The 115,343-nt window shown below is 60.3% G+C and carries 94 protein-coding genes, 1 tRNA gene and 1 pseudogene (1 of these 96 running past the window's edge); 45 read left to right on the plus strand and 51 right to left on the minus strand.

Annotated features, from left to right (window positions below):
- Positions 1–410 precede the first annotated feature (410 nt).
- The 14 genes and pseudogenes from WFJ47_RS09005 to WFJ47_RS09070 form a co-directional block, all read right to left on the minus strand.
- A complete protein-coding gene (locus WFJ47_RS09005; RefSeq protein WP_336762447.1) occupies positions 411–632 on the minus strand; it encodes a hypothetical protein in 222 nt (73 codons plus the stop codon).
- 228 nt (positions 633–860) lie between these two features.
- Positions 861–3,458, minus strand: a complete 2,598-nt coding sequence (locus WFJ47_RS09010) for a DEAD/DEAH box helicase family protein (RefSeq protein ID WP_336762449.1) — start codon at positions 3,456–3,458, stop codon at positions 861–863.
- A gap of 3 nt (positions 3,459–3,461) precedes the next feature.
- A complete protein-coding gene (locus tag WFJ47_RS09015; RefSeq protein ID WP_336762450.1) occupies positions 3,462–5,678 on the minus strand; it encodes a DNA methyltransferase in 2,217 nt (738 codons plus the stop codon).
- Positions 5,668–6,240, minus strand: a pseudogene (locus WFJ47_RS09020) (recombinase family protein). Before WFJ47_RS09020 ends, WFJ47_RS09015 begins: the two are co-directional and overlap by 11 nt.
- 148 nt (positions 6,241–6,388) lie before the next feature.
- Positions 6,389–6,772 carry a type II toxin-antitoxin system VapC family toxin gene (locus WFJ47_RS09025; protein WP_336762451.1) on the minus strand — a complete coding sequence of 128 codons (384 nt, stop codon included), beginning with the start codon at positions 6,770–6,772 and terminating at the stop codon, positions 6,389–6,391.
- Entirely contained in the window at positions 6,769–7,065 is a 297-nt protein-coding gene (locus tag WFJ47_RS09030; protein ID WP_336762452.1) for a prevent-host-death protein, read from the minus strand. Before WFJ47_RS09030 ends, WFJ47_RS09025 begins: the two co-directional genes overlap by 4 nt.
- 45 nt (positions 7,066–7,110) lie before the next feature.
- Complete coding sequence (locus WFJ47_RS09035) at positions 7,111–7,749, minus strand: tyrosine-type recombinase/integrase (protein WP_336762453.1); 639 nt, start codon at positions 7,747–7,749, stop codon at positions 7,111–7,113.
- A gap of 181 nt (positions 7,750–7,930) precedes the next feature.
- A complete protein-coding gene (locus tag WFJ47_RS09040) occupies positions 7,931–9,574 on the minus strand; it encodes a DUF6538 domain-containing protein (RefSeq protein ID WP_336762455.1) in 1,644 nt (547 codons plus the stop codon).
- 87 nt (positions 9,575–9,661) lie between these two features.
- Positions 9,662–9,747, minus strand: a tRNA-Leu gene (locus WFJ47_RS09045).
- Positions 9,748–9,821: 74 nt separating this feature from the next.
- Positions 9,822–10,493, minus strand: coding sequence for a SprT family zinc-dependent metalloprotease (locus tag WFJ47_RS09050; RefSeq protein ID WP_336762458.1), 672 nt, complete (start codon positions 10,491–10,493; stop codon positions 9,822–9,824).
- Positions 10,493–10,987: a YcgN family cysteine cluster protein gene (locus WFJ47_RS09055; protein ID WP_336762459.1), complete on the minus strand. Its 495-nt coding sequence runs from the start codon at positions 10,985–10,987 to the stop codon at positions 10,493–10,495. The genes WFJ47_RS09050 and WFJ47_RS09055 overlap by 1 nt, the downstream gene beginning before the upstream one ends.
- Entirely contained in the window at positions 10,980–11,396 is a 417-nt protein-coding gene (locus WFJ47_RS09060; RefSeq protein ID WP_336762460.1) for a hypothetical protein, read from the minus strand. The genes WFJ47_RS09055 and WFJ47_RS09060 overlap by 8 nt, the downstream gene beginning before the upstream one ends.
- Positions 11,393–12,439, minus strand: coding sequence for an extracellular solute-binding protein (locus WFJ47_RS09065; RefSeq protein WP_336762461.1), 1,047 nt, complete (start codon positions 12,437–12,439; stop codon positions 11,393–11,395). Before WFJ47_RS09065 ends, WFJ47_RS09060 begins: the two co-directional genes overlap by 4 nt.
- Before the next feature lie 62 nt (positions 12,440–12,501).
- Entirely contained in the window at positions 12,502–13,611 is a 1,110-nt protein-coding gene (locus WFJ47_RS09070; protein ID WP_336762462.1) for an ABC transporter ATP-binding protein, read from the minus strand.
- A gap of 74 nt (positions 13,612–13,685) precedes the next feature.
- On the opposite strand from WFJ47_RS09070, the gene WFJ47_RS09075 reads away from it, so the two are divergent.
- The 9 genes from WFJ47_RS09075 to WFJ47_RS09115 all read left to right on the plus strand — a co-directional run bounded on the left by WFJ47_RS09075 (position 13,686) and on the right by WFJ47_RS09115 (position 21,047).
- The gene (locus WFJ47_RS09075; protein ID WP_127103167.1) at positions 13,686–13,964 is read left to right on the plus strand and encodes a hypothetical protein; all 279 of its coding nucleotides are present in this window, start codon (positions 13,686–13,688) and stop codon (positions 13,962–13,964) included.
- Positions 13,965–14,100: 136 nt separating this feature from the next.
- Positions 14,101–14,532, plus strand: a complete 432-nt coding sequence (locus tag WFJ47_RS09080; RefSeq protein WP_127103168.1) for a phage holin family protein — start codon at positions 14,101–14,103, stop codon at positions 14,530–14,532.
- A gap of 263 nt (positions 14,533–14,795) precedes the next feature.
- Complete coding sequence (locus WFJ47_RS09085; RefSeq protein WP_127103169.1) at positions 14,796–14,990, plus strand: DUF1656 domain-containing protein; 195 nt, start codon at positions 14,796–14,798, stop codon at positions 14,988–14,990.
- Positions 14,991–15,098: 108 nt separating this feature from the next.
- The gene (locus WFJ47_RS09090) at positions 15,099–16,010 is read left to right on the plus strand and encodes an HlyD family secretion protein (RefSeq protein ID WP_127103170.1); all 912 of its coding nucleotides are present in this window, start codon (positions 15,099–15,101) and stop codon (positions 16,008–16,010) included.
- A complete protein-coding gene (locus WFJ47_RS09095; RefSeq protein ID WP_408868642.1) occupies positions 15,989–17,536 on the plus strand; it encodes an efflux transporter outer membrane subunit in 1,548 nt (515 codons plus the stop codon). The genes WFJ47_RS09090 and WFJ47_RS09095 overlap by 22 nt, the downstream gene beginning before the upstream one ends.
- A gap of 80 nt (positions 17,537–17,616) precedes the next feature.
- The gene (locus tag WFJ47_RS09100; protein ID WP_127103171.1) at positions 17,617–18,537 is read left to right on the plus strand and encodes a DnaJ C-terminal domain-containing protein; all 921 of its coding nucleotides are present in this window, start codon (positions 17,617–17,619) and stop codon (positions 18,535–18,537) included.
- Positions 18,538–18,540: 3 nt separating this feature from the next.
- A complete protein-coding gene (locus WFJ47_RS09105) occupies positions 18,541–18,687 on the plus strand; it encodes a hypothetical protein (RefSeq protein WP_158625427.1) in 147 nt (48 codons plus the stop codon).
- Positions 18,688–18,753: 66 nt separating this feature from the next.
- Positions 18,754–20,286, plus strand: coding sequence for an oligopeptide:H+ symporter (locus tag WFJ47_RS09110; protein ID WP_336762464.1), 1,533 nt, complete (start codon positions 18,754–18,756; stop codon positions 20,284–20,286).
- A gap of 134 nt (positions 20,287–20,420) precedes the next feature.
- Positions 20,421–21,047: a POTRA domain-containing protein gene (locus WFJ47_RS09115; RefSeq protein WP_336762465.1), complete on the plus strand. Its 627-nt coding sequence runs from the start codon at positions 20,421–20,423 to the stop codon at positions 21,045–21,047.
- A gap of 181 nt (positions 21,048–21,228) precedes the next feature.
- On the opposite strand, the gene WFJ47_RS09120 is transcribed toward WFJ47_RS09115, so the two are convergent.
- The 3 genes from WFJ47_RS09120 to WFJ47_RS09130 all read right to left on the minus strand — a co-directional run bounded on the left by WFJ47_RS09120 (position 21,229) and on the right by WFJ47_RS09130 (position 23,810).
- Entirely contained in the window at positions 21,229–21,807 is a 579-nt protein-coding gene (locus WFJ47_RS09120) for a DUF1643 domain-containing protein (protein WP_336762466.1), read from the minus strand.
- 72 nt (positions 21,808–21,879) lie between these two features.
- On the minus strand, positions 21,880–22,449 hold the full coding sequence (locus tag WFJ47_RS09125) for a peroxiredoxin (RefSeq protein ID WP_336762467.1): 570 nt from the start codon (positions 22,447–22,449) through the stop codon (positions 21,880–21,882).
- Positions 22,450–22,466: 17 nt separating this feature from the next.
- On the minus strand, positions 22,467–23,810 hold the full coding sequence (locus WFJ47_RS09130) for a transglycosylase SLT domain-containing protein (RefSeq protein ID WP_336762468.1): 1,344 nt from the start codon (positions 23,808–23,810) through the stop codon (positions 22,467–22,469).
- Between the two features lie 227 nt (positions 23,811–24,037).
- Between WFJ47_RS09130 and WFJ47_RS09135 the strand changes: the two genes are divergently transcribed.
- Together WFJ47_RS09135 and WFJ47_RS09140 are read left to right on the plus strand one after the other, a co-directional pair.
- Positions 24,038–24,835, plus strand: a complete 798-nt coding sequence (locus WFJ47_RS09135) for an ABC transporter permease (protein ID WP_336762469.1) — start codon at positions 24,038–24,040, stop codon at positions 24,833–24,835.
- Between the two features lie 5 nt (positions 24,836–24,840).
- A complete protein-coding gene (locus WFJ47_RS09140) occupies positions 24,841–25,617 on the plus strand; it encodes an ABC transporter ATP-binding protein (RefSeq protein ID WP_127103261.1) in 777 nt (258 codons plus the stop codon).
- Positions 25,618–25,620: 3 nt separating this feature from the next.
- On the opposite strand, the gene WFJ47_RS09145 is transcribed toward WFJ47_RS09140, so the two are convergent.
- A complete protein-coding gene (locus tag WFJ47_RS09145) occupies positions 25,621–26,535 on the minus strand; it encodes a class I fructose-bisphosphate aldolase (RefSeq protein WP_336762470.1) in 915 nt (304 codons plus the stop codon).
- 249 nt (positions 26,536–26,784) lie between these two features.
- Between WFJ47_RS09145 and WFJ47_RS09150 the strand changes: the two genes are divergently transcribed.
- Genes WFJ47_RS09150 through WFJ47_RS09160 form a run of 3 tightly spaced genes read left to right on the plus strand, consistent with a single transcriptional unit; the run spans position 26,785 to position 29,113 of the window.
- Positions 26,785–28,176 (plus strand): amidohydrolase family protein, encoded by a 1,392-nt coding sequence (locus WFJ47_RS09150; RefSeq protein ID WP_336762471.1) that lies wholly within the window; start codon positions 26,785–26,787, stop codon positions 28,174–28,176.
- Positions 28,173–28,505 carry a hypothetical protein gene (locus WFJ47_RS09155; RefSeq protein ID WP_336762473.1) on the plus strand — a complete coding sequence of 111 codons (333 nt, stop codon included), beginning with the start codon at positions 28,173–28,175 and terminating at the stop codon, positions 28,503–28,505. The genes WFJ47_RS09150 and WFJ47_RS09155 overlap by 4 nt, the downstream gene beginning before the upstream one ends.
- 14 nt (positions 28,506–28,519) lie before the next feature.
- Positions 28,520–29,113 (plus strand): molybdenum cofactor guanylyltransferase, encoded by a 594-nt coding sequence (locus WFJ47_RS09160; RefSeq protein ID WP_336762474.1) that lies wholly within the window; start codon positions 28,520–28,522, stop codon positions 29,111–29,113.
- Here WFJ47_RS09160 and WFJ47_RS09165 read toward each other — a convergent pair.
- The 6 genes from WFJ47_RS09165 to mntR form a co-directional block, all read right to left on the minus strand.
- Positions 29,106–29,609 (minus strand): nitrate reductase associated protein, encoded by a 504-nt coding sequence (locus WFJ47_RS09165; RefSeq protein ID WP_336762475.1) that lies wholly within the window; start codon positions 29,607–29,609, stop codon positions 29,106–29,108. The genes WFJ47_RS09160 and WFJ47_RS09165 overlap by 8 nt on opposite strands.
- Positions 29,606–30,457 carry a formate dehydrogenase accessory sulfurtransferase FdhD gene (gene fdhD, locus WFJ47_RS09170; RefSeq protein ID WP_336762476.1) on the minus strand — a complete coding sequence of 284 codons (852 nt, stop codon included), beginning with the start codon at positions 30,455–30,457 and terminating at the stop codon, positions 29,606–29,608. The genes WFJ47_RS09165 and fdhD overlap by 4 nt, the downstream gene beginning before the upstream one ends.
- A complete protein-coding gene (locus WFJ47_RS09175) occupies positions 30,454–32,733 on the minus strand; it encodes an FdhF/YdeP family oxidoreductase (protein ID WP_336762478.1) in 2,280 nt (759 codons plus the stop codon). Before WFJ47_RS09175 ends, fdhD begins: the two co-directional genes overlap by 4 nt.
- Positions 32,734–32,827: 94 nt before the next feature.
- Positions 32,828–34,969 carry a TonB-dependent receptor domain-containing protein gene (locus WFJ47_RS09180; protein ID WP_336762479.1) on the minus strand — a complete coding sequence of 714 codons (2,142 nt, stop codon included), beginning with the start codon at positions 34,967–34,969 and terminating at the stop codon, positions 32,828–32,830.
- Positions 34,970–35,420: 451 nt separating this feature from the next.
- Positions 35,421–36,809 carry an Nramp family divalent metal transporter gene (locus tag WFJ47_RS09185; protein ID WP_336762480.1) on the minus strand — a complete coding sequence of 463 codons (1,389 nt, stop codon included), beginning with the start codon at positions 36,807–36,809 and terminating at the stop codon, positions 35,421–35,423.
- Between the two features lie 291 nt (positions 36,810–37,100).
- Positions 37,101–37,616, minus strand: coding sequence for a manganese-binding transcriptional regulator MntR (gene mntR, locus WFJ47_RS09190; protein WP_336762481.1), 516 nt, complete (start codon positions 37,614–37,616; stop codon positions 37,101–37,103).
- Between the two features lie 219 nt (positions 37,617–37,835).
- On the opposite strand from mntR, the gene WFJ47_RS09195 reads away from it, so the two are divergent.
- From WFJ47_RS09195 to WFJ47_RS09235, 9 genes are all read left to right on the plus strand, one after another.
- On the plus strand, positions 37,836–38,795 hold the full coding sequence (locus tag WFJ47_RS09195) for a glutaminase (protein WP_336762482.1): 960 nt from the start codon (positions 37,836–37,838) through the stop codon (positions 38,793–38,795).
- A 73-nt stretch (positions 38,796–38,868) separates the two neighbouring features.
- On the plus strand, positions 38,869–39,243 hold the full coding sequence (locus WFJ47_RS09200) for an acetolactate decarboxylase (RefSeq protein WP_336762483.1): 375 nt from the start codon (positions 38,869–38,871) through the stop codon (positions 39,241–39,243).
- Positions 39,244–39,326: 83 nt separating this feature from the next.
- The gene (locus tag WFJ47_RS09205; RefSeq protein WP_336762484.1) at positions 39,327–40,868 is read left to right on the plus strand and encodes a sodium:solute symporter; all 1,542 of its coding nucleotides are present in this window, start codon (positions 39,327–39,329) and stop codon (positions 40,866–40,868) included.
- Complete coding sequence (locus WFJ47_RS09210; protein ID WP_336762486.1) at positions 40,861–41,757, plus strand: N-acetylmuramic acid 6-phosphate etherase; 897 nt, start codon at positions 40,861–40,863, stop codon at positions 41,755–41,757. The genes WFJ47_RS09205 and WFJ47_RS09210 overlap by 8 nt, the downstream gene beginning before the upstream one ends.
- Before the next feature lie 18 nt (positions 41,758–41,775).
- Positions 41,776–42,888, plus strand: a complete 1,113-nt coding sequence (locus tag WFJ47_RS09215; protein WP_336762488.1) for an anhydro-N-acetylmuramic acid kinase — start codon at positions 41,776–41,778, stop codon at positions 42,886–42,888.
- Between the two features lie 154 nt (positions 42,889–43,042).
- Positions 43,043–43,186, plus strand: a complete 144-nt coding sequence (locus WFJ47_RS09220; protein ID WP_336762490.1) for a hypothetical protein — start codon at positions 43,043–43,045, stop codon at positions 43,184–43,186.
- Between the two features lie 220 nt (positions 43,187–43,406).
- Positions 43,407–45,818 (plus strand): TonB-dependent receptor, encoded by a 2,412-nt coding sequence (locus WFJ47_RS09225; RefSeq protein ID WP_336762492.1) that lies wholly within the window; start codon positions 43,407–43,409, stop codon positions 45,816–45,818.
- A gap of 350 nt (positions 45,819–46,168) precedes the next feature.
- Complete coding sequence (locus WFJ47_RS09230; protein ID WP_336762493.1) at positions 46,169–47,446, plus strand: MFS transporter; 1,278 nt, start codon at positions 46,169–46,171, stop codon at positions 47,444–47,446.
- A 41-nt stretch (positions 47,447–47,487) separates the two neighbouring features.
- Complete coding sequence (locus WFJ47_RS09235; protein WP_336762495.1) at positions 47,488–48,510, plus strand: L-idonate 5-dehydrogenase; 1,023 nt, start codon at positions 47,488–47,490, stop codon at positions 48,508–48,510.
- 15 nt (positions 48,511–48,525) lie between these two features.
- Here WFJ47_RS09235 and WFJ47_RS09240 read toward each other — a convergent pair whose 3' ends face one another.
- Together WFJ47_RS09240 and WFJ47_RS09245 are read right to left on the minus strand one after the other, a co-directional pair.
- Positions 48,526–51,015, minus strand: coding sequence for a TonB-dependent receptor domain-containing protein (locus WFJ47_RS09240; protein WP_336762670.1), 2,490 nt, complete (start codon positions 51,013–51,015; stop codon positions 48,526–48,528).
- Positions 51,016–51,276: 261 nt separating this feature from the next.
- Positions 51,277–52,344 (minus strand): cobalt-precorrin-5B (C(1))-methyltransferase, encoded by a 1,068-nt coding sequence (locus WFJ47_RS09245; RefSeq protein ID WP_336762497.1) that lies wholly within the window; start codon positions 52,342–52,344, stop codon positions 51,277–51,279.
- A gap of 540 nt (positions 52,345–52,884) precedes the next feature.
- Here WFJ47_RS09245 and WFJ47_RS09250 point away from each other — a divergent pair.
- The 7 genes from WFJ47_RS09250 to WFJ47_RS09280 all read left to right on the plus strand — a co-directional run bounded on the left by WFJ47_RS09250 (position 52,885) and on the right by WFJ47_RS09280 (position 61,502).
- Positions 52,885–52,974, plus strand: coding sequence for a potassium-transporting ATPase subunit F (locus WFJ47_RS09250; protein ID WP_127103195.1), 90 nt, complete (start codon positions 52,885–52,887; stop codon positions 52,972–52,974).
- Between the two features lie 2 nt (positions 52,975–52,976).
- On the plus strand, positions 52,977–54,683 hold the full coding sequence (kdpA, locus tag WFJ47_RS09255) for a potassium-transporting ATPase subunit KdpA (RefSeq protein WP_336762500.1): 1,707 nt from the start codon (positions 52,977–52,979) through the stop codon (positions 54,681–54,683).
- A gap of 131 nt (positions 54,684–54,814) precedes the next feature.
- Complete coding sequence (gene kdpB, locus WFJ47_RS09260) at positions 54,815–56,821, plus strand: potassium-transporting ATPase subunit KdpB (protein WP_408868644.1); 2,007 nt, start codon at positions 54,815–54,817, stop codon at positions 56,819–56,821.
- Between the two features lie 10 nt (positions 56,822–56,831).
- A complete protein-coding gene (kdpC, locus tag WFJ47_RS09265) occupies positions 56,832–57,452 on the plus strand; it encodes a potassium-transporting ATPase subunit KdpC (protein ID WP_336762504.1) in 621 nt (206 codons plus the stop codon).
- Positions 57,453–57,555: 103 nt separating this feature from the next.
- Positions 57,556–60,228: a sensor histidine kinase KdpD gene (locus WFJ47_RS09270; RefSeq protein ID WP_336762506.1), complete on the plus strand. Its 2,673-nt coding sequence runs from the start codon at positions 57,556–57,558 to the stop codon at positions 60,226–60,228.
- Positions 60,228–60,905 carry a response regulator transcription factor gene (locus WFJ47_RS09275; RefSeq protein WP_336762508.1) on the plus strand — a complete coding sequence of 226 codons (678 nt, stop codon included), beginning with the start codon at positions 60,228–60,230 and terminating at the stop codon, positions 60,903–60,905. Before WFJ47_RS09270 ends, WFJ47_RS09275 begins: the two co-directional genes overlap by 1 nt.
- 222 nt (positions 60,906–61,127) lie before the next feature.
- On the plus strand, positions 61,128–61,502 hold the full coding sequence (locus tag WFJ47_RS09280) for a VOC family protein (protein WP_127103201.1): 375 nt from the start codon (positions 61,128–61,130) through the stop codon (positions 61,500–61,502).
- An 88-nt stretch (positions 61,503–61,590) separates the two neighbouring features.
- Here the strand turns inward: WFJ47_RS09280 and WFJ47_RS09285 are convergent, their stop codons facing one another.
- Positions 61,591–61,998, minus strand: coding sequence for a VOC family protein (locus WFJ47_RS09285; RefSeq protein ID WP_336762511.1), 408 nt, complete (start codon positions 61,996–61,998; stop codon positions 61,591–61,593).
- A gap of 517 nt (positions 61,999–62,515) precedes the next feature.
- Between WFJ47_RS09285 and WFJ47_RS09290 the strand changes: the two genes are divergently transcribed.
- Entirely contained in the window at positions 62,516–63,262 is a 747-nt protein-coding gene (locus WFJ47_RS09290) for a hypothetical protein (protein ID WP_336762513.1), read from the plus strand.
- Between the two features lie 65 nt (positions 63,263–63,327).
- Here WFJ47_RS09290 and WFJ47_RS09295 read toward each other — a convergent pair whose 3' ends face one another.
- The 3 genes from WFJ47_RS09295 to WFJ47_RS09305 all read right to left on the minus strand — a co-directional run bounded on the left by WFJ47_RS09295 (position 63,328) and on the right by WFJ47_RS09305 (position 66,625).
- Positions 63,328–64,671 (minus strand): cytochrome c peroxidase, encoded by a 1,344-nt coding sequence (locus WFJ47_RS09295; protein WP_336762515.1) that lies wholly within the window; start codon positions 64,669–64,671, stop codon positions 63,328–63,330.
- Between the two features lie 10 nt (positions 64,672–64,681).
- Positions 64,682–66,364, minus strand: coding sequence for an alkaline phosphatase family protein (locus WFJ47_RS09300; RefSeq protein ID WP_336762517.1), 1,683 nt, complete (start codon positions 66,362–66,364; stop codon positions 64,682–64,684).
- 90 nt (positions 66,365–66,454) lie between these two features.
- Positions 66,455–66,625, minus strand: a complete 171-nt coding sequence (locus WFJ47_RS09305) for a hypothetical protein (protein ID WP_158625431.1) — start codon at positions 66,623–66,625, stop codon at positions 66,455–66,457.
- Between the two features lie 324 nt (positions 66,626–66,949).
- On the opposite strand from WFJ47_RS09305, the gene WFJ47_RS09310 reads away from it, so the two are divergent.
- Positions 66,950–68,269: a hypothetical protein gene (locus tag WFJ47_RS09310; RefSeq protein WP_336762520.1), complete on the plus strand. Its 1,320-nt coding sequence runs from the start codon at positions 66,950–66,952 to the stop codon at positions 68,267–68,269.
- Between the two features lie 31 nt (positions 68,270–68,300).
- Here WFJ47_RS09310 and WFJ47_RS09315 read toward each other — a convergent pair whose 3' ends face one another.
- From WFJ47_RS09315 to WFJ47_RS09340, 6 genes are all read right to left on the minus strand, one after another.
- Positions 68,301–70,565 (minus strand): TonB-dependent receptor domain-containing protein, encoded by a 2,265-nt coding sequence (locus WFJ47_RS09315; RefSeq protein WP_336762522.1) that lies wholly within the window; start codon positions 70,563–70,565, stop codon positions 68,301–68,303.
- A 218-nt stretch (positions 70,566–70,783) separates the two neighbouring features.
- A complete protein-coding gene (locus tag WFJ47_RS09320) occupies positions 70,784–72,271 on the minus strand; it encodes an MFS transporter (RefSeq protein WP_336762523.1) in 1,488 nt (495 codons plus the stop codon).
- Entirely contained in the window at positions 72,268–73,698 is a 1,431-nt protein-coding gene (locus tag WFJ47_RS09325) for an FAD/NAD(P)-binding protein (RefSeq protein ID WP_336762524.1), read from the minus strand. The genes WFJ47_RS09320 and WFJ47_RS09325 overlap by 4 nt, the downstream gene beginning before the upstream one ends.
- Positions 73,698–74,843 carry an FMNH2-dependent alkanesulfonate monooxygenase gene (gene ssuD, locus WFJ47_RS09330; protein WP_336762672.1) on the minus strand — a complete coding sequence of 382 codons (1,146 nt, stop codon included), beginning with the start codon at positions 74,841–74,843 and terminating at the stop codon, positions 73,698–73,700. The genes WFJ47_RS09325 and ssuD overlap by 1 nt, the downstream gene beginning before the upstream one ends.
- Positions 74,844–74,944: 101 nt before the next feature.
- Positions 74,945–76,429 carry an NtaA/DmoA family FMN-dependent monooxygenase gene (locus WFJ47_RS09335; RefSeq protein ID WP_336762525.1) on the minus strand — a complete coding sequence of 495 codons (1,485 nt, stop codon included), beginning with the start codon at positions 76,427–76,429 and terminating at the stop codon, positions 74,945–74,947.
- Entirely contained in the window at positions 76,426–77,619 is a 1,194-nt protein-coding gene (locus tag WFJ47_RS09340) for an acyl-CoA dehydrogenase family protein (protein ID WP_336762527.1), read from the minus strand. The genes WFJ47_RS09335 and WFJ47_RS09340 overlap by 4 nt, the downstream gene beginning before the upstream one ends.
- A 363-nt stretch (positions 77,620–77,982) precedes the next feature.
- Between WFJ47_RS09340 and WFJ47_RS09345 the strand changes: the two genes are divergently transcribed.
- Positions 77,983–79,386 carry a PLP-dependent aminotransferase family protein gene (locus WFJ47_RS09345; RefSeq protein ID WP_127103211.1) on the plus strand — a complete coding sequence of 468 codons (1,404 nt, stop codon included), beginning with the start codon at positions 77,983–77,985 and terminating at the stop codon, positions 79,384–79,386.
- Positions 79,387–79,715: 329 nt separating this feature from the next.
- Entirely contained in the window at positions 79,716–79,952 is a 237-nt protein-coding gene (locus WFJ47_RS09350; RefSeq protein ID WP_127103212.1) for a hypothetical protein, read from the plus strand.
- A gap of 25 nt (positions 79,953–79,977) precedes the next feature.
- On the opposite strand, the gene WFJ47_RS09355 is transcribed toward WFJ47_RS09350, so the two are convergent.
- The 8 genes from WFJ47_RS09355 to glgA all read right to left on the minus strand — a co-directional run bounded on the left by WFJ47_RS09355 (position 79,978) and on the right by glgA (position 93,135).
- Entirely contained in the window at positions 79,978–81,081 is a 1,104-nt protein-coding gene (locus tag WFJ47_RS09355; protein WP_336762530.1) for a glycosyltransferase, read from the minus strand.
- Positions 81,078–82,028, minus strand: a complete 951-nt coding sequence (locus WFJ47_RS09360) for a glycosyltransferase (RefSeq protein ID WP_336762532.1) — start codon at positions 82,026–82,028, stop codon at positions 81,078–81,080. The genes WFJ47_RS09355 and WFJ47_RS09360 overlap by 4 nt, the downstream gene beginning before the upstream one ends.
- The gene (locus WFJ47_RS09365; RefSeq protein ID WP_336762534.1) at positions 82,025–83,158 is read right to left on the minus strand and encodes a hypothetical protein; all 1,134 of its coding nucleotides are present in this window, start codon (positions 83,156–83,158) and stop codon (positions 82,025–82,027) included. Before WFJ47_RS09365 ends, WFJ47_RS09360 begins: the two co-directional genes overlap by 4 nt.
- Positions 83,155–84,564 carry a glycosyltransferase gene (locus tag WFJ47_RS09370; protein WP_336762536.1) on the minus strand — a complete coding sequence of 470 codons (1,410 nt, stop codon included), beginning with the start codon at positions 84,562–84,564 and terminating at the stop codon, positions 83,155–83,157. The genes WFJ47_RS09365 and WFJ47_RS09370 overlap by 4 nt, the downstream gene beginning before the upstream one ends.
- Before the next feature lie 227 nt (positions 84,565–84,791).
- A complete protein-coding gene (treY, locus tag WFJ47_RS09375) occupies positions 84,792–87,428 on the minus strand; it encodes a malto-oligosyltrehalose synthase (RefSeq protein ID WP_336762538.1) in 2,637 nt (878 codons plus the stop codon).
- Between the two features lie 2 nt (positions 87,429–87,430).
- Complete coding sequence (gene treZ / locus WFJ47_RS09380) at positions 87,431–89,188, minus strand: malto-oligosyltrehalose trehalohydrolase (RefSeq protein WP_336762540.1); 1,758 nt, start codon at positions 89,186–89,188, stop codon at positions 87,431–87,433.
- Between the two features lie 23 nt (positions 89,189–89,211).
- On the minus strand, positions 89,212–91,443 hold the full coding sequence (glgB, locus tag WFJ47_RS09385) for a 1,4-alpha-glucan branching protein GlgB (protein WP_336762542.1): 2,232 nt from the start codon (positions 91,441–91,443) through the stop codon (positions 89,212–89,214).
- A gap of 48 nt (positions 91,444–91,491) precedes the next feature.
- Positions 91,492–93,135 (minus strand): glycogen synthase GlgA, encoded by a 1,644-nt coding sequence (gene glgA, locus WFJ47_RS09390; protein WP_336762544.1) that lies wholly within the window; start codon positions 93,133–93,135, stop codon positions 91,492–91,494.
- 202 nt (positions 93,136–93,337) lie between these two features.
- Here glgA and glgX point away from each other — a divergent pair, with 202 nt between their 5' ends.
- A complete protein-coding gene (gene glgX / locus WFJ47_RS09395) occupies positions 93,338–95,470 on the plus strand; it encodes a glycogen debranching protein GlgX (protein WP_336762546.1) in 2,133 nt (710 codons plus the stop codon).
- 45 nt (positions 95,471–95,515) lie between these two features.
- Here glgX and WFJ47_RS09400 read toward each other — a convergent pair whose 3' ends face one another.
- Complete coding sequence (locus WFJ47_RS09400) at positions 95,516–95,965, minus strand: Lrp/AsnC family transcriptional regulator (RefSeq protein ID WP_336762548.1); 450 nt, start codon at positions 95,963–95,965, stop codon at positions 95,516–95,518.
- A gap of 117 nt (positions 95,966–96,082) precedes the next feature.
- Between WFJ47_RS09400 and WFJ47_RS09405 the strand changes: the two genes are divergently transcribed.
- A complete protein-coding gene (locus tag WFJ47_RS09405) occupies positions 96,083–97,540 on the plus strand; it encodes an aminotransferase class V-fold PLP-dependent enzyme (protein ID WP_336762550.1) in 1,458 nt (485 codons plus the stop codon).
- Positions 97,541–97,588: 48 nt separating this feature from the next.
- On the opposite strand, the gene crcB is transcribed toward WFJ47_RS09405, so the two are convergent.
- Both crcB and WFJ47_RS09415 read right to left on the minus strand, forming a co-directional pair.
- On the minus strand, positions 97,589–98,023 hold the full coding sequence (gene crcB, locus WFJ47_RS09410; protein ID WP_127103223.1) for a fluoride efflux transporter CrcB: 435 nt from the start codon (positions 98,021–98,023) through the stop codon (positions 97,589–97,591).
- A gap of 78 nt (positions 98,024–98,101) precedes the next feature.
- Positions 98,102–99,805, minus strand: coding sequence for a glycoside hydrolase family 32 protein (locus WFJ47_RS09415; protein ID WP_336762551.1), 1,704 nt, complete (start codon positions 99,803–99,805; stop codon positions 98,102–98,104).
- A 581-nt stretch (positions 99,806–100,386) separates the two neighbouring features.
- Between WFJ47_RS09415 and WFJ47_RS09420 the strand changes: the two genes are divergently transcribed.
- The 7 genes from WFJ47_RS09420 (at position 100,387) to WFJ47_RS09450 (ending at position 109,389) form a co-directional block, all read left to right on the plus strand.
- On the plus strand, positions 100,387–102,612 hold the full coding sequence (locus WFJ47_RS09420; protein WP_336762674.1) for a TonB-dependent receptor domain-containing protein: 2,226 nt from the start codon (positions 100,387–100,389) through the stop codon (positions 102,610–102,612).
- Positions 102,613–102,885: 273 nt separating this feature from the next.
- Positions 102,886–103,923 carry an NAD(P)-dependent alcohol dehydrogenase gene (locus WFJ47_RS09425; protein WP_336762553.1) on the plus strand — a complete coding sequence of 346 codons (1,038 nt, stop codon included), beginning with the start codon at positions 102,886–102,888 and terminating at the stop codon, positions 103,921–103,923.
- A 26-nt stretch (positions 103,924–103,949) separates the two neighbouring features.
- On the plus strand, positions 103,950–104,948 hold the full coding sequence (locus tag WFJ47_RS09430; RefSeq protein ID WP_336762555.1) for an AraC family transcriptional regulator: 999 nt from the start codon (positions 103,950–103,952) through the stop codon (positions 104,946–104,948).
- Positions 104,949–104,955: 7 nt separating this feature from the next.
- Positions 104,956–105,726 (plus strand): SDR family oxidoreductase, encoded by a 771-nt coding sequence (locus WFJ47_RS09435; protein ID WP_336762557.1) that lies wholly within the window; start codon positions 104,956–104,958, stop codon positions 105,724–105,726.
- A 130-nt stretch (positions 105,727–105,856) separates the two neighbouring features.
- Positions 105,857–106,780: an ABC transporter substrate-binding protein gene (locus WFJ47_RS09440; RefSeq protein WP_336762559.1), complete on the plus strand. Its 924-nt coding sequence runs from the start codon at positions 105,857–105,859 to the stop codon at positions 106,778–106,780.
- 91 nt (positions 106,781–106,871) lie between these two features.
- Positions 106,872–108,446: a sugar ABC transporter ATP-binding protein gene (locus tag WFJ47_RS09445; RefSeq protein WP_336762561.1), complete on the plus strand. Its 1,575-nt coding sequence runs from the start codon at positions 106,872–106,874 to the stop codon at positions 108,444–108,446.
- Entirely contained in the window at positions 108,439–109,389 is a 951-nt protein-coding gene (locus WFJ47_RS09450; protein WP_264817531.1) for an ABC transporter permease, read from the plus strand. The genes WFJ47_RS09445 and WFJ47_RS09450 overlap by 8 nt, the downstream gene beginning before the upstream one ends.
- 22 nt (positions 109,390–109,411) lie before the next feature.
- On the opposite strand, the gene WFJ47_RS09455 is transcribed toward WFJ47_RS09450, so the two are convergent.
- Positions 109,412–110,680 (minus strand): GTP-binding protein, encoded by a 1,269-nt coding sequence (locus WFJ47_RS09455; protein ID WP_336762565.1) that lies wholly within the window; start codon positions 110,678–110,680, stop codon positions 109,412–109,414.
- 42 nt (positions 110,681–110,722) lie between these two features.
- Here WFJ47_RS09455 and WFJ47_RS09460 point away from each other — a divergent pair, with 42 nt between their 5' ends.
- Together WFJ47_RS09460 and WFJ47_RS09465 are read left to right on the plus strand one after the other, a co-directional pair.
- Positions 110,723–111,421 carry a DUF1826 domain-containing protein gene (locus WFJ47_RS09460; protein WP_336762567.1) on the plus strand — a complete coding sequence of 233 codons (699 nt, stop codon included), beginning with the start codon at positions 110,723–110,725 and terminating at the stop codon, positions 111,419–111,421.
- Entirely contained in the window at positions 111,408–112,082 is a 675-nt protein-coding gene (locus WFJ47_RS09465) for a hypothetical protein (protein WP_336762568.1), read from the plus strand. Before WFJ47_RS09460 ends, WFJ47_RS09465 begins: the two co-directional genes overlap by 14 nt.
- An 18-nt stretch (positions 112,083–112,100) precedes the next feature.
- On the opposite strand, the gene WFJ47_RS09470 is transcribed toward WFJ47_RS09465, so the two are convergent.
- The 3 genes in view from WFJ47_RS09470 to WFJ47_RS09480 are tightly spaced (each overlapping or abutting the next) and all read right to left on the minus strand, a layout consistent with a single transcriptional unit that may run on beyond the window.
- Positions 112,101–113,750: a GMC family oxidoreductase gene (locus WFJ47_RS09470; RefSeq protein ID WP_127103233.1), complete on the minus strand. Its 1,650-nt coding sequence runs from the start codon at positions 113,748–113,750 to the stop codon at positions 112,101–112,103.
- Positions 113,740–114,405 (minus strand): gluconate 2-dehydrogenase subunit 3 family protein, encoded by a 666-nt coding sequence (locus WFJ47_RS09475; RefSeq protein WP_336762570.1) that lies wholly within the window; start codon positions 114,403–114,405, stop codon positions 113,740–113,742. Before WFJ47_RS09475 ends, WFJ47_RS09470 begins: the two co-directional genes overlap by 11 nt.
- Positions 114,398–115,343, minus strand: the 3' portion of a protein-coding gene (locus tag WFJ47_RS09480; RefSeq protein WP_336762572.1) for a hypothetical protein. Its footprint extends 32 nt past the window's final position; the window shows 946 of its 978 coding nt (coding positions 33–978); its start codon lies beyond the right edge, outside the window; the stop codon is at positions 114,398–114,400. Before WFJ47_RS09480 ends, WFJ47_RS09475 begins: the two co-directional genes overlap by 8 nt.

Consider the following 115,343-nt stretch of genomic DNA (forward strand, 5'->3'; position numbering starts at 1 on the left):
GGCACGCGGTTGAGCTGCACAAGGCTGGAAAATCTTTGCACGAAATTGGACAGATCATGGCCGTCTCGAAAACCACGATCTGGCGTGCGGTTTCCTGCGGAGGAGAGCGTTCCGGAAACAGGGGTTCCGGGACGGATGACCGGCCCGCCCGGTCGATCCGATTGACACCGGCACAATAATGACCGGTTCCGGGACAGAAAACGTGGCGAGGGGCGGTAGGTTTGGTGCGAGGGGGGGGCTATGGGGGGCAAACGGACTGTCCGCTGTTGGATAGATTCTTGAAAAACCGGACATTCAAGATCGCAACCACAATTCCCACTCAATTATTACTTAATTAAAAATTCCATTATATTTTATCTACTTGAAAAAAAACCGACTATAGAAATACCATGAAAAAGACCATTACCAATTTAATCGACTAAGAATGACTTATTCTGTCGGTACTTGCGCTCCTGGACGGTAATTTCGTCCGACTGCAATATCAGCTCGACCTCGCTGAGGCCCCTCAGAACGTCACACAGGCGTACCAAGCAGGCAATAGGCGGCAGCTCGAACTCGTAGCCGCTGCCGGTCATTTTGGCCTCGACTTCCTCGGTGATGAAAAACGGTTCGTTTTCTTCATACAGTTTCATGCTGATAACATAACAAAGTTCTAAAAATTCGAAGACTACTCACTAACCGCCCAGCCGATCAGTCAAAAACTTCCAACTGACTCCGGCACACTCGGACGCGTCACTATGACCTTAAACAAATTGCCGACTCGATCATCCATGAGTTCTATTTGTGGCCATGCCCGCAGTGAGCGCGCTTCGTTAATAGATTCATTTCGAATGTGCTGATTCGTTATTATGCTTATTCGGTCACTGGTAATCATCTGCCAATCCGCTGCTGAATAGCATCTCTGCATCCTGACCCACAGCAATCGCATCCCGTACTTCCGGCCGTTTCAAGTCAAGCACGCGCAGCTTATCACTCCCTTTCACCTGGGCAATAGATTCGATTCGGCGATAGGCATCAGCATGACTGGCAGCATACAAAGCTAAGCCTTGCAGCTTGGCAAGCGCGTCACTCAAGTGCAAACCGTGAGGGTCAACCAGATCGACTACGAACGTGCCATCCTGCTCGGCGAAGAACAGGAAGTCGGGCCGGACGATCCCATACTGCTCGGCCTTTTTATAGGCGATACCCAGCGAAGATTGCCCTGGCTGCTGCGGGTTACGATACCAAAACGAGAACCCAGGCTTGGCCGACTCAGTTTCGACCACTGTCCGCTCCCAGTCATTCAGTTCAGCGGGGTATTTGCCGTCATCGTTGCACAGCAAATGGCGCCCCCAGACCGGGAGCACTTTTATCTTTCCATTTTCGTTCGCCTTAGTCGCCTCATAACGGGCCTCCGGCTTTAGCAAGCCCACGTCCTGCGGCTCCGTGCTCATTTCGATGATCTGCCTATAAGACTCGCGCCGATCATCGCTGAGCGCCTTGATCTGCGCCCGATACTTGGCAAACCAGTTCTTCGCTAGTTTATCGGCCTCTGCATCAAAATAGGCCTGTGCTTCCATCACCAGCCCCAAACCAGCAACGGTTACGCGAGCTTCCATGATGGCCTCAATAAAGCTCTCCGAGTCTTCTTCGCGATCGGCTTGCTGACTGGCTAGATGGTCAACATAGGAACGGGCAATAGCCGGGCTAAAGGTGCGCGCAGCACGACGGTAGGCATCGTCGATGACTGCCACATCGGCGTCTTCCCAGAATGCTTCCAAACTCCGGCCTTGACCCAGCATGTCTGCTTTCACGGTTTTTCCGTCCACAACCAACACGGACTGCCGCTTGGCATTGATCTTGGCATAGTTGTCGACCTGAAACTCATCCAAGGCGTCATGCATCTCAGCGTGCGCCACTTTGCCTGCGCCGGACAGAATATCGTCGGATGCCAACTCATGCGCCAATGCTGTCAACCTGACTGCTGGCTTCGCGCCACGTTGCGGCCGCGTTTGTGACGGCAAGGCCTCGAACGTTTCCCACACGGCAGGTGCAACAGCAGGGTTCGGCCGCACCTCAATGTAGTCGATCAATATGCGCCCAGGTGTTGCCGCCTCGTTGCCGGTTGTCAGCTCATCGACCACCTGCTCCACGGCCTTGCGACTGAATTTTGGTAGCAAGCAGTCCACCGAATTCAGGCGGTCATTGCCAGGAATACGGCGGGCCAGCGGTGAACGAACCAGACGGCCCAACAACTGGGTGATATGCGTCTTGTCGCTGGCCGCACGGAACGACACCATGACCTCGGCACGCGGACAATCCCAGCCGGTACTGATGGCATCCTTGGCAATCAACACCCGCACCCATGTCGATTCTTGAACCCGCTGCGGCTCGATGTAGGGCACGTCGCGGTTACCAAAGCACTGCGTGTTGTGACCCCCAAACACGTGCGCCACACTGGCAGAGGGTAGCTCAGGGTAGCGCTCGAAAATGGTGGTCAGCGCCCGCCCGATTTCATCGTGGTCAGGCGTGTTGGGAACCTGTAAAACCATCAACGGCACGACAACATGCGCTTCCTGTTGCTTCTTGGAATAAGCCTCCCACGCGATACTGGATTCCTTTAGTTTATCGGTCGCACGCCGCACCAACACAGTATCGAAATCGCCAGCATTGTCTGGAATATCCAGCAGGATGGTATCCTTAATCAGGCCGGATTCCTGCACCTTAGCCGCATCAACTTCCACATTGGGTAACTTGATGTGTTTGCCCGCCGACTCAATCGCCTTATTGAACCGTTCCACCGTGGCTGAAATCCCCCAAACCGCCGGGATACCGGGTACGCTGCCAACGCCATTAATGAGCCGCTGGACGATAGTGCTCTTATCGTTCTGACTGGCTGCTGCCTGTGTACCCATGCCACGGTGCGCCTCATCCAATACCAGATAGAGCGTCAAGTCCGGGTCTTCAATCGTGTTCTGGATGGTGTCCCAAATCGTGTATGCCCGCAGATCAGGCCGCATTTCCGGGAACGTACCGTCCAACTTGGCCGCTAGCTCTTCAGGATCATGGCCACGCACTAGCAAGCTGTTCTTGCTGAGTTTTTGAGTATTGAGGAAATAGATTTTCCCCGCCTGGAATTTCGGCCTATTAAAGGTATTTTCCACGACCACCAAGTCGGTGTAGTTAATGCGGTCACTGGCCTCGATAAAGCGAAAACGGGTCTGCTCGTTTAACGAAGGGTCGTCACTGAACCAGATTACCACCGCACCGGGGTCGGCATCGAAACTGAACTCATCGTCGCCATGAAATAGCGCCTCAAACGTGGCAGCGGCCATTACAGTCTTACCCGCGCCGGTGACCGCTGTAAGTGAAAACGCCGTCCTGTCGGCCTCGCCATGCCATAGGCGGCGAGCCTTGCCCAGGTTATTCAAGGATGCGCGGACAGCGTCGCGCTGGTAGTCTTTGAGCGTAAACTTCATCAGTTATTCCCCATTAATGAAGCTGAAGTTAGTGAGATAAGATTCGTACAGGCGCACAGGTTCGATGCCATCGGGCAAACGCTTGGCAATCGCTTGAAAGCGACGGTCGTCGTCGGTAACGATATAGGCAATACGGGTTCCATCGGCCTTGGCCAGCGCTTTGATAAAGGGCGTGGCTGCATCCACATTGCTGAGTAATCCATAGGCATCGACCACCGCCCACCCATCGCTCGGCAGCATGTCTATGCGATTACCCCGCGCCCCGGCTCGCAGCCAGAGCAAAGGGGAAATGCGATTGAACGCCAAGTTGTAACTGACCGACACCGGCGTTTCATAAGTCAAGGTGAAAAACTCGACGTTTTCCTCGAAACCTTCGGCCATCGGAAATTCATCAGTGAATTTGTAGCCACCTTTGATTGGCTCACCGCCCGGTGTCCTCCCAGTAATGGCGGCAGCAATTCGAGGTTTAGTTATGTAGTCGCAAATACCAAGCGCTTCCCAATCAGGGTCGCCAGGACGCAACCCCTTCTTTCTAAGTTGCGTTTGCTCGTCCGCACCGACTTCATTGTTAGTCACACAGATACACTGGCGGCGCCCCCCATCTTGCTTATTCAGTCTCATCACTGCATGAGCGGTCGTCCCCGACCCAGAGAAAAAGTCCAGAATGACGGCTTCGGGCTTGTTACCGACAAAGAAACGAAGCGCATCCTCGACCGCATATAAAGATTTGGGGAATGGGAACGGTCTTTTCGGAATTATTTTTCTAAGCATTGATGTGCCGTGATCCGTAGCGCTATGCGAAGTCGCCATCCATTGCGTTTTCGGTCGCCCGCTAATCGAATCAGCCCGTGAGTATTCGACAATGATTCCGCCATACCCGTCTTTACCTGTAATGACGAGTTCGCCGGTAGCCAGTTTTTTCCGCTGTCCTTCCATTAAATAGTAGAAGGTGATTTTCTCTGCGCTAATTGAGCCTATCTTTACATGCCCGTCCTTGAGTAGCGCCTCAAACGAGTCTACCTTCAACTGCCACCGCCCCTCACTGCCGTCCTGTCGCATCGGCCAGCAAGCGCGGATAGGAGAATCAGCCCCTTCCTGTACTGGATGCTCTCCCAAAGGAAGCGGGTCACCACATCCCACTATCTTATTCTGAATGATATCTACATAGATGGGGTAGAACTTGAGATGCGATTCCTCACGTTGCGCGCCGCTGCCGCTCCTCAATAGTGAAGCCCAGCGCACATCAGGTAAAGCTTCACTCTTAGCAACATCATCCGCATTCTCCACTACTCCTACGTTCTCATGGTTCTCCTTGCTTGCATCCGATTTCGTTATACAAAGGCCCGGAACTAAGAAGTCCTGAACGACGGCACGGCCAAAAGCAAGAAAGAATATATATTCATCAACACGGTAGAACTCTTTGCCTCGCGCCGATCCTTTTGGGTTGATGGATGAACTTATCATCTGCATCCGCGCTTCCGGAAACAACTGTTCCAACAGCAGTCCCAGCCGGAGGTATTCTTTTTCATCAATTGTGACGATCAGAACAGAATCTTCCGGATTCAACAGCTTTTTAGCCATTAGCAGACGCCGTTCAATCATCGCCAGCCATTTGCTGTGCCGGTACACATCTTCCTTATCGACGTAATCGTTGTTGTATTTCCAATCCTTCGCTCCACTGTTGTAAGGTGGGTCTATGTAGATAGCGTCGACTTTGCCGCGATGCGTGTAAGTTAAGGCCTTAAGGACGTGGTAGTTCTCACCATTAATAACGGTTTGGCATGCCTTGTCGCCACCACGCTGTACCTTACCGGTGCTGACTAGGCCGGGATAGATGATGTCGCGAAACTCAGCTACCACCACCAAATCACCCAGCGCCACGGTCCGTGCTTCACCCCCTGCCACATCCAGTAACTCCAAATCAGCCGTTTTCTTCGCCTTGTGGATGGTCTTCACCTGCCACAGTCGCTGATCGCCCTTCCGGGTTTTGCCACGCACCGGTAGCACGCGCACCTTGTCACCCTTGCGTACAGGACGTAGGGGCAGTTCAACCACTTCCGGGCTATGCCGTTCAAAGTTCAACCCAAATGGAAGCCGGGCCGACAACACCTTGAACTCGCGCTCCAACTCGGCACCTAACAAAGAGTCCTTGGCTTTTGTCTTGGCAATCAAATCTGTAATTCTCGACACGGAATAAATTCTCTCTTCGTTATTGACCACGCGGTTTTACTACGCCGCAATGCTTATAAATAGTTGCTCTCGACACACCGTAATCGCGTGCCACTTCGGCAACACTATTTTTGGGATCGCGCAAAAGTGCCTTGATCTGGCGTATCTGTCTGGCGTTCAGCTTCGGTTTACGGCCGCCGGCCCGGCCACGTGCGCGGGCGGCTGCCAGCCCGGCCTGCGTCCGCTCCCGGATCAAGCCGCGCTCGAACTCGGCCAACGCCGCGAACACATGGAAAACCAGCTTGCCCGCTGCGCTGCCCGTCTCGATCTTCTCCATCAAGCTTTCAAAGCCAATGCAGCGCTGTTAAAGGTCTGCCACAATCTGCACTAGGTCGGGAAGGCTGCGCCCGAGTCTATCCAGCCGCCACACCACAAGGGTATCTCCGTCCCGTAACGCCTTGCGGCACTGCTCAAGCTCCGGACGCGCCGCACTCTTACCACTAGCCGCTTCTTCGTAAATTACTTGGCATCCAGCCTGAAAGAGCGCGTCGCGCTGTAGGTCTAGGTGCTGGTCATCCGTCGAAACGCGAGCGTATCCAATGCGTTGATTCATTGACAGTTCCTAAACATAGAATAATTGACGACTATCTTAACAGTATAGAGTATGCCCTGCCATGAAAAATCGAAGCCCCAAAGACCTGTCCATAAAACCACCATTTTCTGGACATTGCGAAAGACTTATAAAGCAATCAACAGCACAGTTACGAACAGGAGATCCTCTCGATTGGGTAATGGTCCATCTGGCTGTCCCCGGATAGAAACTCTGCCTGCTCACTCAGTGCCTGCGCCATAAGCAAATGATCAAAAGGATCACGATGATGGATAGGTAGGCCCATCAGGACTTTCAGGTGCTCGGGGGTAATCTGTAGAAGCGTAAAGCCCTCTGCCGGAATACAATTTGTGATCTCATTGAGATCTGCATCCAGCTTCCCGATCCGGATTTTGATCGCGATCTCCCAGAGCGAGACAATGCTAACCAGAATGTCGTGGGTCGGATCCGCAATGATCTCACCGGCTGCAGGTCCCAGTTTGTCAGAGTCGGACAACCACCATAGCAGCGCATGTGTATCGAGCAGAACCTTCACAGGCCCCCGTCCATGCTGTCGAGCATATCCTGCGGCGTCTCATCGAAATCGTCACTCAGTTTGATACGCCCACGCAGCGCACCTGGTTGGCGACGGGGACGATAGGACGGGGATGGTGGGCGCAGTTCAGCCACGATCTCATCATGGGACGTAACCAGGATCGTATTGCCCTGTCGCGCTTGGCGAAGGTAGGCGGTCAGGTTGCCGCGGAATTCTCTTACCCCGATTTTCAGTGGCGCGCTCTGGCTGCCAGAAAGCTGTTCGCTCATGTGATCCTCCCTATGTGTAATCATATCATGTACACATAGGGAGAGAGCAAGCGCCAAACGCAGGAGACCTCACAGATCCGTTGCCTCTGACAAAGCCAATGCATCTTCAACATCGACACCCAGATATCGGACCGTGCTATCCAGCTTGGTGTGACCCAGCAGGATTTGTACCGCACGCAGATTACCGGTGCGTTTGTAGATCATCGCGACTTTCGTCCGGCGCATGGAGTGCGTGCCGTATTCGCCGGGGATCAGGCCAACCGCTTCCACCCATTCGTCCAGCAGGCGGGCATATTGCCGGGTGCTCAGATGTGCCTTCGCACTCAAGCGGCTGGGAAAAATAAAATCCTGCAGTGAGCCACCGCGATGCTCCAGCCAGGCACGAACGCTCTCACGCGTCGTTTCCATGATTTCAAATTGCACCGGACGCCTGGTTTTCTGCTGCACGATCATCGCACGGCTCCGGATTTGACCGCTGGTAACGACATCACCGATGCGCAGCGTCACAAGATCGCAACCTCGAAGCTTGCTTTCGAGGGCGAGATCGAACAGCGCTCGATCTCGGATTCGACCCTCGTGGGCCAGCCAAAAGCGGATGGCCCAGACGTTTTTCTCTTCCAGTGCCCGTTTGGCGCCGACCATTTTGCCGGCGTTCCACGGAGTTTGGGTTTTCAATGTGGGTGATGGGAAGCGTATGCCTTGTTCCATGACACGTTCTCCAGAAAGGCTGCTTGTATGCAGCCGAGCGGAGAATGCGCTCGGGCGGGAGGAAACGGCATCAGTTCATAGTGATTGCGGACTGTCTGCTTCCAGCCATGGTTCATGGGACATTGTATGACCGAGATGAGGGCGAAAGCGGACGAGCTAACGTCTAAAGATGTGTATCCGCTCACCTTTCGGGAATTGTTAGATCAAGTGTCTCATAACTGATCGCTTCGACAACACGCTTGAGGTTGGGGACGTCAATCGCGGAGGTGTAGTTCATGGTCCCCTGGTTGCGATGCGTTGCTTCATGCCCAAGGAGACGGTCAATCCAGATTTCGCGCAGCTCATGCCCGGTATTGCGCAGCTTGGTCGAGACTGTGTGACGGAAGCTGTGGAAACAGACTTCCCTGGGGAGTCCGGCTCTGCTTCGCAGGCGCGCAAAGGCCTGAGAGAAGCTCGCTGAGCGGTCGCCGGTTTTTGTGACGACCAGATCCGGGAATAGCCAGACCTGACCGGGCTTCATGAAAGACAGGATACCCTTTGCAATCAGCTCAGGGTGGATCGGTACGATGCGTGTGCCGGCCTGGGTCTTCGGGGACCATCCGCTCTCGCTGTGCGAGCGGACCTGGAAACAGGCGACACCTTCCATCATCTCGATATCGGCGCATCGCAGGTTGCAGATCTCACCGAGTCTCATACCTGTGTAGGCAGCAATATTGATGATTGCGGCTGCCGTGCGTGCAGAGGGCATACGGCTCGCCCATGGTGTCGCATTGAGCTGCGCCAGCTCAGCGTCGCTGAAGCAGCGTCGTTCGACCTTCTTCGTGACATGGTAGTCCCACCCTGCCCAGACGTTGCGTGACACCAGATCACGTTGCAGCAGGAGCGCCCAAAGAGCGGAGAGACGAGAGAAGTGGTTCTTGACTGTCTTGGCGCTGATGGTCTCAAGCTTCTCAGTTTCAGCGCGAGCAACCTCGTCACGGATTGAGCGGCCGTTGCGTTCCTTGCCGTGGGCGGAGGGAAGACGGAAGAGGAGATCACGGAACTCGCCTGCGGTTTCGCCGGTAATCCGTTCGACCTCCATGTCGCCGAAGGCGTCGATGAACAGGTTAAGCGCTTTGCGCGTGCCGCGTTTCGTATCGTCTGAACGATTGGTATCTGGGTAGATAAAACGCTCTGCAGCCATGCTGACCGTCAGAAGCTTTGCGCGGGAGCCGGAGCTTGCCAGCTTTTTCTTTGGTATGCTTTGTCCGCGTGGGTCTGGTTCAGCAGTCAGAGGCACTGGGGCGATAGGTTCGCTCTTCGTGGCGGTTCCAATGTCGACAACGATGCTTTTTAGGAGATTGACCTGAGCGGCCAGATTAGCGGCCTCCGCACGCGCTTCAGGCAGATCCTTCTTCACGATTTTCCGCATCGTTTCAAGCCGCTCGGTATCCTTGGCAAGATAGGGGCCGATGATGGAGAGAATACGCGTCACAAGGTTGTTGAACTCGAGGAAGCGTACCTGAACCTCTGTCATTTCCCTCTCATGCTTGAGTTCGAGCAGGCGCATTTCGATGGCATGGGCAGACTCGGTATCGCGAACGAAGCTCTCATAAAAAGTGATGATCTCGTCGGGTGTGGGCGGTCGGTCTTTCGAGTCACTCATGGCGCGCACCTTGTCGAAGAACTGTCCGGTCCGGTCATATAGCTGTGCCGCCCGTCTGCGAGCCTCGAGTTTAGCCGAAGTATCAAGCGAAAGGGAGATCTCGGACCGCCCCAGGAGAGGCTGGATATCCTTCGGCACGGCCCTGCGAAAATGGTAGCGGGACCCTATCAGACGCAGCATCAGACTTTCCCATTCTGGGAAGAATTCCGGGAAAAGCCCGGCTTGACGCGTTGAGAGCCAAAAAACCTGTTAATTTCAATGAGATAGTGGTGCGAACTATGGGACTCGAACCCATACGCCCTTACGGACTCGAGATTTTAAGTCTCGTGCGTCTACCATTCCGCCAAGTTCGCACAGCACGGCTCTGGCTCTAGCACGGGGGGAGGGGAGTGAAAATCCCCCGGCGATCACCGGCTCGGGTTCGTGTTCAGTTCAGGGCCAGCAGAGCGCTTCCATGGGTCTTAAGCCAAGTCTGTGCGTCAGGTCGGTGCGGGTGAAAGCGATCGACATGAGCCCAGAAAGCGCGACTATGGTTAAAATGGGTCATATGCGCGAGCTCGTGAATCATTACATAGCGTCGTACTGATTCAGGCATCAGGGCCAGGCGCCAATTGAGCATGATCCGCCCTGCGCGGGTGCAACTCCCCCAGCGAGATCTGGCGTTGCTGCATGCGATGGCGCTGGGGGTGCAACCCATCTGTGCCGCGAGCAAGAGTAATTCGCCTGGCAGGCTCAACCCCGCCTGCTTTTTCAGGAAACAGAGAACGCGTTGTTCGAAACGCTCGAGGTTCCCGCCAATCAGGAGATTTTTGTCTTGCAGGCGGGCAGGCTGGCGTTGCTCTGGCGCATGGACAAGCGTCACGGGCCGCCCTGCCACAGGCAGGCTCGCCCCAGGCGCCACAGTGAAGCTGGGCGGTAAATCAGCAAGCCTGTCTCTCACCCAGTCCCGATGGGCGTCAAGAAAGGCCTCGGCGCGCTTGAGCGAAACTGTATGCGGATAGGTCACGACCACCTGTCGCCGTGCCGGGTCGATGCGCAGGGAGAGGCGTTTTGCCCGTTTGGTGCGACGCCACAAGACGGGGCAGGTGCTGTCACTCATCAGCGCCGTCGGATGCGTTTTCGCCGCTTGCGCGCCACCCCTGCCGGGATCTCGGCAGGCCAGTCTACAAGATGGTCCTCAAGCAGCCCGGCATCGCGTTCGCTGATCATACGTCCCTTGCCGGATATGCCTGCCTTATGCACCGAAGCAGCGGAGCCGGAACGCAAAGGATGCCAGTCCGGCAGATCCTGCCCGTCACGTATCAGGATATAGGCGCAGCTCGGCGGGAGCCAATCGATATCCGCCAGAACCTCCGGCGTCAGGGACACGCAATCCGGCACCTTGCGAAAGCGCGCGGCGTAACTCGAGCACTGGCATGATTTCAGATCGAGTAGTCGGCAAGCCACATTGGTAAAATAGATGGCATCCGTTTCCTCGTCGCGGAGCTTGTGCAGGCAGCATTTGCCGCAGCCGTCGCAAAGGGATTCCCACTGTTCACGGGTCATATCCGCCAGTGAGACTGTCTGCCAGAAAGGGCGGGGCGTATCAGACATGGGCATGAGGGGGTGTGAGGAAGCACAGTGCAACCCCGATGGCCAGAATCACACAGGAGAGCGCAACAGGCAGGCGCAGCAGAGGGGCCCAGAGATGGCGCAGTCTCGCGGAGGGGCCTGCTCCAAGACCAGATGCCGCGCGTTTGGCCCCGGCAACGCGTTCCCCCGAGAGGCGCAGCGTGACGGGCATCAGGCAGAGCGGAGCCATCATAAACCCGGCGAGTGCCCAGGATCCATGGCCCCAGCGTGCCGCCAGCGCATGGTGCGCCCAGACTCCGCCTAGGAAAATGCCTGTGGCGCCCAACTGGAGCAGCAGCGGGAAAAGTGTTGCAAGGGCAGGGCGAATGGCCAGCAACAGACCGATGCCGAGCACAGCGCCGCCAAGACAGCAAAGCATATCGGCACTCATGGGGCGGAGGTCAGCCAGGCCTGAAGCCGTTTCTGCAACGCGTCGAAATTAAGCGCCCAGAATGTGTCGCTCATAACCAGAATGCGGGCATCGCGCCCATCCTGGGGTGCATCCTGGGTGTCGTCATGCAGGGGCGTCTGGTCACGCAGCATTCTGATCACTGCGTCGGTCTGTTCGGACGGAACGTTGCGCGGGATCGCCCAGGAGAGCTTTTGGCGCAGCGATTGGCGCCATTGGGCCGCGAAGGAGATCCGTGGCCCCAGATCCGCCAGTCGGTCATAAGGCGTCGAGAGCATGAGCGCCGCGCCGCTATTCATGATGCGGCTTGCCTCTTCAGGGGTGCGCCACCAAACCAGATAGGGTCTGAGCTGTTCCAGCTTGCGAAAGGCGCGGTCCACTCCGGCGGGTGAGCCGAGAACGGAATAGACATCCCCTGGGGCAACCCCATCGGCCATCAGGGCGATTTCGAGCGTCCCGCGCGGGTCGAGGCGCAGCGCGCGCTTGCCGGGATGGCGTGCAATATCCCAGAAGTCTCCCCAATCCGGCGCAGCATCGCCCAAGCGTCCCCTGTCCCAGGCAAGCACGATCGACTCCTCCCCCGCCTGAATGCCGCAGGGTGAGGCCACGTTATTGCGCGTAGGTGCGGATGATGCAGGTTGGGCCGGGGCGGGAAGGCTCTGCACGAGCCCGTCGCGGCAGGCAGCATAAAGCGTGGTGTTATCCACCATCGCCGCGAGCCAGGGCGAAACGCGGGCCGTAGCGGCATCGCGGAGCATTGTCAGGCTGCCATCCCATTCCCTGAGCGGATAGGGCTGGTCGGGCATCAGAAGTGAATGGGCATCGATGCTCCCGGAGACCACAGCCAGGACTGATTTAGGCGCGGTGCTTCGCGCTGGCTTGGCTGCACGTGCATGACGTGGGCCATGATGCGTATGATGCGGGGTCGCCATCGCAGGACAGGCAAGACCGGGCAGGCAGAGCGTCACCAGCAACATCCACGTCGCGCGCAGGCGCGTGCCACGCGAGCCGTCATCCGGTTTCATGAGGGGAGGTGACGCGTGCAGGAACTGGCCTTTCCGGGCTTGGGTAAGCGTGAGAACGCTTCTTATAGATCGTCTTTCATGGGAAAGGCCACAGCCTGACTGGCCTGCCACGCAAGTTGTAGCGTGGCGCCCGGCTTGATAGCCCGCATGGACTGCAACAGCGGGCGACGCATGTCGATCTCTGCCCCATCGGCAAGACGCAGCCTGAGCCGGATCTGATCGCCTGCATGAAGCACGGACTGAATGCTCGCCACGAGCGGCGGTGTGTCTTCATCACCTGCTACCGTTGTGCCGAAAAGAGGAGTCATGCGGTCAGGGCGCACACAGAGCGTGCATAGGGAATCCTCTTCCAGCGCCTCGTCAGCCATCGCTTCCACCACGCCACCGCAGGCGAGATGGACCCGGGCTATGTCCTCCTCAATGGCGAGGACACGACCGGTCAACAGATTGGCCTCGCCAAACAGACCCGCGCTGCGTGGATCGCTCGGACGTTCGAGCAGCGTGGCGGCGTCGGCGCATTGAATGAGCGTCTCCCGATCGAACAGGGCGATACGCCCCCCGAGCCAGAGTGCATCTTCACGTCCCCGCGCGGCATAGATCATGCTCAGTCCGAGAGCGCGTTGAAGGGTGGAAAGCAATTGCCGCGCCTTGGCTGCGCTGCGCATATCCAGTCCGGAAAGCACGTCGTCCAGCACCAGAATCGCGGGGGCATAGGCCAGAGCGCGTGCCAGCTTGAGGCGTAGGGCCTGTTCTGGCGTCAGGCGATCGGCCCGCGTCGTGGCCAGGGCTTCCAGCCCTGTCAGGGCCATGACGCGTGCGATGCGCGCGTGGAGCGTGTCAGGGCGCGCGCCCCGCACACGCAGCGGAAAGCCGATATTCTCCGATACGTCGAGATGCCCGAACACCGGGTCACGGGGTGAAACAAGGACTATCGGACGGCGCTCGGGGAGGCAGGTCGTCATGTCCTGCCCGGCAAGCAGGATGCGCCCGCCCACAGGCTTGTCGAACCCGGCGAGGATATCACATAGGCGGCTGAGAACCCCTGGCTCCTCTCCCATCAGGCTTAAGGCTTCGCCCTCGGTCACCGATAGGGTGAAAGCCTCGCTTCCATAGAAAAGACAGAGATTGTCAAGCAGCAGGAGAGGTTTGCCCCCTTGCGTCGAAATCGCCATGAAACCTCGCCTCTCCTCCATGCGTTTGTTCCGGAACCACTAATTGCGGCTTCGACCGTGCAAGGAGTTGTGACATGAGCAAATCAGACGTCAAGAAATCTCTGGATGTTGCGAGCAAGTCGGCCCAGGACCAGATCGATACGCTGAAGGCTCAGCTAGAGCAGCTTCTGAAGGATCGTATCAATCCTGCGCTGCTCGATGTCGCTGAGCGGGCAGATCACGCGGTTGCCAACGCCCGTGAGATCAAGGATGTGCAGTTGCACAACGCCGAGGCGCGCGTCCGTGCGCGTCCGCTCGCCGCTGTTTTGATTTCTGCGGTCATTGGCTTTATTGCTGGCCGTGTCTCCAAATAGGCTGTCTCTCACCTGAAGCAAGGCGGCCTCTCGTTTTAACCCGTTCCGGAGGCGGGCAGGGTGATCTGGTGCATGCCGGGCCATCCCGTCTGTTTCGCCTCCGAAGCGCTCTTACGTCAAAGGCTAGCGAATCTTCATGAAGGTCATCGATGTCGGGCAAGAGGCCCTGCAGGCTCAAGGCGAGGTCATGCAGCGTGTGGCAATGCGGATCGGACGCCGTATCGCCTATTTTGTCATTGCGGCCATCTTCGGCCTTTTTGCTCTGATTTCGTTCCACGCAGTTCTCTGGGCTTTCGCTTACAGTGTGCTGCATTTCTCCGCATTCGCTGCTGCCTGTTCGGTGCTCGGTCTCGATCTCCTTTTCGTGATCATTTTTGCACTGCTGGGGACGCGCAATGTTGCAGACCCCGTTGAATTTGAGGCGCGCCTGCGTCGTGATCGACGCTTCGCGGAATTCAAGCAGACCTTGGCGCTTTCCACCCTCACCGGCCTCCTGATCGGACCGGTTGGACGCTTTACTGGCAAGCAGCTCTTCACTGTCCTGAAGAACATCTTCGCCCGGCGTTGATCGCCTTGACCGTGTCGTGACCGCCATTATCTGAAACCTAATTTAAAATTCAGGTTTGCCTGCTGGCGGCAGCGCGGTGTTTCCCCTATGACCGTCCTGTCACTGCTCCGGGCTATCGTCTGGAGCTTATCCGGGATCGGTCGGACCACCTGATGTCTGCGCCCCGGTGGCAAGGCGTGTCTCGATCCGCCTTCCATGCCACTGGGCCCTGCTCTCCTCCTCCTGATTCCAGCCGATCGACCCAGGAAGGATGAGGGAGGACGATGCTCGCGGAATTCGATCTTTTCGGCGTCTTCATTTCCCCCATCGCGGTCTATTCGCTCGCCGCCATTCCCGTAACCCTGTTCATCCGCTTCCTGCTATGGCGGACCGGGGCGATCGAGTGGTTCTGGCATGTCGCCCTGTTCGAGGTCGCACTGTATCTGTGTGTGCTCTGTCTGATGGTGCTCTATGTCTGACGGGTCTGCGTCTGGCAGCGCTGCGCGCCTCAAGTGCCTGCCTGACTCCCCGGCGCAGTTTCTGGTCGCCAATCCCCTGTTCTCCGCTGTGCCCAAGGATAATCTCCCGTGCTGCTCGCCCGTACGCTGATCCGACTCCTCCTGACCTTCGCGGTGCTCGGGGTGACGCTCCTGCTGGGCTACACGCTGTGGGAAACCTATATGATTGCCCCTTGGACCCGTGACGGACGTGTACGCGTCTATGTCGTCGACGCAGCTCCCGAAGTCTCGGGCACCGTGGTGAGCGTGCCGGTCCATGACAATGATTTCGTCCATCGTGGCGACCCGCTTTTCGTGATCGATCCGGTCCGTTTCCGCCTTGCTATCAGAGAAGCTGAGGCCCATCTGGCCAGTGCGGAAGAGGATTTGAAGCTGCGCCGCAACGATGCCAAACGTCGTATGGGCCTGAACGGCATCGTCTCGGCCGAAGAGCAGGAAATCTATAACTCGAATGTCGAGACGCAGGAGGACGCGGTCAATGCAGCGCGGGCCGCGCTCGATGTGGCGCGTCTGAACCTGCAACGTTCCATCGTGTACTCGCCTGTCGAAGGGTATGTCACCAACCTCAATCTGCGCGTGGGTGATTACGCGCATGAGGGCCAGTCCCGCATGGCGGTGATCGACGCGGACAGTTTCTGGATCAACGCCTATTTCGAGGAAACGAAGATGTGGGGCGTTCATGTGGGCGACGTCGCCCGGGTGAAGCTCATGGGGTATCGCGAGATCATCCCTGCCCATGTTGTCTCGATCGCGCGTGGCATCAATGACCAGAACGGTTCCCCCGACAAGCTGGGCCTGCAGGATGTGAATCCTATCTTTACCTGGGTGCGTCTTGCACAGCGCATTCCGGTGCGCATCCACCTGGATCGCGTCCCGCCCGAGGTCATTCTGGCAGCAGGCATGACCTGCACGGTGACAGTGGGTACGCCGCCGCAGGGACAGCGGGGACGTCTGACCACATGGCTGCAGAATCATCTCTGATCATGGTTTCTCTTCCACATAGGCTTGCTCCCCTCGCCCTCTCCGTCGTCATGCTTGCCGGGTGCACAGTAGGGCCCAGCTACAAGCCCGACCGGATGAAGCTGCCCGACGGCTTTGTGGAAACCGACCATGCCGCGACGGCCGAGGAGATCGCCCGGACCGAAGCCGAAATGAAGGAATGGTGGGGGCAGTATAATGATCCGCTGCTCAACCGTCTGGTCGCTCAGGCCATCAAGGGCAATTACGATCTGCTCATTGCCGATCAGCGGATCATTGCCGGTCGTGCCATGCGCGAGGAAGCTGCCTCGGCCTGGTACCCGCAGCTCGATGTGAATGCAGGGGGCGGGTCCAGTCGCTACTCGATCAACATCGATAACTGGCCGATCCGCCCCGGGAACCCGCAGAACCGTCCCGAGGCCTCGGTTCTGACCTATGGCGCCCAGGCAAGCTGGGAAATCGATGCGTTCGGGCGTATACGGCGCGAGGTCGAGGCGAGCGAGCGCGCCATCGATGTCAGCATCGAAGACCGACGCGCCACGCTCATGACGCTGCTCTCCGATCTGGTGCGCGCCTATGTTTCCCTGCGTGGGGCGCAGCTTCGCCTCTCGATCGCCCAGGCGAATGTGAAGAACGCGCAGAGCGAGGTCGACCTCACCAAGCGGCTCTTCCTTGAAGGGATCGGCAACACATTGCAGATCGCTCAGGCCCAGAGCGAACTCGATAGCGAGACAGCCTCGCTCGAGCCGCTCAAGGCCCAGATCGACACACTGAGCCATGGCGTGAGCGTTCTGCTGGGTGACATGCCCGGTGACCTCAAGGCGGAACTCGAAGCTTTACCCAATGGGGTGGCCTCCCTGCCGGAGATGCCGCGTTTTCCCGCAACGCTTCCTTCGATCGTTGTGGCCAATCGGCCCGATATCCGCGCAGCTGAGCGTGGCTATGCCGAGGCGACGGCGCGTATCGGTGTGGCCGTGGCGCAGCTCTATCCCAAATTCTCGATCCCACTCACGTTCAACCCGAACGCCTCGGCCATGTATCAGGCCTTTCAGGTCAATGCGATGAGCTGGTCGTTCATGATGCTGGCGACCCTGCCGGTCATGCATGGCGGACGTTTCACCTCGCAGGTGGTCGAGGCACGTGCACGCGCCGAAGCCAGCCGCCTGACCTATCGGAAGACCGTCCTCAATGCCTTTCGCGAGGTAGAGGACGCGATGACGTCATGGCTGCATAACGATCACTACGTTGCCCAGCTTCACCAGGCATCGCGCGATAGCGGCCTCGCCGCAGACCGGGCGCGGCGTCTCTACGCAGCCGGTCTGACCGATTACATCAATGTGCTCACCACCCAGCGGACGCTGCTGGGCGCTCAGGATCGCGAGGCCATGGCCCGCACGGCGCGGCTACATGATACGGTGGCGCTTTACACCGCCATGGGGGCCGGCTGGCAGGGTATTGCCCTGCGCGATACGGCCTTGCCAATCGATGCGGCCAAGCAGAGTATTCTGGCCAAGGCGTTCTCTCGCTAGCGCTCTTGAAATACAGGGGCTGGACACAACATTAAACGCATGAATTCTGTAGTATTCACGAAAAACAGGGAGAAACTGGCGTGAAAGATCCTTATGCAGCGCTTGGGCTGACGCGTGGCGCCACGGATAAGGAAATCCGGAGCGCCTATCGCAAGCTCGCCAAGGAGCATCACCCCGACCATAACCCGAACAACAAGAAGGCTGAGGAAGCGTTCAAGGCAGTAGGTGCCGCTTACGGCATTCTGGGCGACAAGGAAAAGCGTGCCCGTTTCGATCGGGGCGAGATCGATGCCGAGGGCAATGAGCGGGGGCCTTTCGGAGGCGGTGGCTTTGGCGGGCAGGGGGGCTTTCATGGGGGTGGCCCAGGAGGCGCGCAATTCAACCAGGAAGATCTTGGCGCATTCTTCTCGGACATGTTCAGCGGTGGCGGCACTGGCGCAGATTTTGGCGGCGGTCCCTTCGGTGGGCGTCGGCGCAGCCGCCGCGGTGCCGATCGCTCCTACACACTGACCGTTTCATTCGAGGACTCTGTGCTGGGCACGACCAGCCGCGTCACCCTGCCCGAAGCGGGTACGGTCGAGGTCAAGATCCCAGCCGGGATTGAAGACGGCCAGACCTTGCGTCTGAACGGCAAGGGCGGCCCCGGCATGGGTGAGAACGCCCCGGCGGGCGATGCGCTGATCACGATTTCAGTCACACCCAGCGCAGTATATACGCGCGATGGGCGTGATCTCAGAGCCAATGTGCCAGTCGATCTCTCGACGGCCATCCTGGGAGGCAAGCTCGTCGTGCCAACGCCCAAGGGGCAGGTCACAATGAAGGTGCCCCCTCATTCCGATACTGGCACCGTGCTGCGTCTGGGCGGTCGTGGCGTGGGAGAGCATGGGTCGCACAAGGCAGGTAATCTCTACGTCACGCTTCAGGTACGCATCGGCACGGTTGATCCGGCCCTTGAGGCGTTCTTTGCCGGGCAGCGCGCCCAGGCGGAGCAGGAGGCCTGACCCGTGCCGGACAGACAGGGGTTCTTCGACTGGAAGCTCATCCTCACGCGTGAGGTGCTGGGGGTCATTACCGCCCTGTTCTTCACCATGCTGCTCATTGGGCTCTGCTATGACGGCATGCGGATCTCGGGGATCTGGTCCGGACTTTAGTCTTTCCATCACGGGGGAGTGTGTTATCTCCGGGCAATCACGTCTCTTTGCCCGGAACCCCTCTTCATGAGTGCATCCTCCCCAACGGAGCTTCCAACGCGACGACAGGCCTTCTCGGTCGTCTTCGCCATAGAGCTGTGGGAACGCTTCGGCTATTACGGCATGCAGGCCGTTCTCACCCTCTATCTGGTTCAACGGCTTGGGCTGAGTGACGTAGCGGCCAATGTCCTGATTGGCGCCTTTGTCGGCCTGACCTATATCACCCCGGTGCTTGGCGGTTATGCGGGTGACCGCATACTCGGACCGCGTCGGACCATGCTCATGGGGGCTTTTGCCCTCGTTTTCGGTTATGCCGCTCTGGCGATGGCCGATCAGCATCGTACGCTGCTTTTCTTTGCGATGGCCCTGATTTCGGCAGGTAATGGGCTGTTCAAGCCCAACGCGGCCAATCTCGTGCGGCGCATCTATGAGGGGGACGATGCCGCTCTCGATGCGGCGTTCACCATCTATTATATGTCGGTCAACGTGGGTTCGACGGTATCGATGCTGCTGACACCGCTTCTGCAGGATCGTTACGGGCCGGCCAGTGCCTTTCTGACCTGTTCAGGCGGGCTGGTCGTGGGGCTGCTCTACTATTTCTGGCGCCGTCGCTGGATCCATCATGCCGGGTCGGCGCTCGACAAGGGACCGTTCCAGACCAAGCCGTTCCTCATCGTGCTGGGTGGTTTCGTCCTGACGGTGCTGGTCCTGACCGGGATCATCGCAAGCCCGGGTATTGCACGCCTTTGTGTCTGGGCGGCCAGTCTGGCGATTGCGCTGCTCTGGGGGCGCCTCTACTGGCGTTCAGGCGCGGCTGCGCGCCCTGGGTTGCGCCTCACCTTCCTGCTTTGCCTCGAGAGCATGGCGTATCTGATCTTTTATCAGCAGATGATGACATCGCTCACCCTTTTCGCCCTGCGTGCGGTCGATGGTGACCTGCGCATCGGTGGGGTCACGCTCGTTCACCTAAGCGCTGGCCAGTTTCAGGCGCTCAATCCGATCTGGATCATGCTCGCGAGCCCGCTTCTGGCGGCACTCTATAACCGTCTTGCTGCGCAGGGCCGAGACCTGTCCTTGGCCCACAAGATGGTGCTTGGCTTCGGGCTTGTGACCCTGGGCTTCCTGATCTGGTGGATTGCGGCGGCGCATGCCCAGAACCTCGTCTCGGCCTGGGTCATGGTGCTTGGATACGGTCTGGTCTCCGTGGCGGAGCTTTTGACCATGGCGCTGGGCCTTGCCATCATCGCACGTTACACCTTGCCTGAAAGCAGCGGGTTCATGATGGGCTCGCTCTACCTGCTCTGGGGCGTGGCCATGTATGCGGGCAGCCTCGTAGCCAATTATGCGGCCGCAACCGGTGCCCCGATGACAGGGGCGGCTGCGGCGGCACTATATGTGCCGCTCTTCCGTGATCTGTTCGTAGCCGGGCTGATCCTGACCGGGGTACTGATTGCCCTACTGCCGCTGGCCAAGCGTTGGGACCGCGCCCATGTGCAGGCCACCGGCCCCCACGCGACGCCTGCGGCTCCTCCGGCCATGCCGCACGAGGTTGAGGGCTGAACACTGACCGAGTTTTCGAGGGGCGTCGGGCCGGGTTTTGCCAAGCGTCCCTCAAGCTGCCTATGATCCGGTGTCGCGCCGGACAGGTTTCCTGCTCCGGTGTTCTGTTTGACCCAGTTCAAGAGGACGAAGAGATGAAGCCGAATTCCCGTTTTGCCCTGGCAGGTCTGGCCCTGATGGCCGGTACGGCCGCTCTGCCCCTTCTGCCACAGACCGGGCTGGTCACGCCTGCTCTTGCCGCAAGCGCCCCTGCAGCAACCGCACCTCTGACCCTCAAGATCCTGAAGGTGGAGGGCAACAAGGCAATTTCCACCGACGATATCATGGCGGCACTTCCCTATCACATGGGCGACACGGTTACGCGTGAGCAGCTCGATGCCGGCGTGCAGAAAGTGGCAGATCTCTATAAGGCCAAGAATCTTGGCGCAAAGTTCAGTGAGAAAGAGCGCTTCGTGAAGAACACGGTGCAGTTCTATCTCGTGATCGAGGAACAGGCCCCCGAGGCCGCCGCGGCGCCCGCGCCTTTCGTGCTCGACAAGGTCGAATTCACGGGCAACAAGAAGGTGCCTACGGCTGAGCTCGAAGCGGCAACCGCACTCCGCCCGGGTGCAACGGTGACCGCCGAGGCTGCCAATGCCGATACGGTAGCAATCCAGAAGGTCTACCAGAAGCATGATATGGGCGTACAGATTCAGCCCGTCGCCACCCAGCCGAACCACGACAACCATGTGGTTCTGACCTATCAGATCACCGAGAAATAAGCCTCTTCAGGTTCTCGCTCCTTCGGGCTCACTGCCCGGAGGCTGCCTTCTGACGCATGACACGGCCTTCATGCAGGCGTGATCTCTATCGGTCTAAGCCGCGAAGCGGATATCTTGCGCTTCGTTTCCTGAATCGGCCTGTGTGTGCTTAGGGTATGCGCCTGAAGCGTGTTGCGCGCGTTCAGACGCGCTCGAGCGCTTCAAAGAAGGAGGTTTCCAGCCTGGTCGGTTCCAGCGTTCCGGGAAGGTAGAGAGGGTGCTCAGGCCGCCCTCCCTTGCTCAGCCTCATTACATAGAGGGCAATTCCGGCTTCGTGCAGCCTGAGCGCAACCTCATTGCCCCTGTCGCGAAGTGAGGGATGCGTGGGCGAGCCATAGGCGAGGATCACCTTGTCAGCCTCTTTGGCCATGGCGAGTAGGGCTTCGTCATTACCCGGGCCATTCGGATCAGGCACCTCGAGGAGGCGCTTCTGGTCCGTGCATCGATAGGCAAAGCTGTTACCTACGAACATTGCTCCGTAGCCCCAGCTCCGCGCATGGCGCTGGCATTTGGCCACGGTGCGGTCGTCGCCATATTCAGTGGCGACAGACGGGTTCATCATCAACCACATCACGGTGGGCTTGCTGGGGTCCCACACACGATGAAGGCGATAACGATAGCAATCGCCGGGGCCGTCATACGTAGCTGTGCTCACGACGTCATCCTGCAGGCGAAGGGCCACGGCGGAGCCAACATGATGCGGAGAAGGTCTGTCGGGCATGGTCAGTTTCATCGCGCCCGAGCCTGAACCAGAGCGCGGAAAGGGGTGAGGGGCAACAGGGACCCAGCCAGCTTACTTGCGGCGGTGCCTCATGACATCGGCCTTGAATGTCTTGAGTGCGGCAAGTGCCTTTTGGACATGATTGCCAGGGGTTTCGGAACTGATCGTCTCGATGATCTGACCTTCCGGCGCGATCACATAGGTCACGCGCTGGGCAATATCGAGCATGGGCATCTTGGCGTCATAGAGACGCGTCACTTTCCCATCGCTGTCAGACGCAACCGGAAACTGGCCTTTGATCTGGCTTACGGAAAAATCGTCGAGCTTGTGGATGTTATCCATCGACACGCCGATCACACTGGCGCCGAGCGCCTTGAATTGCGGCATCGCATCAGCGAAGCCATGAGCCTCCATCGTGCAGCCTTTGGTGAAGGCAGCAGGGTAGAAATAGAGAACCACAGGGCCCTTCGCCAGCGCGTCGTGCAGCGTATACGGCATTTCCTGCCCATTCTGGGTGGCAGGAAGCGTAAAATCAGGGGCCTCGCTGCCCTGCTTCAGGGCGGCATGGGCGGCGGGAGCTGCAGCAACCAGTGCGAGCGACAGGAGCGTCGCCGGGCGAATCAGAAGCGTGAAACGGGACATGCGAACTCCGCGAGGGGTCAGAACGACGAACCCGGAGAGACGACCACGCAGGGTGTGTCGCGGCCCATCTTCCGGCAGGCTGCCACGGCATTGTCATGCGACAGGTTCACAAGGCGCGCCCGGTAAAGATGCGCGCGCCCCGATTGCACCGTGGAAACCTGACTACGCGCACCGGAAAGCGAAGTTCCAGCGTGGTTCTGCGCCTGGGCAACGGCGCGCGTCGCTTGCACGGCGGAATTATAGGCACCGACCTGAATGGCCCAGCTACCGCTCTGGATGGCACGTGGGGCGGCCTCTGCCGTGCGCTGGGGCGAGCGGAGGACGGGGCGTGGGGTCATGACGGCAAGAACCGGCTCAGCCGAGAGGCTGCGACCGACGGGAATGGGCTGCACGGGCGCGCGTCCCGCCCAGGCCTGCGCCACATTATCGGGCGATTCCGATTCAGCTGGCGCGTTGAGGCTCGCCAACTGGACGGGCGCCGCTGCGGCGGGTGTACTCGAGCTGACACCGCGTGCTGCCCAGGCCGCGCTGACAGACGAGCGCGATGTCGCAGGCGCTTCAGCCACCTGCATGTCCTGCTGATCGGCCCTGTAGGTCGCTGTCCGGGCCTGACGGCGCCAGGCCGCGCGCACCGCAGAAGTATCGGTATCGTTCTGAGCCACCATCGTCGCCGCGTTCGGATCGTGCTGAGACACGAGCAGATCGGCCGCAGAGCGGTTGCGTGGCCAGATCCCGGCGATCTGCGGTCCGACATGGGCGACATAGCGGCGCGTCTCGCGGGGCAGGGCGCGCCCGCGGCGAAGATAGGAGTCGAGGCTTCCGGGACCGTCATTATAGGCCGCGAGGAAACCCGGCGACCCGTAGATATCATACATCTGGCGTATATAGGCCGTGCCCGCCATGATGTTGTCATGCGGATCATAGGCGTCATCGCCTAGTGCGTATTGCGAGCGCATGTCGTCATAGGTAGGCGGCATCAGCTGCATCAGGCCCATGGCCCCCGGCGCCGAGGTGGTGAATTGCCCGTTGCGATCGAAGAGACGCCCGCCCGATTCCTGCATCATGACCGAACGGATCCAGGGGGAGGGGACATCGAATCGCTCCGATGCTTCCTCGATATAGGGACCCCAGGGATCTTCCGGCGGGCCGGGAGGGGCGTAATAGGATTTGGCATGATGGCGGTAATTGGCCGCTTCCTGGGCCACCGGCACCTGCGGGCGCTGGGGCCCGTTGGCGCAGGCCGTCAGGAGAGCGGCAGCACCGGTGATGACGAGAAAACGCGTGGTTCGCAATCCCGAAGGACGGAGCCGCCGGGATTCTTCGTGTCCGGCTTTGCTGTTCGAACGGGAGGGACGAATCATGATGCGCTTCACCTGATGCAACCGAGCTTGATCCGCATTCTGCGGCAGGAATACGGCAAAACTACGGAGGGGACTGCAAGAAAGAAAGCAGTAATTGCAGCGAGGGTGCGACAGGCGGGTCTTTTGGCGAGGCTCGGGCGCCCAGGTTGCTAAGAGGGGGGTTATCGGCTACGGCGTGAGCGATTACGGATCTCGCAAGCAAGAAACCAGAATTCCCCCGGAGGGACATGAGCCAGACTCGATATGCCCGCGCGTGGGATGATCTCAGGACAGGTCTCGCTTCGTGGCGGCTGGCCGTGGTTCTGGGGTGGACGGATATTCGCCTGCGCTATCGAGGATCGGCCCTTGGCCCCTTCTGGATGACCATTTCATCGGTCATCATGATCGCGTCGATGGGCGTCATTTACGCCCGACTGTTTCATATGGTGCTGCGCGACTATCTGCCGTTTCTCGCCCTATCCATGTCGCTTTGGCAGGTGGGGCTGGCAAGCATCCTGCAGGAATCCTGTACCTGCTTCATCGACGCGGAATCGACCATACACGCGATGAAGCTGCCCTATTCCCTGCATGCCCTGCGCCTGCTGGTGCGCAATGCCATCGTTTTCGCCCATACAGTCATCGTACCCGTCGGCGTGTTCGTCTTTTATGGTGTCTGGCCGGGGCTGATAAGTCTGGCGGCCCTGCCGGGATTGCTGGTCTGGCTGATAGACGGCTTCGCGGCCTGTCTGCTTCTGGGGGCGCTTTGCGCCCGTTTTCGCGATATCGCCCCCGTCATCGCGGCCTTTCTCCAGATCGCTTTCTACGTCACCCCCATCATCTGGAAGCCCGAGCAGCTCGGTGCGCGTAGCCGGTATCTGGTGCTCAATCCGTTCTATGACCTTCTCGAGATCGTGCGAGGGCCGATTCTGGGGCATCTGCCCAGCCTGTCCATGATCGCCGTCTCGGCTGCTGTCAGCGTGTTCTGGTGTATCCTCGGATTTCTGACCTTTGTCAGAACCCGTGAGAGACTGGCTTTCTGGGTCTGATGACGATGCCTTCGATCACCCTGAGGGATTACTCCCTCGTCTATCCGATGTTTCACGGCAGTGCGCGCTCGTTCAAGAAGAGCGTATTCAAGGGCATGAGGCAAAAGCTGCAGGACCGGCAGAAGGTCGGTGGCAGCATCATCAGCCGTGAGGATACCACGGTCGTTGTCGCGCTGAGTGCGCTGTCCCTGTCGATCCAGAGTGGCGAGCGCGTCGGCCTGATCGGCCATAACGGAGCGGGTAAATCCACGCTGCTCAGGGCTCTGGCAGGGATCTACGAATCCTCCCTGGGTCAGTTGAGCGTCAGGGGCGATGTCCATGCGCTGCTCAGCCCCCAGGCGGGTATGAATACTGACCTCACCGGGCGAGAAAATATCAGGCTCTATGCCCGCACGATCGGGATGGCCCCCGTTGCGGCGCAAAAGCTGGAAGAGGATGTCGAGGAGTTCGCCGAACTCGGGGCCTTTCTCGATTTGCCTGTGCGTCTCTACTCGTCGGGCATGGCCATCCGACTGGGCTTTGGTGTGGCGACGGCCCCGCGTCCTGAAATCCTGCTCATGGATGAGTGGTTCATGGCTGGGGATTCGCGTTTTCAGGAGAAGGCGCGCGAGCGTCTGACGCGGCTCATCGAGCACGTGCGTATTTTGGTCATCACGTCTCATTCCCTGCCGATCCTGAGGAAATGGTGCACACGCATCATCTGGATGGAAGGCGGGCGTATCCGTATGGATGGCCCGCCAGACCTCGTACTCGATGCGTACGAGGCCGCTGGCAAGGGCTGATTCTCAGCCCTTGAAGATGCCCGTGATGGCGTCAAGCAGCTTCAGCGCTTCCTCACGAGGCCGCTGGAAAGTATTGCGGCCGATAATGGAGCCGAACCCGCCGCCAGCATGAATGCCACGAATGGTGTCGAGCAGCGCCTCGGTACTTTCATGTTCCCCGCCCGAGAAGATCACGATACGACGCCCGGCAAAGGTTGACTGCACGACATGGCGCACACGCGCTTCCATCGTCGAAATGTCGATCTTCTGTTCCAGATAGACTGCCTTCGCTGCGGGGAGCGAAAGGGCGTCTGTCGGCGGTTTGACCTTGATGATATGCGCGCCGCATTCGGCAGCCATATGGGCGGCATAGGCACAGATATCGATGGCGGTTTCGCCAGCCTTGTCCAGCATCGGCCCGCGCGGATAGCTCCAGACGATCACGGCAAGCCCCGCCGCCTTGGCCTCCTGCGCCAGCTCACGCAGTTCATTCATCTGATCAAAGCAATATTCGCTGCCCGGATAAATGGTGAACCCGATGGCCGAGCAGCCCAAGCGCAGCGCATCGGCGACTGTGCCGGTTACGGCCTGGTTCTTCTCGGTTGCCAGCGAATTGGAGCTGTTACATTTTAGGATCAGCGGGAGCTGACCGGCAAAAGTGGACGCTCCGGCCTCGAGCATGCCCAGTGGCGCAGCAAAGGCATTGAGCCCGGCCTCAATGGCCAGCGAGAAATGATAATGGGGATCATAGGCCGGTGGGTTAGCCGCAAAGGAGCGAGCCGGTCCATGTTCGAAGCCCTGATCGACTGGCAGAATCACCAACTTGCCGGTTCCGGCCAGAACACCCGTATTCAACAGGCGGACGAGATTGGCCTTGGTGCCGGGATTGTCGGACTCGTAATTGGCGAGAATGGCTTTGACCTGGGGGGTAAGCGACATGCAACGCTCCTGTTTTATTATCGGCAGACCTCATGGGGAGCTGCCTGTGTGCCGTGTTCCTTCTCATAACTGCCACCGGCGCGATCCGTTTCTTGTCCTCTCCATTCTCGCCTTCACAGATGCGATATCAAATTCCGGGCAAATGCATCCGGGGGCGTCGCGCTGCGTTCGCAGTCCAGATCATCCCCCTGCGCATCAACCGTCCTCTTCGACGGATCAAGCCGGGCACGGGGACGTAAGAGGGTCCGCATGCGCCGTTTCGGTCTATTCGCCTGTCTCGCGACGGGCAGCTTCCTGCTCACCGTTCCGTCCAGAGCCGAGCCGATCATCTTTACCCATGCGCGCGTAATCGATGGGACTGGCTCCCCCGTACGCGAGGACGTCACACTGGTGATCGACCACGGTCAGATCATTTCCATAGGCAGCCGTTCCGGCTCCTCTGACGGTCAGTCGACGAAGACGATCGATCTGCAAGGCAAGACGATCATGCCCGGGCTGATCAGCGATCACAGCCATGTCGGGCTGGTAGACGGGCTTACAACGGCCTCCCGCAATTACACCCGTTCCACCATTCTCGCCGCTCTCGACCAGTATGTCCGGTACGGTGTGCTCACCGTGACCTCCCTTGGGCTGAACAAGTCCCCACTTTTCGATCAACTGCGCCGCGAACAGCATCAGGGCGTGAACCCAGGGGCGGATCTGTTTGGAGTAGATCAAGGTATCGGTGCACCCGGCGGCATGCCGCCCGAGGCGATGATCGACAATATGGGGCGCGATCAGATCTTCAGACCGAAAACGCCACAGGAAGCGCGCCAGGCTGTCGATCATATGGCCGATGAAGGTACGGATTTCGTCAAGGTCTGGCTCGACGATCTGCGTCTGACCAATCCGGGCAAGGCGCCGCTTCCCTTGCTCGGCGCACCCGTCTGGCAGGCCGCGATTGCCGAGGCACATAAGCGGCATCTGCGTGTCGCGGTCCATATTCACGACCTCGACCTCGCCCGTCAGGCGCTCGCCCATGGCGCGGATATCTTGGCTCATGGCGTACGCGACAAAGCTGTGGACGCCTCGCTGATCGCCCAGCTTGCAAGCCGCCATGCCTGGTACATCCCGACGCTTTCTCTGGATGAATCGAGCTATTATTTCGCCGAGCATCCCGAGACGCTGGAGCAGCCCGTCGTGCGTGGTGCCATGTCATCTGCTCTGGCCGATCAGATCGGGCAGGAGACATGGCGCCGTACCATACTCGCGAAACCGGCTACTGAAGCAGCACGTGCCGCGCTCGCCATGAACATGCACAATGTCCTCGTCCTGTATCAGGGGGGTGCCCGTATCGGGTTTGGTACGGATTCAGGCGCGACGCCGTTACGTCTGCCCGGCTTTGCCGAGCATCGCGAACTGGTATTGCTGGTTCAGTCAGGACTGACTCCCTTACAGGCCATCAATCTGGCAACGCAGAAAGCCGCCGCGCTGCTCGGGCTGCGCGACAGAGGCGTCCTCGCACCCGGAAAACGCGCCGACTTTCTGGTTATTGACGGCAATCCGGACAAGACCATATCTGATATCGACCTGATCTCTCAGGTCTGGCAGCGCGGCAAGCCCGTTTCGACCGGGCTCGTCGGCAAAGGAAAGACGCTATGAACCGTACTCTCGGATTTCTGCTTGGTGTCACACTGCTTGCATCGCCTGTCGCCGCCTTCGCGCAGCACGCGCCGGGTGGGCCCTCAGGTCATTATGCTGATGGCACCGGCAACAGCATGATCGACAGTCTCAATGCGGCCCAGCTCAATGACAATTACAGGGGCCCCTACTACACGCCTGGTCAGGCCCCCCCGCCTTTCCAGCCGGTGCAACTGGCCCCGCATGCGCCACCACCGCCACCATCTCCGCCGGCCCATCACATTCGTCATCATGCGCATCCTCAGGCACCAATGCCCGATAGCCCTCTGCCGCCGCCGTCCCCGCGATGAGGATCTGACCAGGCATGATCCTTGCCGTGATCCTGGCAGGGGGGAGGGGAAGTCGGCTAGGCGGATGCGACAAGCCGCTCCTCCCCCTGGGGCATCATAGCCTGATCGAGGAGATCATCGACAGGGTCACGCCTCAGGTAAGGGGGCTGGCACTTGCCACCAGGCCGGACCAGTTCGGGTCGTATGAGCGGTTCAATCTGCCCGTATTGCCCGATCGCTTTGAGGGATTGGGTCCGCTCTGCGGCGTGCTCTCGGCCCTCGAGTGGGGCGCTGAGCGGGGGGCGAGCGGAGTGGTGACGCTGCCTGGTGACACGCCCTTCATTCCGCGTGACTTTATCGAGCGGCTCATGCCCGGACCCGCCTGTGCGGCAAGAGAGGACCGGGTTCACCCTCTGCTCGCTCTCTGGCCTGTTTCATGCCTCGAGCGTTTCCATGATTATTTTGAGGCGGCGCGCCTATCCGGCATACGTCGCGCGCTCGCCATTCGCCCTTTCGCCGAAGCGATAGGCGTGCGTCCTGTAAGCTTCGACGAGGGCGACGACGACCCGTTCTATAACATCAACACAGCGGAGGATCTTGCTCGCCTCGCGTTGCGCAAGGTCAGTTGAGCCTATCACGCCTAGAAGGAGTAGGTGCGGTCAGTCCGAATTCCCGAAGTGCCGGGACGAAGTTCTCGTTCTCATGTTTGGAGCGCGCAAGCTTGACCAGAGCAAAGCGCTGCAATTCGTGAAGCCCGCCCCACTGAGCGAGCGTCGGCGGCGCAATATCGTCGTGACGTGCCTGTTCCAGAACACAATCTGGCACGCATCGCGCGTCCTGCCACAGAGCCTCCTCGTTCTTCGTCAGAAGCTTGAGCGGTTCGTCGCAGGCGGCCGCGATCAGGATTTTGAGGGCTTCGGCGTAGCGAGATCGTTGCTCTGCCGTGTCGAAAGGCGTGTCCAGCAAGGCCTTGCGCTGAGCAGGTGTGAACTGGCTCCATTGGCGCAGGGTCAGCTTGATGGCGCATAGATCAAGCCGCAGCCGAACGCGCATGGGAATGCACCGCAAGCTTCCCGCGAAATCCTGCTCGAAATCGAAGAATGCGGCTTGGGGGTCGAAGGTCATACGGCAGCCATTCTGACAGTCTCGGGTTTGATGAGGCGGTGGGCGCCGCAGAATACCGCAAGCCGGTCTGGCCGTGCGTTGCCAATGAGCGTCATATCAGCCTGACGGGCAATCTGGATGGCGCGATCGGTCGGCGAGGAGACAGCAACGAGCGTCGAGATTCCGATCGTCAGGGCCTTTTCGACCATCTCGTACGAGCATCGGCTGGTCAGGAGGCAGAACCCCCGGCCCGCATCGCGAGGGGACTGGCTCAACGTGCCAATCAGCTTGTCGAGCGCGTTATGCCGGCCGACATCCTCGCGGACGTAGTGAATTTCGCCATCAGGAGAGGCCCAGGCCGCGGCATGGACCATGTGCACCTTCTGGTTGAGCACCTGCTGCTCCGGCAGAGCGGCCAATGCCTTGCGAATGGCGGGGACCGGAATACTATAGGCGGGAAGGCTTGGCACGGCGGTTGCGATATCCTCAAGGGAGGTGACGCCGCACAGACCGCAGCTGCTGCCTCCTGTAAGCAGGCGTTGCCCTCTTCGGATCAACCGGCTGAAATCAGCGCCCGAGATACGGATATGCGCGGTCAACTGATCCTCATGGCGTTCGATATGGCAGGAAACCAGATCGGCCGCGCAGGCAATGATCTTCTCGGTGAGTACGAAGCCGAGCACGAAATCATGCAGATCGAGTGGCGTCACCATCATCACGGCATGGACATGAAATTCGTTGAAGATGAGCGTCAGCGGGATTTCCTCGGCAATGCCGAGTTCGATACGTTCCTGTTCGCCGTCGGGGCCGATGGCAATGGCGTGACGCAGAACATGGGCGGCTGCGAGGCTGTCCGGGCGTATCGTCATGGTCTTCCTGCCGGCACGATCACGCGCACAGGGATCGATTTCGCAGCAGGCGTGCCGCTGATCTCGTCGAAATGGTTCAGCGGCAGGAGCGGATTCAACTCAGGATAATAGCCTGCGATGGCCCCTCTGGGCATGGGATAGGCGACTGCGACCAGGTCCTCTACGCAGCGCTTGATCCCGTCGGTCGAAAGCGTTTCGAGGCTGACCACCATCTCCTGCCGGATGCCGCGATCCTCCATGTCCTCATCGTTCATGAATACGACCATGCGGGTGTTGTAGATGCCACGATACCGGTCATTCATACTGTAGATCGTGGTGTTGAACTGGTCATGTGAGCGTATGGTGGAGAGACGCAGCATCTCCGAATCCTCAACGCTGTCATCCACGGCAAGACCGGGGAAGAGCAGGAACTGCGCCTTGCCTGTTGCGGTTTTCCACTCGCGTCGGCGTGGCGGAATATCGAGATGGAAACCCTGCTTGTTGCGGATGCGCGCGTTGAAATCGGCGTAGATCTCGGGATAGACGGCCGCGATCTTGTCCCGGATCAAACCGTAATCCGTAGGATAAAGCGCCCAGGGGATGGGGCTTTCGGGTAGGGTCGCCTGCGCCATGCCGCAAACGATGGCGACTTCGGAGAGCAGGTCCGGGCTCGCGGGTTCGAGCACACCACGCGAGGCAGTGACATTCGACATTGCATCCTCGATGGTCACGAATTGCTCGCCCGTTGCCTGACGGTCGATCTCAGAGCGCGCAATGACCGGCAGGATCAGGGCGTCGCGCCCATGGACGATATGCCCGCGATTGAGTTTCGTTGCGATCCCTACGGTCAGATCCAGCCCGCGCATGGCCGCATAGCCACGAGGTGTATCAGGGATGGCATGGACAAAATTGCCGCCCATGCCGATGAAGACCCGCGCCGTACCGGCCAGCATGGCCTCGACCGAGTCCACCGCATGGTGGCCATGAACGCGCGGGGGTTCGAAACCGAATACATCGCGCAGCCGGTCCAGATAGGCTTGGGTCGGCTTCTCGTCGATGCCCACCGTGCGGTCGCCCTGCACGTTCGAATGCCCGCGTATGGGTGCTATGCCTGCACCCTTCTTGCCAAAATTGCCGCGTAGCATCAGAAAAGCGGCAATTTGCTGGATCATCCGCGCACCCTGCTGATGCTGGGTGATGCCCATGCCGAAGCAGATAATGGTGGCGTGTGACTGGGCATAGATGGCGGCTGCCCGCGCGATCTGTGCCCGCTCGATGCCCGATACGTGCTCGATTTCGGCCCAGTCATGGCGCATCACCTCATCGCGCAGCGCAGCAAATCCCTCGGTGTGCGTTGCGATGAAATCGTGATCCAGCAGGGTTTCGCCCAGGGCCTCACGTTCGAACAGGCATTTCATCATGCCCTTGAAAAAGGCAAGATCGCCGCCAATCCGGATATGGACGAACTCGGTGGCGATGGCGGTCGAGCCGCCCGTCGCCATCTGCACCGCGTCCTGAGGCTCGGTAAAGCGGATGAGAGAGCGCTCGGGCATCGGATTGACCACGACGATGGGCACGTTGCGCTTTCGGGCATGGGCCAGCAGCCCCATCATGCGTGGTGAGTTGGTGCCCGTATTCTGCCCTACGATGAAAATGGCTTCGGCGTGATCGAAATCATCCATCACCACCGTGCCCTTGCCGATGCCGATGGCACCGGGCAGGCCGCGGCTGGTCGGCTCGTGACACATATTCGAGCAGTCAGGAAAATTATTCGTGCCATAGGCGCGCACGAAGACGGAATACAGGAAAGCTGCTTCGTTCGAGGTCCGCCCCGATGTGTAGAACTCGGCCTGATCGGGAGAGGCGAGTTCGCGCAGATGGGTGCCGATCAGCGCGAAGGCTTCCTGCCAGCTGCAAGGAACGTAATGATCCGTTTGCGTATCGTAGCGCATCGGCTCGGTCAGACGGCCCTGCTCCTCCAGCCAGTGATCGCTTTGTGCCGCAAGAGCCGTTACGCTGTGTTCGGCAAAGAACGCCCGGGTGACGCGCCGCTTGGTGGCCTCTACCGCGAGGCCCTTCACGCCATTTTCGCAAAATTCGATCTTTTTGTGATGCGTCGGGTCCGGGAAGGCACAACTCGGGCATTTGAAGCCGCCCGGCTGGTTCATGGCCAGAAGAGCACGGGAGCCCTTGGTCACTACGGATTGTTCGAGCAGTGCTTTTGCCGTGGCCTTGACCGCTCCCCAGCCCCCGGCGGGATGATGATAGGGCCGGTAGACGGTCTTGCGTTCGGACATGAGGCGGGTCTCCGGTGAAAGGGGCGGCACTCCATCATAAACGCAGGAATCTTGCCAGCGATGAAACCGGCTCGTCATATCTGCGTGAAGCGTGTCAGAAGCTGCTCACAATCGAGAAGAAGGTGCCGCGCCTCTGGCCGTATTGGGCCTGTGTCACGCCTACCCCGCTCCCATCACGGATCTGGTAGCGATGGTCAAACAGGTTGACCATATCGGCCCGTAATTTCAGCGAACGGCCAAACGGGACTTTCGTGAAACTATGGGCGTAGCCGATATTGAAGATCGCGTAGGAAGGTTGCTTCTCGAGATTGGCAAAGCCACTGCGCAGCCCGTAGCCATAGAGGAAATCGAGATAGGCCATGTCGTACTTGTTGCTGTAGGAAACACCGGCAGAAGAGGTAAATTCCCCCTGGTGATCGAGCTGGATGCCATGGCGACGAACATAGTCGAGTTCAGCGACCTCGAACTGATACTGAGCCGAGTTGATGTCCTTCGCCCAGGTCTTGACGAATGAAAAATTGCCATAGACCGACCAGCCGCCATGGCGCCACGAATTGCCGATTTCCGCGCCATAGACACGCCCTTTGCGATAGCTGAACGGCGCCAGAATGACAGCGCGACCGAACTGTCCCAGATCGCCCTGATCGCGCGCCCATTTGCCAAAGGCATCGAGCGTGATTTGGTAGTCACGCGTGACATGCTGGAGGATCCCGACATCGACGTAATGCGATTTTTCGACGCGCGTGGGCGTGTTCAGCATGGTTTCGGGCGCATTGGTCGTCCCCGCAAATTTGTGCAGCGTGGCGTCGGAAATATATTGCGGTGACGGTGGTGCAAAATAGCGCGAATAGCCGAAATGCACCGTCGTGGAGGGGCTGGCTTTCCAGACCATGTTCGCGCGTGGGCTCACCTGCCCCTCCTGATGGAAGGACGACGCGAAACGGTCATAGCGCAGCCCGTAATTGAAGGTCAGTTTGGATGTGATGCGGTACTCGTCCTGCACATAGGCGCCAGCTTCGACTGCCCAGTTCCCTCCATGATCGATGATGCGCCGGGGGATGGTCGAGCTCTGGGCACCTGCCTCATCCACCGGAAAGGCGAGGGTATCGGTATCGAGTTTTTCGGAGGTGTATTGCCCGAGAAGCCCGAAACGCAGCACATGATGCGGGGCGATGTCGTATGAGTTATCGATCTGTACTCCGCCCGTCGTGAAGTCGTTCACTTCGCGCTGTGAAATGCCGGAGAACGCGAGATCGCGGTTCGGATCGTTGCGGTACCCGATTCGTCCGTACCGGAAATAGGGAGAAACCTGCGTGTTGAGCTTCTCGCCGCTGCGCTGATACGAGAGTACGGCGTAGTAATTCTGCTCGGTCTGGCCGTCACGCAAGAGGCGGGACTGGATGCTCGGATCATCCGGCGCGATAGTGGATGAATGATACAGGATTGGCAGAGCCGTCGTGTTGGGGAGCTGAAAATCGGCATAGGAGGCGCTGGTCAGCAAACTGATCCGGCTTTCATCGTCGATCTGATACGCGAGATAGCCGAACCCTTTTTCCTGCTGCGTGAAATCATGCACGGCCCGGAAGGAATTAGTGGGGTTCTCTATCCCGAGATCGTTACGGTTGTAGGAAGCCGTGACGAAATAATCCCATCGCCCTTTTGACCCGCCGAGTTGAAGAGACGGGATGAACGTGTTGTAGCTGCCGCCATAGAGGGAGACCTGATTATTCCTGAGCGTATCGCCGGTCTTGGTTTTCACGTCGATCACGCCGGACGTACGAAACCCGAATTGGGCGGGCAGGGTGCCGGTGAGCAGATCGACAGACTGGATGATGCGACTGTCGAGCTCCTGTCCGAACCCGTTGAGCCCCTCAGGCAGGAGGACGCCATTGACGCGATAGGTCAGCCCGCCATGTTCGCCGCGCACATGGACCTCGCCGTAACTGTCCATGACAACGCCGGGCAGGCGGAGCAGGATCTGGCTGAAGGCGGCATTCTCTCCCCCGGGTGTCACCTCGATCTGACGCTGGTCGATCCCGTAGGATACCGCACCCAGCCCCGGCGCGATGCGCCCGCGCCTTTGATCCATATGGGCGGTCACATTGATCGTCTCGGCGATTGTCCCGGCCTGCTTGGGCGGCAGGCGCACAAGGCTGGGTGGCGGAGTGCCGGGTGTGCTGGCGCCTTTATGTGTGGGGGGCGTGACGGGCAGGGGGCCTGTTTTCGCTTCAGACATTCTGGCAGGATTCTCCGGTTGCCTGGCACACGCAGGATAGGCGCAGGATGGGGCCTTTTCCGGGTCGGATGCGGCATGCGCCGTACCGGCGAGCAGCAGAAAAGCGAAGGGAAGGGCAATGAGCGACGGGTTTCGACGGTCAGGGAGTGAATGAGAAGATACTTCACTCAAACCCGAATACTCATTATCATAGCAATTGCTATATATCTGACTGCATGTTGGCATGATGAGGGCTGAACCTTCTGCGAAAGGGGTGTAAAACAAGGAGGAGAGGGCGCGAGCCCGGGCTTTGTAGGTAGTCGGACGGGCAGTAATCCGTCCCTTTCGTCAGCGCTGACAGCACCGTGAAGCTGGCCCGCCGACAGGTGATTTGACGGTCAGCGCCGGCTTATGCGTGCTCTCCTGGCTGCCAAGCGGCCGGTTGGCGTGGACTGACGCCGCATGAGAGGGCTCAACTCATGATCGTGTCATAGAGCAGCTTGAAATTGAGCATCAGGATAATTCCCGCCACGCTCCAGGAGAGCGCTTTCATCGCAGGGCGAATGGCGAAGCTCCCCATCTTGCGTCGATCGCCAACGAACATGACCAGCGGAATGACAGCAAAAGGTAGCTGTAGAGAGAGCACGACCTGACTGAAGATCAGTAATGTCCCCACGCCGTGATCGCCATACAGGGCCGTCACAACCACGACCGGCAAGATCGCCAGACCGCGGGTGATCAGGCGCCTTGCCCAATGCGGTAGCGTCAGATGCAGAAAGCCCTCCATGACGATCTGCCCGGCCAGCGTGCCCGTAACGGTAGAGTTCGTTCCGGCCGCCAGAAGGGCCACAGCAAAAAGGGTCGAGGCGATCCCCATACCCAGAATGGGCGACAGGAGGCGATAGGCGTCCTCGATTTCGGCAACGTCCTGATGACCCGTGTTGTGAAACGCCGCCGCCGATACGATCAGGATCGCGGCATTGATGAACAGGGCGAGCATGAGGGCGATCGTGCTGTCCAATGTCGCCCAGCGCAGGGCTTCTCGTTTGCCGGGTTCCGTGCGCGGATAGGCCCGTGTCTGCACGATGGACGAATGCAGATACAGATTATGGGGCATTACGGTCGCGCCAATGATGCCGATGGCGATGTAGAGCATCGCCGGATTGGTCACGATTTCGGGGCGTGGCAGGAATCCCGCCATCATGGCGCCGAAAGGCGGAGCCGCCGCCAAAAGCTGCACGGAGAAGCAGAGCGCGATGATGGTCAGCAGCGCGATAATGAACGCTTCGAGATACCGAAATCCCCGGTTCATCAGAAAAAGCACGATGAGCGCATCGAAGGCCGAGATCAGCGCCCCGAAAAGGAGCGGTATGTGAAACAGAAGCTGAAGCGCCACGGCCGTGCCGATCACCTCTGCCAGATCGCAGGCAATGATGGCGATCTCGCAGGTCAGCCAGAGTACCAGCGTGACCGCGGGCGGGAAATGATCTCGACAGGCCTGGGCCAGATCACGCCCTGTGACAATGCCCAGACGTGCCGCAAGGGCCTGAAGCAGGATCGCCATGAGGTTCGAGATCATGATGACAGAAAGCAGCGTGTAGCCGAACTGTGCGCCGCCTTGCAGATCCGTCGCCCAGTTTCCGGGGTCCATATACCCGACGGCCACCATGTAGCCCGGCCCGACAAAAGCAAGAAAGCGCTGGAACCATTGGGCATGATCCGGCGCGACCCGCACGGAAGAGAAGACCTCAGGAAGGCTATGCGCATCGGCGCCCGACCGATGGATCGGGCGGAGCAGAGGCTTGCGTCCGCCCTTGGGGGCGGGGGGCAGTGTTTCCTGGGCGGTAGGCGGGTTAGACATAAGACGGCACTCAAACCCAATGCTTAGAGATATGCAATATACTATATTCAGGATGAACCGATATTCCGGACCGATAACGTCCTGTTGAGCGGGAAGTTGGGGTCGGAAGGAAGCGTATCAGGGGCGAACGGGCAGGCGCAGGCACGCAGGCGCTATATGCAGTCCGCGCCGGCTGGGCGGACTGGTCAGCAACGGGGCGCCATGATGGGGTGACGCAGGCGATGCGTGGGGTCAGGATGACCCCGCGAGGGACCGGGGAATACAGGCACCCTCAGGTCTGTTGGGCCGGTTTCAGCAGGGGCGGGGCTTGCGGTCTATAAGGCCGGTCAGGCCAGCAGCAAGAGCGCGGTCGAAAGCGGCGAGGGTTTCGTCGCTGACGTAATGCTCGATCCCCTCGGCATCGACACGGACCGTTTCCTCGCTGATGCCGAGCGCACGCAGAAAGCTCTCGACGATCCGGTGCCGGTGCTTCGCCTGATTGGCGATCTCCTGTCCCTTCTCGGTCAGGAAGACGCCGCGATAGGGGCGGCGATGCACGTACCCCTCGCTGGCCAGACGGGTGAGCATCTTTGCCACGGTGGGCTGGGAGACCCCCAGACGCGTGGCGATATCGACCTGGCGCGCCTCATAACCCTCCGCCAGGAGGTCGGCAATCAGCTCGACATAATCCTCGATCAGGGCATTGCGGCGCGCTTCACGGTTGAGCCGAAACCCCTCCGATTGCGTGTCGATATCCGGCAGGGTGATTTCTCCCGTGCCCGGCTGGCGCGTCTGTTTCCCACCTGATCCTGTCTTGGCGTCCTTCATGGGAGGTTCATTGCAGATTACCCGGCCGATCTCAACCGAAGCTGCGTTACGGGATATGTCGCCTTCCGGCCCGGAAAAGCGCAGCCCATGCAAACTAGTCCATGCAAACTATACGCAATCCCGCGCAACGCGGCGTGAACACGCCCAAGATTGTGTGCCGTGAGGACGCGTGTCATGTGTGGGTGAAGCTGATCCGGAGCAGCGCGGAGGGAAGAACTGATGGCCGATCTCGACAGCATCATTGCCGAAATCGTGCGTGAAATGCAGACGCTCACCGAGCGCGGGCATGTGGCGGATTACATTCCGCCCCTCGCACGCGTCGATCCGGGGAAGTTCGGCATCGCCGTGATCGATGCCAGCGGACAGGCCCATGTTGCGGGGGATGCTGACGAGGCGTTCTCGATCCAGAGCCTGTCCAAGGTGTTCGGCCTGACCCTGGCCCTCACATTGGAGGGCAGCGAATTATGGAGCCGGGTGCGCCAGGAGCCATCGGGCAGCGCGTTCAATTCCATCGTCCAGCTCGAGAGCGAGCATGGCATTCCGCGCAACCCGTTCATCAATGCGGGGGCCATCGTCATTTCCGATATCCTGGTTTCGCGTCTGGGACGGCTTGGCGCGCGTCAGGCGTTGCTTGACTTCGCCCTCTCGCAATCGGGTAATCCGGAGGGGCTGCATATCGATGAGAACATGGCGGCCCAGGAGCGCGATACAGGGTTTCGCAATGCGGCACTTGCCAATTACATGCGCACCTTCGGCAATATCAGAAACCCGATCGAGGACACGCTCGACCTCTATTTCCATCAATGTGCTCTCACCATGTCCTGCCGCCAGCTTGCCGGGATAGGCGGCTATCTCATGACGGGCGGCGTCGATCTGCGCACGGGGCGCATGATCACAAGCGTGCCCGATGCGCGCACCATCATGGCGCTGATGATGATGTGCGGCCATTATGACGGCTCAGGCGCCTTTGCCATACGCGTCGGTCTGCCGGGCAAGTCGGGTGTGGGGGGCGGTATACTGGCCATTGCTCCTGGTCTGGCATCGGTGGCGGTCTGGTCTCCGGGTCTGAATAGCCAGGGCAATTCGCTGCTCGGCACTTTGGCCCTCGAGCGTCTGGTACAGAAGACCGGCTGGTCGGTCTTCAATCCCTTCCCCCTCTCGGTCCAGACCATTCTTTGAGGGGCTACGCTCCCAAAGGGGCAGGAGAAGCCGGATGAGCCGAATTACGTAATTCTCGACCATGGGAGCGCTCATGGCCGGGCATTTCGAGCATCTGGTGCTCCGGCGCCCACATCGAACCGACCCGGAAGAGGATGGCATACGGCATGTCGAGGCAGTTGCTGCGAGCCAGAAAGTCTCACCCTGCGCCGGAGTGGGCGGGCGGCTGATAGGCTTCTGGACGCCAGCTCTCATTGGTCGCATCGCCGTGCCGGGATTTCACTTCCATTTCCTCGACGAGGCGGAATCGATCAGAGGTTATATACTCGAATTTGCAGCGGAGTGCGCCGTTCTTGGTTTTAAAGAGAAACCGATCATCGAGGTGACCAACCCGCAGAGCGCAGCCTACAAGGCTTTGCCGATCGATCTCGAGAAGCTCGATGACATGATCCATCGCATCGAGAGATAGAAGCGGGCGCGAGCGTGTCTTGCGCTGGGGCCTGCCCGTGTCATCATGGCCGCTGAAGCGCCTCGTTTTTACGGTCTGACGCCATGCATCCGCTCGATAGTCTCGTCATCCTTCTTTATTTCGCAGGACTGTCCCTGCTGATCTGGCGTGTCAGTCGGCGTGCAGGCGGCTCGGCCAGCGATTTTCTCTCTGCCCATCACGATCTGCCCTGGTGGGCACTCTGCCTGTCGCTCGTCGCGACCGAAACCTCGACGCTCACCTTCATCAGCATTCCGGGCATCGGCTACACGCAGGGTCTGGTTTTCCTCGGGGTGGCCGGGGGGTACGCCATCGGCCGCTGCGCCGTGGCGCTCTGGTTTCTGCCGCGCTATGCAGCAGGGACCATGTCCAGTGCCTATGCTCTGCTTGGCATGCGCTACGGTGCCCCCATGCAGAGACTGGCCTCAGCCGCTTTTCTGATTACGCGGTTTCTGGCTGAGAGCATCCGGCTGCTTGCCGGGGCTCTGCCCATTGTCTGGTTGCTTGCGCAGTCGGGGCTGCCTCTGGGCCGCTGGGTGGTGCTCGCGCTCATCCTGATATTCACGCTTGGGTATACGATGCTTGGCGGATTACGGGCTGTGGTCTGGTCTGATGCCATTCAGCTTGGGGTATATGGGTTCGGCGTGCTGTTCTGCGTGATGTTTCTGGCCCCGACCCTGAGTGGCGCAGGTTGGCAGGCTGCTGCACAAGCGGGGCTGTTGCGTTTTTTCCATCCTACCGGCCCGGGCAACTGGCTGAGTGACCCCTTCACGGTCGGCGCCGCTCTGGTTGGGGGCGCCATTCTGTCTGTCGCGTCTCATGGGACGGACCAACTCATGGTGCAGCGCGTTCTGGCCGCGCGCAGTCTGGGGGCCGCACGTCTGGCCCTGATGGGCAGCGCTGTTGTGGTGGCCTTGTTATTCGGTCTGCTTTCCCTCCTGGGTGTGCAGCTCTGGATTGCACGGGCCGGACAAAGTCTTGTTGCCCAGGGCCTCGCCTCGCCGGATGCACTGTTTCCGCATTTCATGATCGAGAGCCTGCCTGCCGGAATTACGGGCCTGCTGATCGCAGGGGTGCTGAGCGCCACAATGGGATCGCTCTCTTCCACCCTCAATGCCATGGCGGGGGCCAGCCTGACCGATTTCGGGCCTGCTCCACGCAGTCTGATCGAGCGATGCATGAGGGCGCTGGGCTATCGCCCCGGGCCGCTCTCTGCGCCGCGCTTCATGACGTTGTTCTGGGGGGGCGTTCTGCTTCTGGGGGCAGCGCTGTTCACCATGGGCAGCCAATCAGCGGTCATTCTGGGGCTGACCGTTGCGGGATGGTCCTATGGCCCCACATTGGGCGCCTTTTTCTCAGCACTGTTCCTGCCCGGGCTGGGAAGGCGGGCTGTCATGATTGGGTTCATCGTCTCGCTTGGCCTCATGGCCGTGGTCCTTGTCGTCGGGCAATATGGTGGCCCGGCGATCGCTTTTTCCTGGCTTGTGCCCCTGGGGATCCTGCTCCACCTTGGCGTGGCCGTTCTGGTCAGGCTGCTTTTTCCCGCGCCTGCTCCCGCTCGTCTTGCGTCATCTTCCCCAAACCGCCCGGAGCCTCGTCGTGACTGAAACGCTCGCCTCCCTCCAGACAGAACATCACGACCCGCGCTACGCGACTATAGAGCTCTGGCCAACCGCAACCATTCTTGATGCGCTTGCCGAAGCCCAGATGGCGGCAACGGCGCTCGTGCGCGCCGCCGTACCGGCTTTGGAAACTGCCGTCGAGGCAGCCCTGCCGAGGCTGCGCGCCGGGGGGCGGCTCTTTTATGTGGGCGCCGGTACGGCGGGGCGTGTGGGCATGCAGGATGGTGTGGAGCTTACCCCCACCTATGGCTGGCCCGCCGAACGTCTGGTGATGTTGCTGGCGGGTGGTAATGGCGCCGCGTCAACGGCCGTCGAAGGGGCCGAGGATGATGAGGGCGCCGCCCGCGCTGAGATGGCCGCCCATGAGGTCGGACCGGAAGACGTCGTGTTTGGCATCGCGGCAAGCGGGAACACGCCCTATACCTGTGCCGCCGTAAAGGCGGGTCGGGAGGCAGGCGCCCTGACCATCGGTATCAGTTGCGTGTCCGGGGCACGACTTCTGCGCGAAGCCGAACTCGGTATCGTGTTGCCGACAGGTTCCGAGGCCGTGGCGGGCTCGACCCGGCTGAAAGCAGGAACGGCCCAGAAGGCTGCGCTCAACCTGCTCTCCACCACGTTGATGATCCGTCTGGGTCATGTCTATCAGGGGCTGATGGTGGATATGCGCGTGACCAATACCAAGCTGGCCCGGCGTGCCATGGGCATGGTGCGCTCTCTGGCTGGAGGAAGTGATGAGGAGATTGGCGCGGCGCTGAAACAGAGCGATGGCAACGTCAAGCGCGCCGTTCTCCTGCGCCACGGCATGAGCCTTGCCGAAGCGGAGAGGGCTCTTGAGGCGGCTCAGGGTGATCTTCACGCTGTTCTGAAGTCCTGAACGATCTCGGGGAAGCGGGTGAGCAGTTTCGTTTATCGCAGCATCGGCATGATGAGTGGCACGTCGCTCGACGGCGTAGATGCCGCCCTGATCGAGACAGACGGGGTCGAGGTTTTGCGTCGGGGGCACGCGCTGAGCCTTCCCTACCCGGCTTCCCTGCGTCGCGATATCTATGCGCTGTTTGACCGGGCAGCCGCCTTGCAGGGAGATGAGCCTGACCTCCTGGCGGCCGAACAGGCATTGACCGACTTGCATGTCGAGGCGGTGCGTCAGATCCTGGCAGAGGAAGGCGCGGCCGATCTGGTCGGGTTTCACGGTCAGACCCTCTACCACGCGCCCGAACTCGGGCGGACCTGGCAGATCGGCGATGCGACATCGCTGTCACGACAGACGGGTTTGCCCGTGATCCATGATTTCCGCCGCGACGATGTGGCGCATGGGGGAGAGGGCGCACCTTTGGCACCCTGGTATCATGCAGCCTGCCTTGCTCAGGAGGCGGGGCCCGTGGCCATTCTCAATATCGGCGGCGTGGCCAATGTCACTTTTGTCGGGCGCGACGGCGCGGTGCTCGCGGGAGATACAGGACCGGGTAATGCCCTGCTCGATGACTGGGCGCTGCGCCATACGGGGATAGCCTATGATCGCGACGGTGCGCTGGCCCGTGAGGGGACTGTAGATGCGGCGCGTCTCAGGGCGCTCCTTTCACATCCTTTTTTCGACCGTCCGCCGCCGAAATCTCTGGATCGGCAGGCATTCGCCACTGCGCTCGATGTTCTGGCACCTCTCTCGGCGCAAGATGGCGCAGCGACCCTGGTCGCCTTCACCGTACAGGCCATCGCGCGAACCGCGCTGCCGGAGCCGCCGCGCGCCTGGTTCGTCTGTGGCGGTGGACGTCATAATCCGGCGCTGATGCAGGCGCTCGCACAAGCCGTTCCGGGGGAAGTCAGCCCGGTCGAGGTGCTCGGATGGAATGGCGACATGGTGGAGGCCGAGTGCTTCGGCTTTCTCGCCGTGCGCAGTTTGCGCGGACTGCCTCTATCCGCTCCCGGTATCACGGGGGCGCCCGGGTTTTTCACGGGGGGGCGGTTGAGTTGTGTCGGGATCAGGCCGGAGCTTCTGGTTCGTGGCTAACCGGACGAGGACGCTCTCAGTGCGTCACGGCACATCTGGAACGGGAGAGGGAATGAGGGCGCTCCCCAGGGATTGATCCGTCCGCGAGAGAGGGCAGATTGACACCATGCTCGGGCTGATGCGTTGATGATGTGTAACATTGAATGGATCGATCATGGCCAAAATCATCGCAATTCTCGTGGGCGCTATGGCCCTGACTGCCTGTAACGGGATCGATCACGCAGCTTGCCCGAATGATCCCACGGCATCGTCCTACCAGGTCACGAGTGCCAAATCGGTCCTGCATACCTGCAACTGAGCGATGGGGCCGAGTTCCGGCCCCGTCATGCCCCTCATTCGGGGAATGGGGGGCAGGAAATACATCCGTCATAATTATTTAATGGCGTCGCCATATTAATAAATAAGACGTAAATGCGTCATAAAACTATAGTTTGATACAATAGAAACCCTTCGACAGAGTGCGCGCCGATATCGGATGCGTAACGATACGCATGCGGCCAACCAGTCGGAACAGGTTCATGCTGCGTCACATACCCCATCGCACCGCGTCGCTCCTCGCTTGCAGCGCGCTTGGCGCCCTCATTGCGGCCTCACCAGGTATTGCGGCGTCTTCCGGGCGCGCCGGAGCGCATTCTGCACAGAAGGCAAAAAAGCCCGTCGCGACCCCTGCACGGTCTCGTGCGACAGGGGAAAAGGCCCGACCCCGCAGGGGGGTGATGGCGGGAAGGGACGAGAATGTCAGCGTATCAGCCCATCGCGCGGTTTTGGGCGGCGGGCTGATGGCGCGGCAAAGCGTCGCGCGCTCCGTCTCCATGGTGACCCAAGAATACATCGCCAGGCAATCCCCGCTGGTCAATCCCGGGGTCCTGGTATCCAGCCTGCCCGGTGTGCAGGGTACGAATGAGGGGCCACTGAGCACCAGCTCCGAGACCATCCACATAAGGGGCCTCGACCAGACCCAGATCGGCCTGATCTACGAGGGCATGCCTTTGGCCGATCCGTTCACCTATGGCGCCTATACCTCGGCGATGGTGGATAATGAGGATCTGGCGAATGTAGCCGTGAGCCAGGGTTCTTCGGATTTGACAGCGCCCACCTATAATGCCGATGGCGCCCAGATGACCATGAGCCTTCGTCACCCGGGGGAGCATTTCGCGCTCTATGCCGAGGGCTCGGGCGGCACACACAGCACCAACAAGGAATTCGTGCGCGTCGATACCGGAGAACTCGGCCATAGCGGGGTAACAGGCTTCGTCTCCGGCTCCTATTCCAGCGGCAATCTGTGGCGTGGACCAGGCAGCCTCTATCGTTGGCATCTGGATGCGGCGCTCATGAAGCACTGGACTGCCAGAAGTCATTCCGAGCTCATCTTTGGTTATAATTATGCGAACCAGACCGAGTGGCTCTACCCCAATCTGGCGCAATGGCACCAATACGGCACCAGCTATAATACCCATGGCCAGTACACGCCGGGCGACACGCTATTCTACAAGCTCAACACCAAGGCGACCAATGCCGTGGTTGGTACGATCAAGAACCATATCGACCTTGGCAGCGGGTGGTCTCTTGATGCGCAGCCCTATGCGGTGGAGACCTACGGACCCAATAATTACGGGGCCAATATCCCGATCGCCAACGGGTATCGCGGTACTCAGAAATACGCTGTTCTGGACGGGTATACCCCGCAAGCGGGTTCTGTCACCGCGATTTCGATTCATCCCTGGGTGCAGACATCCAGCGGTCTGAACATGATTGCGGCGTGGAAGCGTGGCATCAACACGCTGAAATTCTCGTACTGGTACTCCTACGCGGTGCATACCGAGTATCAGAACCATTATCCGGTCAACGCGCTCGGACAATATACGCAGAATAACGGCTACCTGACCGTAGGCGGTAAGCCGATTACCCAATATGACATCAACGGTTTTCAGCAGCTCAACGCGCTCGGGCTCGAGGATCAGATCAAGCTTTTTCATGATCGCCTGACCATCGATGCCGGGTTGCGGGCGAACATGATTTCGCGTCAGTTCACCGAGGATCTGCCGGGGTCGACGCCGTATAAATCTGTGAAGAACATGTTCATCCCGGCGCCCCAGCTTCTGATCAGCTATCAGATCGACCCGGATAATCAGGTCTACGTGAATGGAACGACGGGCTACCGCGCGCCCTCATCCTTTCAGGCGCAGGTGCCCGTCTATAGTTTCACGACGCCGGTGCCGGTCACGCAGCCTCTGGCCAATTTTACGCCGGAGTACATGATCGGCGAGGAGATAGGTTTCCGCCATTACGGGCCGGTTATGCTGACGGTGTCGGGCTTCAATTACAATCTGACCCATCACCAGATCAGTTCCGTTTCCTATATTCCAGGCACCAGTATTCTGACTTCCCAGCCGATTGATGCAGGGGGCGAGTCTGCCAAGGGTGTTCAGGCGGAACTTTCCACCCGCCCGTGGCACCATCTCAGCGCCTACGCCTCGGGGCAGTACATGCATACAAGTATCGGGAATAACGTCGCCTATATGGGCGATGTGCTTCCCACAAAGGGCAAGCAGGAAGTTGCGTCACCCAAGTTCCTGGGATCGCTCGGTCTGACTTTCGATGACGGTACGACATTCGGTAATTTCAATTTCCGCTATTCTGACTCGCAATACTCGACGCTCATGAACGATCAGGGCATTCCGGCCTATTTCACCGCCGATGCATCGATCGGCCGTTATCTGCCGCGCTTTGGCAGGGTCAGGCCCAAGGCCATGCTTAGCCTGATGAATCTGGGCGATGTCCATTATCTTTCCTCCGTGACGGGTTTCACCCCGACGGCGGCTACCAAAATCAAGGGGCTGGGGGGCAAGACCCTGGTCGGATCGCAGCCGAATTATGCGGTCGGCAGCGGTTTCACGGCCATAGCAACGGTATCCGCCAGCTTTGAATGAGATCGAAATGGCTTCTACGGGATTGTCTGCATGCTTCGATCAAGGGGGCATCGCGTCGAGGCCGTATCCCGGTGTGCGACTTTCCCTTTGGGGCGGATGACGCCCGTTCTCCTCAGAGGCGAGCAGACGACTATGCCACCGCCCGGCTATGCGAATCACAGACGTGCGGTACCTGGGCGGGGTCACGCAGCCGTGACATCTCGAAAGATGACGAGGCGGTAATGTTCCTCTAGGGTCGATTGGAGTTCAAGATCCATCAGAGTGGGCCCCTCTCTCGTCTCGTATCCGCCGTTCACACTGAGTGGCGCAGGCTTGAGGGTCGGGAACTCCCGCTCGGGGGAATGCCGCCCATGAGTCCTCTGCGCTGGCAGATGATTGCGCTCTGCTTCGTCGCCAATATCATCAATTTCCTGGACCGATCCAATCTCGCCATTGCCGTACCGAGGATCGAGGCCGAACTGCATCTTTCTTCCTTTGAGATCGGGCTGGGGTTGAGCGCATTCTTCTGGACCTACGCGCTCATGCAGGTGCCGGTGGGATGGATGATCGATCGCTTCGGCGTGCGGCGTTGTCTCGCGGGCTCCGTGGTCTGGTGGTCGGTCTTTACTGCGGCGAGCGCCTTCATCACCGGGTTGCCGAGCCTGCTGGCGGCCAGGCTGATGCTGGGTGTGGGAGAGGCGGGTGCGTTGCCTGGTTTTGCCAAGGTGGTGTTCAACTGGTTCCCGCGCCGCGAGAGAGGATTTGCCAGCAGTATCTTCGATAGCGGATCCCGCGTGGGGTCGGCGCTGGCGCTGCCTCTGGTCGCGTGGCTCGTCGCCCTTGTCGGCTGGCGCCAGTCCTTCATCTGGACGGGGCTGCTCGGTTTCGTCTGGGTCGCTGTCTGGCTGGTCTTGTATCGCGATCCGAAGGACCATGCCCGTGTTACACCGACCCAACTCGCGCTTCTGGAGCAGGAGCAAGGCGGCATACAGGGAGCGTCTGCTCCGGTTTCGCTCAGGTTTCTCCTGCGTCAGCGCACGATATGGGGCATGATGATCGGTTTCTTCTGTCTCAATTTCGCAATTTATTTCTTCATTACCTGGTTCCCTACCTTTCTCATCAAGGCACGTCACTTCACCCTTGAGGATGTACGGCTCTACGGGCTCTTCCCCGCCCTTTTTGCCATCCCCTTTGGCTGGATCGGCGGTGCGGTGTCCGATGCCCTGCTCCGCCGTGGGTGGAGCGCCACACGCGCGCGCAAGACATGCCTGGTGGGAGGCATGCTTGTCTCCTGTGTCATTGCGTTCGCGCCTCTGGTTGCGAGTTCCTTCACCGCTCTGGTGCTGATGGGGATATCCTATGCAGCGCTTGCCTTCACGGCGGCCAATATCTGGACTTTGCCCGGTGAGGTCGCTCCTTCGGCGTCCAATGTCGCCTTGATTGGGGCTTTGCAGAATGGCGCGGCCAATCTGGCAGGAATTGGGATCAGCACGTTCACAGGGGCGATGCTGAGCCTGACCCATGGGTCGTTCGTCCTGCCGCTCGGTATTGCGGGGTTGCTCTGCATCGTGGGCGCTCTGTCCTATCTGTTCCTCATGGGACCGGTCGAGCGGATTGCAGTGCCCGAGGCAACAGCGCCTTCCGCCTGAAAATTCTCACCCTCTGACTTTCAATTGCAAAGGATTTTCCCATGACCGAGGCCCTCGTCATCCATGCCCCGCATGAACTTCAGATTGAAACGCGTCCTGTTCCGTCCCTGGCACAGGGTGAGGTGCTTGTGCGCGTCGAGGCGGGAGGCATTTGCGGGTCGGATTTGCATTATTATCATCATGGCGGTTTCGGCGCCGTCAGATTGAAACACCCCATGATCCTCGGCCATGAAATCGCCGGTCGTGTTGCGGACAAAGCCCCGGACGTCATGGGGCTCGAGATCGGGGATCTCGTGGCCGTCAATCCGGGGCTGCCCTGTCAGCATTGTGGGCAATGTCTTGCCGGTCGCAGCAACCACTGCACAGATATGCGTTTCTACGGCAGTGCGATGCGCGACCCGCATATCGACGGGGCCTTCCGGCGGGATCTGGTTTGCAAGGCAAGGCAATGCGTCAGGGCGGAACATAAATCCCCGGCTGAACTCGCGCTGTCCGAGCCTTTCGCGGTGGCGCTGCACGCTGTCAGCCGCGCGGGAGCGTTGATGGGCAAACGCGTCCTCGTCACGGGGGCGGGGCCCATAGGCGCGCTCGTGGCGCTTGCTGCGCGGCTGAATGGCGCATGCGAAGTGATCGTGACGGATATTCTGGATGAGCCGCTTGCGGTGGTCCGGCAACTGGGCGCGGATCGGGTGATCAACGGGCGTGTTGCCCCGCAAGCGCTCGCTGAACTTGCCGGGTCGATCGATGTGCTGATCGAGTGTTCGGGTAACGCGCAGGCCCTGCGCGGCGGACTGGCGCTGATGCAGCCCTGCGGGACGATCGTCCAGCTTGGTCTGGGGGACGATGTGACCCTGCCTCAAAGCCGTATCGTCACAGGCGAGCTGACATGGACAGGCTCGTTTCGTTTCAAGGAGGAATTTGCGCTGGCGGTCACCCTGATCGATAGCGGCAGGGCCGATCTTTCGGCGCTGGTAACCCATCGTTTCGCGCTCGATCAGGCCAGTGCGGCTTTCGATCTCGCTTCTGACCGGCGCCAGGCCATGAAGATCCTGCTCGAATTCTGAACGAGGCGACGGGGCTCAGAACTGGGCCCCGATCGTGCCAATGAACTGCCGGGGTGAGGCAACGAAGAGATTGCTGTTATTGTCACCGGATACGGAAGCCGCACCGTACACCCCGCCTATGTAATTCTTGTCGAACAGATTGGTCACGCCGAAACTCGCCTTGAGATGTTCGGCAAAGCCGATGCGCCCGAAATCATGAGAGAGCGTCATATTGGCCAGCCAGTAAGGTGGAATGCTGATATCGTTCAGAAAGGTCATGGGACGCGCGCTGATGTAATTCACGTTGAAATTGAACTGCGTGTTGCGCCAGCTATAGGCAAGGTTCGCCTTGTACATATAGGCGGGATAATACACTTGGCGCTTGCCCTTGAGGCTGTAGAGGCGACCGCCGTAATTGATGCCCGTCCCCTGGTAGCGCGCATCGTTCCAGCTGAAGCTGTTGGTGATCTCCAGTCCCCTGATTGGGCGTATGGCACCCAGAACATCCACACCATCCATGGTTTCACGCCCTACATTCATATAGGCGTTGCGGGTGTTATTGGCTGTTCCCGCCGTGATGGAAGCAAGACGGTTATAGTAATCGGTATGATAATAATCGACGGTGCCGGTGAAAAACGCATCGTCATAGCGATAGCCGACGACATAATTCCAGGTGCGTTCCGGCTTGAGGATTTTCTTGTTTGCGTCAAAAACCTGCTGGGCTGGCTGTGAGGCATTGCCAAGTCCCCCCCATGCGGTGCCTGATGCCACCTGAGAGTAGTAGTCATAGGCGCGCAGGTTTTCCGCGATATCCCAATATACCTCGTGATGATCGAGAAAATGGTAGTCGAAACTGAAATGCGGCAGGAACGCGCCCGAGGCCGTCAGTGAACCGCGCGCCGGGCGTCGATAATAGGTGTTCCAGCCCTCGGATTTGAGCTGTTGGGTGAAGTCGTTCTTGGTACCGCCATGGGTGGTCTGGGTGAGGGATTTGAACCCTGCCAGGAGGGTCATACCTCTGATGATCGTCCAGCGATCCTGAAGGAAGAACTGGAAGCTGTTCGAGTTGTAGGTATCTTCGAACCAGGTCGCGCCCGTGCCCTTTTTGAGATCGGACATCATGTTATGCGCAGCGGTCGGTGTGTCCTCGTATAGGCGCGCATTGTAGATCCAGCGGTTGTTCTCGTACCACAACCCGCCCTCGACCAGATTGCGATGCGGGGCTTCATAGGAAAATTTCTGCGTGAAGCCGACACGTTGCATCCCAGCATGCGCACGTTGCAGGGCCATGGGCACACCGCTGACGCTGCCATCCGCCAGAAGCATGGGCACGCCATAGCTGGGTGAGGTCACGAAGTTGTTGGTGCCCCCATAGACGCCGCTCGAGACGTTGCCATAGGCCACCGTGTCGGAATGCAGAAGCGGGGTAAGGTCGAAATGGCCATTGACCGAAGAGAGATAGCTGCGCTGGATCTGCGAGCCATCCCAGGCATAGTTGCCGACTTCATCATTCGACAGGATCCCCTCATAGCCGGGGGGAACCTGCGACGTGAACTGGGCATAATAGGCCCAGAGTTTGGCCTTCTCGTAATCGGGTTTGAGATAGGTAGTGTCTCGCCCAAGCCGCTCCCACATGTTCTTGGTGAGGGACAGATAATTGGCCTGGGTGAAATTCCCATAGCCGAAAAAGCCGGTGATCTTGCCCGTGCTGCCAACTGGCTGAACCAGCTTGGCATCGGCCTGTAATTCGCGCTGATAGCCTTCGCCTTTCCACAGCTTGTTTTCCGTGCGCGCGAAGGACGTATAGAATTTCGTGCCGCTCGGGTTCAGTACCCCGCTATCTGCCCGGGCATAGGTCCGAAAGGCGTTGTAACTGCCGAAGCTCTGGCTCAATCTTCCCCCGGCCTTATCCGTCGGGTCCGACGAGGTATAGGTCATGGCCGCCCCCAGAAGCTGGGCAGAGAACGTATCGAGTGAACCGGCTCCCTGCGAGATGGTCATGCCTGCCAGATCATCCTGGATCATGGCCTGGGTGATGGAGACGCCATTCTGGTTGGTGAAGCCCTGCGTCCCCAAGGGAATACCGTCGAGCGTCGCGCCAATCTGGGTCTGGGTGAACCCACGCACATAAAAAGTATTGGCAGCGGTATCGAGGCCGAAAGCGTCGGAAGACGTGAAATTTGCGCCGGGCGTGGTGAGTGCCAGAACCTGCATCGGATTTGTGCCGGGAATGAACCGATCCATGACGGTACGGGTGACGGCTACTTCGGCAGCATGGGAGCGAAGCCGTTTACCGCTCACAGCAATGGTTTCCTTCTCCGGATTTCGGGTCTGACCGGACGTGAGGGACGGATTTCCGATCTTGGCGACATGAGGAGACGTCGCCGCGCGCTGACCGTGCGGAGGATAGGATTTTTGTCGTGCATGGGTCGTCGCCTGCTCCGCCCCAGGCCTGGCGCCGGGAAGCAGGGTCGGAGTTTTCGAGACAGGCGCACCCAGCGCGCTCGCGGCAAGCCAAAACGGCATCAGCACGAAAAAGGGGCGATAACAGCGTATCAGTGCGCGTGGGGTGGGCGTCGACCCATCGGAGGGGTGGGCAGATTGAAGAAATCCCTGACTCCGACGATGCATGTAACAGCCCTTTGACTCTGAAACGAAACCTTACGTTATGATAACGAAAGATGGCGCGTCAATTGGGGGCGAGCGTAAATAACGTGTATCAAGTCAGTATAGTTCGAAAAGAGTTCGCTTTCAGGCAGGGTTCAAACAGTAATGGGTCAGGTCCGTTCACCCGACGTCGCTCCTTCCAAGCATACGGCCCTGTCGATCGAAAACCACGACATCCAGCCCGCAGGATGGGTCATCGAGGATCTCGCGCGCCTTTCTCGCCGCGCTACGGGCGATGAGCGTGCCCAGTCGTGCATCGCCCAGATCCGCGTAGCCCTGTGCGATACTCGCGGCATTGCGCAGGGCTTCATGCTGTGTGGCGGAAAGACCGAGCGGGGCAGCGAGAATCGACAGGGCTGCGGGATCGGCGAGGGTTCGGCTCGAATGCAGATCGAGGTGACCCTGAGCGAGCTTGGTCATTTTTGCCAGTCCTCCGGCGATCGTCAGTCGGGGGACGGGATGGCGGCGCATGTATTTGAGAAACCCCCCTGCGAAATCGCCCATTTCGATCAGCGCAATTTCGGGCAGGGCATAGAGCGCGCTTATGGCCCCCTCCGAGGTCGCCCCTGTGCTGCCTGCGATATGGGTCAGGCCTCCAGCACGCGCTACATCGACGCCGCGATGGATGGAATGGATCCAGGCGGAGCAGGAATAGGGCACCACAATCCCCGTAGTACCCAGCACTGAGAGCCCTCCTAAAATACCCAGGCGGGCATTGAGGGTCTTCTCCGCCAGACGCGCACCATCCGCAATCGACACGGTCACCACGGCATCGGCTCCTTGCGGCGTGATTTGTTCGAGTGCCGTGCGGATCATGGCGCGCGGGACGGGGTTGATCGCAGGCTCGCCAGGGGGCAGCGGCAGGCCGGGTAGGGTGATCGTGCCGACCCCTTCCCCTGCGCGAAACCGGATGCCGCTCCCGCGCGGAGCGCACTCCACATCCACGCGTATCTGTGCACCGTGTGTGACATCCGGATCGTCCCCGGCGTCCTTGATCACGCTGGCCCAGGCGCGGCCTGACCCGGCACCGAGAGAGTCGAGTGCAAATGCCACGTCCTGTCCGCCGGGCAGGGTTATCGTCACCGGATCGGGGGCCTCGCCCCGTACCAGCAGTGACCAGGCAGCCTTGGCGGCCGCGGTGGCGCAACTGCCGGTGGTCCAGCCCCGACGCAGTGGTGTGGTGGGCATCGTGATTGTCAGACCCCCATCCTCGAGGCAGTCGCGTTAGACAGCGCGCGCAGGCTCCCGCTGCGCTCAGTTTGTTCATGACATGCCCCCGTGCAAACCGCCAGCAGCCTTGCTGGTTGTGCGAATAATGCGATAGGTCGAAATCACGCAATATCTGGATATCTCGCCTCGTCGCACCACCCGCCTCCCTGAGAAAGGGGCGCCCGCCACCGGGATACGGGCCTGCAAGCAACGCGAGATGGCCCCCCTGTCATCGATGCGTGTCGCGTATGATCGGGGAGCGCAGCCCCATCACGCCCCGAGCCATGCTTTACGGAGGGGCCTCGTGCCCTGCTGTCAGCGCCGACCGCTGTAACGGGCCCCCTATGAGATTCCTATGGAGTGCCTTGGGGGCTGATCTGTCATCCCTATGCGGAACGGCAGGATAAGGGGGGCTCTCAAGGGAGCCCGTCTTCATGCTCGACATTCTCTATGCAGCGCTTGGCCTGTTCGGCTTCGTGCTTTGCCTGGGCTTCATCTCGGTCTGCAAAAGGATCTGACATGACGCCCGATCTCGTTCTCGCCGGTATCGTGACGCTCGGCCTGCTGGCCTATGTCACAGCCGTGCTCCTCCGGCCTGAAAGGTTCTGATCATGACCCTCTCAGGTTGGATCACTATCGCCGTATTCTTTCTCTGCGTTGTTGCGATCACGCGACCACTCGGAGGGTTTCTGAAGCGCGTGCTCGAAGGCGAACGCCATGGTCTCGCGCGTCTTCTCGGGCCGCTGGAGCGGGGCGCTTATCGCCTTGCCGGGATCGACCCGAACCGCGAGCAATCGTGGTCGCATTACGCGCTCGCCGTCATTCTGTTCAAGATCTTCTGCTTCATTGCGGTCTACGTGCTGCTGCGTCTGCAAGGAGTGCTGCCGTTCAACCCCTCGGGGCTTGGGGCGGTCGCGCCTGACCTGGCCTATAACACCGCGGTCAGCTTCCTGACGAATACCAACTGGCAGAGCTATGGCGGCGAGACGACGCTCAGCCCGCTCAGCCAGATGCTCGCCCTCACCGTTCAGAATTTCGTCTCGGCTGCGGCGGGTATTGCCATTGCAGCGGCGATCATGCGCGGTTTTGTCAGGCGCAGCTCCGCCACGATCGGCAATTTCTGGGTCGATCTGCTGCGGGTGACGCTCTACGTGCTGCTACCCGGCTGCGTCGTGCTCACGCTGTTCTTTGTCCTTGAAGGCGTGCCACAAACCCTGGCGACAACCGCTTCGGCTTTCACGCTCGAGGGCGGAAACCAGAGCATCGCACTCGGTCCCGTGGCTTCTCAGGAGGCCATCAAGATGCTGGGTACGAATGGCGGCGGGTATTTCAACGTCAACTCCGCCCATCCTTTCGAAAACCCGAATGCACTGACCAATTTCGTGCAGATGCTGTGTATCTTCGCGCTCGGGGCCGGGCTGACCAACATGTTTGGTCGCATGATCGGTCAGGAGAAGCAGGGCTGGGCCATTTTTTCGGCCATGGCGGCGCTCTTTCTCATCGGCGCGGGTGTGCTCTACTGGTCCGAAGCCCATGCCAATCCGCTCTTCGCTTCCCTCGGCCTCGATGGCACGCTGGGCAATATGGAAGGCAAGGAGACGCGCTTTGGCGTCGCGGCCTCGGCGCTCTTCGCCACGGTGACTACCGACGCGTCATGCGGGGCGGTCAATGCCATGCATGAGAGCTTCCTGCCGCTGGGCGGCATGGTGCCGCTCATCAACATGATGCTGGGTGAGGTGATCTTCGGCGGCGTCGGTTCCGGGCTCTATGGGTTTTTGCTTTTTGCGCTCATCGCGGTTTTCATGGCCGGGCTGATGGTCGGTCGCACACCCGAATATCTGGGCAAGAAGATCGAGGCGCGCGAAATCAAGATGACTATGCTGGCCGTGCTCTGCCTGCCGCTCGTCATGCTTGGCTTCACCGCGCTGGCTGTCGTTCTGCCCGCCGGACTCTCGGCGCTTTCCGCAAGCGGACCGCACGGTTTTTCCGAGGCACTCTATGCCTATACCTCGGCGGCAGCCAATAACGGCAGCGCCTTTGCCGGGCTTACAGCCAACAGCTTCTGGAACGTGACCCTTGGCATCGGCATGATGATTGGGCGCTTCTTTGTCATCATTCCCGCCCTGGCCATTGCGGGGTCGATGGCGGCCAAGAAGACAGCCGCCCCAACGCCTGGCACTTTCCCAACCGATAATGGCCTGTTCATCGCGCTTGTTGCCGGGGTGATCGTGATTGTCGGTGGTCTGACCTTTCTTCCTGCACTCGCTCTTGGGCCGATTGTCGAGCATCTCGCGATGCTCCACGGCACCACTTACTAAGAGGCGCCCGTCTCATGATTTCCTTTCCTTCGCCTGCGCCCTCGCCGGAAACTGAGCCGGCGGGTGTTCCGGAACGCCCCACATTGCGCGCCCGATCGGGGGTGCTGAGCGCGGCGCTCATTCTTCCCGCCATGGTCGAAAGTCTGCGCAAGCTCGATCCGCGCGTGATGGTGCGAAATCCGGTCATGTTCGTGGTCGAGATCGTGACCCTGCTCACCACGATCCTGCTGCTGCGCGATCTGTTCAAGGGCGTGCCGCATACGGGGTTCGCGCTCCAGATCACGCTCTGGCTGTGGTTCACCCTGCTTTTCGCCAATTTCGCGGAAGCCATCGCCGAAGGGCGGGGCAAGGCCCAGGCGGACTCCCTGCGTCGGACCCGTACCGAAACGCGGGGCAAGCGGCTTATCCCCAATGATGCGGGGGGGTATTCCCCAGCCGGTCTCTATGAGGAAGTCCCGGCACCCGAACTCAGCGTGGGCGATGTCGTGTTGGTTGAGGCGGGCGACTTCATTCCCAGCGACGGCGAGGTGATCGAGGGCATCGCCTCAGTCGATGAATCAGCCATAACCGGAGAATCCGCACCCGTCATTCGCGAGAGCGGTGGCGACCGCTCAGCCGTCACGGGGGGCACACGCGTTCTGTCCGACTGGGTGATCGTGCGGATCACTGCGGCACAGGGTTCGACGTTTCTCGATCGCATGATCGCTCTGGTCGAAGGGGCGCAGCGTCAGAAGACCCCGAACGAGATCGCGCTGACCATTCTGCTGGCCGGCATGACGCTCATCTTCATCATCGCCGTGGCGACCATTCCCTCCTTCGCGCATTACGCGGGCGGGTCGATTTCCGTCATGGTGTTGGTCGCGCTCTTCGTGACCCTCATCCCCACCACCATTGGCGCCTTGCTCTCGGCCATCGGTATTGCAGGGATGGACCGCCTCATCCGCTTCAATGTGCTCGCCATGTCGGGGCGCGCCGTCGAGGCAGCGGGCGATGTGGATACGCTGCTTCTGGACAAGACCGGCACCATTACCATCGGTGATCGTCAGGCCTGCGCCTTCATTCCTGTTCCCGGCGTGACCGAGCAGCAACTGGGCGATGCCGCGCAGCTCGCCTCGCTGGCCGATGAGACTCCGGAGGGGCGTTCCATCGTGGTTCTGGCCAAGACCCGGTTCGGGCTGCGCGGTCGCGAGCTCAATGCCACGGGCGCCTATTTCGTCCCCTTTACGGCCCAGACGCGCATGAGCGGTGTCGATATCGGCGCACGTCAGATCCGCAAAGGCGCAGTAGAAAGCGTGATCGCCGCAGCAGGCGAGCAAGCTGGCGCCCTCGCGCAGGTACGCAGCATTGCGGATGGCATCGCGCGACAGGGCGGCACGCCGCTTGCGGTGATGGATGACGGCCGCCTTCTGGGCGTCGTGCATCTGAAAGACGTGGTCAAGGGCGGCATACGCGAACGCTTTGCCGAATTGCGCCGGATGGGCATACGCACGGTCATGATCACGGGTGACAATCCGCTGACCGCCGCTGCGATCGCCGCTGAGTCCGGCGTCGATGATTTCCTCGCTCAGGCCACGCCAGAAGCCAAGCTGGCCCTGATCCGTAGCGAGCAGGAATCGGGCAAGCTCGTGGCCATGTGCGGTGACGGCACGAATGATGCCCCCGCGCTGGCCCAGGCCGATGTGGGCGTGGCCATGAATACCGGCACCGTGGCTGCAAGAGAGGCCGGGAACATGGTCGATCTCGACAGCGATCCGACGAAGCTGATCGAGATCGTGGGGATCGGCAAGCAATTGCTCATGACGCGCGGCGCGCTCACCACCTTTTCCATCGCCAATGACGTGGCCAAGTATTTTGCCATCATCCCGGCCATGTTCGTCGGTTTCTACCCAGCGCTTTCGAGCCTCAATATCATGCATCTGGCCACGCCCGAAAGCGCTGTGCTCTCAGCCATCATCTTCAATGCGCTGATCATCATCGCGCTCATTCCTCTGGCCTTGCGCGGCGTGCGCTACCGTCCCGTCGGTGCTGCGGCCCTTCTGCGTCGGAATCTGCTCATCTACGGCGTGGGCGGTCTGATCGTGCCTTTCATCGGGATCAAGCTGATCGATCTCGTCGTGACCCATATCGGTCTGGTCTGAGGAGACCCCCATGGTCCTTTCCCAGTTGCGCCCCGCGCTCGTCCTGTTCCTTCTGCTCTCGGCCCTGACCGGGCTCGTCTATCCTCTGGCCATGACAGCGCTTTCCACCCTGATGATGCCTGACCGAGCCGAAGGGAGTCTGATCTATGACCGGGGCCGCATCATCGGTTCCTCGCTGATCGGGCAGAATTTCACTGCACCTCGCTACTTCCACGGACGTCCCTCGGCCACCATGGGGCCGGACCCGAAGGACGCGAGCAAGACCAGCGCTGCGCCCTATAATGCCTCAGCCTCCCTCGCCTCGAATGCAGGGCCAACCTCCAAAGCATTGCTCGACCGCGTCACTGCCAGCATATCGGCGCTCAAGGCCGAGAATCCCGATGCCATGGCGCGTGGCTGGCGCATTCCCGTGGAACTCGTCACGACATCGGCTAGTGGTCTCGATCCTGATCTCTCCCCCGAAGGGGCCTTGTTTCAGGTGCTGCGCGTGGCGAAAGCCCGCAACCTCGACGAGGAGCGTGTGCGTCATCTCGTGATGAGTCAGATACGTCAGCCGCTTCTCGGTTTTCTGGGGGAGCCTCACGTGAATGTTCTGGCGCTGAACCGGGCCCTCGATAGAATGTCACCCTGATGACAATGCGCGCCCTTCATGACCTGCATAGCCCCTTTGCGCGCATATCCGGTTCCAGAGCGGCCGCTCTGACCCCAAGCGCGAAGCTGGCGAGACCGCGTCCGTGAGTCGGCGCGATTATGACAGACCCGACCCCGATGCCCTGTTGCGTCAGGGATGCGGTGATGCGCGGCGTGGGCGCCTCAAGATCTTTCTGGGGGCCGCTCCGGGTGTCGGCAAGACGTTCGAGATGCTCAGCGCCGCCCAGCAACTGATGCGCGACGGTGTGGATCTTGTAGTCGGGGTCGTCGAGACTCATGGCCGGAGCGAGACTGCGGCTCTGGTCGACGGCTTGCCTGTCCTGCCCACCCGCCTCGTGCCCTATAGGGGGCAGGTGCTGCAGGAACTGGACCTCGATGCGGTTCTCGCGCGTCGCCCGCGTCTGGTGCTGATTGACGAATATGCACATAGCAACGTTCCGGGATCACGCCATCCAAAGCGCTGGATGGATGTCGAGGAAATCCTCCAGGCCGGGATCGATGTTTTTACCACTGTCAATATCCAGCATCTCGAGAGCCTGAATGACGTGGTCGCCTCAATCACGCGTATCCGTGTGCGGGAGACGGTACCGGACAAGGTGGTGGAGCAGGCGGATGAACTCGAACTGATCGATCTCACCCCGAATGACCTTCTGCAGCGCATGCGTGACGGCAAGATCTATGGGGCTCCGATGGCGGGACGCGCCATGCTGCATTACTTCTCGCCGGGTAATCTGACGGCCCTGCGTGAACTCGCTTTGCGTCAGACGGCGCAGCAGGTCGACGCGCAGCTTGTCGATCATATGAAGGCCAATGCCATCGCTGGTCCCTGGGCGGCAGGTGAGCGTGTCATGGTGTGCCTCACACTTGAGGATGGCGATACCGGATTGCTGCGTTACGGCAAGCGCCTGGCGGACAGGCTCCATGCCCCCTGGATCGTGCTCCATGTCGAGACAAGCCGTGACCTGACCGAGGATGCGCGTGCGCGCATGGCATCGCAGATGCATCTGGCCCAGTCGCTCGGGGCCGAGACCGTGACCGTTCCGGGCCATGACATCGCCCTTGATGCCCTGGCCTATGCGAAGGCGCAGAATGTGACCCAGATCGTTGCGGCGCATCCTGCCGGAACGAACTGGATCGGTCGGCTGAGGCAGATTCTGGGGCGCAGTACCACCGAGCGTCTTATCCAGCGTTCCGAGGGGTTCCCAGTCCATGTCGTGCCCCGCTCGGGTGAGGCGGTAACCGGGCGGCTGCGTGAACGCGTCCGGCCAAGACTTAGTCCCTATCTCGGCAGTTCGGCCATCATGCTGGCGGCATTGGGGCTGGCACTGCTGCTCAGGCAGGGTCTTGAGGTCAGCAATGTCTCGCTGGCCTTCCTGACCGCCATACTCGGCGTTGCTGTGGCTTATGGGCTCTGGCCATCCCTGTGGGCTTCCGTGCTCGGGATGCTCTGTTTCAACTTCTTCTTCCTGCCACCGCTCTACACCCTGACTATCGCTGCGCCGGATAATGTGGTGGCGCTATTCTTCTTCTTTGGCACCGCCCTGATTGCGAGCAATCTGGGCGCTCGGGTACGCAGTCAGGCTGTCGTCGCGCGTCATAGAGCCGAGATCACGCAGTCACTCTATCATTTCAGTCGCACCATCACGGGACTGACCCGGCTGGAGGATCTGCTCTGGTCGGTCAGTCATCAGATTGCGACGCTTCTGAATTGCCGTGTCGTGCTGCTCATGCCCGAAGAGGGCGCCTTGCGCGTTCAGACAGCCTATGATTCCGATTATCCGATCGATCAGGACGGATTTGCAGCCGCAAGCTGGGCGTGGAAAAACAACCGTATTGCCGGTCGTGGCTCGGATAATCTGCCTGGCGTGCGCTGGCTCTTCATTCCGCTCCGCACCGGGCGCGGTCCGGTTGCGCTGCTGGGTCTGGACCGTGACCGGGCGGGTCCCTTGCTGGATGCTGAGGAGCAGAGCCTGCTCGACGCGCTGGGGGATCAGACCGCCTCGGCCATCGAGAGTATCCTGCTCGCGCGTGACCTCGATCGCGTCAGGCTGGACGCGGAAACCGATCGTTTGCGTGGGGCGCTGCTGACGTCGATTTCCCATGATCTGCGTACCCCGCTCGCCTCCATCCTGGGTGCCGCATCGAGCCTGCGCGATTATGGCGAGGCGCTGGGGGAGGCAGGGCGTACTGAATTGCTTGCGACCGTGACCGACGAGGCGGAGCGTCTCAATCGCTTCGTGGGGAATCTGCTCGACATGACCCGCCTTGAAGCGGGGGCGCTACCTTTGCGTCGCGAGGCCGTGGACTGCGCCGAAGTGGCGGCATCAGCCCTTGCACGTGCGACGCGGTTGCTGGAAGGGCATCGGGTCGATTTCGAGGCAGCGCCTGACTTGCCTATGGTGCCGATCGATGCGGTCCTGCTGGAGCAGGCCCTGTTCAATATCCTCGATAACGCCGCCAAATATACAAATCCAGGAACGCAGATCACGATCCGGCTCACTGTCGAAAATGCGCATCTGGTCCTTGCTGTTCTGGATGAGGGGCCAGGTTTCGGCGCACGTGACCCGGCGGTGCTCTTTGCCAAATTCACGCGTTTTGCGGCGGCTGATACCGCGCGGGCGGGTACGGGGCTGGGGCTTGCCATTGCGCGCGGTTTCGTTGAAGCGATGGGCGGAGAGATCACGGCAGCAAACCGTCCTGATCGCGAGGGAGCGGTCTTCACCCTCCGTTTCCCTCTGGCTAAAAAGGCGTCCTGATGAGCGACCCGACCCTTCTGATTGTGGATGATGAACCTGCCATCAGGCGTCTGCTGCGTACCACGCTGGCAAGCCAGTCATGGCGTATTCTCGAAGCCGGTTCGGGCGAGCAGGCCTTGCATTGCGCCGCCGAGACCCCGCCTGATCTCGTCCTGCTCGATCTGGGGCTGCCGGATCTCGATGGTGTGGCGGTACTGCGCCGGTTGCGTCAGGACCGGCCGAATCTGTCCGTGGTCATTCTATCGGTGCGTGACGATGAACGTGGCAAGGTGGCTGCCCTCGAAGCCGGGGCGGATGATTACGTGACCAAGCCCTTCAGCATGGCCGAACTCGTGGCGCGATTGCGCAATGCCCTGCGCCATGGTCTGCAACAGGAAGGCACCCTGCCGCTTTTCACCTCGGGCGATCTGACGATCGACCTTGTGCGCCGTCAGATATTCCGGGGCGGAAATGAGATACGTCTCTCACCCAGGGAATGGGATATCCTGCGTATGCTGGTGCGCTATGCGGGCCGCGTACTGACCCATCAGATGATCATGAAGCAGCTTTGGGGCCCGACAAGCGACGTGCAACAGCTGCGGGTCTACATCCGTCAGATCAGGCAGAAGATCGAGCCGGACCCGGAAAGACCCCGGCATATCCTGACAGAGACAGGGGTAGGGTATCGGCTCGTCTAGGGAGGCGCGCGGGCCTTTCCCTGGTGGTGGGACATTATGGGCGCATCGTGAAAATCGAATTGGACGATACCCTCTGGCGCAATGCCATCATGGCTAAAGATTAGGGTCGCGCAGCGCGTCGATCCCGCCAGATTGATGATAGAGCGGTGGAACCTTTGTCACCCGACGGGCTTGCACGTGCCGGTGTTTCATTTCCCCTTTGGGAAGCGCTCGGAGAAAAACATGTTTACCCATGTCATGATCGGCAGCAATGATCTTGAGCGATCAAGGGTTTTCTATGATGCGACATTTGAGGCTCTGGGCGGCAGCCCAGGCGCGGTGGATGCGAGAGGGCGGCTGATCTACGCTCATGACGGGGGAAGATTGATGATCACGACCCCGATCAACGGGCAGCCTGCTACCGCGGCAAATGGCGGAACTATCGGAATTGCGGCGAAGAGCCCGAACCATGTCCTCGCTTGGCACGAAGCGGGCATCCGCCATGGCGGGACAAGTATTGAGAGCCCACCCACCGAGCGTCCAAACGGGATATTTGTCGCCTATCTGCGTGACCCGGACGGAAATAAGCTCACGGCGCGCACAGAATTATCCAGGTGATTGGTCCCGCACGACGGCTCACCCCGGGGATTGGCTGGACGGATCAGGACTGATTGGTCGACGGGCGCGCCGTCGACCGAGGAAAGCCTCAAGGCGAGGGAGCCTGATAGGCTTCATGAGGGCGCACCGCGGTCAAGGTTGTGACCTCGATGAAGTAACCGCCCGGAGCCCGGAAATAGAAGCTCCAGGCACCATGTGCCGTCTGTGGAGGCCGGGTCGCCTTCCCATCATTCTGCAGGCGTTCATAGAGGGTGTCGACAGCTTCACGGCATTCCAGGATGAAGCCGATATGCAGAATGTCGAAATGCTCGGGATAGAGGAAGCCTTCCAGTTTCCTGTCGAAATGATTGATGATCAGCACCAGGCCGTCTTCGTCCTGCATGATCGCCATCGTCGTCCCCCGTACGACGAGAGTATGAAGGCCGAAATAGCGCTCGAACATAGCCCGATCGGATTCCGTGTCACGGCTGTAAAGATTGATGTGGTTGAGTTTCATGATCGTGCCTTTCCAGAGAGAAGGCGGACACGAGCCGATCGCGATGCGGACAGCGACGACCGACCACGAACGAGGCCAATCCTCGTTGTGTCCGGCCATGGCCAAGAGCAGGTTCAAGTGCTCAAGCGTGACTGTCTCAAGAGAGACCGCAGGTTGTCACCATACCTGCATCGCTGTCTTTTTAGGCAGGAGCCACTCTAGAGCACGGCTTGAGCGCGTCAAGCGGCTTGAATGGGGCTCCTGCGCTCCCCGGTTTTGCGGCATACCGCGCCAGACCCATGGAGGTACCAGGCGCGCGCGCTGAGTGTAGATCCTGACGCAGCTGTGCCTGTCAGGAGAGAGGCACCATGGCGCGTCCGGAATGGGTGGTTCTTACCGCGTAGATCGATACGAGATCAGGCGGCAGCGCGCCTATTTCCGTGTAGAGGTCGATCAGCGGTGATCGCGCGCGATTTGCATGCAAAGATGAAACGTCAGCTGGCGTTGACGATCATCATCGCCCATCAAGGAAAATGTCATGTTAGCCAATCCCTCACTGAAGCGCATCTTCTACGCAGGGCTCATGGTGGGTGGTTATTTCCTTCTCCAGGCTGTCATGATCCTCCTACATGAGTTCACCCATAGTACGATGGGCTGGGCGCTCGGCTATTCCGGCACCCCCATGACCGTGGTCTGGGGAAATCTGATCACCATGCAGGGCTGGGATGAAGGTGTTCCCTATGACGCCTTGTTTCATGGGCGCGGACATAACGCCGAAGCCGCCATAGGCGGTGCGCCACTGGCGATGCACGGTATCTTGGTTGTCATCCTGATCTCGTGCCTGCTCCATGTGAGAGCATGCATCCGGCCCATTGTATTTTTCGCTCTTTACTGGTTTCTGATCCTCAACCTTGCTGAGCTCATCGCTTATCTCTGGATGCGTCCGTTCCTGGCGACAGGAGATACCGGTCGTTTCAACCAGGGGATGGATCTCTCGCCTTGGGGGCTTTTCGCCTGCGGTTCGCTTTTTCTTGCGGGGGCGCTTTGGGTCTTGCACAGCCGGATCTTGCCTGAAATCGCCTCCGGACTGGGGAGACAGCGCTGGGCGCAGATACTCGTCATAGCGGCCACCGGTTTTGTCTTGTTTCTGTGGGCGAGCGGACTGCGCTTACTCGTTCTCTACCCCGATCCGCTATGGCGTGTCGGATTAATCGGTCTGGCCTTGTTCATCGCGTGGCTGTTACTCGAACTGCCCAGGGCGAACGGGAAGCGCGTATCTGAATGACCCCCGCGCATTGCGGATCTCCCAGACCGGATCGATCTGTATCGTAATCCCTATCACGGGAGAGATCACTTGCGCTGGGGGGCTTGCCCATCCGTCAGGGTTCCAAGGAAGACAATGATTTTCTCGCGCTCTTCCGGCGTCAGGCTGGGCGATTTGCGCAGGCCGAAAGGCGCGTCGGTCTTGTCGATATTACCCCAATAGCGCCTTGGCAGATCGTCATTGAGCAGAAGAGTCCCGTCCGCTTGTCGCGGATAGAATTGAGACGGTTCAATGTCCCGTAGTTCATAAAAATCCATCACCTGACGCAGCGAGGTAAAGGCGCCGTTATGGAAAAACACCTTACGCGTAGCGCTGTTGCGCAGCGATGGGGTGCGGAAGAAGCCGCAATAGGCTTCGGTATGGCCGATATCCGCGCGGCCTGCCGCGCAGAGACCGAGATCGTAGCTGCCTTTCGGGGCGAGGGGGTTACGCGGAGCGGCGAGGGCTTCGTATTGATGGTCGGTAAAAAGCGGCGGTCTGCCTTCCTCATCGACCATGCTCAGATGGCAGGCGGCACAATTGCCTTTCGACGGGTCATTGAAAAGCCGCAACCCTTCGGCTTCGTCTCTTGTCAGACGGATTTGTCCCTCAAGCCAGGCATCATAGCGGCTCGAGTAAGGGTGAAAGTCTGGTGCTTCAATCTGATAGCGGGCCAGCGCGAAAAGCGCTTCAGCAATCAGCATGTCGTCCGAAGCATGAGCACCCATCAGGCGAAACAGAGCGGCACTATAGGGCGCATGGCGCAGGCGAGCGGCGATACCAGTGCGTGTCGCCGCCATTTCGCGAGCGTCGAAGAGCGGCCCGGCGGCCTGGCTTTGCAGCGTGTCGGCCCTGCCGTCCCAGAACAAACCGCCCTGCGGCACCATGGCCTGAGCCGAGACGCCGGTATTACTGGCCGATTTGACGCCTTTAGCGCTGGGCGGCGATGGGGGAGGCGGCGCCGTTTCGCTGGTGGCATTATCGGGGCCGACGCTGAAAGGCGGCTGGCGCTCGCGATAGGTGAGCGAAGGCACGGCGCGGACGCCGAATTTGTCCATCGCCACACCGCCCCTGGCGAAAGCCAGCGCGTTGTCCGGCGCGTAATGCGCACTCGGTACATGGCACGAGGCGCAGGAAAGCTGTCCAGATCCGGAGAGCGCCTTGTCGTAAAACAGCGCCTTGCCGAGTTTCGCCATGGCGGAGAGTGGGCTCATTGGAGGGCGGATCAGCGTGACCGGGCAGGGGTTGCTGCCGTCAGGCGCAGGCGCGCAGTCGCGCGCGAAAGCCTGGGGGATGGTCGCGGCGAGAGACCCGATCAACAGCGCCACCGTGATTAGGCGAGACCACGTGTGCGTGGCCTGCGCCTCGCCCTCATCCGTGCGCGCTGTCATCCACGAAAAATCAGAAAGCCTTGGGCGCTTCATGCAGGACTGACCCATCCCTCGGCGCAAGATAGAGCGGCGTGGCGTCCGGCTTGCTCTGAAAGTCGAACATCCCGTCCATATCCTGTGCGTCCTGATCGAAGGACCCTCCGCCGAGACGCGAGCCATCGAGCCAGTTATTCTCGATGAAGCGCAGTACGGAGCTCTGTGTCAGAAGTGTATGGTCAATGGCATTGCGCCTTGCCCAGGGCGACAGCACCAGAAGCGGGGTTCTTGTGCCGGGGCCGCAGCGGCCATTTGCCGGCTTGCCCTTCAGGCCGTTGGGGGCAGATCCCTTGCCGCACTGACCCGGTCCATCGAGCTGGTCTGCGGATGCGTCATGCGAGTTGTGCTGCACGGGAGTAAAGGCGTGATCATACCAACCATCGGAATCGTCATAGGCGATGACGATGGCGGTGTCCGTCCATTCCGGGCGTGACTGGATGAAATTGACCAGACGGACTACGCCCTCCTGCTCGTCGAGCGGGTCGGAATAGCCCGCATGGGCGTCCTGGAACGCCGGGAGTTTCAGGAAAGACACGGCAGGCATATGGCCAGCGCGCGTGGCGGCGATGAAATCCTCTAAATCGTACTGATGATTGGCGGGGTCTTTTGTCTTGCCGTCGGCGGCCATCGTCTGGCCGATGGCCTCGACGCCCGACGGTCGCAAGTGCTTCGGGTTGGATGTGCTCGGATAATACTGGAACCAGTTATGGTGGGGAATGTAGTCGACAACCGTCTGGGCCACGACGGTGGAATAGGTGGCGCGCTGGCACCCCGTCGTGCCATTGCGGTTATGTGTCGAGAGGTCGAACCCGGCCATGAAGCCGCCCCAGCTGATACCCCTGGCATTCAGCAGGTCGCCTATATTACGCCCCTCCATCCAGACCTGCTCCCCGGGGAGCGAACAGACATCGCCAGTCGGATCGATATCGTTGATCATGGTCATGCTGCCCTGCCCGTCCTTGATGAACGGTGAGGGCAGGGCCCGGTTCGAGGGCTTTTGGGCGGAGGCGGTGATATGCAACCCGTTGGTCTGTCCCGAGACGATCTCGAGTGCACCGGGCGTTGAGGGGCCGTAAGTGTCTGTGTAGGCGTTGTCGCTCATCGCGAAGCGTTGGGCGTACCGCCAGAGCGCTGTGACGGTATTGCCGTCAAAATATCCCATGACCTGACCGCGCGTGGCAAATGCCCCGACGCCGCCCGGTGAGCCTTTGCCTGTATGCAGCGGAAAGAGATCGGCCTTGCCGCCATTATAGGCCATCTGCTCGGCGGTATAGCCGTGGTTCTGGTCTGCCGTACTGGCCTGGCTGCGATCGAGCCGGAACGGCACGGAGGCGTCGGGCCCATTCGCCGGGTTCGTGTTGGGATTGGTTACCAGCAGATTGGACCGCAACAGCGTGTTGGCGGGTGGCGTTCCGAGCTTTGGCATGAATACCGGCTCGCCCTCCGGGTTTGATGCCTGGGGATAGGTCGCGAAATAATGGTCGAACGAGACGTTCTCATCGAAGATCACGATCACATGCTTGATTGGTGTTTTCGTCCGCAGGTCTGATGCGGATAGTGTTTTCACCGGTTCAGGCGCTGCGCGCGTCACGGTAGCCGGGCTGAGGCAGGTCAGAGTGAGAAGGGCAGCAGCAAGAGAGCGTATCGGACGAATCATGGTGTGGGGCGACAATACCTGTTCTGGATGGGGAGCCGCAGCCCCTCTCGCCTGCGCCACATGGCCGCAGGCGGAGGGGCCGCTCAGGGCTCAGGTCTGATCATCGTCGCGCAGCGTCTCTTCGTCCAGAGACATCAATGCGCCGCGACGCGACTGGAAGGAAATCGTGGCCAGTCGATGCTCCCGCCATGCGGCAACAAGCGTCTGACGCCAGCGATCCGAAGGGGCGTTGGGCGTGTCATGCTGAAGCTGAAGTTCCATTGACCTGCTCCTTTTTCCAGAAGAGTGCCGGGGTACGGCGTCTCGATAAAGGATTCATGCAAGGTGGTGTGTGACCGTTCCATGAATTCGCCCGGCCAGAGCGTCTGATCGCGACAAATGTTCCAGAAAGAAAGGTCAAAACAGGGGCTTGGCTCTGTTTTTCGATGTCCGACCAGCTCGGGCTGGTCCTCTGTCGGAGAACGGGATTATGGGGACGGAATGCCACAATCCTGTGACAGGGTCTCCACGCCCATTGCCTGTCCACACGGGCTGATGAAATGCTGGCATGAAACAAGGTGCGAGCAAGCACCGGGAGATGAACCTATGCCGTTGCCCTGTCATGTTCGTCAGGTCCCCTTGAATGCATCAGCGTCGGGGGATGATTGCTTTTCCTGGGGGCTGCCAGACGGGCGTGTCGGACTGATCAGAGGGCCCAAGGCACAGGCTTATGCGACGGAAAAAGGGCTGAAGGGTGATCTCTCACTCCCATCGGCCCTTGAGAAAATCCAGTCCCGAACCCCTATCTCTGTATGTCACGGTGATCTGGATTTGCCCGGAAAGCTGTGCAGCGTCGAGGAAGTCTTGCCGCCATGTCCCTATCCAAAGCTTGGAGCGTCCGACAAAGAACGTGACGCCTTTCGCAAGGCGCAGCGTTTCAGCATTGTCGCCCTAGCTGTGGAAAATGAAACTGACAGGCTTCTGGCTCAGGCCTATCTGGACCTCACAGGCAAGAGCATCCCGATCATCGATCTGCGTGGGATCGATTTCATAGAGAAACTCGCCCAGGCTCGTCGGGCTTTGTGCGGCTTCATGGCACGGCGCCTGACCAAGGATGCCTATATTCCCCGCTTCCAGCCACAGAGGCTCGGGGAAAGTGAGGCGGTTGGGCCGGAAGTGTCCCGATATTACGGCGCACCCTTCATGCCGGTCTCGATGGACTGGCCGCACTGGTGTTACGACGGGAAGACCGGCCCCTGTCTTTTTCACAGTCAGTATCGGTGGGCCGACCTTCCTGAGCCCATCAGGGCATGCTTGCCAGCGGGGATAGAGGCCTTTCTGGTTTTTGTGAATCCGATTATCGAGGACTGGCCCCGGCTCCCTGACAACCCGCCAATCACCATTCGTTTCGTCCGCAAGGGCGAGCCGAGGGTATTGCGCTCCATGCCTGTCAGCGGGGATCTCGAACCGCCTTGTGGGAGGAAAATCACGGCGTTCTGCAAGACACGCGATACGGGGATTCTCATGGAATACGAGTCCCGGCCCGATGCGAGGGCAGAGGACAGCGATCTCGTGACGGCGCTTCGATGGTTGGGTTCGGACGCTTTGATGGAGGCAGACGCAGCGCATAGTTTCCTCCTGAGAGGAGAGGAAAGCGCGGTTCCACCCGCCTCGCCCTTGCTGAACTGGGAAGGAGACAAGTTTTTGGGAGAGCCGAACTGGGTTCAGGGCGCCGACTATCAGACCACACCGGATGGCGCTCCAATGATCGCTTTCCTGCACATCGCGAATGATGGAGTGCCGAATCTCAAGGCGCCGCCCGAGGCTCTCTCTCGCTATGGAGCAGGGATCGTGTGGCTGCCCGAGCAGTGGAGACAAGACCAGTCCTATGAGTCCCAGATCAGGATGACCTGGGAACTGGGTTGAATCGCCTTCGATCCTGTCTCACAGGCGGGTTTCAATTGAAGCCCGCCGAGACACCGGCGAAGACGCCAAAACCGTCACCCGGCTGAAACACCGAGAGTTGCTTGCCTGCGGCGATATAGCCCGGCACGACGATCGAGGCGTAATGGGTGTTGGCGAGATTGTTGAAGGATAGGAAGACCTGACGATGTTTGTGCGGCCATTCATATCCGATGGTCGTGTTAAAGATATGGTAGGAGGGCGCGTAATAGGTGTCGTCATAGGAGCCGGAGACCTTGGACGAGACCTGTGTATTGAAATTGGCATAGAGCCCGTTCTTCAGGTCGAGGCGTATTTCCCCCTGATAGAAATGGGCCGGGATGCCGGGCAGGGCATTATGGCCGAACACCGCGTCATGCTTGAAGTGAAAATCCTGCCAGGTATAGGACTGGCGCAGGCCGAGCTTGCCACCTGACCATTTGACGAGATCGGTTTCCAGCGAGGCCTCGACACCCTGATGCGTCGTCGGGCTGGCGTTGGAATAGGTGGCCGCACCGTAAAGCTGGGAGAGGGGCGTCATGACCGAAAGCAGCTCGTTGCGTACGTCCGAATAGTAATAGGAGACGCTCCAGCGATTGTTTTTCCACTCTCCCCGTGTGCCGGCTTCATAGGTCGTGGCGGTCTGGTTATCAAGCTTTACCCCCGAGGCATTGAGTCCTTGTGCCGGACCGGAGGTGTAGAGCGCGCCTGACAGAAGCTGCCAGTCATTGGGCGGCTGAAAGCTGCGGCTGACATTGCCGTAAATCGAAACATGGGGCGAAATCACGTAGCGAAAGCCGCCACGTGGCGTAAAGCCAAGTCCGGAGGTGCCGACAGAGCTCTGAGTGGGATAGGTGACCTCGGTCGAACGCTGCACGAAATCGAGCGCACCGGCCGCCGTCAGCCAGAAATTATGGAAGAGCTCAAAATTGTTCCGGATATGAAAGTAATTATCGGTGCCGCCGTAATTCGAATGGCGCAGCACGGTGCCGAAGGGGATTTTGGCATAAATGCCGGTATTGGTGCGTGAACGATTGGTCTGCCAGGCTTCCAGATCGGTATAGGTATCGATCCCAAAAAGCGTCTCGCTCTTATGGCCCCACAGCCTGTCATCGCGACTATAACGCAGCACGCCCGCGACCGTTTTGTAGCCCCAGCGCTGGGCCGTGGCCGTATTTTGGATATCGATCGGCGCATCCTGATAATCGAAACCGAGTTCGAGTTTGGAGCGGTCATCGATCCGGATCGTGGTCATGTCGCCATAGAATTTGCTGCCGGGCTGGATGCGATGACCATGCAGCGTGGCATAAAGCGCCTGAGCCTGTTTCGGGTTGGTCTCGATCTGGTCGCGGGTCAGATAGCCCGGATAGCCGTTCTGCGTCTGGCGATAGCGGAAGAAAAGGCGTGTCGAGACGTTGTCGCTGAAGCGGTAGCCGTAATTCGCGTTAACGCCGAAGCTGCTTGCGGCTGTCTGGGCCTGATAGCCGCCGCGATAGGATTTGGTGACGCTGATATAATAATCGGACTTGCCGATGACGGCGCCGGAGCTGATCTGCTGCTTGTTGTAATTGAAGCTGCCCGCCTCGACACGCGCCTGGAAATGATCTGCCGTATAGCCAGTAGGGGCCACGTAATTGATTGCGCCGCCAAGCTGCAATCCACCGTAATCGAAGGCATTCGCTCCGCGCAGAACCTCCGTATACTGAATGCCCAGCGTTTCAAAAAGCTCATAAGGCGTGCCTGCCGGGGTGGTGACCGGCAGACCGTCAAACATCAGCAGAATACCGGAGCGGAAATAATTCGTGCCTGTCTGGATGCCCGAGCCACGGATGGACAGACGCAGCCCGTCGCCGCCGCCGGAGCTTTGGGCAAACACGCCAGGCTGAAAGGCCAGCAGATCGGCATTGGTCAGATTGCGGCTGCGCAAAACCTCTTTCGAATTGATGACCGAGACCCCACCCGGCACCGTATCGAGCTGCCGTGCCGCGGCAGCAGCGGGGGAGAGGCGACGTTGCGAGACTGTGATGGATTCCGCCTTGCCTGCCAGATGCGAGGAGCGTTTGGGATGCGCGACACCGGTACGGGGGGCTCCGGCTTGGGCGCGTGCCGTGTCGTTCACAGGCTTGGTGGCGGCATAGGCCGGGGCGACAGACCCAAGGCCGCCCCCAGCCAGAAGGGCAAGAATGGAGGCGCTGGAAAGATGGCGTCGCGCGGAGAGGAAGCCCGGCACAGGGCGAGACAGGGGGCGCAGGGCGAAGTCAGATCGGTGGCGATGTTTCATGGGGTCGATATCCGGAGAATGGGGTCGTGAGCGCGTAAAAAGGTGCGGAGAAGCCTGGTCGGTGAGGCGGTTCAGGATGCTTGGGTGGGGATGGACATCGCATGGACGGGTGTAATGACTGCATGGGATCGTTCTTCATGAATTTACTCATTTCTGGTCGTTTAATGCGGACGGAGATCGGCCATTCCCGGTCAGGGCGAGCCATTTTTCCGGGAAGTTCAGCGCATGGGGTTGGAAGGGCAGAGCCGTTCAGGGGCCGACATACTGCGTGGTTCGGCGCGCACCCGGCGCAAGGCGGGGTCGGCATCGGCGTCGTATCCGAAGACTTCCCATCTCAGGACAAGATGAAGAGCGATGCCAAAAACAGGCGCAATCAGGATGACCCAGAAGATCTGCGTCCCAAGGCTCGTATAGAGCCCCGGCAACGCCCACATGGTCAGCGTCCCGCCAAACCCTGCGATGAAATTGGTAAAGCCGATGCCCGTCCCGCGCAGTTCTGTCGGGTAGCTCAGGGTTGGATAGACCATCTGCTGGCATCCTGGGCCGAAACCCTGCGCGAACAGGAACAGGGCAAAACCGGTCATGACCAGCCAGATTCCGGCATATGAGTGCGGCGTGCCGATGACCGCCAGAAGGGCGATGCCTACAATCTGCATCGCGTACCCTGCCAGCGTAATCGGTCGCGAGCCGAAGCTCCGTGTCAGGCGCACGCCAAGCAACCCACCCGTCAGGGCAAAGACCAGATTGAGCAGGATCGAGACACTGAGCACCTCGGTACGATTCATGTGCAGCATCGTTGCGAGCAGACTGGGGGCGCCGAAGGCAATCGCGGCATAGGAGGTTGCGCTGACGAGCTTCATGCCGATGATCAGAAGCGTGCGCGGCAGGAGTGGCCTGCGGAGCAGGGAGAAGGGGCTTGGAGGGGCCTCGGGTTCAGGAGCCACGGTGATATGAAGCACCGGATCGACCCCATGGGTGACGCGCAGGATGGCGGCGGCCTTTTCCAGATCGCCATGACGCGCGATCCAGAGCGGGGATTCGCTCATATAGCGGCTGCGTACCAGAATGATGATCAACGCCGGTACAGCGCCAAAGCCGAGCGAGGCGCGCCATAGCCAGTCGGGATGGCCTGCCGGGACCACCGCATTCAGCGCAAAGACCAGAAGGAAGCACGCGGATGAGGCCGCATACCAGGTCGGGCACCAGGCCGCGGCGCGCCCCGCCTTGCTGCCCTTGCCGGTGAGCTTGGAAAATTCCGAGAGAAACGCCATGGCGACGGGCAGATCCATCCCCACGCCGAACCCCATGGCGAAGCGGGCCAGAATCAGGATGCTGGCGGTCGGGGCCGCAGCGGCCACGAGGGCTGCGATCACGAAGCAGGCCATATCGGCCATGAACACCGCGTAGCGTCCGATCCTGTCGGTCAGCCAGCCGCCTGTGATGCTGCCCACGATGGTGCCGGCACTCATGGCGGCGGCGACCATGCCGGTTTGCGAGCCCGTCAGGCCAAAATGCTTCTGCACATCGCCAATGCCGTAGGAGAGGGTGGTCAGGTCGTAGGCATCGAGGAACACGCCCCCCAGAGCGAGCAGGACGATGATATTCGCATGTCCCTTGCCAGAGGGACCACGATTGACAAGGGCAGCGATATCCTCGGCAGAGCGGATGACAGGGCGCTCGGGCGGATGCGGGGGCAGGGCGCTCATGATCGAACCTCATCGGGAACGCGCTGGTGCGCGGTGTTCAGTTCTGCGGCGAGCTGGCGCGCCACGGATTGGGCGTTCTCGGTCACTTCCGGCAGGCCCATCAACTCCCCGAACGTCCCGCGCGAGAGCGGCCCGGCGATCAGCAGGGTCGCTGTTTTCTGTGTGGTTTCCCTGGCGGGAAGGGCGTGATGATTGGGGCCGGTATGCAGCCCGAGCCCGGTCGGGTCCGGGGCGATATGGCCTTGCTCTGCCAGAGCACGCAGGAACGGCGTGTTAGGGATGATACCTGCATGATCGGGACCGGTCGTATTGACCACATGATCGACAATGAGCGTCTCAAGGGTTTCCCCGCGGAACTGGAGCGTCAGGGCAATCCCTTCCGAACCTGCCTTTGCCTCGATGACACGCGCCGCCCGGGCAGACAGGCGCTTCGAGGCAAGGTGTCGTGTCAGGATCGCGTCGATCTGCGGGGCAATGCGAAAGCGGTGCACATCCCAGAAGGGGCGCAAATGGCGGATGAGCTTTTTGCGCTCGGGAAGATCGAGCGCCGCCCACAGCTTACGTCCCTGTTTGCGTGTGGCATCGATGATCTCGTGCCAGGAGAGATCGGGATGGTCGCGCAATGCCGCTCGGACAGTGCGCAGCAGGCCCAGAGCCGTGGGCGCGGATGCAAGATGCAGGATATCTGAGAGCGCCGAGGCCTCTGCCGCATGGGCGCGCGGGCGCAGGCCGCGTCGCGAAACGGCAAGGATCGGCCCTTGATGGCCGCGGGCCTCGAGGCTCGCCACAATATCGGCCATGGTGAGTCCAGTACCAATAATCGCCACGCGATCCTGCGTCGCGATCCGTGCCAGGGCGTCGTCGCGCCAAGGATTGGCCACGACACGTGCCTCCTGTGCCAGAGGGCGCAAGGCAGCGGGCAAGGCCGGGGCCGGATGGGTGAGGGCGATCACGACATGGGACGCGGTCAGGCCTTCCCCCTCGCTGAGGGTGAGAGCCCAGTGCCCGTTGCGTCGTACCATTCCTGTCACAGCATTCCGCAGATGCACCAGTCGCCCCGCCTCGAGAGAAGGGGCGATGCGTGCTGCCAGATACTGACCGAACTGGGCCCTTGCGGGGTAGAGATCGCCTGAGGGCAGAAAGGCGTCCGGATCTGTCGCAGCGAGTGCGTCGAGATCGAGCCAGGCACGAAAATCGCCGGGCACGGCAGTGTCGAGGCTCATCCGCGCGGCGGGCACGTTGATGCGATGCTGCGCATCGCGCGTACCATAGGCCAGCCCGGCCCCGAGCTGCGCGCGTGGCTCGATGATCGCTACCGCGCCTGCCCCGAGATCGGGACGCTGGCGCAGCAGGTGAAACGCCACCATGGTGCCGGTCGCGCCGCCGCCGATAATCGCGACGGGATAATGAGGGAGCGTGTCGGACATTATGAGGCCGATACCCGCCCGGGACGATGGCTGCCTGCAATCGTCTCGCCGAACGGTCCCATATTGCTGCTGGCCCTCTGCGTCCGCACCGGGTGAGCTGTGGGCAGAAGCGGCAGCACCAGTTCACCGAAGCGATAGGCCTCTTCCAGATGCGGATATCCCGAGAGGATGAAACTGTCGCATCCCGCGCGGCGGTATTCGTCGATGCGCTCGGCAATGGTGGCGGGGTCTCCCACCAGCGCCGTGCCGGCACCGCCGCGTACCAGCCCGACACCGGCCCAGAGATTGGGGCTGATCTCCAGCTTGTCGCGTCGGCCGCCATGCAGGGCGCTCATACGGGCCTGCCCAACGGAATCGAGCCGCGCGAAAACGGATTGCGCTTCCGAAATGGTGGCATCGTCGAGCTTGGAGATCAGTCGGTCGGCCTCGGCCCAGGCCTCCTGCGTGGTCTCGCGCGCAATGACATGAAAGCGTATACCAAAGCTCACCTCGCGCCCGGTCTTTGCGGCGGCCTCGCGCACGCGGCTGATCTTCTCACGCACGAGAGCTGGAGGTTCGCCCCAGGTGAGATATTTGTCCACGCGCCGCGCCGCGATATCGATCCCGACATCGGAAGAACCACCGAAATAGAGCGGAGGGCCGTTTTCCTGATGCGGTGGGAAGAGAAGGCGTCCATCGGCGATACGGAAATGCGGGCCTTCATGCTCGACGGTTTCGCCACGCAGCAGGCGGGAATAAATGTCGAGAAACTCGTCCGTGATTGCATAGCGCGTGGCATGGTCATGAAACAGCCCGTCACCGCCATTCTCGCGCGGATCGCCGCCAGTCACGACATTGATCAGCAAACGCCCGTTCGAGAGCCGGTCGAGCGTAGACGTCATGCGCGCGGCCAGGGTAGGGGATTGCAGACCGGGGCGCACGGCCACGAGAAATTTCAGACGTTCCGTCGAGGTGATGAGCGAGGACGCCACCACCCAGGAATCCTCGCAGCTTCGCCCTGTGGGCAGAAGGACGCCGTAATAGCCAAGCGAGTCCGCCGCACGCGCAATCTGCTGGAGATAGGGCAGGTCGACCGCGCGGCCGCCCTCGCTTGTACCGAGATAGCGGCTATCGCCATGGGTCGGCAGGAACCAGAGCACGTTGATCTTTTCCGGCGCCGAGAGGGCCGCAGAACCGCCGAAGGACGAGACACCTTCCGGCGCACGGGCGATCGGGGAGGATGAGGATGCGAAGGCAGGCAGGCGGGTCATGGCAGGGCGCTTTCTTTCTGCACGGTCTGTTGCCGACCGCTTGACGCTGAATCGGTTATGGGGAGGGGGGCGTTCTGGCCGGTCCCGGTAGGGCCGGGCCATGACGCAGGGTCACTGCGATACAGGGCAGCGGGATGGGTGTCGGGCAACCGGTCTCGCCCCGTGAGCCGATGGCGCAGTGTCTCGCCCTGCACAGGGGCGGGAGGAAGCCTGCCGCGACGGCGCAGTTCCGGTGCGATCAGTGTGGCATAGTCATCGAGGGTTTCGTGGCTGTGATACTGGCGCAGATTGATGCCATCGATCCCGTCCTCATCCAGCCAGGTCTCGATGTCATCCGCAATCTGCTCGGGCGTGCCCGCCCGGAAAAACCGCCCCTCATCGAAGCTGGCAATCTGGGCGAGGGCGGCACCGATTGTCTGCTCGGCACCGAAGCGACGGCCCATATTGCCCAATGCGCGCCCGCTGCGGGCCAGAGCCTCACCCAGCGTCAGGGACGGATCGAACTGGCGCAGATCGATCTCCGCCTGGGCATGAACCAGGGCGCCTTCAACGGAATAGAGCGCGCGATAACGGGCGAGCTTGGCCTGGGCCTCCTCCTCGGTATGTCCGGCAATCAACCCGGCCATCACATAGAATTTCAGCTCGGCGGGGTCGCGCCCCTGGGCGGCGGCGGCCTCGCGGGTGCGGGCGATGGCACGACGCACCTCCTCCTGCGTCCTGCCCCCGATGAACACGGCCTCGGCGTGACGTGCGGCGGTTTTCAGGCCACGTGGCGAGCCGGTCGCCTGAAACAGCACGGGGGTGCGCTGCCGCGTGGGCTGCACCAGATGGGGGCCTTCGACGCGGAAATGATCGCCCTCGTGATGGATGTGGCGCACACGCTCGGGATCGGCATAGCGGTCACCCGCGCGATCCTCGATGACCGCATCGTCTTCCCAGCTGCCCTCCCAGAGCTTGTAGAGGACTTCGAGATATTCATCCGCCCGGTCATAGCGGCTGTCATGTTCCAGCTCGCCATCTAGGCCGAAATTGCGCGCGGCATTGGGCAGATAGGAGGTGACGACATTCCATCCCACCCGTCCCTCGGTCAGCAGATCGAGCGTGCTCATGCGCCGCGCGAAAGCGAAGGGCGGTTCATAGGTGGTCGAAAACGTGGCCGCAAAACCGAGCGTGGTGGTCACGGCTGCCATGGCGGGGATGAGCGAGAGCGGATCGAGATTGGGGATCTGAAGCCCCAGACGCAACGAGGCGTCCAGACCGCCGAAACGATCATAGATCCCGATCACATCGGCAAGAAAGATCGCGTCCATACCGGCCTGTTCGGCCTTGCGCGCCGTGTCGAGCCAGAACGCCATTTCGCCGAAGCGGTGGCGGTTATTCCCCTCCTCGCGCCACATGCCGTGCACGATATGGCTCACACAGGCCATTTCAAACAGATTGACGTGCAGGGTCTTGCGGGGGGCGAGCGGGGAATGGGTCATGCGGCGTCTCCCTGACGGTTGGCCTCGGCGAGGCGACGCAGCCCGTCACGATAGGGCGTCCACAGGCGTGTGCCGTTCAGGGCAACATCGCCAAGCTCGCGCTGGCGTTGGGCTGCTGGGTTATGAGAGGCGAGGGTGCGGGCATTGCGCCAATGGCGGTCGAGCCTCAGCGTCTCGGAGGTGGCCGACGCCCCTCCGACCTCGAAGAGAAGAGTGGCCGCCTCGAGCGTCTGCTGGGCGATGATCTGCTGCGCCTTGAAGATCTCCTCCTGGGCGCGCTCGATGGCGTTATCATCGTGATTGCCCGCAAGGAAGAGCGGCTCGATGGCCTCAAGCGCGCGCGCCCCTTGATCGGCCAGCACTGCAGTCGAATAGGCGAGAGAGGACAGACGCCCCACCACGCCCTGCACCACGGGATCATGTTTCTGCACTGATTTGCCGGGCACGCCGAAAACACGCTCGCGCGGTCGTACGAAAGCCAGCGCATCACGCAGCACGGCCTGGGCGATGCCGGCCAGAGTGGTGTTGTGGAATTGCTGGTAATAGGCGCCGAGAAAAGGCTGGCTGGGCGGCGTGTCGGCGGGGGCACGCTCGACGATCTGGGCGGGGGCGATAGCGACCTGCTCGAAGAGGGTCGTGCCACTGCCCGTCAGGCGCTGGCCGAACCCGTCCCAATCATCCACGCGTGTCACACCCGGTGCATCGGCAGGCACCAGTACGCGGACGCGGTCGCCCGCCAAACTGGCCCAGACGATGATCCAGTCGGCATAAAGCGTGCCGGTAGAGTAGTATTTACGTCCGTTCAGAACGAGACCGTTCGGTCCGTCTGTCACCTCGGTGGTCACGCTGGTCTCATTGCCGCGCTCGGCCATGGCCGCACCGAAAATCTGGTTGTCGCGTATCAGACCGCGCCACCGCTCGGCATCGGGCAAGCCCGCGCGTAGTGTTTCGACAAAGGCGAAATGCGCGCGGAAGATCTGCGGGATGTTGGAATCCGCACTGGCGAGGTCACGCAATACGCGGAACGTATCGGTCAGCCCGAAACCAAGCCCGCCTCGTTCCGACTCAAGACGCAGGCGCCCAAATCCGGCATGCGCGAGCGTCCTGACAACCGCTTCGGCTGGCTGCCTCTCGCGGTCTCGTCCGACGGCGCCTTCAGAGATGGAACGAAAATGTTCTGTGAAATCCATGACACCAATCTCACCGAGGATCATAGCGGGAAAGCTATTTCACTTTGATAAACGTTATTATTTTGAAATAACAAAACGGAATGACATGCTCTGTCAACGATGATTCTCGTTAATTTTGAAAACCACTATAAAAAACAGTGCAAATGGAATGGTGTAAATGAAATGGTCTGGCCTTCCTGGTCCGGAAGCAGGACAGAATGCTTCGAGCCATGATGCGGGACGAGGAAGGCTGATCGATCAGGCCCGTTGCGACATTTCCGAAGGGAGATTTTGACGTGGCAGCGCTTTGCAGCATTCCCGCAACGCGAAAAGGAGCGCTAGAAGAGAGAAGAGACGCTGACGGGCAAGGAAGGAGACAGGCAGATGGCGGATGAAGCCTATCTCGGGGAATGGAAAGCCGCGATCAGCCGGAATACCGGAGCGCTCTATCTCGCGATTGTCGAGGCTATCGCGCATTCGATCCGAAAGGGAGATCTGCAGGAAGGGGAGAAACTGCCGCCCCAGCGGGTCATTGCGACGCGGCTTGGTACAAATCTGAGCACAGTGACCCGGGCGATCTCCGAGGCCCAGAAGCGCGGCCTGCTGGATGCCACGATCGGACGCGGAACATTCGTTCGGATCAATGCCGGTGAGGGGTCCTGGCGGCAGACCGATGCAAGTGTCATCGATCTGACAATGAATTCGCCACCCTTGCCACGTGACCCCGCATTACAGGCCATGATCCAGGGAGAGATCGGCGCGATCTTTCGCCATCAGGATGTGCAGTCTGTCATGTCCTATCGTGTTACAGGCGGAACGCAACAGGACCGGCAGCTTGCGGCACAATGGTTGCAGCCCGTTCTCGGCCGCCGTCGTGCGGGGGAGATCCTGATCGTGCCCGGTGCCCAGGTAGCGCTTTCTGCCATCATGAGTTCTCTCGTGAAGCCGGGTGAGGCCATCGTCACGGATCAGTTGACCTATCCGGGAATGCGGGCGATCGCGGCGCAGCTTGGTTACGTGTTGCTCGGCACGGAACAGGACCATGAGGGGCTGATCCCCGAGGCACTGGACGAGCTCTGTGCCCGACATCGGCCGCGCGTCCTTTATTGCACCCCGACCCTCCACAACCCGACCACAGCAACCTGGTCAGTCGACCGTCGCGAGGCGGTTCTGGCCATTGCGCGCCGACATCAGGTGCAGATTGTCGAGGATGATCCCTACAGCCTGTTGCTCAAGGCGCCACCGCCAACCCTAGCCATGCTCGATCCATCACGGGTGCTCTATGTGGCGACCCTTTCCAAGGTGCTCAGTCCCGGATTGCGTACGGCCTATATCGTCCTGCCAGGCGCAGAAATGACGCGGCGTATCACGGCGGGAGTCAGGGCGATATGTCAGGCCAAGGCGGGGCTTCTGGACGCCCTCGTCTCACGCTGGATCGAGACCGGACTTGCCCAGCACTGCCTGCGTAGTATCCGGGACGAACTGACCCAGCGTCACCAGACCCTGCGCCAGATCATGGGAGCGCGCGTGGCCGATAAAAGCCCGAGCCCGCATGTCTGGCTGCCTCTGCCGGAATGGTGGAGCAGTGCCGATTTCGTGGCTTTCGCGCGCCGTCAGGGCCTCGCTCTCGTGCCGAGTTCGGTCTTTGCCGTCAACGGGCCCCCGCCTGCCGCCGTGCGTATGGCGCTGGGGAGCGCGCCCGATCTGGCGGGGCTGCGTGAGTCTCTCATCAGTCTGCGTTCCGTACTTGATTATCGTCCCGCCATAGGTTTTTCCGACATCGTCTGAAGCGAGACGAAGTGATGTTGCGATCACGAAAAAGAGAGAATAAAAGGCAATATTTTCAATGGAATGGATGGATCAGGGAAAAATGTTTCGTCTTGTTCGGGTGATTGTACCGTCTTGTCGTCATCAATCCCGATGAAGATCGCCCATTGATTTCATTGTATGGTGATGTTGACCAGACAATTTTTTGCATCAGGCGTCAAATTCGGGCATGGTGCCTCGAACTTCCCGCAGGGCCATACGGGTATTGCGGGGCAGAAAATCGGAACTTGATATTCCTTTGGCGCCGGACCGGTCGATCAATGCCGACGCCTCTCTCACGGAGAGCCAGAATGAGCGCAGAACTCGCCAACCCGACTTTGGAAATGCAGGAAAAATCGGCCCTGCGTCGCTTGCGCTATCGTATGGGGGCCATGGTGGTCGGTGTGCTGATGTTCCATGTCTGCCTCGCCTGGGCCATTGCAGGCACGTCGGTCGACATGCAGGATCATTTCCACACCAATTTCTGGGCGCTAGGGGCAACGCTTTTCTGGGCGATCTTCGCCGTCTACAACATGAGCGTTTCGTGAGCGGAGCGTACGAGACGCCATTAGGTTATCCCGCCCGCGCCTGATCGCTTACCGGAGAGGCAGCCGCGATCACCTCCCCATAAAGCTGCTCATAGGCGTCGATCATGCGGTCAAGGGTGAAACAGGAAGTCACCCTCCCTCTTGGTCTGCGACGCTCGATCGTTCGCGCTTCCCGAATGGCGCAGGCGAGGGCTGAAACATCCTGTGCCGGCGCGAAACGCCCTGCCTCGTCGCCGATGATTTCGCGCGCAGCTCCCTGATCGAAGGCCGCAATGGGAAGGCCACTCGCCATGGCCTCGATCGCTACCAGGCCGAACGGCTCATCCCAGCACGGCGTGAAGAGAAACAAGGCCGCCTTGCGCATTTCGAGCGAGAGGGCCGCGCCGTCAATCACCCCCTCATAGGTGATGTTGTCATCGAGATAGGGCGCGATCATCGTGTCGAAATAGGCCTGATCTTCCATATAGCCGAAGAGCTTGAGCCCAATACCAGCCTGACGCGCTGCCTGAACGGCGTGATGCGGCCCCTTATTGGCGGTGATGCGTCCACTCCATAAAGCGTGATCTCCTGCCCCTGAAGAAAAGGGCCAGAGTGTCGGATCGATGCCGTTATGCACCACGGTGCTGTAGGGCGGTACGCCATCGGGCCACCAACAGAGATTCTGCCGGGCTGAGGTCACCGTCGCACGGTGGGTAGTACAGACCGTGTCCCGTACCACGCCATGGATCGCCTCAAAGGGGGGAACATGCAAAGATGTCAGGCAGGGCAGACCGGTCCGGCGCGCTTCCTGCAGGATGAAGCGATGCAGGGAGTTGTTGTGCACCACGTCGAACGCGCCGCTGAAAATGCGGTGACGGGCCGCGCCGAAATGTCGGTCAAGCAGCGGGTAGAGCCGCGGGTCGGGCGTCGCGTTTTCCCATGGATAATCCCGATCGTAGTGTACGGGCAGGATCGGGTCGATGGTGAAGCGTGCGTCACTGTCTCCCGCAGCGAAAAGCGTGACCTGGTGGCCACGTGCCTCCAGCCCCCGGGCCAGATGAAAGCTGTGCGCTTCCATCCCGCCTTTGAAGGGTTCTGCAATGGGATGCCTCGGATGTGCGACAAGCGCGATCCGCAGCCTGCGGCTCATTCTGCGGCCATGGTTATGGGGGCGACAGTAATAGGCTGGGCTTCTCTCTCACGCGCCTCCAGAATTCTGATGACCGAGGTCGTATTGGCATAGGGCTGGTGGCTCTGCTGTCCCGTCAGCGCCAGATCTCCGGCATCCGGTGCGCGCAGAATGCGGATGGGGCGACCCGGCGTATCATCGATCAGCCCCATGAGCCTGAAGGCATGCAGCCAGTGCCCCATCGTGCGGTAACCCCATTTGCGCTCGAAGAGCTCCGCATTGCGCACAACCGTTTCCAGATGGTGCACGGGCGGCATGTGGTGGGCGTGATGCTGGTGGTAGACCCGCGCGCCATTGACCCAGGCGAGCTGTCCTCCACCCAGGGTATAACCTTTCGCGTAATCCGTGTCCTCGCCGCCATAGCCGGTAAAGGCTTCATCGAACCCACCGGAAAGATCGAAACGCTCATGTCGTATCGCGAAATTCAACGACCAGAAGCAGCGATAATCAGGGCAGGGCTCGACCCCATGCGCAGGTGGTCCGCGTCGATCGGAATGCCGCTCGCAGACCTGCTCGAATGCTTCGTAGCTCCATCCCGGAGAGGCGGTGTTCGCAGGGAGATACTGCACCTCTCCCATCAACAGCGCATCGTGCGTGTGCAAGGCGTCACGATATTCGCGCAGACACTCTGGTGCCGGGATACAATCGATATCCAGAAAGACCAGAAGCTCACCACATGCGACTTGCGCAGCCTTGTTGCGCGCCTCGGCCAAGCGTAACCGATCCGTCTTGATACGGATCTGCCGTACCGGAAAGGGCATTTCCGGGAGGGCCTCATACAGGTTGTCCTGCATGACGGCGATGATCATTTCATCAGGCAGAACAGTCTGGCGTGACAGGCCGAGCATCATATTGGCCAGATGGGCGGCGCGCCCTTTCGCGAGGGTCAGCACTGAAATTGTGGTCATGGCAGCAATATCTCCCGGGTGATGTCGGTGTGATCATTCCAGAAACGCGCAATCAGCCCCTCGATCCAGAGCGCTGTGCGTTCGGCGGGGCGATCGTCGATGGCGGCGCGTTGCAGGTCTGGGGCGTGGCGCGCGTAGGCTTCCGCCAGAGCCTGTGTCCATGCCATGCCCGAGGCGGGCAGATGGGGGCGTGTGACGGCCATCTGGGCGGATTCCAGACATTCCGCCTTACGGTGCTGCTCATCGAAATAGCGCCATTCCGGTATGGCGAGCCAGGGCTTGCCCGCCGCCAGAATCTGCTGGCAGGTCGTGTTACCCGTGCTGGCGATGATGCAGTCGGCCGCCGCCACGTAATCGGCGGCATTGCCGACCCAGCCGTGATGCTGGAGGTTACCCGGCTCGGTGGCATGCCAGTCGCGCTGCATGGCTCCGATGGTGAGCCATAGCGCCTCTGGTCGATGACGTGCGCCCACCGTGATAGGAGCCTCGCTCATGCCGGTGCCTCCCCCACCAGACATCACGAGGATGACCTCGCGTTTGTCATCGATACCGAGGCGACGGCGTGCGATTTCCTTCTCAGGCAGGATATCCGCCTTGCCGAGCCCCCCTGCAAAGAAGATGCGGCGGCGCAGTTGGGCATCCCATTCGGGTTGAGCCAGCCGCTCGGAAAAAGGTGCCAGAAGGCCAATGGCGCCGTCATAGGCAGCCTGATGGCCCTCATCGCTGCGATCACCGTGCTGGAGCACCTTGATGTGGGGAACGCTGCAGAGGCGGCTGAGCTGAGCGATCTCGGCTGAGACATCGCAAATCATGAGCGCGGGATCGGCCTCAGCAAACCATGACACGATCTCACCCATGGCCTTGCGTATGCCCGGCCAGCCGAGGGGCGCGCAATGGAGGGTGCGCGGCGTGGGTATGTCAGCCAAAGCCGGGTTTTCCTGGCCTGTCGCTTCGAAAAGCGACGGGATGCGGGTCAGGGAAACATGCGCCGGCAATTCGCCGAAGAGGTCATCACGCGCGCAGAACAGCCTTACAGGGCGGGTTGTAGGCAGGGCATTGACGACGGCCATGCAGCGCTCGGCATGACCACGCCCCTGATGATGAACGAAATAGCCGACAGGTCTGTTCACGGGCGGCCTCCAGGTGTTCCCGCGATATCGGCGAGGGCAAAGGGAAGGGGGGCAATGTCAGGCACAAGATCGACACGCCCGGAGGGAAGAGCCGCATTGCGCGACGGATATGCGCCCTCCGTACGGCTCATGAGATCGCGATAGAAATCGATCGACCCGCGCGCGAACCCTTCCCATCCGAGACGGGTCTCGGCCTGGCGCGCGTTCTGCGCCAGGCTGGACCAAATGGCAGGCCTGTCGATAATGCGGTGCAGGGCACCTGCCAGCGCAGCTTCCGATTCAGGGGAGATCAGGATACCATGCCCCAGACTGCCAATGATATCGACGGGGCCGCCCTGATTGGTGGCTATGACCGGCAGGCCGACACAGGCCGCCTCCAGCAGAGTCAGGCCGAAGGGCTCGTGACGTGCAGGATTAACGAAAACACCGTGGCTGCGGGCGGCGAGGCGATAAAGTCCCGCGACATCATCCGCTTCATGACGTCGAGGAAGCGCGAAACGATCCGCCAGGCCATATTCGGATCTGATCTCCCGCAGCGTGTCGATCACACGCGCTTCTTCCGAGCCCGCGATCAAGCCGCATTGCTGTCCGGCCAGGATCACCAGATTGGCTTTTCTCTGCAACTCCCGGTCTTGCGCATAGGTCCGGGCGAGAAAGGCGAGATTCTTCTTCTCAACCGGTCGGGCGATGGCAAGAATAAGCGGCCGCTCTGGAGCCTGAAGATGACCCTCTATAAATTTCATCCCGTGATCGGCGGTGCCGGAAGACAGTCTTGGAACCCCCGGTGCGATCACGCGAAGCTTAGCGCGACTTGCAGCAACGCCGTAGCGCGGGATCTGCCGGTTCGCTTCGTCACGCGTTGATACGATGATCCCGTCTGCTCGACGCATCGCCTCTTCTTCCCGAACGATGCGTGCCTTCAGGGCCGGGCATTCGGCAGCACCACTCAAAAGCTTGTCCATGCCAAGCGCATGAGGCGTGTAGAGCAGGGGAATGCTCTGGGCGCGCGCCAGAGCGAGGCCCGGTACGGCAGCGTCGGCAAAATGGGCATGAACAATATCGATGCGTCGATCCGCCCGGGTGGCGTGGTCCAGCAAGGCTTGGGTCAGGACGGGCAGTTCTGACAGCAGCCCGTCTTTTTCCAGATAGGGGGCGTTTGCAGGACCGATGCGCAGGATCGACACGTTCTCGGCGACGCGCTCTATTTCCGTGTCATGGATGAGTCCGAGACATTCATCTCGAAATCGTCTCGTTACGATAGTGACGTGGTCGACTTCCGGGCAGCGCGCCTGTGCTTTTGCGGCTTCCAGCACGTAGGCGATATGCCCGCCTGTATCAGGGGTAAGACCATAGGTGACGGGGGGAGCGCGGAGGCAACCGCCAAGCGCAATATGGAGTATATGCACGCGTCACCTCACCTGTGGGGCGGTGTAACGTCTTCGCGAGAGATCGGGTTGCGGCGTGCAAGTCACAGGAAAGGCTTACGGGCAATATTGATGCCCAATGATGCCAGAAAAGCCCAAAGGGAGAATATGATCGCCCCGGATATGCGAAGCTGGGGAACTTCGGGAGAATTGCTTTTTCCTGCTTCGGTCAGGCGTGAGTTCCTTACCCCGCCTGACCCCAACCGGATTCAGTCCTGCCTGACCAGGACATCGAGGGGAACACGCCCATCCAGATAGGCGAGGGGCAAATCCCCCCCCTGATGGGTCACGCCCTCATGGAGCAGGCTTTTCCAGGCGCCCCGCGCCGGAATATGGGTTTTCGCCCATCCCTCATGGCGGGTGGAAAGCGAGGGCGCCGGTGAGAGCGCCATGGTCAGGCGGGGCGCTATTACCAGGCAAGCGCCCTCGGGGCTCTCGCGCTCGAAGGCGATAATATGGTCGGACAGGGGACCTGTCGGGGCCAGGGAAAGGTAACGACCGGTCTCGAACAGATTGGGGTTGCGCAGGCGCAGATCGAGTACGGTCTCGATCAGAGCCTGCTTTACACGACCCGTTTTCCAGTCTGTGGCGCTGGCCGCGAAAGAGACGCCCTTCTGGTTCATGGCCTGATGACGCAAGTAATCGACAGGGCGTCTGTTATCCGGATCGACAAGACTGAAATCCCAGCATTCGCGCCCCTGATAAAGGTCGGGAACACCGGGGCTGGTCATACGCAGCACTGTCTGGGACAGGCTGTTGAGCGCTGCAGATGGGCCGATATGAGCGAGGAGCCTGGTGATCTGCGCACGGAAATCACCCGTGATGCAAAGCTTCGCGAAGGTCAGGCAGGCTTCTTCATACGCCTCTTCCGGGTGGCTCCAGCTTGTCCGCTCACCTGCTTCGCGCAGCGCCTTTGTCAGATAGGCGCTGACGCGCTCCGGGTAGGATTCCTGTTCTTCCTCAGCCAGAGGCCAGGAGGAGATCAGTGTCTGCAGGATGAAATACGCATCGGCGGGAACAGGAGAGAGCCCGTGGGAGGTTTTTTCAAGGAGATCCTGTGTCTGTTCCAGCCAGGAGGCGGCGATATCTGGCCACTTGGCTTCCGGCTCACTCAGCACCATCAATCGCGTGCGTCCGTCTTCTCCACGCTTGTGATCATGGGTCGCTGTGGTGAGCAGCGCAAGAGGATGGTTCGCCTGTCGCTCACGGTTGGTCATATGGAAGGCGAGCGGTGAGGCGGCGAACCGATCGGGATTACATCCCACATCATTGCGCGAGAGCAGGCGGGCGTAACGATAAAAAGCCGTGTCTTCCCCAGCCTTTGCCGTGAGAGGCGCTGTCAGATGCTCGAAGCGCTCGAGGATATCCTGCCGCTCCGTTGTGTCGATACGCGCATCGGCCAGAAACTGGCAAAGCTGGTCGAGCAGCGCATGCTGGTACGAAGGAAGGAGATGCTGCGCAGCGAGACGTGCCCGGTCGATAGCGCGGAAATCCGCTCCGGAATCGCCTCCGTCAGCGAAGTAGCTGCGATAGACAGGAAAGACGATCAGAAGGGCACGCAGGACGGTCCCAAGGGCGTGGGGCGTGATATCGCGCTCTTGCTCAAACTGTTTCTGCAGAAGACTGACAAGCGTATCGAAATCCGCAACGAACGAGGTATCCAGTTTTTCGATGCGTGCAAGATGCTCGACATCCTCGAAATCAGCCATGCCCAGTCCAGACCAGAGTGCCGTCAGAGGTGCCTCGCCGGCAGGATGATGGAGCAGCAGATCCACCTGCTCAAGGAAGTCATAGCCCGTCGTGCCTGTCACAGGCCATTCGAGCGGCAGAATCTCGTTGTGCTGCAGTATCTTCTCGATGAAGAACGGGGCCTGATCCTGTAGCCCTTCCGGACGCTCGCGCCGCAGCCCGTCGAGCTTGGCACGCAAACGGGAACAATATTCCGCCGGGCGCGCGAGACCATCCACGTGATCGACGCGAAGCCCGTCGATGAGGCCCTCACGATACAGTTCGAATACGAGCTTGTGGGCGTCCTCAAAGACCTCCCGACGGTCCATGCGCAACGCCACGAGCGAGGTGACATCGAAGAATCGGCGCCAGTTGATCAGATCACCCGCAGCGCGCCACCAGGCGAGGCGGTAATGCTGGGCATCGAGCAGCGTACGCAATCTTGCGCGGCCCTTTTTCGTGTGGTGGTCAACCAGTCCGTTGAGGCGCCCCAGAAGAACCTTGCCGTCATCGGATTTCTGGAAGCTTGCGTCCGCTTTTCTCGCGGCAGGGAGCCCGGCCTCCCCCATTATTTCGGTTGCACTTTCGGGCGACAGAGGAAAACGATGATCGCCATATAGAAGGTCGAGCGTTCCACCGCCTTGGGTATAACCAAGCGTAAGCCCCCCGGCATGGATGATATCAACCAGCGGGTCGCCCAGAAACGGGAGAAGGACCTTGTGATGCAGACTCGGGTCTGGGGGTGTCCAGTCAATATCGAAGTGCTGTGCATAGGCGCTGCGCTGTCCCAGGCGCAGGACATCCATCCACCAGCCATTATCCGGCCCGACGCCCATATGGTTGGGTACAATATCCAGCAAAAGCCCCATACCTTCCTGGCGCAGGCGCGCGACCAGCCGCTTCAGACCGTCAATCCCGCCGCGGTCAGGATCGATGCGATGGCAGTCGATCGTGTCATAGCCATGCATCGACCCGGGTGTGGAAGCCAGAAGTGGCGAAGCATAGAGATGGCTGATACCGAGTTTGCGGAAATAGGGGATGAGTGGAATGGCGTGATCGAAAGTGAACTCGCGATGAAACTGCAGGCGCAGCGTGGCAGTCAGGGGAAGGCTTTTCATGATCATGACTCCAGACCGGCGACGAGGCTGCCAGGTGGGACTGTGTCTACTGCCCGTCTGGTGGCAGAGCTATAGAGAAGCTGGTCCGGTTCATTGATCCTGCAGGTTTCGCGATCGGACAGGTTGAGCGCTATCGAGAGAATGGAGCCATCATCGAGCTTCCAGCGCGCGAGTACCGATTTATCGCCGATTATGGTTGCGCCCAGACTATGGACATCGGTAAGCCGGGGCACGAGGTGGCGCTTGCGCAGGCCCAGAAGTGTGTGGGTCCGGTCGAGCCAGATACGCCCATCCAGCGTCGCCCGTTCCTCCCGGTCAGGGCGAGACCGATCGAAGGTTGAGAGCGCATTTGGATCCGGGATGCTTTTGCGCTTTTCCGGGTCTTGGAACGACGAAAATTTGGCGAATTCCTTGCGTCGCCCTTCACGGACAGCATCGGCCAGATCCCCCTGGAAGTCGCAGAAGAACAGGAATGGCGTACGGCATCCCCATTCCTCTCCCATGAAGAGCATGGGCACCATCGGGCTCAGGAGCAAAAGCGCATAAGCCGCATGAACGGCGTCGGGTGAGGCGAGTGAAATGAGGCGCTCCCCGAGCGCCCGGTTACCGGTCTGATCGTGGTTCTGCAGAAACAGGATGAATTTGGAGGCAGGGAGGTCGCCGCTCGGCATGCCACGCTTCTTGCCCGAATAAGGGTTCATCTCGCCCTGATAGGCAAAGCCCTCCTGCAGGACGCGAGCAAGGATTTCAGTCGGGTTATCAGCGAACATTTCATAATAGCCCTCCTTTTCTCCTGTCAGCATGACGTGCAGAACGTTATGGCCGTCATCATTCCACTGGGCCGTGAACCCGTCGCGCAACAACCCGGCATCGTTGTTCTCGTTTTCCAGAATGAGATGGACCTGGCGGCCGGGCTCGACCACCTCCCGTACCTTGTCGCGCAGCTTGCCGAACCACGCGTGGTCGGTAATCGCCGAGGCCGCGTCGATGCGGACACCGTCGAAGCGGAACTCCATCAACCAGTACAGGACGTTATCGATGAAGAAGGTCGCGACCTCCGGCTTGGCGAAGGCAATTCCTGTGCCCCAGCTTGAATTGTTCTCGTGATCGAAAAACGCTTCGGCATATTCGTGCAGGAAGTTCCCGTCAGGGCCGAAATGGTTATAGACCACGTCGAGAATGACCATGAGCCCCTTTTCATGGGCTGTATCGATCAAGTGCTTGAGTGAGTCGGGCTCGCCATAAGCCGCCGTAGGGGCATAGGGCAAGACGCCATCATATCCCCAGTTTCGGGTGCCGCCAAAGCTGTTGACCGGCATGATCTCGATAGCAGTGATACCGAGCGCCTTAAGCTCATCCAGTCGGTCGCGGACACCGTCAAATCCGCCCATCAGGCCTGCATGGAGTTCATAAATGACGGCTTCCTGCCAGGGGCGTCCCGCCCAGCGCGTGCTGCGCCAGACATAGCCGCTCGGATCGGTCACGACGCTCGGGCCGTGAACGCCTTCTGGCTGAAACCGGCTTGCCGGGTCGGGAACGGCGAGGTCCCCGCGGATCCTGTAGCGATACCGTGCACCAGCAGGGCAGGAGGCTATGAGGCTGAAAACGCCCTCGGCATCGCGATCCAAGGGCTGGGGAGCATCATTCTCGATTTCGAGCGACACGCTCTCGCAGGAAGGAGCCCAGAGCGAGAAACGCGTGGTTCCGTCGCTCTGGGGGATGGCACCGAATTGGGTCTCGTAAAGATATCCTTGCGGCATCGGTGCCTCCTGAAAAGGGAAGTTCAGCCCCGTCTGGGCATGAGATACATGACGGCGAGGGGTGGAAGCGTCAGAACGAGAGAATGTTCCATCCCATGCGCAGATTCTCGCGATGCCGTGATTGGCCCCTCATGAACGATGCCTGAACCACCAAAGAGATCCTGATCGGTATTGAGCCTCTCAACCCAGTCTCCACCCATCGGAACGCCGATGCGATAATCATGATGCACCACCGGCGTCATGTTGCAGACAACAAGGACAGGATCGGCATCAGGGGCCTGGCGCAGCCAGGCAAACACGGTGTTCTCGGTGTCGTCAGCGATGACCCAGCGAAAGCCGTCATGCTGAAAATCACGCGACGAGAGAGCACGCTCGCTCTGATACAGGCCATTGAGCGCCCGCATCGTCTCGAAGACGCCGCGTCCGAGCTTGTCGTTCATCCGGTGCCAGGCAAGCTCGCGGTCATTGTGCCACTCTTCCCATTGGGCAAATTCGCCCCCCATGAAGAGGAGTTTCTTGCCGGGATAGGCCCACATGAGTGCGTAATAGGCGCGCAGATTGGCGTGTCTGCGCCAGTCATCGCCCGGCATGCGCGACAGGAGTGAGCCTTTGCCGTGCACCACCTCGTCATGCGAAAGGGGCAGGATGAAATGCTCGGTATACGCATAGATCATCCCGAAGGTGACGTCGGAACCGTGATACCGGCGCCAGAGTGGGTCCTGCTGCATATAGCGTAGCGTGTCATGCATCCAGCCCATGTTCCACTTGTAGCGAAAGCCCAGCCCGCCAATCTCGGGCGGTGCCGTGACGCCTGGCCATGCAGTGGATTCCTCGGCGATGAGCATCGCATCATGACAGTAATCCCGCACAATCCCTGACAACTCACGCATAAAGTTGACGGCCTCGAGATTTTCACGCCCCCCATAGATGTTCGGGCACCACTCCCCATCCTTGCGGCTGTAATCGCGGTAGAGCATCGAAGCAACGGCATCCACGCGCAGTCCGTCCACGTGGAAATTGCGCAGCCAGTAGAGTGCGCTTCCAGTCAGGAAATTGCGTATTTCGGTCCTGCCGAAATTATAGATCAGGGTGTGCCAGTCCTGATGATAGCCTTCCTTCGGATCGGAATGCTCATAGAGATGTGTCCCGTCGAACAGGGCGAGCCCATGCGCATCCGTTGGAAAATGCGCCGGTACCCAGTCAATGATGACCCCGATAGAGGCCTGATGGCATCGATCCACAAAGCGGGCGAATTCCGCAGGGGTACCGTGACGCGATGTCGGCGCGTACATGCTGAGGGGTTGATACCCCCAGGACCCGGAAAACGGATATTCGGTGATCGGCATGAGCTCAATATGGGTGAAGCCCAGATCCTTGATATAGGGAATCAGCCGATCGCCCAGATCGTTCCAGCTGATGTAGCCGGTGGGGGAATTGATCCGCTGCCACGAAGGCACATGCAATTCATAGATCGAGATCGGCGCTTCAAGCCCCTGACGGCTGGCGCGTTTGGCCATCCAGTCTTGATCTTCCCAGTGATGCTCCAGCGGGGGTGCAACGATGGACGCGGTTGCAGGCGGTAACTCGGCGTAGCGCGCATAAGGATCGGCCTTGGCAGGCAGAACGGTGCCGTTCTGCGCCATGATCTCGAATTTGTAGCGCTCGCCCGAGCCGATTCCGGGTACGAAAAGCTCCCAGATACCCGCGCTGTGGCGCAGGCGCATCGGATGACGGCGGCCATCCCAGATGTTGAAATCTCCGATGACGGAAACCCGCAGGGCGTTGGGTGCCCAGACGCTGAAGCGCACACCTGCGACACCGTCGACTTCCGCAATATGCGCGCCCATGATCTGGTCGATATCGCGGTGATTACCCTCGGAAAACAGGTAGAGATCCAGATCGCCGATCAGCGTACCGAAGCTGTAAGGATCATGGGTTTCCTGCCACCCATCAGCCCAGAGAATGCGCAGGCTATAGCGCGGGGCCTGAAGGCTGATCGTTGCCGCATAGATGCCGCGCTCGTCGATGCGCTCCATCTTCTTTTCGAGCGGTGGCTTGCCTTTTCGTTCGGCGACAAGGCGCACCTCGACCGCGTCAGGATAGAAAACGCGGACGATATTGCCCCGGCCTTCCCGGTGGCGGCCCAGATAGGAGAAAGGGTCGTGGCAGCGCCCCTCGACGATCGCGTCGATCAAGCCCTGCTCCTGAGGCTTGGGGGATTTCTCAGTCACCTGTGTCAGTGTGGTGTCGGTCATGGAATGGAGCGTCTCGCCTCGAAAAAGTCTACGTCAGAAAACGGAGCGTCAGGCATTGGTGCCGAAGCGGGGCAGGTCCGTCCGGCCAAGCCCTGGGTTGCGGGGACGGCTTTGCGGCATTCTGGCCGTACGGGTGAACGAGGTATTCGGGCTCAGAGGCATGCCCATGTCGCTCAGGCGCGGGGCGATATCGCTGTCCCCTACGATGCGTACGGGCGCGCGGCCCGTCATCTCGAGCAGCAGCCGGGCGTAATGCGCGGCTTTGCCATGCCAGGATACGTCATGCAGAGACCCGTTTCGCTGCAGGCGTGCCCAGACAGATTTCTGTCTGAACAGCTTCTTGCCGTGCTTGATGGCGCGATACAGTGCATCTGCCTGCGTCGGGGAGAACAGGATGCCATTGGCCACGCCCTCCTCGATGGCTGCGGCATTTGCATCGACAATCGTGTCAGTCAGACCGCCCACGCGGGCGGCGATCGGCACGGACCCATAGCGCAGAGCATGAAGCTGGGTCAGGCCACAAGGCTCGAAGCGCGACGGAATAAGTGAGGCGTCCACCGCGGAATGCAGGCGGTGACCCAGCGTCTCATCATAGCGAAGATGACAGACAAGATTTCGAGGATAGGCAAGTTGCAGGGCGCGGAAGGACTGCATGATGTCGGCATCGCCCACGCCAACAACGGCGAGCTGGATATTGGCCTGGAAAAGGCGTGGGGCGATCTCGGCAAGGATATCGACGCCCTTCTGCCGGGTCAGACGGCTGACAATCCCGAGAAGCATGGCATTGGGGTCCTGGGGTAGGCCGAACTCTGCCTGAAAGACGCGTTTGTTGGCGCGACGACCGGCGATATCACCAATGGCATAAGGGAAGATCACGGCGGGGTCGGTCAGCGAATTCCAGTCATGCAGATCGATGCCGTTCAAGATGCCATGCAGGGCGCCGGCTCGGGCGCTCAGCAGGCCCTCAAGCCCCATACCGTTCTCTGCGGTCTGAATCTCTTCGGCATAGGTGGGTGACACGGTGATCAGGCGATCGGCGATCTGCAGCGCCGCTTTCATGTACCCGACCTTGCCATAGAATTCGACACCGTCGACGGCGAAAGCCCGCTCGGGCAGGCCGATGCGCGGCAGAAGTTCGCGCGGGAAAAGCCCCTGGAACGCCATGTTGTGAATCACATGAGCCACGGGCGGCGCGGGCAGTTCGTCATAGCGCAGATAGGCAGGAACGAGCCCGGCCTGCCAGTCATGGGTCATGACGGCATCAGGGCGCCAGTTGGGCAGGCAGCCCTGAGCAATGCAGGCTGCTACGCGCGAGAGCACGGCAAAACGGATGTCATTGTCCGGCCAGTCGCGGCCGTCGGGGCCGAGATAGGGGCCGCCGGGCCGATCGAAAAGCTCCGGCACATCGACAGCATAAAGATGATGGCCATGCGCCGTCCCCTCCCATACCGTGGCGCGATACCCCAGCATGTCATGAAACACATAGGCCTCGGTCTTCTGGACCAGGGCGCTCATGACCGCGCGATAGCCGGGCAGAATCGTTCGGGTCCGTACGCCGTGATGACGCAACGCGACGGGCAGCGAGGCTGCCACGTCCCCGAGTCCTCCGGTCTTCACGAAGGGGAACATCTCTGCCGAAACGGAAAGGAGCTGCAGATCTGTCGGAATCGCAACGATCTGGTCTGTCGGCATGGCGAGCCTCATCTTTAGGCATTTGCGGAAGAATTCGCAGGAAAAACGTATGTTAATACTTGTGGAACGCGGGGGAGCTAAAATCGTTATCCGCTCGCGTTTATGTTATCAACTCTAATCCATCCCGGAGCGTTAGGCCTCACGTTGTCCCGGCTCGATCTGTGAAAAGCCTGGCGCAACGGGTCAGGATGGAAAGAAAATCATGAGTGATTCCTTTGCAAAACGCCTGAAGGAAGGGAGCCCCGCCGAACGCGGTGCCGTTTATGACGGCAAGGGCGTGAACTTCGCCGTGTTCTCGGCCAATGCCGAGGCGGTGGATGTCTGTCTGTTCGACCAGAATGGCGAGCGCGAGACGGACCGGATCAGGCTCCCGGAATATACGGATCAGGTTTTTCACGGCTGGATCCCGGATCTGCGTCCCGGCCAGCTTTACGGGCTGCGCGTCCATGGACCTTACGAGCCTGATGAAGGACATCGCTTCAATCCCAACAAGCTGCTTCTCGATCCCTATGCTCGCGAGCATTTCGGAGAGATCGAATGGAATCCGGCCCTGTTCGGTTACCAGCTCGGCCATGCCGACAAGGATCTGAGCTTCGATGAGCGCGACAGTGCACGGTACATCCCCAAATGCGTGATCACTGATCCGGCGGCCCAGCATCTGCGCCCGCTCGGAACGCGTTGGTCCGACACGGTGGTGTATGAGACCCATGTCCGAGGCTACACGCTCAACCATCCGCGTGTTCCGCGTCGCCTGCGCGGGACCTATGCCGGTCTGGCCAATCGCCATGTGATCGAGCATCTGAAATCGGTCGGGGTCACGGCTATCGAGTTGCTGCCGATTCAGAGCTTCGTAGCGGACGAATATCTGGTCGATAAGGGGCTTACGAACTACTGGGGCTACAACACCATCGGCTTCTTTGCGCCTGACACCCGCTATGCCGCCGATCAGGACGATGCGATCTCGGAGGTCCGACGCATGATCGCGGCCTATCATGAGGCCGGGATCGAAGTGATCATGGACGTTGTCTATAATCACACAGCAGAAGGCAACGAACTCGGCCCGACCCTGTCATTCAAGGGGTTGGACAACGCATCCTATTATCGCCTGATGCCGGACAATAAGAGATTCTACATAAACGATACGGGAACAGGTAATACCTTCAATCTCACCAAGCTTGCTCCAATACAGTTCGTTGTCGATAGTTTACGTTACTGGGCAAATGAGATCGGCGTTGACGGATTCCGCTTCGATCTCGGAACAATTCTGGCCCGTGAACTTGATGGCTTCGACAGTGAGTCCGGGTTCCTGCGCATCTGCCGTCAGGATCCAACGCTGACTCATCTGAAGATGATCGCCGAGCCCTGGGATGTCGGTCCGGGCGGGTATCAGGTGGGGCATTTCCCACCGGGCTGGGCGGAATGGAATGACAAGTTCCGCGATACAGTGCGTGATTTCTGGCGCGGCGAGGCCAAGGCCGATGTTTTGGCACCGCGTCTGCTCGGCAGTCCGGACATGTTCAACCATTCCGGTCGTCAGGCCTGGGCAAGCGTCAACTTCATCACGGCCCATGACGGATTCACCCTGCTCGATTGTGTGTCCTATAATGAGAAACACAATGAGGCGAATGGCGAAGACGGCAAGGATGGGACCTCGGATAACCGCTCCTATAATTATGGCGCGGAAGGGCCCACCGAAGACGCCGAGATCAATGCCATACGCTGGCGGCAGTGCCGTAACATGCTGGCGACCCTGATCTTTTCCCAAGGCACACCTATGATCCTTGCGGGGGATGAGTTCGGGCGCACGCAAGGGGGCAACAACAACGCCTATTGTCAGAATAACGACATCTCCTGGGTCAATTGGAGCATTTCCGAGGAGGGCGCGCGCCTTTCCAAATTTACCTCACGCCTGCTCGAATTGCGTCGTCGCTTTCCCATTCTGCGTCGTTCACGCTTCCTGACCGAGGCGTATAACCCCGATCTCGATGTGAAGGAGCTTACCTGGGTCAGCGCGTCGGGAAGCGAGATGCACCAGGATGAGTGGTCACTGGCGCAATGTTTCGGGCTGATGCTCGATGGCCGTGCGCAGATGAGTGGCATCATGCGGCGCGGTGGCGATGCAACGCTTCTGATCATCCTCAATAGCTGGCACGATGTCGTCGAGTTCGCCCTGCCCAAGGCGGAAGGCGAGGACTGGAAGCTCCTGCTCGATACGAACCGCCCGGATGACGGTGCCGCTCTGGAGGATGAGCATTTTGCCCAGGAGCAGATCTATACGGTCACGGGTCGATCCGTGCTCTTGTTCGAGCTGATCACGAAGCCTGAGGGCGGCTGAACCTGACGAAGGCAGGCGGTGCCCCGATAGTCGCCTGCCTCTTCATCAGACGGGCATGTCCCGGTTATTGGCGATGGCCTCCATCGAGAGATAGGAGGTCACCGTATCCAGTTCGACCTTGCTGATAAGGGTCTGGTAGATGCCATCAAAGGCATTCATGTCCTTGGCCACAATCTTGAGCATGTAATCGTAATCCCCGGCCAGGCGGTGGAAATCGACGATATGGGGGATGGAGAGCACAGCCTCCCGAAACTGGCTGAGCCAGTCACGGGAATGGAAGCGCGTACGCACCATCACGAATACCGTGACCCCGAGCCCGACAGCCTCTTGCGAGAGGCGTATCGTCTCGCCCTCGATCACCCCGGCAGCGCGCAGGGCATGGAGCCGACGCCAGCAGGCATTTTGCGAAAGCCCGACCTTCTCGGCCAGATCACGTTGCGAGAGCGCGGCATTCTGTTGGAGGGCGCGCAGGAGTGCCTTATCAATATGATCCATGAAAACCACAAAAACAGATCATTTGATAGAAAGATAGCGCTAATCGCGGTGTAGATAGGGAAGGTTTTCCCGGTTTAATCGCTCTATCGTGGCTTATCCCCTTCAGGAGCTGCCCCGATGTTCGACCCCGATACCTGTCTCGATGAATTTGCCCGCTCGCTCGGTGGCGCCGGCGGTATCGAGGCGCTGCGCAAAGGGGTGATTGGTGAGGGGGTGGCGGTCCCGGGACCCTTTGGTGATCATCCATTGGTTTATGCCGATTATGTGGCGTCCGGACGCGCTCTGCTCCAGGTCGAGAACTTCATGCTGACCCAGGTGCTGCCCTATTACGCCAACAGCCACACCCAGGCATCCTATTGCGGGCGTATGATGACGCGCCTGCGCGCCTCGGCCCGCGCCCAGATCGCCCGGCTGTGCAAGGCTCCCGCAGGATATAGCGTTGTCTTCACCGGATCGGGCGCTACGGCGGGGATCAATCGTCTCGTCAGCCTCATGGGCGTCGCCCAGAGCGTGGCGGAGGGACGCACCCCGCTCGTGATCATCGGCCCTTACGAGCATCATTCCAATATTCTGCCCTGGCGCGAAAGCGGCGCCGAGATCATCGAGATCGCGGAAGGTCCGCTGGGCGGTCCCGATCTGGCGATGCTGGAAACCGTGCTTTCCGAGGCAGGTGCAGACAGGCTGATCGTCGGGGCTTTTTCAGCCGCATCGAATGTCACGGGAATCCTCACCGATGTGGATGCGGTCACGCGCCTTCTGAATGCCCACGGCGCGCGCTCGGTGTGGGACTATGCCGGGGGTGGCCCGTATCTGGTGATCGATATGGCAGCGGGCACACCTGCCCAGAAGGATGCGGTCGTGATCTCGTCCCACAAGTTCATCGGCGGGCCTGGTGCTTCTGGGGTTATGATCGTGCGTGATGAGGCCGTGGCGATCGCGCGTCCCAGCCTGCCAGGCGGTGGTACGGTCCGCTTCGTCTCGCCCTGGGGGCATGATTACTCCGACCGCGTGAGCGACCGTGAGGAGGCGGGGACGCCCAATGTCGTGGGCGATATCCGTGCCGCCCTCGCGTTCCTCGTGAAGGAGGCGATCGGGCAGGATGTCATGGATGCACGTCATGCGGCTCTGCGCGAGCGCGCCTATGCGGCCTGGAGCAACGTGCCGGAAATCGACCTGATCGGCGCATCCCCCGCGATACCCGCTCTCCCCATTTTCTCCATGCGTATCAAGGATTCCCAGCGCGGCGGGCACATCCACCAGCAGCTTTTCACCAGGCTTTTGTCGGACTGCTACGGCATCCAGGCGCGTGGCGGCTGTGCTTGCGCCGGACCTTATGCCCACCGATTGCTTTCCATCGACGCCCCGGCTTCGGATATTCTGCGGCGCGCAATCCTCTCCGGGCATGAAATCGACAAGCCGGGCTGGACCCGGCTTAATTTCAGCGTGTTGATGAGTGATGAGAAGGTTGATCGCGTGATCGATGCGGTCGCCACTCTGGCACGTCAGCCCTACCCGATGGCGGATTTCTATCGCTGCGATGAGCAGACGGCGCGCTTCGAGGCGCTTTCCGCCTGAGCCCTTGTGCCAAAGGGAGGGCGCCGGCCTGCAGGCTAGGCTTTCGCCTCAGGCGTCTTCTTCGGTCTCGTTCTGCGCGATCTGAAAGGCGCCGGCATTGAGCTTGGATGCGGCGAGATGTCCAAGCGATACGGCGCCAACGCAGAGCACGGCTGAAAGCAGGATATTGGCCAGTGCACGTCCCAGCGCGTCGGCGCGCAGCAGGTCCAGGGTCTGGAGGCTGAAGGACGAGAAAGTCGTATAGCCGCCACAGATACCAACCATCACGAACAGGCGCATGTTTTCCGAAACCGGAAAGCGGCCATGGGCGAGCGTCAGCGTGCCGAAAAAGCCGATCACGAAGGACCCTAGCGTGTTGATGGCGAGGATCGTCCCCCAAGGCATGGCGCGGCTATAAGGGGCTGTCGCAACCGACATCAGGTAGCGGCCAAGCGTGCCGATAGCGCCGCCGAGCATGACGAGTAGACAGGTGGTGAAAGACATCGGGTCAGGATACTCCGGTCAGGGGCGTCTGTAGGGCCTTACCACAGGCCGTAGGCTCTGTTCAGGCCTGCAACAGGCTCAAAGTGCGGTCTGACGCGGCATCACTTTCTTCAGGCGGTAGAGCCCCAGCGTCTCGATGCTTGCTCCGGTCCCCGTCGCCTCCAGCTTCAGGAAAGTCAGAGGATTGGCCGGAAAGAGAAGGGCGGTCCCGACAGAGAGGCCGCCATTGGCGAAAACCTCGAGCGTACAGGCATCGAGTACGAGCCTGATATCGAAATGCCGGTCGTCGGGATTGAGAGGGGTCGAGAACTGTCCGGTGAAGAAAGGCTGCTTGAAGCCATTCAGATCAGCCCGGTCAATCCAGAGTTGACCGCTGAAGGCATCGAAGCCGATGGTCAGGCTCTCTCCCATGTCATTGCCGAATACGATCACGAAGCGCCCGGTGCGTCCTTTGTCACCCAGGGGGAGATTGGGGGGCATCTGATCGACCGTCGCGCTCAGGGTCAACTCGAGCGCGACACCCAGCGGCAGTTGGACAGACGCGCTCGCCCCGGCGGCCAGTCTCCTGCAGGTAAAGGAAACCGGGGCCTCGCGCAGGGTTTCGAGCCCGCGCGGCGCTTGGGCAAGGCGCAGCCACCCTGAGGAGTCATGTCGGAGCGTCATGAGGCGCGGCAGGGTCATGCAGCCGCGCCAGCTCTGTGTCGGGAGTTCCTGACAATATTGCCAATTGCCCAGCCAGGCGATGGAGACAGCCTGAGTGCCCGGCATGTTCTCATAGACCTGAAGGGCATAGGCGTCCTTTGCAAAATCGGTCAGGCCAATCACTGTATCGTCCGGGGTGAAATGGCTGCCATCGAAGCTGCCCACGAAATATTGGGTGATGCTGCCGCCGGTTGGACCGCCCGGATTGACCGAGATGAACAGCACCCAGCGCGACCCACCACCCTCGACCGGGATCTCGATCAGGTTCGGGCATTCGTAATCGACCCCGAACAGACCCGATGGGCCGAAATCGCTCAGATGCACCCAGTGCTGCAAGTCGATCGAGGCGTAGAACGCGATCTGGTGCAGCCGTGCCTTGGCTACCACCATGACCCATTGCCCCGTGGGGATATGGAAGAAAACCTTGGGGTCACGAAAGGAATTGCTCCCGATATCCAGCACCGGGTTATGCGGAATATCCCTGAAGCTCTGGCCGTCATCCTCACTGACGGCGAGAAACTGCGTCTGTTTTTTCGGGGTCGCTCGCGTATAGAGCGCGACGAGTCCGCTCTTGCCCTCGGGGAACAGGCCCGAACTGTTGCGCACATCCAGTACGGCGCATCCCGTGAACGCCTCTCCGTCCTTCGTCTCGTTCAGCGCGATTGGCTGATCCTGCCACACGAGCAGATCCGGGCTTGTGGCATGGCCCCAATGCACATGGCCAGCATAGGGAGAAAACGGATCGAACTGATAATAGAGGTGGAAAACGCCGTTATCAAAAATGAGCCCGTTCGGGTCGTTCATGAAGCCGCTCTCGGGCGAGAAATGAACGGTAGGGCGATAAAAAGCATCGCTTTGCGTGCGGATGACCGGATGGGCCGTAGCTCCCGGCTGGTCAGCCGGTGAGGGGTGAGATGCGTTGGGCTCGGCCTTGCGTTCTCCTTCAGGTGCTTTGGGGGCTGCTACAGGGCCGGGGGCGCCCTGCGCCAGCGTGGCTCCCATCAATCCACCTCCGGTTGCAGCGAGAGAGAGAAGCGCCTTGCGACGGCTCAGTCCTGACAGGACGGTGCATTCGGTCATGGGAGTCCTCTGGTCGGATACGGCAGGCGGTCGGCGTAGAGCCTTGAGCATAGGCTAGAGCGACCGTGACACCAAACCCTGTAGGGGCTGTCGGGCAATACGGGAGCCAGCCCTGACCTGACCTGACCTGACCGATAACGATATGTAACGAATCTTGCGTCAATAGTTTGATACACATATCGTTATCGAAATGATAAGGCCGCCGGCTTGGATCGTTTGACCTCATCTGCGGAAGGAACCTCATCATGCTTCGTGCAAAAAGGGAGGGGCGTTGCGCGGTGTCACTCTTCGGGCTGGTCCGTGTCACTTTCCGGCCGAGAACGACCATGACCGGATTAGGGTTGGCTGGTCTGACAGTGACGGGCCTAACGGTTATCGGGCTGGCACCCAACGGGGTGGAGGTAAGCGGACTGGCGTTTGCGTCCGAGGCCCCCGCCCCAGTCCCACACATAACGGTGACACGGCGACATCGGGCCGGGCGGCCAGGGCCGATGCGTCAACAGGGTCCTCTTGGCGTGAGGCGGCATTCGGGCACGACCACACGAAGCGGCCGTTCCCAAATCGTGGATTCACCCGAGTCAATGGTGATTTCGGCGCATCGTATTGCCTCGCACGGGGCGACAGAAATGGTGACGCGACAGACCATGGATCATTTCACAGCCGGGACAAGCCCGATGCAGATTCTGGCCCTGACGACACCGGGGGCCAATTTCGCCTCTGACGATGCGTTCGGGCTCGATACGCTGGCAAACACGCTTTATATCCGCGGCTTCAACCAGTCTCAGCTCGGCGTCTCCATGGACGGTATCCCAATGGGTGGGCAGGGCTTCCATAACTGGAACGGGCTGGGCGTAGACCAGATGGCGATCCAGGAAAACATCAGTTCCATGACGCTCACACAGGGGGCCGGAGCGGTGGAAATGCCCTCAGCCCAGACGCTGGGCGGCGCGATGACCTTCACGACCGACGACCCGCAGGACAAGGCAGGAGGCCGTATCAGCCAGACATTCGGCAGTTTCGACCTGTTTCGAACCTTCGCTCGTGCCGATAGCGGTATTCTCAATTCGACGGGAACGAAGTTCTACGCTTCCTATGCCCGCACGGCACAGGATCTGTGGAAAGGCTTTGGCGACCAGCAGGAGCACCAGGCCAATTTCAAGCTGGTACAGCCCGTGGGCAGCCATGGAAAGATCACCGCGATCTTCAATTATTCGAATTTCGACCAGTATAATTTTATGAGCCTCACCAAGAATATGTGGCGATTGCTTGGGCGTAACACAACTTATCTCAAGCCCGATTACGCCAAGGCGAAGGAATACGCCTATTATGCGCAAAATGGTGGCATCCCACCGGGCCTGCCTGCCGGGATCACCAATGACGAGGTCGGCGATTTCGCCTATGACGGAACGCAGGAGCAGCGGAATTATCTCTCGGCCCTGCGTGGAGATTTCGACCTTGCCTCGAATGTCACCTCCCATAGCGTGGCTTACGGTCATATCTCCAATGGCGTCTATCAGGGGACCAATCCGTTCCTGATCTCGCCTTCCTCGGGCACATTGATGGCCGATGAGGCAGGGCATCCCGATGTGCGCCGTCTCGGCCTGACGCAGAGTTTCGATATCAAGTTGCGTCGTCATACGATCCAGACCGGGTTGTGGTACGAAAATGACCGCTTCAATTACCCGATGCGCCTTTACGAGGATAGCGCAGATGCAGCCCATAATTCGAAAAGCGACTACTATGCCTATCAGGCAACGACCTGGTTTGCCGATTCCTTTAATACCAACACGTTCCAGTTCTATATTCAGGATGTCTGGCACCTGATGCGGGACATGACCCTCACAGGCGGGTTCAAATCGCTCACGCAAACCACCCATGGCGGGACGAGCTTCGATCAGACTGCTGCGCTGGCGGAAAGCTGGGGCACATATTACAGTCATCCGGCCTCAGGTAGTCTGACGGCCTCCAACGCCTTCCTGCCGCATTTCAACTGGGACTGGCATTTCGGCGGCCATCACGAACTGTACTGGGACATCGCCGAGAACATGCGCGCCTATGATTTCGGCACGCAATCGGGATCGGGCAATCCCTGGGGCGGGCTCGGTTCGTCGAGCAATTCGGCGCAGTCTGTTTTCGATGCCAGCAAGGCCACGCTCAAGCCCGAGCGAACCTGGAATTATGTGGTGGGGTATCGCTTCAATTCCGAATTTTTCAGCGGAAGTGCCGATTTCTATCACACTGATTATATCAATCGTCTTGCCGCAATTACCAGCGGGCCAACCAATAACATCTATGCGGCCTTTCTGAATGTCGGGCACGAAACCATGAATGGCGCAGACGTTCTGGGAGCCATCAGGCCAGTCAAAGGTCTGGAAATCACCAATAGTTTCAGCTGGAATAATGCGACCTACGAGGATTCCGCGCTTCCCTATAACGGTACGACCATCAGCATCAAGGGGAAGCATCAGGTCTATTACCCGAAGTTCATGTACAAGGCCAATCTAACCTATACATGGCATCATGCGAGTTTCAATTTCAATACGACCTACACAAGCCGCCGGGCCATGACCTATACCAATGACGAATACATCCCGTCATATTGGACTTCCAACCTGAACGTGAGTTATGATTTCGGCAGGATCCTGTTCGCCCATGAAATGAAACTGTCTTTCGGCGTCACCAATCTGTTCAACAGTGATTATATCGGTGGCGTCTATGGGGCGGCCTCGGTTTCGGGAGATGATAACGCCAATCTTTTCGTCGCTGCGCCCCGGGAGTTTTTCGGAACCATCGCCGCTCAATTCTGAGGCGTCGAGCCTCGACCAGGCCCGGAACATCCGCCCTCACCCTTCGGGGCCTGGGCGGAAGCCAGAATGGTACGAGCGTGGAGGGGAAGCATCGCTGATCGGGGAGAGCGCTCATACAGCATGCCCCGATCACGGAGTGGTGTTCTCAACACGCAAGAAATCATCAGTTTTTGTTAAGAACCGATCTATTTGATGAGATAGCCTCGTTATATCTAACAGATCTGTCACGTTCCCGCATTCTGGGATTGTGGCGGCCTTGGGAGGAATGACGAGATGGCGCAGGCACTGGTTCTGGAAGAGCGTGGCAAACTGTCCCTGCGGGAGATCGCGCTGGATGACACGCTCGGACCTGATGATGTGCGTATCGCTATCCATACCGTCGGCATCTGCGGCAGCGATGTGCATTACTATACCCATGGCGCGATCGGCCCCTTTGTGGTGCGCGAGCCCATGGTGCTGGGGCATGAGGCGTCAGGGGTGATCACGGCCATTGGCGAGCACGTGACGACGCTGAAAATCGGCGATCGCGTCTGCATGGAGCCCGGGATCCCCGACCCGCTCTCTCGCGCTGCGCGTCTCGGGCACTACAATATCGATCCGGCTGTACGCTTCTGGGCGACGCCACCCGTGCATGGCTGCCTGACGCCATCTGTGGTGCATCCTGCCGCCTATACGTTCAGATTGCCCGAGAATGTGAGCTTCGCCGAAGGGGCCATGGTCGAGCCACTGGCTGTGGGCGTCCATGCCTGCGTCAAGGCGAAGATCCAGCCGGGGGATATCTGTCTCGTCACCGGGGCTGGGCCTATCGGCATCATGACGGCGCTCTCCGCCCTGGCTTCCGGCGCGAGCCAGGTCTTTATCAGCGATTTTTCTGCCCCCAAACTCGCGATAGCCGGGCGCTATGCCAATATCGTGCCGATCAATCTGGCGGAGACGAAGCCTGCGGAGCGTATCGCCGCCCAATGCGGTGAGGGCTGGGGCGTGGATGTCACCTTCGAGGCAAGCGGGTTCGAAAGCGCTTATCGGGACGCGCTGGACTGCACACGCCCCGGGGGGCGTCTGGTTCTGGTCGGTATGCCGCCCGGGAAAATCGCCTTCGATATCGTCGCTGCGCAAGCCAAGGAACTGAGCATCGAGACGATCTTTCGCTATGCCCATGTCTATGATCGCGCCATCGCGCTCATTGCCTCGGGGAGCATCGACCTCAAGCCTCTCATTTCTGGCAGCTTCCCGCTGAGCGAGGGTATCGCGGCCTTCGAGCGCGCGGCGGAAGGGCGGCCGGAAGACGTCAAACTCCAGATCACGCTCTGACTCCCTGCACAGACGAGGCACGTCTCATGTCGTTTCTCAATGGCATCCCTACCGCTCACACCCCCTCGGGTCAGAATGGTCGAGGCGCGCAGAACCCGGCTATTCTCGAGCTGATACCGGAGCAGAAGACCGGCAGCTTCCGCTGGCACCAGCATGATTATCCGGCAGCTATTGCCTGCTGGAATTACCATCCGGAATATGAGCTGCATCTGATCACGCAGGGGGCAGGCCGGGCGATGATTGGCGACCATATCGGCCCGTTTGCGGTGGGTCAGCTTGTACTCATCGGGCCGGACCTGCCCCATGCGTGGTTCAGCCCCCTTTCCGAGGGGGAGGTTCTCCGGGGGCGTGATGTGGTGCTCCAGTTCAGTCAGGGCTGGATCGAGGGATTGATCGCGCTTTGCCCGGAGTTGTCCGGGCTGACGCGCATGCTGGCTGAGTCGGTCCACGGACTCGAATTTACAGGGGGGCAGGCTCTGGCCCATGCCGAGGCGCTTGTTGCGCTCGGAGCGCAAAGCCCCGGGCAGAAACTCGCCTCCTGCGTCTCCCTGCTGTCCGCGCTGTCGCAATCGCCCTGGCGGCGTCTTTCCACTGGGCGCGATCGCAGTTTGCCGGGGGGAGCCGGGGTTTCCGGCGCGGCGCGCATCAACCGCCTGGTGCGTCAGCTCCTGACGACCGATCCCGCCACGATCCGGCATGAGACAATCGCCTCCTCCATCGGCATGACGCCCTCGGGATTCTCGCGCCAGTTCCGCGCGGTGACAGGGGAGACGTTCATGAGCTTCGTGCAGAAGCTGCGTATCGGCCATGCCTGCCATCTGCTCGCCACGACCCCCATGGCGGTGACCGATATCTGTCGTGAAGCAGGGTTCAGCAATCTCTCGAATTTCAATCGCGTGTTCCTGAGTTTGCGTGGCTGCACGCCGCGTCAGTTCCGCCAGCAATCGCACCAGATCACCGCGCCTCACTTCATGGTGCGTCCCCGTACCCTTGGCGCTTCAGAGCGTCGCCTGCAGGAGGCATGAGCCTGTCATGACCGATCTCTCCACCCGTTTCTCGCTTCAAGGCAAGATTGCCGTCGTCACCGGGGCCTCGCGCGGGCTTGGCGTCACCATCTGCGAGACGCTGAGCGCCGCAGGGGCCGATATCGTCGCCATTGCGCGCGATGAAGCGCTTCTCGACGAGACGCGCGCCCTCGTCACCGCGCAGGGCCGGACCTGCCTCGCCATTGCCGCCGATCTGCTCGATGCCCGAGCCGCAGAGCAGGCTGCCGCACGTATACGCAGCGCAATCGGCACGCCGACGATCCTCGTCAATAATGCGGGGATGAGCATACCGAAATCGCTCACCGAGCAGAGTGTTGAGGAATGGGATTCCATCCTCAATCTCAACCTGCGGGTGCCCTGGCTCATGGCGCGGGCGCTGGTGCCGGGCATGATCGATGCCGGGGGCGGCAAGATCATCAATATCAGCTCCATGGCCAGCAGCGTGGCGCTGACCGATCACGGCCCCTATGTGGCCTCCAAGGCCGGTCTGAACGGCCTGACCAAGGTGATGACCGCCGAATGGGCGCCGCATAACATCCAGTCCAATGCCGTCTGCCCCACTGTGGTCTGGACGCCCATGGGCGAGCGTGTTTGGGGTGTGGGTGACAAGCTTCAGCGCTTTCTCGAGAAAATTCCCGCAGGTCGCGTCGCCACGCCTCAGGAAGTGGCCGACCTGGTGCTCTATCTCGCTACCCCTGCCTCGGGGATGATCAACGGGCAGGAGATCTTCGTTGATGGCGGCTATACCGCCATCTGACCCGGCTCAACCGGGCGCTCCGACCGGTTGAGCCGGGTCGGGACGTCGCATCATCAGAGCCCATGCCCGCATGACGGGGCATGGAAAACTGCACCGGGCAGGGAATGCCCTATTTCGATACGAGCTCAAAATGAACAAGTTTCTCAAGACGCTTCTCGCCACGACCCTCATCGCCGGGTCTGCGCTCTCTCTGGCCTCCGGCAAGGCTTGCGCCGCCGAGCCGCTCAAGATCGGCGTGTCCTTTCAAGAGATGAACAACCCCTATTTCGTGACCATGAAGGACGCGCTGCAGGATGCGGCCAAATCCATCGGGGCTACGCTAATCGTCAGCGATGCCCATCATGACGTGTCCAAGCAGGTCAGCGATATCGAGGATATGGTGCAGCAGGGCGTGCAGATTGTCCTCATCAATCCGACAGATTCAGCGGGTGTCGCGTCCATCGTGAAGACCGTGCACGACAAGAATATCCCCATCGTCTCGGTCGATGCCCAGGCCAATGGCCCCATCGATGCCTTTGTGGGATCGAAGAATTACGATGCCGGGTTCAAGGCTTGCACCTATCTGGGCCAGACCATCACCAAGGGCGATGTCGGTATCATAGACGGTATTCCCGTGGTGCCGATCCTGGAGCGTGTGAAGGGATGCAAGGCGGCTCTGGCAAAATTCCCGGGCATCAAGATCGTGAGCACGCAAAACGGCAAGCAGGAGCGCGATCAGGCCCTGACGGTGGCCGAGAACATGCTGCAGGCCAATCCCGACATGAAGGGCATTTTCAGCGTCAACGATAACGGCTCGCTGGGCGTGTTGTCGGCCATCGATTCAAGCGGGCATGACGTCAAGCTCGTGAGCGTGGATGGTGCGCCCGAGGCGATCAAGGCCATTGCCAAGCCGGGCTCGCATTTTATCGGCACGGCCGCGCAATTCCCGCGCCAGCAGATCCGCCTCGCTCTGGCCATGGCGCTGGCGAAATACTGGGGCGCAGTGCCGCCCGCCACCGTACCGGTGGATGTGGAGTTGGTCGACGCCAAGGGGGCAAAGACCTTCAGCTGGTGAGCATGAAGCGGGGCTAAGCCCCCCTTTTTCTCAGATCCTGAACACCCATTCCTGAACACGTATTCCGGGGCGGCAAGGCATCATGACAGAAATGCAGTCTTCTTCTGCCCTGCCGCTCCTGAAGCTGCAGGGCATCACCAAGAGCTTTCCTGGCGTCAAAGCGCTCAAGGGCGTCTCCCTCGAACTTATGCGCGGTGAGATCCATGCGCTTCTGGGTGAAAACGGTGCCGGGAAATCGACCATCATCAAGATCATCGGCGGTATCCAGCGCCAGGATGAGGGCGAGATGCGGCTCAATGGCGAAACATGCCATTTCACGAGCTATCGCGACGCCATCGCACGGGGCATCGGCATCGTGTTCCAGGAATTCAGCCTGGTGCCCGATCTCGACGCGGTCGATAATATCTTTCTGGGGCGCGAAAGGCGCAATGCGCTCGGGCTGAGCCGCCGCACGGCCATGGCGCGTCAGGCGGCTAGCCTTTTCGAGCGCATTGGTGTGCAGATTGACCTGAGCGTCCCGGTCGGGCGGCTGAGCGTTGCCGAGCAGCAATTCGTGGAGATTGCCAAGGCGCTCTCGCTTGATGTGCGTATCCTGATCCTGGACGAGCCGACAGCGCCTCTGACGCCCAATGAGGCGGCGCTGCTTTTTCGTGTCATGAGGCAGCTACGCGATGAAGGCATCGGGATCATTTTCGTCTCGCATCATCTCGAGGAGATCTTCGAGATCTGCGACCGCATCACCATTCTACGCGACGGGGCGAATGTCGGCCTGACCCCGGTCGCATCCTGCACCATGGATCATCTGGTCGAGATGATGGTCGGGCGGCGTATCGAAAACAGTTTCCCGCCCAAGGCCGATACGGCCGAGCGCAGCGTGTTGCTGACGGCACGACATCTGCGGAGCCGAAGCGATGCCGCCATGAGCGATTTCGATCTGCACGCGGGCGAAATTCTCGGTTTTGCAGGGCTGGTGGGCTCGGGCCGGACGGAGACCGCTCTTGCCCTGATAGGGGCGCTTCCCTGTCCAGGCAAGAGCGTCACCATGCATGGGCGTGACGTCACCTTGTCCGATCCGGCAGCGGCGCTGAAGGCAGGGATCGGGCTTCTGCCCGAAAACCGCAAGACGGAAGGGCTGATCCTGCCATTCAGTATCCGCGACAATATTTCGATCAATAATCTTGCCCAGTATACGCGGCGCACAGGGCTGATCGACCGGCGCAAGGAGCGTGAGAAAACCGCCTCTCTCATGCGCGCCCTGCAGGTCAAGGCTCCGGATGACGAGACGGCAACCGTCACACTCAGCGGCGGCAACCAGCAAAAGGTGGTCATTGCGCGCTGGCTCAATCGTCGTTGCCCGATCCTGATCTTCGATGAACCGACGCGTGGGATCGATGTCGGGGCCAAAGCGGAAATCTATCGTCTGATGCGGGACCTGACCGGGGAGGGCTATGCGATCATCATGATCTCGTCAGAGCTGCCCGAAATCGTCGGGATGTGTGACCGCGTCGCTGTTTTTTATCGTGGCGCCATCTCGACCATTCTCGAAGGAGACGCGCTTAACGCCGAGGAGATCATGCGTCATGCCACATCAAGCGGTACGAAACCCGTCGGACCGGGATATGCCCTTCATCACCCCACCGGGCCAGGAGCGCCGCTCCATGCGTGACTCCCTCATGGCGCTGTCACGGCGCTCGACTGCGTTTCTGCCGGCCATGGGGCTCATCGTGGTTGTCATCGGCATGATGTTTCTCAACAGCCGATTCCTGTCGCTGGGCAATCTGGAGAATATCGGTCGCCAGGTCTCGATCAACGCCATCATTTCGGTTGGCATGACATTCGCGATCCTGACCGGCGGCATCGATCTCTCAGTCGGCGCCACCATGGCGCTCACCGGCACGCTGACCGCCGGGCTGCTCGCCAGCGGTGTGTCGGGCGTCGTGGCCATCGTGGCGGGGATCGGGGCGGGCATGGTGTTCGGTCTCGGCAACGGGCTGTGCATTGCCGGTCTGCGTATGCCCCCGATTATCGTGACACTCGCCTCGATGAGCATCGCGCGCGGGCTGGGGCTGATCTACACCAATGGCTACCCGGTGACCGGCCTGCCCGACTGGTTCGGCTTTCTGGGGCGTGGCACCATTCTAGGGGTACAGACCCCTATCGTGATCATGGCGCTCACCTTCGTGGTGGCCTATGTGATGCTCGAGAAAATGCCGATCGGGCGGTATATCTTCGCCATTGGCGGCAATGAGGACGCCGTGCGCCTTTCGGGTATCGATGCGCGTCGCTACAAGGTCATCGTGTATCTTGTAAGCGGGGTGACAGCCGCGATTGCCGGTATCCTGCTCAGCTCGCGTCTCATGAGTGGCCAGCCCAATGCCGGTATGGGGTTCGAGCTCGATGCCATCGCCGCCGTGGTACTGGGCGGGACGGCGATTTCCGGCGGGCGCGGATCGATCATCGGCACATTGATCGGTGCCCTGCTTCTGGGCGTGCTCAATAACGGGCTCAATCTGATGAATATCTCGCCCTACGTGCAGAATGTCATCAAGGGCGCGATCATCCTGCTCGCCATTTTCATCAGTCGTCAGACCCGTCCCGGCGCACGCTAGACGCGGGGAGGATGGTTTACGTCTATCCCCATGCGGGGAAAGGATCGGGCAGACCGGTATGGGCGCTGGGATCGGACTCGCTATCTGTGCCCGGTGCCACCAGGCAGCTATCGAGGCGCAGACGTAGGGCCGCCTCGTTCAGCCCGGCGCCGATAAAGACGAGTTCCTGTCTGCGATCGCCATAGGTCTCGTCCCAATAGCCGTTGAGCGTGTCGCGCCACGCGGCATCCTCGGGCCAATCCTCCCGCGGGATGCTCGCCCACCAGCGCCCCGCCGCCTGATTGCGGGACAGCGCGCCTGCAATACTCAGTTCTCCTACCCAGTCCGACCGTGACGCCAGCCAGAAATACCCCTTGGCACGCACAAGGCCGGGCCATGATTCCTCGATGAAACGGGCGAAGGCGAGGGGCTCGAACGGGCGTCGCGCCCTGTAGACAAAGCTTCTGACGCCATATTCTTCTGTCTCTGGCGTATGGCTCTGCGGGTGGTAGAGTTCCTGTGCCCAGCGGGCATGGCGATGGGCGCGATTAAAGTCGAAGAGACCGGTATTGAGCAATCGCGCCGGATCAACGCGGCTCTCCGTCGTCTCGATCAGCACAGCGTCAGCGTTCAGGGCGCGGATGATGCGTCTTGCCGTCTGTTTCTGGCTTTCGGTCGCGGCATCGATCTTGTTGAGAAGGATCACGTCGGCAAACTCGATCTGATCGGTCAGCAGATCGACGAGGGCGCGGCCATCCTCCTCCCCGGCTGTTTCCCCCCGGTCACGCAGGAAATCGGTGGAGGAAAAATCAGCCAGCAGATTGGCGGCATCGACCAGAGTCACCATGGTGTCGAGGCGCGCGACATCGCTCAGACTGCGCCCGTCCTCGTCGCGAAATTCGAAGGTCGCAGCGATGGGAAGCGGCTCTGCAATGCCCGTGGATTCGATCAGCAGGTAATCGAAACTCTGCATGGCCGCGAGGCGACCGATCTCGGTGAGCAGATCGTCGCGCAAGGTGCAGCAGATACAGCCATTGGTCATCTCGACCAGCGTTTCCTGCGTCTGGCTCAACGCCCCGCCCCCGGACCGGATCAGGGCGGCATCGATATTCACCTCGCTCATGTCATTGACGATCACCGCAATACGCAGCCCGTCGCGGTTGTTCAGCAGGTGATTCATGAGCGTGGTTTTGCCCGCCCCCAGAAACCTGGACAGGATGGTCACGGGAAGGCGGGGATCACCTCGACCTGTGTTGTTCGGCAGCACTACAGGAGCGGACCCATCGACTATGGGGGGCAGGGGAGAGGACATCTTGATCTCGGCTCTAAAAATGTTATGTTATAACATAACGCAATGAGAGTTCCGACCGTGATCAAGTCCTGCCCGACCCGTCGCATTCTGGCCTTTCGCAGGCAGCCCCTCGATATCACCCTGCCTGTTGGCGATATGACAATCCTGCCGCTCGGGTTGACGCCAGTCGTCCGCAGCGAGGCGCAGCTCTACCTTTCACAACGCCCAAGCCTGCTCGTCCTGAGGGGGGATCTCGCCGCTCTCGCTGCGGGGATACATGCCTGTCTGGGCGCGCAAACCCCGGCTCTGGCTGAGGATGTCCTGTCTCTCGCGCGGCTTTATGCCGATATCACCCGCCGCGATGTGCTGCGTATCCGGCTCGAGCAGGTGGTGACGGATAGCTGCCGCAAGTTCCACGTGGATCATCTCGCGCTTCGGCTGTTGCGCAGCTATGTCGGCCCCGGAGTCCAATGGACACGCGATGGCGGTGAGAAGGTGCATGACACGCCCCCCGAGGCGCTGGTCATTCTGGCGGGCACCGCACATCCGGAATGGTCTGAGCTTTGTACAGTACGTCACCGCTCGCCGCCCTTGAGCGCGGCGCAAAGACGCGCAGGCGGACGGCTCCTGCTGACGATAGACGAAACCGATCTCGGACCGGACGATCTTGGTACGGAAGACGGCACAGGAAACCCGCTTTCGCCCGAGCAGAGAGCCCTGTGGGATCTGGCCAATTGGGGGGATGGGCGTGTTCGCCATTGAAAGCTGGCCGGATCATGAGGGCGTCGGGCTGAATGGTCACGCCGCCGGGCTGACGCCCATGGGGGCGACGCTTACCGCTGAGAGAGCGCACGGCCGCGATGCCAAACCGGACCGTCTCTTTAGCGAGCGCGCGAACGGCCCCCATGTGCGTGCCGGCGGGCTGGAAGATACGCTCGCCCATCTGCCGCGGCAGGATCTGGATATGGTCATCTGGGCGCGTACCCCGCCCGGAAGCTGGGCCGACGCCATGCGGTGTTTCTCGTCCCCCGGACCAACGCTGCGGCTGAAGGGCACGATAGAGACCGTGTCGCAGGCCATACGGGACCTGCCTCAGGCGCGCGCCTATCCGGATTTTCTTCTGGAAGATGTCGTGCAATCCGCATCTCTGACCGCCGCACTCTCAGGGTCCAACCGGCTCAGTCTGAGCCTTGCCTGTGGTAACGAGGTCGGCATACCGGAACCGGGAGGGCGCATGTCCTTGCTCTGCGCCTATGGCCATGACGCTGTCGGCTGGGAGTCCGGCCCGGCGTTGAGCGGGGGGCAGAGCACCAGCTTTGCGCCTTTCAGCCTCGCTTTCATTCCCGGGAGGGAGGAAGCGCGCCTGCGTCTGTCGGTGGACCATCCGCGATGCGGCCCCGTGCTCTTTCTGCGTGTCGAGTAGAGGCACGGGGGCATAGGGTCAGAGGGTGATCTTGCCCTGGCGATGGAGCGTCTGGATACGATCCGCCGTGCGGAGCGCGATAGCGGTAATGGTCAGGGAGGGGTTCACCCCGCCCGTTGTGGGGAAGATCGAGCCGTCGCAGATCCAGAGATTGGGCACGTCCCAGCTTCGGCAATCGGCATTGACGACCGAGTTCTCCGCCGAGAACCCCATGCGTGCCGTCCCGGCCAGATGGTTGGTGTCGTTTTCCTGACGCCAGATATCCTGCGCCCCAACGAGTTCGAGCGACCGCTGCATCTCGCCCAGCGCATGCTGGATCATCGTCTTGTCATTATCCTGCCAGCCATAGGTAATACGCGTGATGGGCAGGCCGTACTGGTCTTTTTCCTCGGCCAGGGTGACGCGGTTCTCCATGCTGGGTAGCATTTCCCCGACCATCTTGAGGCCGACCTGATGGTTGTAATCCATCATCTTCTGACGCAGTGCTTCGCCCCACAGCCCGCGCGAGGAGGACACCGCAGCCGACCATTCGAGTGGCAGCGGTCCCTGGGCCATCCAGCAATACCCGCCGAAGAAATCCTTCTTATCTTCATAATTCCAGTGCTCGGTAATGGTGAGCGAGGGCGGTCCCTTGTTCCAGCGCACCATCTCCTTCATCCGGCCATAGACGGCCTGATTGGACTGCACCATGAGATTGCGCCCCAGATAGCCCGAGCGATTACCCAGCCCGTCGGGAAAGCGGTCTGTGGCTGAATTCAGCAGCAGGCGGGGTGTCTCGATGGCATAACCCGCCACGATGACCTGCTTCGCACGCTGGAAGTGCCACTGCCCCTCGCGATGGTAATGCACCCCTGTCGCCAGCCCCTCGGCATTGGTTTCGATGCGCCCCACCATGGCGAGATCGCGTATCTCGGCCCCCGCTTTCAGTGCGCGGGGGATATAGGTCACGAGTTGGCTCTGCTTGGCATTGGTCGAGCATCCCACGCGGCAGAAACCGCGATAGACGCAGGAAGGGGAATCCCCCCTCGGTGCCGAGACTGTGGCGAGCGGGGTTTCGGACCATTGATACCCCATGGCTTCGGCACCGCGCGCCAGCCATTCCGCAGCTCCGCCGATTTCATGCGCCCGATAAGGATAGCGGGGGCGTTTGGGTCCCCAGGGGTAGGAAATCGGCCCTGCTATGGCGAGATCGCGCTCGGCTTTGTCGTAGTAGCGCCACATTTCGCGCCAATCGAGCGGCCAGTCCACGGCATAGCCGAGCTTGGTGCGCGACTGAAACCATTCGGGCCTAAAGCGCAGCGAAACCATGGCGAAATGCACGGTCGAGCCCCCAACCGCCTTGCCGCTGTTATTGCTGCCCATCTTGATAGGGTTGGCGCCGTCGATCAGCCGTTCGTCGGTCCAGTAGAGCTGGCTTTGGCTGGTTTCGTCCGAGGCGAAATCCTCGAGCGGCCTGAAATAGGCTCCGGCATCGAACCCGATCACCGAATAGCCCATCTCGGCCAGACGGGCGATCAGCGGGCCGCCACCCGCGCCGGTCCCGATGACGACAAAATCAACAGCCTCGTTCTGGCTGTACTCGCGCATAGGCACCCAGGCACCCTTGCGAAACACATCGGGGGCACGGCCATTCAGCGCGCGAGGCGTGTGCAAGGGATCATCGAACATTGCGGTTTTCCTTGCGCGTCTTCTCAACCGTTTCCGGTGTGGCCTCTATCGCTTCCCATGGGTCGCGCCGGTCATTCTGCATACGCACATACCCACGCGGGCTGGCAGGACCGCCAAAGCCGATCTCGCTCCAGGCGGTAGGATGGGCGTAATAGGCGCCAAGAATATCGGTTAGCACATGACCATTGAAGAAAAGCTGCATCTGCTCGGCGCTCCACCCCGCATGGCCGAGCCTGCCCGCACCGGCCTCGATCATCAGGGCTTCCTGCCCGGAGGGCGTGAGGGCATGGAAGCTCTGATCGTGGCGCGCCATCGCTTCAGCCTCGAAAACGGCGAGGCCATTCTTCCAGGTCTCGCGCTGCGGAGGCAGGGCGGCATCACGAAAGCCGGGGCGTGTATCGCTGAGCAGTCTCTGGTCCACATAGGCGGCGAGCGGCACAGGCGGACGATAGGTCGGTTGCGGCATGACCCGATCACACAGCGCGCTCAATGTGCGCCATTCCAGCGCATTCAGAAATCGTGCCTCACGCGGCACCGCGAGACGCGCGTCGATCACGCGCCGCGTGGCGTCGTTCCAGGAGGGGGTGAGGCGCTTGTCGAGCACGTCATAGCCCGGATAACGCTCATCGAGGGGGTTTGGAAGGGTGTCAGACATCGCTGTCATCCTCCATCAGGTCGAGCGCTGCCAGACCGGCCAGCGCCAGACCCGTAAAGGCGGGGGGTGCGGGGATGGGCGGCCCGTTGAGCAGGTTCTGCTGGATATTGCGCCAGCCATCCATGTCACGGCCTATGCCGATGGCATGAAAGACCGTGCCCGACACGCCCATGATGGCGGTAGCACGCAGCCACCAGCGGGTCAGGCGCCGGTCTGTATGGGCTGCGCCCAGTGAGGCATTGGTGAGCGCCGCCGCCGCGGCGGGTGGCATGGTCACCGGGAGTGCCATGAAGGGATCGTGAAAGCTGCCGCGAAAATGGAGCAACCCGGCTTCCGCAGTCGTGCCGACCATGCCCGCGCCTGAAACAGCTCCGATCACGCGCCCGGCAGGCAGGCCAAAGAGGCGTGGCGTCTGCCCAATGGGCGTATCGCGTACGCGTTCTGAAAAGAAGCCGAGCAGCCCAGAGAGCCCGATTGCCATGGGCGCCCCCAGAGGCGCGCCATAGAACAGGTTCTGCCAGATAAATCGCCCCGGCTTCTGCGCCACGTTCCATACGTGAAAGCCCGTGCCGATCAGCCCCACGACACCGGTCAGCAGGTAGACACCGTCGCGCATTCTGTGTGCAGCCGGGCTCTTGTCGAACGTGCCATGGGCCGAGACCGCAAGTGCCAGAGCCGAGGTGACGATGGGGGTGTACATCGCACGGTTTTCGAAATCGCCCCGATAATGTTCGACCGCAGAGTCGAACAGGACACTGGCGGCCAGAGTCCCGGCTGACCTGTTGAGACGTCGTGCAGCGAGTGTCGCTTTTTCGGGGGAGGGGGGTGGCTCGCTGGCGCGTGGCAGCGTGGCGGGGTGTCGTGCCATGCGGCCGCCGCGTGTTGCGGCGGCAAAACAGGCTGCGGTGAGCGCGCCGGTCAGGCCAAGAGCCCAACCG

This window comes from Asaia sp. VD9 (assembly GCF_037150015.1).
Lineage (GTDB): Bacteria > Pseudomonadota > Alphaproteobacteria > Acetobacterales > Acetobacteraceae > Asaia.

Coding starts and splice junctions, on each gene's coding strand:
- WFJ47_RS09005 (WP_336762447.1), bottom strand. CDS start 632: ATGAAACTGTATGAAGAAAACGAACCGTTTTTCATCACCGAGGAAGTC.
- WFJ47_RS09010 (WP_336762449.1), bottom strand. CDS start 3,458: ATGAAGTTTACGCTCAAAGACTACCAGCGCGACGCTGTCCGCGCATCC.
- WFJ47_RS09030 (WP_336762452.1), bottom strand. CDS start 7,065: ATGATTACACATAGGGAGGATCACATGAGCGAACAGCTTTCTGGCAGC.
- WFJ47_RS09035 (WP_336762453.1), bottom strand. CDS start 7,749: ATGGAACAAGGCATACGCTTCCCATCACCCACATTGAAAACCCAAACT.
- WFJ47_RS09040 (WP_336762455.1), bottom strand. CDS start 9,574: ATGCTGCGTCTGATAGGGTCCCGCTACCATTTTCGCAGGGCCGTGCCG.
- WFJ47_RS09050 (WP_336762458.1), bottom strand. CDS start 10,493: ATGAGTGACAGCACCTGCCCCGTCTTGTGGCGTCGCACCAAACGGGCA.
- WFJ47_RS09055 (WP_336762459.1), bottom strand. CDS start 10,987: ATGTCTGATACGCCCCGCCCTTTCTGGCAGACAGTCTCACTGGCGGAT.
- WFJ47_RS09060 (WP_336762460.1), bottom strand. CDS start 11,396: ATGAGTGCCGATATGCTTTGCTGTCTTGGCGGCGCTGTGCTCGGCATC.
- WFJ47_RS09065 (WP_336762461.1), bottom strand. CDS start 12,439: ATGAAACCGGATGACGGCTCGCGTGGCACGCGCCTGCGCGCGACGTGG.
- WFJ47_RS09070 (WP_336762462.1), bottom strand. CDS start 13,611: ATGGCGATTTCGACGCAAGGGGGCAAACCTCTCCTGCTGCTTGACAAT.
- WFJ47_RS09075 (WP_127103167.1), top strand. CDS start 13,686: ATGAGCAAATCAGACGTCAAGAAATCTCTGGATGTTGCGAGCAAGTCG.
- WFJ47_RS09080 (WP_127103168.1), top strand. CDS start 14,101: ATGAAGGTCATCGATGTCGGGCAAGAGGCCCTGCAGGCTCAAGGCGAG.
- WFJ47_RS09085 (WP_127103169.1), top strand. CDS start 14,796: ATGCTCGCGGAATTCGATCTTTTCGGCGTCTTCATTTCCCCCATCGCG.
- WFJ47_RS09095 (WP_408868642.1), top strand. CDS start 15,989: ATGGCTGCAGAATCATCTCTGATCATGGTTTCTCTTCCACATAGGCTT.
- WFJ47_RS09110 (WP_336762464.1), top strand. CDS start 18,754: ATGAGTGCATCCTCCCCAACGGAGCTTCCAACGCGACGACAGGCCTTC.
- WFJ47_RS09115 (WP_336762465.1), top strand. CDS start 20,421: ATGAAGCCGAATTCCCGTTTTGCCCTGGCAGGTCTGGCCCTGATGGCC.
- WFJ47_RS09120 (WP_336762466.1), bottom strand. CDS start 21,807: ATGCCCGACAGACCTTCTCCGCATCATGTTGGCTCCGCCGTGGCCCTT.
- WFJ47_RS09125 (WP_336762467.1), bottom strand. CDS start 22,449: ATGTCCCGTTTCACGCTTCTGATTCGCCCGGCGACGCTCCTGTCGCTC.
- WFJ47_RS09130 (WP_336762468.1), bottom strand. CDS start 23,810: ATGATTCGTCCCTCCCGTTCGAACAGCAAAGCCGGACACGAAGAATCC.
- WFJ47_RS09135 (WP_336762469.1), top strand. CDS start 24,038: ATGAGCCAGACTCGATATGCCCGCGCGTGGGATGATCTCAGGACAGGT.
- WFJ47_RS09140 (WP_127103261.1), top strand. CDS start 24,841: ATGCCTTCGATCACCCTGAGGGATTACTCCCTCGTCTATCCGATGTTT.
- WFJ47_RS09145 (WP_336762470.1), bottom strand. CDS start 26,535: ATGTCGCTTACCCCCCAGGTCAAAGCCATTCTCGCCAATTACGAGTCC.
- WFJ47_RS09150 (WP_336762471.1), top strand. CDS start 26,785: ATGCGCCGTTTCGGTCTATTCGCCTGTCTCGCGACGGGCAGCTTCCTG.
- WFJ47_RS09155 (WP_336762473.1), top strand. CDS start 28,173: ATGAACCGTACTCTCGGATTTCTGCTTGGTGTCACACTGCTTGCATCG.
- WFJ47_RS09160 (WP_336762474.1), top strand. CDS start 28,520: ATGATCCTTGCCGTGATCCTGGCAGGGGGGAGGGGAAGTCGGCTAGGC.
- WFJ47_RS09165 (WP_336762475.1), bottom strand. CDS start 29,609: ATGACCTTCGACCCCCAAGCCGCATTCTTCGATTTCGAGCAGGATTTC.
- fdhD (WP_336762476.1), bottom strand. CDS start 30,457: ATGACGATACGCCCGGACAGCCTCGCAGCCGCCCATGTTCTGCGTCAC.
- WFJ47_RS09175 (WP_336762478.1), bottom strand. CDS start 32,733: ATGTCCGAACGCAAGACCGTCTACCGGCCCTATCATCATCCCGCCGGG.
- WFJ47_RS09180 (WP_336762479.1), bottom strand. CDS start 34,969: ATGTCTGAAGCGAAAACAGGCCCCCTGCCCGTCACGCCCCCCACACAT.
- WFJ47_RS09185 (WP_336762480.1), bottom strand. CDS start 36,809: ATGTCTAACCCGCCTACCGCCCAGGAAACACTGCCCCCCGCCCCCAAG.
- mntR (WP_336762481.1), bottom strand. CDS start 37,616: ATGAAGGACGCCAAGACAGGATCAGGTGGGAAACAGACGCGCCAGCCG.
- WFJ47_RS09195 (WP_336762482.1), top strand. CDS start 37,836: ATGGCCGATCTCGACAGCATCATTGCCGAAATCGTGCGTGAAATGCAG.
- WFJ47_RS09200 (WP_336762483.1), top strand. CDS start 38,869: ATGGCCGGGCATTTCGAGCATCTGGTGCTCCGGCGCCCACATCGAACC.
- WFJ47_RS09205 (WP_336762484.1), top strand. CDS start 39,327: ATGCATCCGCTCGATAGTCTCGTCATCCTTCTTTATTTCGCAGGACTG.
- WFJ47_RS09220 (WP_336762490.1), top strand. CDS start 43,043: ATGGCCAAAATCATCGCAATTCTCGTGGGCGCTATGGCCCTGACTGCC.
- WFJ47_RS09225 (WP_336762492.1), top strand. CDS start 43,407: ATGCTGCGTCACATACCCCATCGCACCGCGTCGCTCCTCGCTTGCAGC.
- WFJ47_RS09230 (WP_336762493.1), top strand. CDS start 46,169: ATGAGTCCTCTGCGCTGGCAGATGATTGCGCTCTGCTTCGTCGCCAAT.
- WFJ47_RS09235 (WP_336762495.1), top strand. CDS start 47,488: ATGACCGAGGCCCTCGTCATCCATGCCCCGCATGAACTTCAGATTGAA.
- WFJ47_RS09240 (WP_336762670.1), bottom strand. CDS start 51,015: ATGCCGTTTTGGCTTGCCGCGAGCGCGCTGGGTGCGCCTGTCTCGAAA.
- WFJ47_RS09245 (WP_336762497.1), bottom strand. CDS start 52,344: ATGCCCACCACACCACTGCGTCGGGGCTGGACCACCGGCAGTTGCGCC.
- WFJ47_RS09250 (WP_127103195.1), top strand. CDS start 52,885: ATGACGCCCGATCTCGTTCTCGCCGGTATCGTGACGCTCGGCCTGCTG.
- kdpA (WP_336762500.1), top strand. CDS start 52,977: ATGACCCTCTCAGGTTGGATCACTATCGCCGTATTCTTTCTCTGCGTT.
- kdpB (WP_408868644.1), top strand. CDS start 54,815: ATGGTCGAAAGTCTGCGCAAGCTCGATCCGCGCGTGATGGTGCGAAAT.
- kdpC (WP_336762504.1), top strand. CDS start 56,832: ATGGTCCTTTCCCAGTTGCGCCCCGCGCTCGTCCTGTTCCTTCTGCTC.
- WFJ47_RS09275 (WP_336762508.1), top strand. CDS start 60,228: ATGAGCGACCCGACCCTTCTGATTGTGGATGATGAACCTGCCATCAGG.
- WFJ47_RS09280 (WP_127103201.1), top strand. CDS start 61,128: ATGTTTACCCATGTCATGATCGGCAGCAATGATCTTGAGCGATCAAGG.
- WFJ47_RS09285 (WP_336762511.1), bottom strand. CDS start 61,998: ATGAAACTCAACCACATCAATCTTTACAGCCGTGACACGGAATCCGAT.
- WFJ47_RS09290 (WP_336762513.1), top strand. CDS start 62,516: ATGTTAGCCAATCCCTCACTGAAGCGCATCTTCTACGCAGGGCTCATG.
- WFJ47_RS09295 (WP_336762515.1), bottom strand. CDS start 64,671: ATGACAGCGCGCACGGATGAGGGCGAGGCGCAGGCCACGCACACGTGG.
- WFJ47_RS09300 (WP_336762517.1), bottom strand. CDS start 66,364: ATGATTCGTCCGATACGCTCTCTTGCTGCTGCCCTTCTCACTCTGACC.
- WFJ47_RS09305 (WP_158625431.1), bottom strand. CDS start 66,625: ATGGAACTTCAGCTTCAGCATGACACGCCCAACGCCCCTTCGGATCGC.
- WFJ47_RS09310 (WP_336762520.1), top strand. CDS start 66,950: ATGCCGTTGCCCTGTCATGTTCGTCAGGTCCCCTTGAATGCATCAGCG.
- WFJ47_RS09315 (WP_336762522.1), bottom strand. CDS start 70,565: ATGAAACATCGCCACCGATCTGACTTCGCCCTGCGCCCCCTGTCTCGC.
- WFJ47_RS09320 (WP_336762523.1), bottom strand. CDS start 72,271: ATGAGCGCCCTGCCCCCGCATCCGCCCGAGCGCCCTGTCATCCGCTCT.
- WFJ47_RS09325 (WP_336762524.1), bottom strand. CDS start 73,698: ATGTCCGACACGCTCCCTCATTATCCCGTCGCGATTATCGGCGGCGGC.
- WFJ47_RS09335 (WP_336762525.1), bottom strand. CDS start 76,429: ATGACCCATTCCCCGCTCGCCCCCCGCAAGACCCTGCACGTCAATCTG.
- WFJ47_RS09340 (WP_336762527.1), bottom strand. CDS start 77,619: ATGGATTTCACAGAACATTTTCGTTCCATCTCTGAAGGCGCCGTCGGA.
- WFJ47_RS09345 (WP_127103211.1), top strand. CDS start 77,983: ATGGCGGATGAAGCCTATCTCGGGGAATGGAAAGCCGCGATCAGCCGG.
- WFJ47_RS09350 (WP_127103212.1), top strand. CDS start 79,716: ATGAGCGCAGAACTCGCCAACCCGACTTTGGAAATGCAGGAAAAATCG.
- WFJ47_RS09355 (WP_336762530.1), bottom strand. CDS start 81,081: ATGAGCCGCAGGCTGCGGATCGCGCTTGTCGCACATCCGAGGCATCCC.
- WFJ47_RS09360 (WP_336762532.1), bottom strand. CDS start 82,028: ATGACCACAATTTCAGTGCTGACCCTCGCGAAAGGGCGCGCCGCCCAT.
- treY (WP_336762538.1), bottom strand. CDS start 87,428: ATGAAAAGCCTTCCCCTGACTGCCACGCTGCGCCTGCAGTTTCATCGC.
- treZ (WP_336762540.1), bottom strand. CDS start 89,188: ATGCCGCAAGGATATCTTTACGAGACCCAATTCGGTGCCATCCCCCAG.
- glgB (WP_336762542.1), bottom strand. CDS start 91,443: ATGACCGACACCACACTGACACAGGTGACTGAGAAATCCCCCAAGCCT.
- glgA (WP_336762544.1), bottom strand. CDS start 93,135: ATGCCGACAGACCAGATCGTTGCGATTCCGACAGATCTGCAGCTCCTT.
- glgX (WP_336762546.1), top strand. CDS start 93,338: ATGAGTGATTCCTTTGCAAAACGCCTGAAGGAAGGGAGCCCCGCCGAA.
- WFJ47_RS09400 (WP_336762548.1), bottom strand. CDS start 95,965: ATGGATCATATTGATAAGGCACTCCTGCGCGCCCTCCAACAGAATGCC.
- WFJ47_RS09405 (WP_336762550.1), top strand. CDS start 96,083: ATGTTCGACCCCGATACCTGTCTCGATGAATTTGCCCGCTCGCTCGGT.
- crcB (WP_127103223.1), bottom strand. CDS start 98,023: ATGTCTTTCACCACCTGTCTACTCGTCATGCTCGGCGGCGCTATCGGC.
- WFJ47_RS09415 (WP_336762551.1), bottom strand. CDS start 99,805: ATGACCGAATGCACCGTCCTGTCAGGACTGAGCCGTCGCAAGGCGCTT.
- WFJ47_RS09420 (WP_336762674.1), top strand. CDS start 100,387: ATGGTGATTTCGGCGCATCGTATTGCCTCGCACGGGGCGACAGAAATG.
- WFJ47_RS09425 (WP_336762553.1), top strand. CDS start 102,886: ATGGCGCAGGCACTGGTTCTGGAAGAGCGTGGCAAACTGTCCCTGCGG.
- WFJ47_RS09430 (WP_336762555.1), top strand. CDS start 103,950: ATGTCGTTTCTCAATGGCATCCCTACCGCTCACACCCCCTCGGGTCAG.
- WFJ47_RS09435 (WP_336762557.1), top strand. CDS start 104,956: ATGACCGATCTCTCCACCCGTTTCTCGCTTCAAGGCAAGATTGCCGTC.
- WFJ47_RS09440 (WP_336762559.1), top strand. CDS start 105,857: ATGAACAAGTTTCTCAAGACGCTTCTCGCCACGACCCTCATCGCCGGG.
- WFJ47_RS09445 (WP_336762561.1), top strand. CDS start 106,872: ATGCAGTCTTCTTCTGCCCTGCCGCTCCTGAAGCTGCAGGGCATCACC.
- WFJ47_RS09450 (WP_264817531.1), top strand. CDS start 108,439: ATGCGTGACTCCCTCATGGCGCTGTCACGGCGCTCGACTGCGTTTCTG.
- WFJ47_RS09455 (WP_336762565.1), bottom strand. CDS start 110,680: ATGTCCTCTCCCCTGCCCCCCATAGTCGATGGGTCCGCTCCTGTAGTG.
- WFJ47_RS09460 (WP_336762567.1), top strand. CDS start 110,723: ATGAGAGTTCCGACCGTGATCAAGTCCTGCCCGACCCGTCGCATTCTG.
- WFJ47_RS09470 (WP_127103233.1), bottom strand. CDS start 113,750: ATGTTCGATGATCCCTTGCACACGCCTCGCGCGCTGAATGGCCGTGCC.
- WFJ47_RS09475 (WP_336762570.1), bottom strand. CDS start 114,405: ATGTCTGACACCCTTCCAAACCCCCTCGATGAGCGTTATCCGGGCTAT.